This window comes from Dactylosporangium sp. NPDC051485 (assembly GCF_040682015.1).
GTDB lineage: Bacteria > Actinomycetota > Actinomycetes > Mycobacteriales > Micromonosporaceae > Dactylosporangium.
Map to the genome: position 1 here is coordinate 1 of NZ_JBFAZW010000012.1, position 113,854 is coordinate 113,854.

The window sequence follows — 113,854 nt, forward strand, 5'->3', positions numbered from 1 at the left end:
CGGCGACCCGGAAGCGGACGCGGCCGACACCGACGCGGCCGACACCGACGCGGCCGAGACGGGCGCGGCGGAGACGGGCGCGGCCGAGACCGGTGCGGCCGACACCGGGACCGCCGAAACGGGTGCAGCCGAGACAGGAGCGGCCGAGACAGGAGCCGCCGACACCGGCGCGGTCCGGCTCACAGCGGCCGGCAACGGCGCTGCGGCAACGTCCGGAATGTCCGGAACATTGGACGTCGGCGGGGTACGCTCCGCGTCCTCGACGACCACGGCGTCTTCCACGTCGGCGGAAGGCAGGCGAGCGGGCAGCGCCGGCAGCACCGCCGTCGGCGAGTCGCTCGAATCCACCCCGGCCGGCGCCTGCGAGGTGCCGCCGTCGACCGGGATCGGCAGCCGGGCCGCGCCGACGAGCTGGTTGGGCGCGTTGCCGTACAGCCCCGCGCCCTCCGGCGGGCTGGCCAGCAGCCGGGCGGGGAGCGTGACGTACGCGGTCACGCCGTCCTCGGTGGCGGTGAGCCGGACCGAGACGCCGTGCCGGTCGGCGAGGTGGCCGACCACGACCAGGCCCATCCGCTCGGAGGCGGCCACGTCGATGGCGATCGGGCTGGTGACGCGCTCGTTCGCCTCGATGAGGCCGGACTCGGTCATGCCGATGCCCTTGTCCTCGATGACGATCGTTGCCTCGCGGGCGCCCTGGGCGGGCCAGCCGGTCACCGTCACCACGGTGTCCGGAGGGGAGAACGTCGTCGCGTTCTCCAGCAGCTCGGCGAAGAGGTGCACGATGTCGGAGACGGCGTGGCCGACGAGGTAGATGTCGTTGGACACGTCGTGGCGGATGCGGGCGTACTGCTCGATCTCCGCCATCGCCGCCAGCATCACGGCCGACAGCGACACCGGCTGGGCCCACCGCCGGGTCGCCTCGCTGCCCGCGAGGACCAGCAGGTTCTCGTCGTTGCGGCGCATGCGGGTGGCCAGGTGGTCCAGCCGGAACAGGTTGGCCAGCTGGTCCGGGTCGGTCTCGGCCGACTCCAGCTGGTCCAGCAGCTGCAGCTGGCGCTCGACCAGCGTCTGCGACCGGCGGGCCAGGTTGACGAACATCGAGTTGACGTTGCGCCGCATGACCGCCTGCTCGACGGCCAGGCTGACCGCGGAACGGTGCACGGCGGTGAACGCGTCCGCCACCTCGCCGATCTCGTCGGAGGAGCGCACGCGGGTGGTGGTGTCGACGGTGACCGTCTCGCCGCGCGGCAGCGTCCGCAGCCGCTGGATCGCCTCGGGCAGGCGGTGCTGGGCCACGTCGAGCGCCTGGGCCCGCAGCTGGCGCAGCGAGCGGGCCATCGACCGGCCGATGAGCCAGGACAGCAGCAGGGCCAGCAGCATGACCAGCACGATCGCCGAGGTGGCGAGGATCGCGTTGGTGCGCTGGGTGGCGCTGCGGTCCCCGGCGCCCTTGATGGCGTCCTCCAGCATCTCCTTCTCGATGCTGCGGAGGTAGTCCAGCTCCTGGGTGCTGGCCCGCCACCAGTCCTCGGCGGAGACGCCGACGGCGGCGCCCCGGGACCGGGAGATGATGTCCCGCTGCAGGCGGGCGACGGTGGAGACGGCGGGCTGGCGAAGGTTGCGGTCGTAGAGCGCCAGGTGCCGGGGGCTCGCCGAGGCGCGGAAGCGCTCCACGGCGGCCACCTGCCGGGCCTGGATCTCCGAGAACGTCTCGAAGTCGTCCGGGGCGAACTTGCCGGCGCTGGCCGCGGCGAAGATCCGCCCGCGCAGCTGGTCCTTGAGCTCCTTGGACTGGGCGAGATCCATCAGCGAGGAGACCTCGGCCACCGACTCGGAGTCGCCGCCGATGTCGGGGCGGTCCGGCACCAGGTCGAACAGGTGCTGGATGGTGACGCTGTACTGCTGGAACACCGCCTCCCCGCGCAGCCAACGGGCCTTGACCCCGGCCCGGACGAGCGCGAGGTCCTGGAAGTCGGCGTTGATGCGGTTCTGGGTCTGGCTGAAGACCGGGTTGCGCAGCAGCGGCCTGGCCTGGGTGGAGAAGGCCAGCAGGGCCGCGTCGGTCGCGGCGTAGCTGGCCGCGAGCTCGTCGGCGGCCGAGTTCTGCCCGGGCGGCGTCGCCGCGGTCATCGGCTTGGACAGAACTCCGGCCGTTCGGTCCCTTTCCACCTGCAACTGGTGGATAAGATCGGTCAGTTGGCGGCCGACCTTGACCCCTTGGGCGAACTGGTCCAGCTTCGTCGCGTCCTGCACGGAAAGGTTGATCTGCACGCCGGCGATGACCAGGAAGGCGACGGCGGGCAGCACCAGAACGGCTGCGAGCTTCGTGGGCACCCGCCAGTCGCGCACCCGGAACAGGGATGCGCTGCGCCGCTGCGGCTCCCCCGGCCGCCTGCGGCGATGGCTGTTCACCTTCATCACGACGGCGGGAGCCCTCGTGGAAGGCGGCGAAGCGAAGGTCTGCACCCTCACACCTTTCGCATGCGTCATCGCGCTGCCTGAGCAGCGTGCGGCCCTTATCAAACCAGGGATGTGACGTGTGTCCAACCACGTCATGGTGGCGCAGGTCACATTACTCGAAGCAGGACAGCGGGCTTGCTACGCATAGATCAGAGGGGAAGGATACGGCCGTCCGACCTCCCGCGCGCCACAAGGAGTCATTCGCCGTGCTCACCCGGGGCTTCCGGCCCGCAGTGACCGCCCTGGCGCTGATGTCGGCGTTACTCATGTCGGCGTGCACCGGAGGCGGGAAGCCGGCGGCCACCCCGCCCGCCACCGTCGCGATCGGCCTGCTGGTGCCCAGCAGCGGCCCCAACGCGCAGATCGGCCAGCAGGCGACGCTGGGCGCGAGGCTCGCGATCGAGCTGGTCAACCGGGACGTGCCGGCCCAGCCGCTGCCCCTGCCGCTCGGCCCCGGGGCCGGCCTGCGCAACGGCACCAAGCTGACGCTCATCCCCGGCAACACCGAGAGCGCGCCGGAGAAGGTCGAGAAGGAGACCACCCGCCTGGTCGACAACGGCGCGGTCGGGCTCGTCGTGGCCGACACGATCGACGTCGCGCTGTCCGCCGGCCGGGTCACCGACCTGCTCGGCGTGCCCCTGGTTGACGCGCTGAGCACCTCGGACACGTTCGGTGAGCTCAACCGCACCGGGCACTTCCGCATCCAGCCGAGCGACCAGCACGAGGTCACCACGGCGCTCGATCTGCTCTACCGGCAGAAGGAGACCTCGCAGTACCGCCGCATCGTCACGGCGGCGGGGGCCCCCACGGGCGCGCTGGGCGACGAGGTGGCGAGCCTGAAGACCTCCATCCAGGACCTGAGCCTCGCCGCCGGCTACCAGGCGGCCGGCAAGGACGAGGTGGTGTCGCTGGCCACGCCCAACCCGTCCGCCAGCCAGGTGACCAAGGGCGACGCGGTGCTGGCCGTCGTGACCAGCCCGGCCGAGGCGGCCGCGGCCAACGAACTCGCGGTGAAGCTCAAGGGCACCGCGCCGGTGATCGCGCTCGGGCCGGCGGTGTCGGCGCTGGACGGGGTGAAGAACCCGGTCGCGCTGCGGGCCGCCGGCTGGTCCGGCGAGTTCGCCGCGCGCAACCCGATCGCCCAGGTCATCGGCGCGATGTACGAGCAGGCGTACCACACCAAGCTGACCGAGGTGGCGGCCGGCGCGTTCATGGCCACCCTGGTCCTGGCCCTGGGCATGGACCAGGCGGCCGACTACACCAAGTCGTCGGTGCGCAACGCGGTGCAGGGCGTGAACATCCCGGCCACGCAGACGATCATGCCGTGGAACGGGGTGCGTTTCGACGGCAACGGCGTCAACCAGCTGGCCGCCGGCGTGGTCGAGCAGCGCTCGCCCAACGGCTACCTCGTGGTGCACCCGATCGAGCTGGCCGCGACGCCCACGCTGCTGCTGTAGCCCGCACTAGCCGAGATGCTCGCGCAGGGCCCCCGGGTCGCTGCGGACCAGCTCGTTGAGGTCGATGACCTCCGCCGCGCCGCCCGGGGCCGTCAGCCGGCGCGGCAGCAGCGGATGCTCACGCTTCCAGCCTTTGCGCAGCAAGGTGTACTCCACGACCACCGCCAGCAGCGCGGCCCCCATCCAGGGCGGCGCGGCGGCGTCCTCCTCGCCGCCGGGCGGCAGCCCTCGCCGGGCCCGCTCCACGTCGACGGGGCGGCGCAGCAGGGTGCCGGCGAGCTCGCCCCGGGTGTCCGGCGCGCGGCCCAGGACGGTGCTGACCGCTTCGACGTACTGCCGCGCCCGCCGCTCGACGTCGGGCAGGTAGGCCTCGACGGGCAGGTCGGCGAGGCGCACCCAGGGTTCGCCGGCGGTCCCCTCCGGCAGCGCCTCGGCGGCCAGCGCCCGCAGGGCCGCCGGCCCCAGCTCGTCCAGAGGGGCCGCGTCCGGGGCGAGGCGCACCAGCGGCCCGTCGACCGGCGCCCGCAGCTCCCCGGCCAGCCCCGGGTGGTGGGGGGCCAGCGCCGCCTGCAGGGTGGCGGCGTCCGTGGCCGGGGCGCCCCAGCGGGCCAGCCGCAGCCGCCAGCCCTCGTGCAGGTCCTCGGCCCGGATCGGGCCGGTGGCGGGCAGCGAGCCGGTCGCGTGCGCCGACATCGTGCCCGAGGCCAGCGGGGCCGCGGCGAAGGCGGCGAAGGCGGCCTCGATCGCGGCCGCCTTGAGCAGCGCCCGGGCCGCGTCCTCGACCGCGGAGAGCCCGCCGCCGGCCGCGGTCACCGCCGCCGCGTCGCGGACCTGCTCGGCCTCGCCCAGCAGCGTCTCGGTGGCGGCCAGCAGCCGGGCGTGCCGGGCGGCCGTCTTCTGCGACCCCGGGGTGTGCCGCCGCGCCTCGAGCAGGCCGCGGACCAGGTCGGGGTGGCGGGAGGCGGGCTGCGCCAGCTCGTGGGTGATCAGCATCCGCAGCTCGTCGGCCGAGAGCCCCCACACCAGCGGGAGCCCGATGACGAGCACGCCGGCCGTGGTGCGGACGGTGGCGGGGCCGCCGAGATGTACCGAAGGCGGCGGCTGGGCATCGGCGAACTTCACCGCGTCGAGGACGACCGAGTGCAGGGCGGCGTGGTGGGCCGCATCGACCGAGGGCAGCGCGGGTGGCGACGACGGGGCCGGGGTCCCCAGCAGCCGGCGACCACGCCAAACGGTCAGCCCGCCGGGAAGTCTCGCCATAGTTGTCCAGTCTGCCGCAGACCGGTGCGGAAACCGAAGGGCCTTCCGCCTAAGTTACTGGGCAGTCAATATAGGGCATGCGCTATGACGTCGTGGTGATCGGCTCCGGCTTCGGCGGCAGCGTGACCGCGTTGCGCCTGGCCGAGAAGGGGTACTCGGTCGCGGTGCTCGAGGCCGGGCGGCGCTTCGCCGACGACGAGTTCCCGAAGACGTCCTGGGATGCCCGGCGCTTCCTGTGGGCTCCGGCGCTCGGCTGCTACGGCATCCAGCGGATCACCATGCTGCGCAACGTGCTCGTGCTGGCCGGGGCCGGCGTCGGGGGCGGCTCGCTGGTGTACGCCAACACGCTGTACCGCCCGCTCCAGCCCTTCTACGACGACCCGCAGTGGCGGGGTATCACCGACTGGCGGGCCGAGCTCGAGCCGTTCTACGACCAGGCCGAGCGGATGCTCGGGGTGGCCACCTACGCCCGCACCACGAGCGCCGACAAGGCGTTTCGCAAGGTCGCGGAGCGGATGGGGGTCGGCGAGAGCTTCCACCCCACCCCGGTCGGGGTCTACTTCGGCCGCTCCGGCGTCGACCCCTACTTCGGCGGGGCCGGGCCGCAGCGCCAAAGCTGCGAGCACTGCGGCAGCTGCATGACCGGTTGCCGCGTCGGGGCCAAGAACACCCTGGTCAAGAACTATCTGTACCTCGCCGAGCGGATGGGCGCCGAGGTGTTCGCGCTGACCACGGCCACCGAGGTCCGCCCGGCCGGCGACGGCGGCTACACGGTGCGCACCCGCGGCACCGGCCGCCGCGGCCGGCGCCGGACCTTCGAGGCCGGCCAGGTCGTCTTCGCCGCCGGGGCGCTGGGCACGCAGCGGCTGCTGCTGCGGATGCGGGCCGACGGCGTGCTGCCGCACCTGTCCCGGCGGCTGGGCACGCTCACCCGGACCAACTCGGAGGCCATCGTCGGGGCCCGAACGCTGCGCAAGGGCGCCGACTTCACCGACGGCGTGGCCATCACCAGCTCGTTCCACCCGGACGCCAGCACCCACATCGAGCCGGTCCGCTACGGCCCCGGCTCCAACGCGATGGGCCTGCTGCAGACCGTGCTCACCGACGGCGGCCCGTGGCGCCCGCTGCGCTGGTTCGGCGCCTTCTTCCGCCACCCCGTCCGGCACCTGCGGGTCCTCTCGGTGCGCCGCTGGTCGCACCAGACGGTGATCGCGCTGGTCATGCAGTCGCTGGACAACTCCCTCGACGTGCGCTACCGGCGGGGCTGGACCGGCCGGCGGCGCCTGACCACCACGCAGGGCCACGGCGAGCCCAACCCGGCGTGGATCCCGGCCGGCAACGAGGCGGTCCGCCTGCTCGCCGAGGAGATCGGCGGACTGCCGGGCGGCAGCTGGTCGGAGGTGTTCAACATCCCGCTGACCGCGCACATCCTGGGCGGCGCGGCGATCGGGGACTCCGCGGCGACCGGGGTCGTCGATCCGTACCACCGCGTCTACGGCCACCCGGGGCTGCACGTGGTCGACGGCGCCGCCGTCTCGGCCAACCTGGGGGTGAACCCCTCGCTGACGATCACCGCCCAGGCCGAGCGGGCGATGTCGATGTGGCCGAACAGGGGCGCGGCCGATCCGCGCCCCGAGCTGGGCGCGCCCTATGAGCCTGTGGCGCCGATAGCTCCGTCACGTCCGGCGGTCCCGGCGCAGGCTCCGGCCGCACTCCGACTAGGCTTTTGCACATGACCACGCCGCCGCCGGTTCTCGTCGTCGACTTCGGCGCCCAATACGCGCAGCTGATTGCGCGCCGGGTGCGCGAGGCCCACGTCTACTCGGAGATCGTGCCGAGCTCGATGCCGGTGGCGGACATCCTGGCCAAGCGCCCCGCCGCGATCATCCTCTCCGGCGGACCGTCGTCGGTCTACGAGGAGGGTGCGCCGCAGGTCGACCCGGCCCTGTTCGAGGCCGGGGTGCCGGTCTTCGGCATCTGCTACGGCTTCCAGGCGATGGCCGTGGCCCTGCGCGGCGAGGCCGCCCACACCGGCCTGCGCGAGTTCGGCGGCACCCCGCTGACGGTCGCGTCCGGCGGCGGCGTGCTGCTGCGCGACCTGCCGGGGGAGCAGTCGGTGTGGATGAGCCACGGCGACTGCGTGACCGCCGCGCCGGCCGGCTTCACGGTCACGGCCGGCTCGCCGGGTGCGCCGGTGGCCGCCTTCGAGGACACCGATCGCCGCCTGGCCGGCGTGCAGTTCCACCCCGAGGTGGCGCACACCCCGCACGGCCAGGAGGTGCTGCGCCGGTTCCTCTACGACATCGCCGGCATCGAGCCCACCTGGACCTCGAACAACATCATCGAGGAGCAGGTCGAGGCGATCCGGTCCCGGGTGGGCGGCAAGCGGGTGATCTGCGGGCTGTCCGGTGGCGTCGACTCCGCGGTCGCCGCGGCGCTGGTCCACAAGGCCGTCGGCGACCAGCTGACCTGCGTGTTCGTGGACCACGGGCTGCTGCGCGCGGGCGAGGCCGAGCAGGTCGAGAAGGACTACGTCGCCGCGACCGGGATCAACCTCAAGGTCGTCGACGCCTCCGCCACCTTCCTCGGCGCGCTGGCCGGGGTCACCGACCCCGAGCAGAAGCGCAAGATCGTCGGGCGTGAGTTCATCCGCACCTTCGAGGCGGCCGCACGCGAGATCGACGCCGAGGGGCACGTGGAGTACCTCGTGCAGGGCACCCTCTACCCCGACGTCGTCGAGTCCGGCGGGGGCACCGGCACGGCCAACATCAAGTCCCACCACAACGTGGGCGGGCTCCCCGACGACCTGCAGTTCGCGCTGGTCGAGCCGCTGCGGACGCTGTTCAAGGACGAGGTACGGCAGATCGGCGCGGCCCTCGGCCTGCCCGAGGAGATCGTCATGCGCCACCCGTTCCCGGGCCCGGGGCTGTCGATCCGGATCATCGGCGCGATCGACGAGGAGCGGCTGGCCATCCTGCGCGCCGCCGACCTCATCGCCCGCGAGGAGCTCACCGCGGCCGGGCTGGACCGCAGCGTCTGGCAGTTCCCGGTGGTGCTGCTGGCCGACGTGCGCAGCGTCGGGGTCCAGGGTGACGGGCGGACCTACGGTCACCCGATCGTGCTGCGCCCCGTCTCCAGCGACGACGCGATGACCGCCGACTGGTCGCGCCTGCCGCACGAGCTGATCGCGAAGATTTCGACCCGGATAACGAACGAGGTCCGGGAGGTCAACCGCGTGGTCGTGGACGTTACGTCCAAGCCGCCGGGCACCATTGAATGGGAGTGAATCCCCCTTCAGGGTGGTTTCGCTCTTGCCGCGGCCTGCAAAAGCCGGACAATTTATCGACGTGACTCCTGCGTTACAGCCACTGCGGCGCATCGCGGCCTACTGCGTCTGCACTGACGGCGACAAGTTCCTGCTCGTGCGCGCCTCGGCCAAGTCCGGCACGCCGGGCGCCTGGTCGCTGCCCGGCGGTGCCGTCGACCACGGCGAGCACCCGGTCGACACCGTCGTGCGCGAGACCGCGGCCGAGACCGGCCTGTCGGTCGCCGTGGCCGGCCTGCGCGACGTGCTGGCCGACATGCGTGCGCTGCCGACGCGAGGCCTCACCATTCACACCGACCGGCTGATCTACGAGGTCACCATCCGCGGCGGCGCGCTGCGCGACCGGGTCGGCCAGCCCACCGACCTGGCCCGCTGGGTGACCCTGGAGGAGGCCAAGGCCCTGCCGCTGCGCCGGTTCACCGCCGACGCGCTCGGCCTGCCCGACGCCGAGGCCGACATCCGCCCCGACGGGGTGCCCGAGGTCCCCTCCTTCTATGCCGTGCCCGGCCCGGACGGCCTGCACCGCGCGCAGCGCTTCGCGGCTTACGCCGTGTGCACCGACCGGCGCAACCGCGTGCTGCTCACCCGCATCTCCGACGGCTACCCGGGCGGCGGCTGCTGGCACCTGCCCGGCGGCGGCACCGACTTCGGCGAGCAGCCCGGCGTGGCGCTCGTCCGGGAGCTGGTCGAGGAGACCGGCCAGGAGGGGACGATCACCGAGCTGCTCGGCGTGGCCAGCCACCGCGACGCGGCCCAGCTCGGCCCGGAGGGCTACCCGATCGACTGGCACGGCGTGCGCGCGTTCTACCGCGTGCACGTGGCCCGCTCCAGCCGCCCGGTCATCCACGACGTCGGCGGCTCCACCGCCGAGGCCCGCTGGTTCGACCCGGAGGACCTCGACGAGCTGCCATTGACCGAGGTCACCGAGGAGGCCCTGCGCGGCGTCGGCCTACGCTGATCGGTATGACGCAGACACGGGTGATCACCGTTTACGGGTGCCTGCCGGGGGCGGACGAGCAGATCGGCGGCCCGATCCGGCACGGGGAGGACCCCGCCTCCGCGGTGGTCCGGCTGTTCCGCGAGGAGGCCGGCCTGCCGGTGGTGGTTTCGGGGGTACTGCACGTCAACGCCCTCGTCACCCCGTCGCTGCACGAGGACCGCGTCACGTTCGCCGTGGTTCCCGCTCTCCCGGATGCGGTGGCTTCCTCCGACGAGGCCGTCGAGTCCGACCTGCCCCAGGGGCAGCGGTTCGCCGCCTACGGCCTCGTCACCGACCCGGCCGGCCGGGTGCTGCTCGCCGAGATCGCCCCCGGCTTTCCCGGCGCCGGCCGCTGGCACCTGCCCGGCGGGGGCACCGACGTGGGCGAGCAGCCGGCCGACGCGCTGCTGCGCGAGCTGTTCGAGGAGACCGGCCAGCACGGCGAGATCGTCGAGCTGCTCGGGGTCAACCACCGCAGGAGCCTGGGGGCCGTGGGCCCGGAGGGGTACCCGATGAACTGGCACGCGGTCCGGGCGCTCTACCGGGTGCTCGTGCCCGAGCCGTCCGTACCGAGCGTGACGGAGGCGGCCGGCGGCTCGACCGCGGCGGCGGCCTGGTTCGACCCCGCGGAGCTCGCTGCGCTGTCGGTGACAGAGGTCGTACAGTGGGCCGGGTCACTGCTCGCGACGGGCAGTGACAGGTCTCGTTAAAATGGACTAGAGGTTAACGGGTAACTACACTGAGTAGTCCCGCGGCTCGCCCCGGATGGCGGTTTCCTCCGCGGGGCATCGCCAACCGCGATCCGATATGGGATCGTGTAGATCGCGAGACGGTCTCGTGAAACGGACACCAGGGGGCAAAGGCCCCCGATACCGCGACCGTGGGAACCTCGTTCCTACATGGAGGATCAGTGCCGAGAGCACCTTGGCAGCGACGACGCACCACGGACAGTCCGCGTCCCGGTGGAGGCCGGCAGTGGGCGGGACGGCTGCGGCGCAGCGGCTCCCTCGCCCGCCAGGTGCTCTTCGCCGGACGCGTCGGCCGCCGTGGTGAGGGCAACGTCGCCGGCGCGACGTCGCTGCTCGTGCCCCCCGTGGAGACCGACGCCGGCACCGGCCGGGTTCGCTTGCCGCGCCTGCGGATGCGCCGTCGTGACGGACTGTCACGGGACCTGACCTCCGAGGCGATGTCCCTCGCGCCCGTCAGCCCGCCCGTGGCCGGCCCCGCGGCCGCCCGGGACGAGGAGCCGGCCCCGCTGGCCATCCCGCTGCTGCCCGGCGAGCGCACGCTGGCCCGTCGCATCCGGTTCGCGCTGGTCAACGCCTGCACCCTGAGCAGCCTCATGCTCGGCCTGTCGGCCATCTTCATCGCGGTCAACCAGGGCGACGTGCGGATCGCCGCCGCGCTGCTCATCGCCTGCGTGGTCTTCGACGGCCTGGACGGTTTCCTGGCCCGCCGCCTCGGCGTGGCGAGCCCGTTCGGCGCCCAGATGGACTCGCTGGCCGACATGTGCTCGTTCGGCCTGGCCGCCCCGGTGGTGGTCTACGCCTGGCTCAACGGCTCGGCCCCGGCCGCCCTGCTCGTCCCGGCCTGCGCGCTGGTGGCCGCGGCCGCCGCGATCCGCCTGGCCCGCTTCAACGTCTCCCCGAAGGACGGCCGCTTCTTCTGCGGCGTCCCGACCACGATGTGCGCCGCCGTGCTGGCCCTGAGCACGCTGATCGCCCCGGCGATGCCCCCGGTGGTGCGGGTGGCCGGCGTCGTGCTGCTCGGCCTGGCCATGGTGTCGAGCTTCCCCTACGCGAAGCTCGCCCGCCTGGCGAAGCTGCCGCCGTGGCTGCTGGTGCTGCCGGTGATCGGCGCGCTGGTCAACTTCCGGATGACCTTCGCCCTGGTGGTCCTGGCCTACCTGGTGAGCGGTCCGCTGATCTGGCTGCGCCAGCGTCGCCACGACCAGGCCGCCTGACCCGGTCTACAGCGAACGAAGAGGGGCCCTTTCGGGGCCCCTCTTTTCGTTGGCCGGCGAGATCGTTTTCGATAAGTCGGGCGCTGCGCGCCGCGACTTATCAGATTTTTCGCCCGCCGGGGCTTAAGTCCGATTTGGGCGACGATGCGGAGGCTCTAGCCGCGATTTTCCGCCTGCCGGGGTATAAATCCGACATGTCGCGGCGCGGAGCGCCCGACATGTCGAGTTTCGCCCGAACCTCACGAGCGGGTATCCGCCGCCGGCGAATACCCGCTCGTAGGCTGGCTCAGTGCCAAGTGGCGATGACCGCCTGGCCGCCGACGACGCGGTCGCCCGGCGCCACGACCGGCGTGGCCTTGTCGGCCGGGAGGTAGACGTCGGTGCGGGAGCCGAAGCGGATCAGGCCGAAGCGCTCGCCCTTGGCCAGCAGGGAGCCGATCGGGGCGCGCTGGACGATGCGGCGGGCGATCAGGCCGGTGCGCTGCACCACCGCGACCGGGCCGCGGGCGGTCTCGAGCAGGGTGTACGCCGCCACGTTGTGCTCGGCCTCGGGGTTCATGGCCGGGGCGAAGCCGCCGTCCTCGACGAAGTAGTCGATCACCTTGCCGGCTACCGGGGCGCGGTTGACGTGCACGTCGAGGACCGACAGGAAGACCGCGATGCGCAGGAACTCCATGTCGCCGAAGCGCTTGTCCTCCATCCGCTCGACGCCCAGCACCTTGCCGTCGCTGGCCGCCACCACGGCGCGCGGGTCCTCCGGGACGTCGCGCTGCGGGTCGCGGAAGAAGGCCGCCACCGGGGCCGCGGCCAGGGCCGGGACCAGCCACAGCTTCGACTTCGGGCGGGCCGCCTTGGCCAGCGCGGCCAGGCCCAGCGCGATGCCGGCCGCGGCCACGCCGTTGGAGTCGATGTGCATGCCGCGGGTCAGCGGGACGCTCGAGGGGCGCAGGGCGGGCAGCAGGTTGGCCGCCGTCGTGTGGTCGGCCGGGGTGTGCCGCAGCCGGTGAATGCGCACCGGCGGCACGTTGCGCAGGACCAGGTCGCTGCCGACGCCGTACAGCGCGGCCTGCCGCTCCACCTCGTCGGCCGCCCCGCTGGGCAGCCGGGTGGCCGGCACCACGACGGTGAGCACGCCGCCGGGGCTGACCAGCTTGGCCATCTCGGTGAGGACCGTGCGGGCGTCCTCCGCGCTGCCGGCCAGCGCCTCGGCGTGGATCACCACGTCGGCCGGCTCGGCGGCGTCCACCGACTCGAGCACCCGGGTGCGCTCGGCGACCCAGCGGCCCTGCCGATCCACGTGCTCGCGCAGAGCGGCCGCGGCGTCGGGCCCGGTGCCGACCACGGTCAGCCGGTCGTCCGGCAGCAGCGCGTCGATCGCCGCGGCCAGGGCGGGCGAGCCGGCCACGGCGCCGATGACCAGGCCGGTCTTGGGGCCGCCGTGGCGGGCGAGCTCGGATGCGAGAACCCGGGCGGCTCGGTCACCGATCTGGATCGGACGGCGGGGTGCGCCGGACGGGCCGCCAACGGGAAATTGGGTCATCTCGGAAGGGCTCCTCTGGAGAAAGTCGGCGAGTTCTGGAGAAGGCCGGCGAGTAAGGCTCGAGACGCCGAAAACTGGCCGGCGGGGACGCAAGCCCCGCCGACCAGCATATTCGGTGCCGCGAGCTGTCAGTCGCCGTCCAGGTCGTAGTCGTACGGATCCGTGCTCCCACCGGCCTTGCCGCGCTCCGACGGTTTGTCGGAGCGCAGCGCCCCCAGCAGGCCGAGCAGCCCGAACAGGATCAGGCCCCCGGCCACGATCCAGCCGGCGCTGAGATGCACCGAGACGGCCTGGTTGAACAGCCAGACCACCACGATTCCCAGGAAGATCAGGCCGAACGTCAGCGAGACGCCGTCCAGACGGTGTGGCTTCATCGGGTCACCCTCACATCGCCCCATTGCAGGTCCAGGTCGAGGTGGAGCTTGCCTCCACCCGGGCCGTCCGCGCCCAGATCGGTGAACGAGCTGGTCTGCTTGAACCCGCCGCAGCCATGGTCGAACACTCTGCAGTCCCCGCCCTGGATGCGCACGTTGACCGTGACGTCGACGTTCGGCGGGACCGTGATGTTGATGTTGCCGACGCGGACCCGGAAGGCCACCGACACGTCCTGGTCGACGAAGTCGATCCCGGTGAGGTCCGCGGTGACGTTGCCCAGATCCGTGGAGTACTCCGGGTGCAGGGCGCTCACCGAGACGGGCGTGACGGTGATGTTCTCCGTGCGGTGCGGTGCGGGCACGCTCGCCGCGGTCGAGATCGCCAGGGCGATGCTCAGCACGGCGCCGAGCAGGATGAGCACCCGGGCCCGGCCGAGCCACGCGCCCGTGATCAGGCCCAGGGCGGTGATGGCCAGCGGCACCGCGAAGAACGTGCTCACCTTGAAGTCCACCACGGTGACCTGCAGCGCGGCCAGGATGCCCAGCGAGAGCACGATCAGCGAGAACGTGATCCGGCCCAGCTTGGACTTCTCCTTGCGGGGCTTCGGCGGGACCGGGGCCAGCCCGGGGTACGGCGGGACCGGCACCCCCGGCGGCGGAAAGCCACCCAGGCTGCGCGCGTACGGGCTGCTCGTCGCGTACGGCCCGTGCGGCGCGAACGGCGGCCGGTACCCGGGCCCGGCCGCCGGCATCGGGGGCAGCGGCGGGATCGGCAGGATCGGCGGTATGACCGGCGGAGGCGGCACCATGATCGCCTCCTGCACGGCCGTGGACTCGACCGGCGGGATCTCGGCGGTCCGCGCCGGCTCCTCTGGGACGGGCTCGGCGGCCGGCGTCCCGGTGGGCGTGGTCGTGCCGGGCCCGAACGACGGCGCCCCGAACGGCGGCGCCCCGAACGACATCGGCCCGGGCGGCGGCGACCCGAACGACGGCGACCCGAACTGCTGGGCGCCCGCCGTCGCCGGCCCCGCGCCGAAGCCGGTGCCGAACGGCGCCGGACCCGAGGGAGCGCCGGCCGTCGGGTTGGGCACCGCCGGCGGCACGAAGGGCCCGGCCGGGGGCGGCTGCCCGGTGTTCTGCTGACCGCGCACCAAGAGGGCGACCACGCCGATCACGATCGCCAGCCCGACCATGGCGGCGCCCAGGTTGTGGGACATGATCAGCAGGAACGCGAGCACCGCGAACACGCCGATGGTGATGGCCAGCGGCGCGGAGGTGGCCGAGCGCCCGCGGCCGAGCAGCGCCTCCAGAGGCGAGCCGGTGTCGCCCTCGGCGGGCAGGAGGAGCCAGCCGAGGAGGTACGCCACGATGCTCACCCCGCCGGCCAGCGTCAGCACGGCGAAGATGACCCGCCAGAGTGTGGGGTCGGTGTTGGTGGCCCGGCCGATGGCCGCACAGACGCCGGCCACATAGCGGCCCTGCTGCGGCCGCACCAGCAGCGCCCGGTTGAACGCGCCGCCGAACGGCGGGTTGCCGAACCCGAACGGCGGCTGGCCACCGGGCGGCGGCGGCACGCTGCCACCGGGCGGCGGGGGAGGAGGCGTCCCGGCCCCGGGCGGCGGCGGGGGCATGCTGCCCCCGGGCGGCGGCGGAGGCGGCGGAGGCGTGTAGCGGGGCGGCGGCTCCTCCGATGAAGGCCAGTCGGCTGGCGTAGCCATGTCATTCGGGCCGTAGTCGGCCTCGAAGCGGGGCGCGTCGTCCTGTCCGGGCACGGCAGGGATGCCGGGTACGGCAGGGGTGTCGGACGCGGCAGGATCGCCGGACACGGGAGGAGTGCCGGTGGCGGCCGGCGCGTGCTCGTCCACCGGCTCCGCGGACCGTTGCGCGGCGGGGATGGCACCCGGCTCGTCGGCGGCAGGCGGGTTCGTCATGCCACCAATGCTCGCCGATGGGCCCCCGCCACCGCCTCAGGCACCGACCCTGACGCCACCCTGATTCTGCGGCTCCGGGGCGCTCGGAGTGGTTTCGCCGCAGTCCTTCATGTGACGATTCGGGGGTACCGAATCCGCCGGCCACCAGAAACGAGCGCAATGAGCAGCCCGATCCCCGTCCGCCGCCTGTATCGCGAGCCCGCCGACCGGGTCGTCGCGGGCGTCGCCGCGGGCATCGCCGCGCACCTCGGCGCGTCGGTCCTGCTGGTGCGGGTGGCGTTCGTGGTGCTGGCGGCCTTCAACGGGCTCGGCGCGCTGCTCTACGCCGCGTTCTGGGCGGTCCTGCCGCTGCAGCCGCACGGCCGCCACGGCGGGCGCAACGTCAACCAGCTCTTCGCGTTCCTCGCGCTCGGCGTCGGCGTGGTGATCCTGCGCCTGATGGTGCAGCCGGACGGCACCGCCTCCGCGGTCATCGGCTGGCTCGCGGCCGTCATCGCGCTCGGCGCCGGCATCATCTGGCACCAGGCCGACCCGAAGCGCCGCGAGCGCTGGTCGGCCACCGTGCCGGGCATGCCGTGGCTGGGCGCGGCCATGGACAACAACCGCAAGTCGTACCTCGTCCGCTTCGTCGGCGGCGGCCTGCTGGTCGTCTCCGGGATCATCGGCGTGTTCGTGGTCGGCGTGGTGCCCCTGCGCGGCGTGCCGTTCTCCTCGATCGGCTACGGCCTGGGCTTCGCCGCCGTCGCGCTGGCCGGCGTCGGCCTGGCGCTGGCCCCGCTGTTGCACCGCATGTTCACCCAGCTCAGCGCCGAGCGCGAGGCCCGGGTGCGGGAGCAGGAGCGGGCCGAGCTGGCCGCCATGATCCACGACCAGGTGCTGCACACGCTCGCGCTCATCCAGCGCAACGCGGGGGACCTCAAGGAGGTGCAGCGCCTCGCCCGGGGGCAGGAGCGGACGCTGCGCAACTGGCTGTACAAGCCGACGGCCTCGCCGATGGAGAAGTTCAGCGCGGCGCTGGAGGAGGCCTCGGCCGAGGTCGAGGACACGTTCGCGGTCGCGGTGGAGACCGTGGTCGTCGGCGACGTGGACGTCGACGAGAAGGTCGGCGCGATCGTCGCGGCCGCCCGCGAGGCGCTGGTCAACGCGGCCAAGCACGCCAAGGTGCAGACGATCTCGCTGTACGCCGAGGTGGAGCCCGACTGCGTCAGCGTCTTCGTGCGCGACCGGGGCGCCGGCTTCGACCTGAAGGCCGTGGACGCCGACCGGCACGGCGTGCGCGGCTCGATCGTCCTGCGCATGCAGCGCCACGGCGGCAAGGCCGAGATCCGAAGCACGCCGGGGGAGGGCACCGAGGTGCGCCTGTCCATGCCGATCGACACCGAGTCCCGGCGCCGGAAGTCCATGAGCGAAAGCGGAGAACGATGAGCACCGAAGAGACCCAGCGGCTGCGGGTGTTCCTGGTCGACGACCACGCGATGTTCCGGGCCGGCGTCCGGGCCGAGCTCGGCCTGCACGTCGACGTCGTCGGCGAGGCGAGCGCGGTCGCCGAGGCGGTGCAGAAGATCTCCGCGATCGAGCCCGACGTCGTGCTGCTCGACGTGCACATGCCCGACGGCGGCGGCCGCGCGGTGCTCGACGCGATGCGCCGCTCCCACCCGCAGGTGCGCTTCCTCGCGCTGTCCGTCTCCGACGCGGCCGAGGACGTGATCGGGCTCATCCGGGCCGGCGCCCGCGGGTACGTCACCAAGACGATCTCCCCCGACGAGCTCGCCGACGCCATCCGCCGGGTCGCCGACGGGGACGCGGTGTTCAGCCCCCGGCTGGCCGGCTTCGTGCTCGACGCCTTCGCCGCCCGCCCCGACGCCCCGGTGGCCGACCCCGAGCTCGACCAGCTCACCAACCGCGAGCGGGAGGTGCTCCGGCTGCTCGCCCGGGGCTACGCCTACAAGGAGATCGCCAAGGAGCTGTTCATCTCGATCAAGACGGTCGAGACGCACGTCTCCAACGTGCTGCGCAAGCTGCAGATGTCCAACCGCTACGAGCTGTCCCGCTGGGCCGCCGACCGCCGTCTCGTATAGGGAAGGGTCAGGCGGTCGAGAACACGGAGAAGCCCTCGGCCAGGCGCCCCTCGGGCAGCCCGGCGGCCTTGGCCACCATCGCGTGGCGCTGGCGCAGCATCTCCTCGAAGCCCTCGATGTGCGAGGTCTGCGACGCGTGCGCCCGCAGGGCCGCCAGCTTGCGCGGGAACACGTCGGTGACGTCGATCATGTGATCGGGGTCGGGGCCGCCGCTGTACCAGATCTCGCGCACCGTCCAGGGCTCCAGCCCGATGTCGGTGAACGTGAACGGGTTGCGCGCGTCGGGGTAGACCGCGCACGTGGTCGCCTCGCCGGCGGCCAGGTGGTCGGGGTGGCTGGGCCCGGCCAGGCGGTCCCAGCGGCGCAGGGGCGAGTTGGTGAGGACCCGGTCGGGGCGGAAACGGCGGATCGCCGCGGTGATGTCCCGGCGCAGGGCGATGGTCGGTTCGAGGACGCCGTCGCGGTACCCGTCCAGGAACTCCACCTGCTTGACGCCCACGGCCGCGGCGGCCGCGCGCTGCTCGGCCTCGCGCAGGATCGGCATCTGCTCCCGGGGCGTGTCGTCGAACCCGCCCGCGTCGCCCCGGGTCACGAGCAGGTAGGCCACCTCGAGGCCGGCGTCGACCCAGGTCGCGACCGTGCCGGCCGAGCCGAAGTCCACGTCGTCGGGGTGCGCGAGCACGCACAGCACGCGCTGCACGTCAGTCAGCGGCGTCGCCGATGGAGGAAAGGTCATACACCTATTACAGCGGACCCCGGCCCGCGCGCAGGATGAGCAGTGCCAGCTGCGTGCCGTCGGCGCCGAGCTCCGCGCTGAAGCGCTCCAGGATCTCGCGCTCGCGGGAGAGCACGAGGCGGGTCCCGCCGGCGGCGATGCGGGTCTTGCCCACCTCCTGCGAGATCGACGCGCGCTCCTTCCAGAGCGCGACGATCGCCGCGTCGATCTCGTCGATGCGGTTGCGCAGGCCGGCGATGTGCTGGTCGGGAGTGGTCTGCTGGTCCATGGTGACGGCGGCCATTTCTCTTCGTTCCTTTGCGGTTGGGTCCAGTTTCCGTCGCCCGGGAACGCGAACGCCCCGGGCTTCGGAGCCCGGGGCGTCAGTAGGCTTTGCGATCAGGCGCGACCTACGGCTGCCGGACTCCGGTAGCCGTAAAAAAAGGAGTAGCGCGCCTGCTCGATCACGTAGCCGAGTATGGCACGCCCCGCGTCGCGGCGGAAAGTCCTTGCCGGAACTTGGGACGCGTCGGTTTTCGGCCATCCGTACGAGCGGGCATAGACTCGCCAGGCGATGCATGCTCTCTTCGACGTACCCCAGTCGCGCCCGCCGCAGCCCGAGGCCCCGGCGGCGCCGCCCCGACCGCCCAAGCGCGACCTGCTGGACGGGCTCAACGGCCCCCAGCGTGATGCGGTGACCCACGAGGGCAGCCCGCTGCTCATCGTGGCCGGCGCCGGATCCGGCAAGACCAAGGTGCTGACGAGCCGCATCGCCTACCTGCTGGGCGCCCGCAACGTGCACCCCGGCGAGATCATCGCCATCACGTTCACCAACAAGGCCGCCGGCGAGATGAAGGAGCGCGTCGCCAGGCTGGTCGGCAACCGCGCCCGGCTGATGTGGGTGTCCACGTTCCACTCGGCCTGCGTGCGCATCCTGCGGGCCGAGCACGACCACGCCGGGCTCAAGTCGACGTTCTCGATCTACGACGCCGACGACTCCCGCCGGCTCATGCAGCTGGTCGCGCGCGAGCTGGACCTCGACCCGAAGCGCTACCCGGCCCGCGGCCTGGCCACCCAGGTGTCGAACCTGAAGAACGAGCTGGTCGACCCGGAGGCCTTCGCGGCCACCGCCAAGGGGCCGGCCGAGCGCGCGCTGGCGGAGGCCTACACGCTGTACCAGCAGCGGCTCTCCGAGGCCCACGCGCTCGACTTCGACGACCTGATCATGCGCGTGGTGCACCTGCTGCAGAGCCACCCGGAGGTCGCCGAGACCTATCGCCGGCGCTTCCGCCACGTCCTCGTCGACGAGTACCAGGACACCAACCACGCGCAGTACATGCTGGTGAAGGAGCTGGTCGGGGACACCGGCGAGCTCTGCGTGGTGGGCGACGCCGACCAGTCGATCTACGCCTTCCGCGGCGCCACCATCCGCAACATCCTGGAGTTCGAGCGCGACTTCCCCAACGCGCACACGATCCTGCTGGAGCAGAACTACCGCTCCACCCAGACGATCCTCAACGCGGCCAACGCCGTGATCGGGCGCAACACCGACCGCAAGCCCAAGCGCCTGTGGAGCGACCAGGGCAACGGCGAGCAGATCGTCGGCTACGTCGCCGACACCGAGCACGCCGAGGCCGACTGGGTGGCCCGCGAGATCGACCGGCTCTCCGACGCCGAGGGCGTGCGCCCGGCCGACGTGGCCGTGTTCTACCGCACCAACGCGCAGTCCCGCGTCTTCGAGGAGATGTTCATCCGCTTCGGCCTGCCCTACAAGGTGGTCGGCGGCGTCCGCTTCTACGAGCGCAAGGAGGTCCGCGACGCGCTGGCCTACCTGCGCGCCGTGGCCAACGAGGACGACACGGTGAGTGTCCGCCGGGTCCTCAACACCCCCCGCCGAGGCATCGGCGAGCGCGCCGAGGCCTGCATCGAGGCCCTCGCGAGCCGGGACCGGATCTCCTTCGGCGCCGCGCTGCGCCGCGCGAGCGAGGCCCCCGGCATCTCGACCCGGGCCGTCAACGCGATCGGCGAGTTCGTCGCGCTGCTCGACGACCTGCGCACGATGGCCGCCACCGCGCTGCCCGAGGAGGTGCTGGAGGCCGCGCTGGACCGCTCCGGCTACCTGAGCGAGATCGAGGAGAGCACCGACCCGCAGGAGGCGGGCCGGGTGGAGAACCTCCAGGAGCTCGTGAGCGTCGCCCGCGAGTACACCGAGCGCACCGAGGCCACCGTTGCCGCCGCCGCCGAGCAGGGGGACGCCACCGCGGTGCCCGGCCCGAGCGTGCCCGGCTTCCTGGAGCAGGTCTCGCTGGTCGCCGACGCCGACCAGATCCCGACCGACGACCCCGACCACACCGGCGTCGTCACGCTGATGACCCTGCACACGGCCAAGGGCCTGGAGTTCCCTGTGGTGTTCCTCACCGGCCTGGAGGACAGCGTCTTCCCGCACCAGCGGGCCATGAGCGACCGCAAGGAACTCGAGGAGGAGCGCCGCCTGGCGTACGTCGGGATCACCCGCGCCCGGCAGCGCCTCTACATCTCCCGGGCGGTCACCCGCTCGGCCTGGGGCCAGCCGGCCTACAACCCGCCGTCGCGCTTCCTGGAGGAGCTGCCGCCCGAGCTGGTCCGGTGGGAGCGCACGGATGCGGCGTACACCAGCTGGTCCGGCCGCGCGGGCGTCGGCGGCCGCGGTTCCGGGACCACCCAGACCCGCACGTCGTCCTTCGTCGGCGGCACGCCGAAGGCGGCCCAGCTGGCCGCGAAGCTCGGCCTGGACGCCTCGAAGCTGTCGACGGCGAGCGAGCTGCAGCGCGACGTGCCGTCCCTGTCCGTGGGGGACCGGGTCAACCATCAGCGCTACGGCCTCGGCCGGGTGCTGGCGGTGGAGGGCGCCGGCCCGCGCGCCCAGGCGCAGATCGACTTCGGCGACCAGGTGATGTGGATCGTCCTGCGTCACGCGGCGGTGGAGAAAATCTGAAGCCCGACACGTCCGTCGGGAATCAACCGATTACGACGTGACCTGACGCTCTGCCAGCTCGACGACGTTGGCCAGGAGCATGGCGCGGGTCATCGGGCCCACGCCGCCGGGCATCGGGGCCAGGTAGCCCGCCACCTCGGCCACCTCCGGCGCCACGTCCCCCACCAGGCGCGACCTGCCGTCGTCCGTGGCCACCCGGGTCACGCCCACGTCCAGGACCGCCGCCCCGGGCTTGACCATGTCGCGGGTCAGCAGCCCGGCGGACCCGGCGGCGACGATGACGATGTCGGCGTTGCGCGTGTGGGCGGCCAGGTCGCGGGTGCCGGTGTGGCAGAGGGTCACGGTGGCGTTCTCGGTCTTGCGGGTGAAGATCAGCCCGAGGGGCCGGCCCGCCGTCGGCCCGCGCCCGATGGCCGTGACCTCGGCGCCCGCGATCGGGATGTCGAAGCGCCGCAGGAGCTCGACGATGCCGTGCGGGGTGCACGGCAGCGGCGCCGGGATGTTCAGGACCAGCCGGCCCAGGTTGGTCGGGTGCAGCCCGTCGGCGTCCTTCGCCGGGTCGATCAGCTCCAGGATCCGGCGCTCGTCCAGCCCGGCCGGCAGGGGGAGCTGCACGATGTACCCCGTGCAGGCCGGATCGGCGTTCAGCGATGCGACGGCGTCCTCCACGTCGGCCTGGGTGGCGGTGGCCGGCAGGTCGCGGCGGATCGAGGCGATGCCGACCTCGGCGCAGTCGCGGTGCTTGCCCGCCACGTACGCGTGGGAGCCCGGGTCGTCACCGACCAGGATCGTGCCCAGGCCCGGGACGATGCCGCGGTCCGAGAGGGCCTTGACCCGCAGCCGGAGCTCGTCCTTGATGGCGGTCGCCGTGGCCTTGCCGTCGAGAATCGTTGCCGTCACGGTCTCCGATCCTGCCATTAGAGTGCAGGGCGTGCTGCTCCGGCGCGGGCTTGTCGCCCTCTTGATCCTGTTCGCCCTGTCGGCCTGCGGCGGGCATGACGCCGCGCCCGTGCAGCCGGCCGTCGGGGAGAGCCAGGCGCGCCAGGCGGGCGGGGACGCCGCGCTGGGGGCCGCCCCGGCGCAGAGCACCTCCGCGAGCGCTTCGGCCAAGGCGAGCGGTGGCGCGCAGGCGGCCGCGTTCGTGCAGAAACAGCCCGGGACGTTCGGGATCATCGTGCGGGACCGGGTGACCGGGCAGGTCTGGAAGGCCGGGAACACCACGGCCACGACCTGGACGGCGTCGACGATCAAGCTGGCGATCGCGACCGACCTGCTCGAGCGCAACGCCACCAAGGAGATCGCGCTGGACGCCACCGACCGGGCCAACCTGGACAAGGCGCTGATCAACTCGGACAACGACGCGGCGACGGCGTTGTGGAACCGCTACGACGGGCCCGGGATGCTGGATCGCTTCCGCTCGAAGTACAACATGGGCTCCCTCGCCGTCATCGACGGTTACGAGACCTTCTGGCGCAACCTGCGGTGCAGCACCGAGGACCTGCAGAACCTGATGGCGTACGTCCTGGAGAAGCTCGACCCGCAGGGCCGGACGTATCTGGTCACCACCCTGCGCAAGGTGGCGAGCAACCAGCGCTGGGGCGTCTGGGCGGCCGGGTCGGGCCTCAAGCCGGGCAACAAGGACGGATGGGCGGAGAAGCCGGTCAACGGCAAGAACGTCTGGATGACGCACACGGTCGGGTTCGCCGGGGACGGCGAGCGGTACGTCGTGGCCGCCATGTACGAGCAGAAGCCCGGCGGGACGCTGGAGAAGGGCGCCCACGCGGTGAGCGACGCGATCGCCATGTACTTCGGGGCGAAGGTCCCGGCCCCCGTCACGCTGCCGTGACGGGGGCCGCGACGCGCGTCAGTGGAAGAAGTGGCGAGTCCCGGTGAAGTACATCGTCACGCCCGCCGCGCGGCAGGCCTCGATGGTCAGCTCGTCGCGGATCGAGCCGCCCGGCTGCACGATGGCCTTGACGCCGGCGTCCAGCAGGACCTGCGGGCCGTCCGGGAACGGGAAGTAGGCGTCCGACGCCGCCACCGAGCCCGCGGCCCGCTCGCCCGCCCGCTTCACCGCCAGGTGGCACGAGTCGACCCGGTTGACCTGGCCCATACCGACGCCGACGGTCGCGCCGTCGGTGACCAGCAGGATGGCGTTGGACTTCACGGCGCGCACGGCCCGCCAGGCGAACTCCAGGTCGCGCAGGGTGGCCTCGTCGGCCGGGTCGCCGCAGGCGAGCGTCCAGTTGGCGACCGCGTCGCCGTCGGCGTCGATGCGGTCGGCGGCCTGGACCAGGACGCCGCCGGAGATCTGGCGGTGCTCCAGCGGGGCCGGCCGCCAGGCGGGGGCGCGCAGCACGCGGAGGTTGGCGCTGGTGGTGAGCAGGGCGAGGGCCTCGTCGGAGTACGACGGGGCGACGACGACCTCGGTGAAGATCTCGCGGATCTGCTTGGCCAGGTCGGTGGTGACCGGGCCGTTGACCGCGATCACGCCGCCGAAGGCGCTCACCGGGTCGCAGGCGTGGGCCTTGCGGTGGGCGTCGGCCACGTCGGCGCCGATCGCGATGCCGCAGGGGTTGGCGTGCTTGATGACGGCGACGCAGGGGTCGGTGAAGTCGTGCGCGGCGCGCCAGGCGGCGTCGGCGTCGACGTAGTTGTTGTAGGACATCTCCTTGCCGCCGAGCTGCTCGGCCTGGGCGAGGCCGGGGGCGGCGGCCGGGTCGAGGTAGAGCGCGGCCGGCTGGTGGGGGTTCTCGCCGTAGCGCAGCGTCGCGGACTTGCGCAGGGCCGTGCCCGCGAACTGCTGGTCGTCGCGGGCGAACCAGGCGGCGACGGCGACGTCGTACTCGGCGATGTGGGCGAAGGCCTGGCCGGCCAGGGCGCGCCGCTCGTCCAGCGTGAAGCCGCCGTCGGCCACGGCCTGTAGTACCGCCTCATAGGAGGACGGTGACGTGACCACCGCGACGCTCGGGAAGTTCTTGGCCGCCGCGCGGACCATGGCCGGGCCGCCGATGTCGATCTGCTCGACGCACTCGTCGTCGGAGGCGCCCGAGGCGACCGTCTCGGTGAACGGGTACAGGTTGGACACCAGCAGCTCGAAGGGCTCGATGCCCAGCTCGGCCAGCTGCGCCGCGTGGGCCTCCAGCCGCAGGTCGGCGAGCAGGCCGGCGTGCACCTTCGGGTGCAGCGTCTTGACCCGGCCGTCCAGCGTCTCCGGGAAGCCGGTGAGCTGCTCGACCTTGGTGACCGGGAGGCCGAGCGCTTCGATCCGCGCGGCCGTGGAGCCGGTGGAGACGAGCTCGACACCGGCGCCGGCCAGCGCGCGCGCCAGCTCCTCGAGCCCGGTCTTGTCGTAGACGCTGATGAGCGCGCGCCTGATGGGACGGCGGTTAGCCACGGCCCAGCCTGACCTTTCGTTCGTTGACGGTCCAGCCCTCGCGTGCCATCCGCCCGACCGTGTCGACCAGCTGGCGGCGCTCGGCTTCTTTGATCCGCTCCAGGAGCGTGTCCTCGGTGTCGTCGTCAAGGACCGGCACCGCGACCTGCGCGATGATCGCCCCGGTGTCGACGCCGCTGTCGACGAAATGCAGCGTGGCGCCGGCGAGCTTCACGCCGTAGGCGAGCGCGTCGCGCGGGCCATGGATGCCGGGAAACGCCGGGAGCAGCGCGTTGTGCGTGTTGATGTACCGGCCCTCGTACTTCCCGAGAAAGCGCGGGCCAACCAGCTTCAGGAACCCCGCCGAGACCACGAGGTCGGGCTCGAAGCGGCCGCACTCGGACAGCAGGGCCGCGTCCCATTCGTCGCGGGTGGCGAAGTCCGCCACCCGGGCGACGAAGGTGGGCACGCCCCGGCGCTCGGCGCGGGCCAGCCCCTCGATGCCGGGGCGGTCGGCCCCGACGGCGACGACCCGCGCGCCGTAGGCCGGATCCTCGGCCGCGTCGAGCAGGGCCTGCAGATTCGACCCCGAACCGGACACGAGTACGACAAGCCGAACTGTCACCACGAAACTGTATCGACCGGGTCGGCCCAGCTCAGCGGGGGGCTGCCCGCCATTTGCGGACGAATGCGGACAGAATTAGTCTGAATGTGGTCCAGTTATCGATACTCCACCGCTCTAGCGCTGCGCAGAGGTGATGAGGGCAAGTAGGCTGCCGAGGTTGCGTATCCCCCGGGACTACCCTGATGCGAACCACCACGTAGCCGGAGTGTCCCCAGCTTTAGGAGCCATATTCATGGGCTACCCACCACCGGGCCAGGATCCGTACGGGCAGCAGCCCAACCAGGATCCCTATGGTCAGCAGCCCCAGTATGGGCAGCAGCCGCAGTACGGCCAGCAGCCGCAGTACCAGGACCCTTACGCCCAGCCGCAGCAGCCCGCGTACCAGGACCCCTACGCCCAGCCGCAGCAGCCGGCCTACCAGGACCCGTACGCGCAGCAGCCGCCGGTCTCCGGTACCCCGTACCCGACCTCGGGCGGAGCTTACCCGACCTCGGGCGGGGCGTACCCCAACGCGGGCTACGGTGCGCCGGCCCAGCCGCAGAACACGCTCGGCCTCGTCGGCATGATCCTGGGCATCGCCTCCATCCCGCTGGCGTTCTGCTGCTCCCTCGGCCTGCCCCTGGGCATCGCGGGCGCGATCGTGAGCTTCCTGGGCCAGAACAAGGTCAAGCAGGGCCTCGCGAACAACGAGGGCCAGGCCAAGGCCGGCCTCATCTGCAGCATCGTCGGCGCGGGCCTCACGATCCTCGTGCTGATCCTGACGTTCTCGCTCAACTGGGGTCTCTCGACCTACCCGTAAGACCGACTAAAAGGGCGCGCGAGCTACTCGCGCGCCCTTTTCGCGCGCAGCGCCAGCTTGGTCGCGGTGGTGGACAGCAGCGCGCCAATGGCGATCATGAACATGGCCACGAAGCCGACCGCGCCCGCGTGCGGGCCCACGTCGGCCAGCCCGCCGCCGCCGAGCGAGCCCCTGGCCGCCACGCAGACCAGGGCGAGCAGCACCCCGGCCACGGGGCCGGCGAGAACGGCCGAGCCGAGCAGCGGGACCCAGGGGCGCCCGGGATCGTTGCGCAGCGACCGGCGGGCCAGCAGCCAGCCGGCGATCAGGGCGGCGGCCAGGGGCAGGCCGAGCAGCAGGGGCGCATAGCCGGTCGCCGGCGACGATGGAAGACCGGCCAGCAACGGTACGGCGGGAAGAGGCCCCACCGACACGTGCGCCGCGCTGATGAAGGTCTCCGAGCCGATCGTGAAGCCGGGCCCGACGAGGTAGCTGGCCGCCCACACGGTCACGTCCGGCGCGAAGAACGCGCACAGCACGATCAGCCCGATCTGCCCGGCGATCCCGGTGTGGTAGTCGACGATGATCTGGCTCGCGTCGCCGCCGCTGAAGGCGACCGCCATGCCGGTCGTGGCCGCACCGGCGCCGAGCACGAGCAGGGCGGCGACCGCCCCGGTGCGGGTCGCGTCACGCAGCACCCGGGGCGTGCGCCCGGCCAGCCGGGCGATCCCGCGGGCCTCGGCGAAGGCCCCGAGCGACCCGGCAAGCAGCCCGAACGCGGCGAACGCCAGAACGGCCCGGACCGCCGAGACCTCGCTGCCCCTGTGGTCGGCGACAAGGGCGGCCACGCCGCCGAGGCAGGCGTAGACGACCCCGACCGCGGCCCCGGCCCGGGCGGCCGGCCACGGCGACCAGGGCGTGCCGCTGTGATGAGCCCGGGCACCGACGGCCCGCGCCGTGTGCACGCCGGCCCGGAACACCCGCCAGGCGGCGATCAGGGTGAGCCCGAGCGGGGCGAGGCTGACCGGCCCGATGCCGGTCTCGATCGGCACCCAGTGCGCGAGCAGCCAGCCTCCCAGGCCGAGCCGCAGCACCTGGGCCAGCGGCGCGCCGGCGCCGTCGAGCGCGAAGAGCATCCAGACCACGGCGAGGGTGGGCAACAGCGAGACGAGCGCCGCCCAGAGCGAGTTGACCACGGCAGCCAGCGCCAGCGGGGCGCGCCGGGCGGGGCGGCGGGAGGGGGCCCGGCCGGGGACCGAGCGCCGCTGGATCGGCAGCCTTACGGTCTCGCGGTTGGCGAGCCGGGTGGGCACGCCGTCGTCCGGTTCCTCAGGGGTGGTCGGCATCGCATTCACTCTAAAAAAATCTGGACGGCCGGTCACTGACCCCGGCCGTCCGGATGTGACGCAGTTTCGGCTAGAGCGCCGTGACGATGTCGCGCATGAGGTTCGCGGTCTCGGTCGGGGTCTTGCCGACCGCGACGCCGGCCGCCTCGAGCGCGAGCTTCTTGGCGTCGGCGGTGCCCGCCGAGCCGGAGATGATCGCGCCGGCGTGGCCCATCGTCTTGCCCGGCGGGGCGGTGAAGCCGGCGATGTAGCCGACCACCGGCTTGCGCACGTTGGCCTTGATGAACTCGGCCGCCCGCTCCTCGGCGTCGCCGCCGATCTCGCCGATCATGACGATCGCCGCGGTCTCCGGGTCGGCCTCAAACGCGGCGAGCGCGTCGATGTGCGTCGTGCCGATGACCGGGTCGCCGCCGATGCCGATGGCCGTGGAGAAGCCGATGTCGCGCAGCTCGTACATCATCTGGTACGTCAGCGTGCCCGACTTGCTGACCAGGCCGATCTTGCCCGGGCCGGTGATGTCGGCCGGGATGATGCCGGCGTTGGACTTGCCGGGGCTGGCGATGCCGGGGCAGTTGGGCCCGATGATGCGCGTCCTGTTGCCGGCCGCCTGGGCGTGGGCCCAGAGCACGGCGGTGTCGTGCACCGGCACGCCCTCGGTGATGATCACGGCGAGCGGGATCTGCGCGTCGATCGCCTCCACCGCGGCCGACTTGGTGCCGGCCGGCGGGACGAAGATGACGCTGGTGTCGGCGCCGGTCTGCTCCATCGCCTCCTGCACGCTGGCGAAGACGGGGAGCTTGGTGCCGTCGAAGTCGACCTGCTGGCCCGCCTTGCGCGGGTTGACGCCGCCGACGATGTCGGTGCCCGCGGCGAGCATGCGCCGGGTGTGCTTGGAGCCCTCGGCGCCGGTCATGCCCTGGACGATGACCTTGCTGGACTCGGTCAGCCATACCGCCATGGTCGTTACACCCCACTCGCTGCGAGCTCGGCGGCCCGGCGGGCCGCGCCGTCCATCGTGTCTACCCGCTCGATCAGCGGGTTGGCGGCCTCGTCGAGGATCCGGCGGCCCTCTTCGGCGTTGTTGCCGTCGAGGCGGACCACCAGCGGCTTGGTGACCGCCTCGCCGCGGTCCTCGAGCAGCTGCAGGGCCTGCACGATGCCGTTGGCGACCGCGTCGCAGGCGGTGATGCCGCCGAAGACGTTGACGAAGACGCTCTTCACGTCGGGGTCGCCGAGCACGATCTCCAGGCCGTTGGCCATGACCTGGGCGCTGGCGCCGCCGCCGATGTCGAGGAAGTTGGCCGGCTTGCTGCCCAGCCCCTCGCCGGCGTAGGCGACCACGTCGAGGGTCGACATGACCAGGCCCGCGCCGTTGCCGATGATGCCGACGTTGCCGTCGAGCTTCACGTAGTTGAGGTTCTTCTCCTTGGCCGCCTGCTCCAGCGGGTCGGCCGCGGCCTTGTCCTCGAGCGCCTCGTGGTCGGGCTGCCGGAAGTCGGCGTTCGCGTCGAGGGTGACCTTGGCGTCGAGGCACAGCACGGTGCCGTCGGTGGTCTTGGCCAGCGGGTTCACCTCGACCAGCGTGGCGTCCTCGGCGACGAAGGCCTGCCACAGCTTGACCGCGATGGCGACGACCTGGTCGGCCACGTCGGCCGGGAACTTGGCCTGCTCGACGATCGCCCGGGCGGTCGCCTCGTCCACGCCCTTCACGGCGTCGATGGCGACCTTGGCCACCTTCTCCGGCGCGTCGTGGGCGACGGTCTCGATCTCCATGCCGCCGGCGACGCTGGCGATGCACAGGAAGGTGCGGTTCGCGCGGTCGAGGAGGTAGGAGAAGTAGTACTCCTCGGCGATGTCGGCCGTGGTGGTGACCATCACCTTGTGGACCGTGTGGCCCTTGATGTCCATGCCGAGGATGTTGGTCGCGTGCGCGGTCGCCTCGTCGGCGCCCTCCGCCAGCTTGACGCCGCCCGCCTTGCCGCGGCCACCGACCTTCACCTGGGCTTTGATGACGACCCGGCCGCCGAGCTCCTCGGCGATCGCCCGGGCCTCTGCAGGGGTCTCGGCAACCCCGCCGCCAAGCACGGGCAGCCCGTGCTTCGCGAAGAGGGCACGCCCCTGGTACTCGTACAGGTCCACAGTTGGTCCCGTTCCGTCAACCGTGCCGCCTGCCCCATCGCGAGGACGGCTCAACGCTTCGCAGCCTAACCACGGCTTCACCCGTGGGCGCCGCCCGGGTTCCCGATGTGCCCGATTCCACTCCCATCCGGACCCGTCTAGGTTTCGGCGTCCGTATCGCCTCCGTTCACGAACGGGGGACACGGCCGCGAGGGCGTAACCGCCCCCGCGGGCCGTCGTTGAGAGCAATGTCGGCCCGCCCACCGGGGAGCCCGGGAGGGTAGGGCCGGCACCAAAACGGCCGATGCCCTGTCGGTCGAGGGGTGGCGGCGGGGCATCGTGCGATAGAGGGGCCGGACGTGTGAGGGGTGCGTCCGGCCCCTCCCCTTTTGCGAGCTATTGATAAACGACAATCAGTGTCGCTTCAGTATTTCGCTCAGCTTTCGAGATTTTCCCGGGCCCATTCGACGATCGACTGGGTGGTCGCGCCGGGTGTGAAAATGCGCGCCACGCCGAGCCGCTCCAGCTCCGGCAGGTCCTCGTCCGGAATGATCCCGCCGCCGAACACGGTCACGTCGGCGGCGCCGCGCTCGGCGAGCAGCTCGATGACCCGGCGGAACAGGGTCATGTGCGCCCCGGACAGCACCGAGAGCCCCACGGCGTCGGCGTCCTCCTGGATCGCGGTCTCGACGATCTGCTCGGGCGTCTGGTGCAGCCCGGTGTAGATGACTTCCATGCCGGCGTCCCGCAGCGCGCGGGCGACGATCTTCACGCCTCGATCGTGTCCGTCGAGGCCAGGCTTGGCGATGACGACGCGGGTCCGCGCGCTCATCCTCACGGTCCTTCCCGGCCGTTCGTGGCGGCCACTGGGCACGGCCCCGGCACCGTCGCGCGGGGTCCAAGCCCGAAGGTACAGCAGCCGAATTCACCGCCGCGCAACGACCGCGCAACGGTCCGGGTTACGCACAACCAACCCGACGGGCGCAATCGCACCCCGGAAGCGGCGCGGCGCGCCCCCATAACTTGTGCCGCCGATTAGGCCGTGGCTACCGTGTCGTTCGGTTTTGTCGAATTCATATTTGCCTGCGCGATTGCCGCCGCTCGTGCATTTGCCGGAATCGAGGTTCACCGCGTTGAATGCAAGATCCGCGCGCGCGAACTACCGCGGCCGGCGCCGCCGGGAATCCCCGCGCAGCCGCTATCTGACCATCCTCAGCACCGCACTGGTGGCCTCGGCCGCGGTGGCGCTGAGCACCGCCGCCGCGCTGCCCGAGCCGCACATGGACGATCTGTCGATGGAGACGAGCAGCAGCTACGACGACATCTCCACCCGTTCGGGCGATCGGGCGAGCCGCTCCGACGGCCACGGCACCGCCGGCACCGCCAACCAACCGGCCCCCGACGTGTGGATCCTCCCCCTGCGCAGCTACACGGTGACGTCGTTCTTCGGCGAGCGCTGGGGAAGGCTGCACCCCGGCGTCGACCTGGGCGCCGCCGAGGGCACCCCCTTCACCGCCGTGGCCGCCGGCCGGGTGACCCTGTGCCGCTGGAACGGAGGCTACGGCAACAACATCATGATCGACCACGGCGACGGCCTCGTAACCGTGTACGGCCACGCCTCCAAGCTCCTGTGCCACGAGGGCGAACAGGTACACGCCGGCGACAAGCTCGCGCTGGTCGGCAACACCGGCCACTCGTTCGGCTCACACCTGCACTTCGAGGTGCGCAAGGACGGCAAGCCCGTCGAACCCCTGGCCTTCATGCGCAGACACGGCGTGGACATCCAGCACCACAGCGAGGCGATCTACTCGTAGCCGCTCGGGCGCGGGGCGCACCGCCAGCGAACAGCGACATGCCTGACACTCCACGGGCCGCGCCCGCCGGCTTCACCCCTGCCTCGGCAGTGCACCCGCCCGCGCCGCGCCGCCCACGCGGGGGTGTCAGGCGACGCTCAGGTACAGCTGCGTGGCCTTCTCCTCTCTCGTGGCGATGACGGCGTGCTGGCCCGCGGCGGCGACGGCGATTTCCGGGCAGCGGGTGGCGCAGGCGATGGCGCGTTCCTCGGTCGTCGTGCCGTCGCTGGTCGAGGCGGTGAGCAGGCGCAGGGCGCCCGAGGGGCCGCGCCACAGCACGTACGCGTGGCCGTTGGCCTCCGTGCCGGCCACGGGCTGGTAGCCGCCGAGGCCGGCCAGGCCCATGTTCCACTTCGTTGCGCCCGTGCGCGGGTCGACGGCGGTCAGGTGGGCCTGGGCGCCGCCCTGGTCGGCGTAGATGAGGCTCGGTCCGGCGGGCACCGCCAGCGTGCCGGCGGCGTCGTGGCGGGCGCCGACCGTGCCGGTGGTGGCGTCCATGTACGTGACGCGCTGCGGCGTCGCGCCGGTCAGCGTGACGAAGCCGGCGCCCGTGGAGTACACCCGCAGCTCCGTGCCGCCCCGCTGGACCGCGTGCCACGACCACCGCTCCACCCCGGTCGCCGCGGCCAGCCCGACGGCCACGTCGTCCACGCCCTGTGCGCGGCAGCGCAGCGCCACCGCCAGGGTCTCGGCGGTGCCCGCCAGGTCGGTCACGTCGCAGGCCGCACCGTTGCGCGCCGGCGACCAGCGCCACCGTTGCTCGCCCGTGCGCGCGTCGATGCCGAGCAACTCCCCGGCGCCGGCGCCCGATCCGGACAACACCGCCGTGGGACCCGCGGCGCGCACCGTCGCCATTTTCCCCGACCTGTACCGCTGGGAGAACCGCGCCGCCCCCGTGCCCGCGTCGAGGGCCGTCACCAGTACCCCGTCGTCGGTCCCGAACGCGACCACGACCGCGTCGTCGACCAGCCCCGCGGCCTGACTGGCCAGGTCGGTGCGCAGGTATTGCCAGGCCGGCGTGCCGCTGCCGAGCCACACGGCGCGGATGCCGTCGCCCGCGCGGAGAATCGCCAGGTCGCCGTGCACGGCCACGAGCTCGACGCCGGCGACCGGCAACGGCCACGCCTGGACCTGGGCCGGGGGCGCCACGCCGGCCGTGGTCGCGTTGACGAACCGGCCCTCGCGGGCCCAGTCCACCCCGACCGCGGCGGCCACCAGCAGTACCACTGCCAATGCGGCAACCGCGGACCACGGCCGCCAGTCCGGCCCCGGCAACCGGCCCGCGCCGGTGACCGCGAGCGCCGTCCAGCCCAGGGCCAGCGCCACCGAGCCCGCGACCGTGACCGGGCCGCCGAGGCCGATGCCCGCGCTCGGCTCGACCAGGCGCGTCAGCGCCGTCGCGATCACCGCGGCGGCCACGCCCGCGACCGCCGCCACGGCGGCGATGAGCCGGGCCCGGCGGGGCTCCGTGCGCGCATACGCCAGGCACAGCGCGCTCAGCAGCGGCCCCACGAACGCGATCCCCGCGATGGTGACCAGGTCCGGGTGCCGGCCGTCGGCCAGCGTCCAGGGCAGCGCGAGCCCGGCGATGGTGGCGACCAGCCCGAGCCCGATGACGACGAACCCGGCGGCGCGTGCGAGGAGATTCACGAGGACAGGATGACGGGTGGGTGTGACAGTTTCACTCGGGCCGGGCGGGATGCTTCTGTCGGTAAGTGGCCGACTTCGCTCGGTCAGCCGAGCGTCGCGCGACGGCGCAGGGGGAACGCGCAAGGGGCCGCGCGAGAGCGCAGAGCCGCAGGGGAACGCGCGAGAGCGCAAGGGGCGCCAAGGGAGCGCGCGAGAGCGCGAGGGAGCCGCGCAAGGGAGCGGCGCAAGGGCGCTACAGCGGGGCGCAAGAGAGCGCGGGCATGGTTGAGGGCAAACGCAGCGCCGGCCCCAAGCTCCTCCCGGAGTGGGGCCGGCGGCGGTGGTGCTGGGTGAATCAGGCGCTGAGGCGCTTCGCGAGGTTCTGGTCGAGCGCGTTCATGAACTCGTCCGTCGTCAGCCACGGGGCGTCGCGGGAGATCAGGAGGGCCAGGTCCTTGGTCATCTGGCCGCCCTCGACGGTGTCGATGCAGACCTGCTCCAGGGTGTTGGCGAAGTCGGTCACCGCGGGGGTGCCGTCAACCTTGCCACGGTGGGCGAGGCCCCGGGTCCAGGCGAAGATGGACGCGATCGGGTTCGTCGACGTCTTCTCGCCCTTCTGCCACTGGCGGTAGTGCCGGGTCACCGTGCCGTGGGCGGCCTCGGCCTCGACCGTCTTGCCGTCCGGGGTCATCAGCACGCTGGTCATCAGGCCGAGCGAGCCGAAGCCCTGGGCCACGGTGTCCGACTGCACGTCGCCGTCGTAGTTCTTGGCGGCCCAGACGAAGCCACCCTCCCACTTCAGGGCGGCGGCGACCATGTCGTCGATGAGACGGTGCTCGTAGGTGATGCCGGCCTGCGCGAACTCGTCCTTGAACTCGGTCTCGAAGACCTCGGCGAAGAGGTCCTTGAAGCGGCCGTCGTACGCCTTCAGGATCGTGTTCTTGGTCGACAGGTACACCGGGTAGCCCCGGTCCAGGCCGTAGCGCAGCGACGCCCGCGCGAAGTCGCGGATCGAGTCGTCGTAGTTGTACATGCCCATGGCCACGCCGCCGCCGGGGAAGTTGGCGACCTCGAACTCCATGGGGGCGCCGCCGTCGGCGGGGGTGTAGGTGACGGTGACCTTGCCGGGGCCCGGGACGACGAAGTCGGTGGCCTTGTACTGGTCGCCGTGGGCGTGACGGCCGATGATGATCGGCTTGGTCCAGCCGGGGACGAGCCGCGGCACGTTCGACATGATGATCGGCTCGCGGAAGACCACGCCGCCGAGGATGTTGCGGATCGTGCCGTTCGGGGAGCGCCACATCTTCTTGAGCGAGAACTCCTCGACGCGCGCCTCGTCGGGCGTGATCGTCGCGCACTTGACGCCGACGCCGTGCTGCTTGATGGCGTTCGCGGCGTCCACGGTGACCTGGTCGTCGGTCTGGTCGCGGTACTCGATCGACAGGTCGTAGTACTTGAGGTCGACGTCGAGGTACGGCAGGATCAGCTGCTCGCGGATCTGCTTCCAGATGATCCGGGTCATCTCGTCGCCGTCGAGCTCGACGACAGGGTTGTTTACCTTGATCTTCGCCATCGGCCGGGCGCTCCTCTCGCGCTGCCTACCGGGGTCTCCGCCGCCGTGGGCAGTCCTCGCTGATTCCAGCACTCTTCGCCATGCGTCGCCGGCAGGGTCCCGGTTCCACTTAGCAGTACGAGCGTACTGCATGGTTGGGGCAACTCACCCGCGGCCCTCACCCCGATCCCGGAAATGTCCAAAAATCATGGTATGTCCGATGTGTCGGCCTAGCGAAGCGGCCGGATGCATCGCGACCTACATGGTCCACTCGGCCCTGGAAGGAGTTCCGCGCCTCGCAGCAGGCGTCGAACCGAGCCATGACAGACAGCGTCCAGGCGGTCAGCGATGTGGGGTGGCGGCGAAGGAGCCGGCGGCCAAGGCCGGGAAGGTCTGGTCGGAGGCTGCCGCTGGTCGAGGCGGCTGGCTACCGTAGCCTCGGATTGACGTCAACGGCTGGCAACGAAATACACGATAGGGCGCGAGGGGGTACGGTCGACCGAGGCGGACAGCAATGGGTGGTCATAATCGGAAGAATCGCGAAAATAGCAGTCGTTATCTCCGCTGATCCCCCATCCATAATGGTCGGTCCCGTGCCCCATGTAGCATTGGTCTTTGCTGCTGTACAGCATCCCGTTGTCCCGCAGGAATTTGTCAAGGCAGCTGGACGACGTGGAGAAACGCAGGTACACCGTGCCCGCTCTGCTGAAGTCCTCTTCGTCGGCGAACCGCAAGTCCGTGACATCACACGGCAACGTCAACCGGTAATGTGGCAGAATATCCTTCTCCAGATCGCCGCCGCCGATTGTGACGCGGAGCCGACCCTCCTGGTTGGGGTATTCGCGAGAGTCTCGGAACAACGCCCAGACGAAATCCGGTCGCTGCGTGCAGCAACTGGCGCAGCAAAGTAGCAAGATGGCGAGTAGCGCAAGCAACACCTTGGCAGTGGTAGACAACCCGCTGCCCCGCCCAGGCGAATTCATCGCAGAATCATAGACTGCATACAAGGTCAACTCTGCCCCGGCGCCTGCCGCGATTGGTCAGCGTGCTGGTCGCGGCGCAGGTTACCGTTCGTGAGCCTGTAAGGCCGGTCAGGCGAGGCTCAGTAGATCGGCCGCGATAGACGCGGGGTGCTGGGCGTGCAGGTCGTGGTCGCCGTCGGGGTACGGGCGGATCTTGACGTCCCGCAGGCCGGTGAGGTTGGGCGTCCTGGTCCCGGCGGGGATGGCCAGCACGGGGACGTCGATCCGGTCGAAGTACCGCTGCGGCGGATCGTCCCACATGCTGCGCACGATCCGCATGTGCTGCGGGACGGGCAGCCGGCGGGAGAGGGAGTCGTCCGGCCCGACGGCCAGGTTGGAGACCGTCGCCTCGACGGCCCAGGGCTCCCAGTCCGGATGGGCCGAGCGCAGCCGCTCCCGCAGGCGAGTCGCGCTCATGGCGGTCACATCCGGCGGGCGGAGCATCGCCGCGCAGGTCTCCCAGTCGGAGAACTGCGCGGCGAGGTCGATCCAGCCGCCGTCGACCAGGCCCAGCGCGCGCACCCGCTCGGGGTGCCGGGCGGCCAGCTGGACCACGACGTTGCCGCCCCACGAATGGCCGGCCACGATCGCCGGCGGGAGGTCCAGCCCGGCGAGGTCGTCGGCAGCGGTCGCGGTGTCGTGGCCGTCGGCGGCGACGGGCGACTCGCCGTGCGAGCGCAGGTCGACGGCGTACGCCGGATGGCCCGCCGCGACCAGGTGCCCGGCGACGCCGTCCCACAGCCGCGCGTTCGACGACAGCCCGTGCACGAGCAGGAAGGGCGCTCCCGCGAGGCCATCCCCGTGCATGCGAACGTGAAGCCTCATAGCGACGAGCCTAGATCCCGCGGCCCCTGCGGTGGAGGGCCCCGAGCACGCTTTCGACCCTGACCACGCCGGTCACGGCGGCCAGCGCGATCGCGGCGCGCGGCTCGCGCCAGTTGGAGCGCATGGCGGCCTTGGTCCAGCGCCAGGCGTCGCGGCGGTTGCCGGTCGCCGCCGACCAGCACGCGAGCTGGCCGTAGACGCGGCCGGCGCCCGTGGTGGAGGCGGCGATCTCCGGGTGCCGGGTCATCATCCAGCGCAGGGACGCCATCTTGGTGGCGTACTCGTACGCGAACAGCGACGAGCGCCCCCACAACACCCGCACGAGCGGCTCGTCGACGTGCACGATCTCGCCCCGCTTGGCCGCCCGCAGCAGCAGGTCCCAGTCCTCGTTCTGGCTGCCCGGGGCGTCCTCGGCGACCAGGCCCATCGCGTCGTGGTCGAAGACGGACCGGCGCATCATGAACGTCGAGGAGTGCAGCATCGACATCCGCGAGCGGACCAGGTCGTCGAGGCCCACCAGCGACGCCCCGGCCAGCCGCGGGGTGAGCCGGTCGCCGAACTCGACCTCGATCGCCGAGGTGCAGAACTCCGCCTGCGGGCGCTGCTGCAGCGCGTGCACCTGGCGGCGCAGCTTGGTCGGCAGCCACACGTCGTCGTCGTCGCAGAACGCGACCAGGTCGGTGTCCAGCGCCACGATGCCGGTGTTGCGCGCCCCGGCCAGGCCCGGCTTGCGCAGGTTGGGCAGGACGTCCAGCGGGCGGTCGCCGCCCCGGCACAGGCTCGCGTCGGTCGCGTGCTGGTCGAAGACCACGATGGTGCGCACCGGGCCGGGGTAGTCCTGGGCGACGATCCCGGCCACGGCGCGGCGCAGCAGCTCGGGCCGGTTGCGGGTCGGCACGATCACGCCGACGCTCGGCCAGTGCCCGGCCGTGCTCATCGGGCGCCCCGATAGCCGTAGGCGCCGAGCAGGGGCGCGGTCAGCGCGCTCACGACCCGCCGCTGGCCCCCGGGCAGGGCCGTGCGCCAGGCGTCGTCGCGGCGCAGAGGCACCGGACCGACGGTGAAGCGCATCGGGTTGCCGGCGGCGCTGTGGCAGGGGCCCAGCTCGGCCACGCCGTCGCGGAGGAAGCCGAGCTCACCCGGCGCGATGTCGATGAACTCCGACAGATCGCGCAGAACGGCACCCGGATCCTCCAGGAGCTCCTCGTACCGCACGCGCCGAACGGGCACGCCGCACTTGTGCAACGCGGAGAACGCCACGTTGTGGGCGTTCCACAGCAGGGCCGAGCGCCCGGGGGAGTACCGCGTCATCTCCTCCGCGTTGTCGGTCTCGGGCCGCGTGACCTTCTTCGTCCACGAGTACGCCACCCCGCGGCTGTCCCGCACCACGTGCGCCACCCGCAGGTCGAGCCCCGGCGCGAACCGCAGGCAGTAGGCCAGCGCCGCGTGCTTGGAGGAGTCCACCAGTACCTCGGCGCCGGAGACGACCGCGGCGGCCTCGTAGAGCCGGGCGTACCAGTCGGCGTACTCCTCGACCAGCAGCCGATGGGCCGGGCTCATCCGCACGCTGGCCAGCCGCGGGATGTGCCGGGTCCGCTCGACCGCGTGGCGCAGCGCGAGCACCCGCCACACGTCGACGTGGTGCCAGCCGCCGAACGCCTTCTCGCCGACCTCCCGCCAGAAGCCGCACTCGGAGAAGTGCTCGCCGCAGGCGCAGCGCTCGTCCCCGGCGACGTCGCGCTCCCACAGGTGCACGACCTCCCCGAGCGGGCACACGCCGGGCAGCTCCCCCAGTAGGCGTTCGAGCAGCGTGGTGCCGCTGCGCCCGAGCCCACCGAGGAACAGAACGCGTACCAAACCGTCCTCCTTGGTCGTTTTGGTAGATATGCCAGTTTCGCTGGCATCTGGTGGGTCTAACGAGGAATTGCGGACGAACGATGCTGCGCAGCTACACGCACACCCGGCGGGTCCCCGTCGGCGATCTGGCCGTCGACCCGCTCACCGAGGGCGAGGTCGTCGCCCGGGTCCTCGCCGCCATCGAGGAGGGCCGCGGCGGCTGGATCGTCACGCCGAACGTCGACATCCTTCGGCAGGTGGCCCGCGACGCCGCCCTCCGCGCGACGCTCGGCGACGCCGACCTGGTCGTCGCCGACGGCGCCCCGCTGGTCTGGGCCGCCCGGCTGGCCGGCCGCGCGCTACCGGCGCGGGTCCCCGGCTCCGACCTGATCTGGTCGCTCTCGCGCGGCCTGGCCCACCGGGGCGGCCGCGTCTTCGTGCTCGGCGGCGCCCCGTCCACCGACGGCGAGCCGGACGGTGCCCACCGCGCCGCCGCGCGCCTGGCCGACGCCTTCCCCGGCCTGCGCATCGCCGGCGCGCACTGCCCGCCGTTCGGCTTCGACCGCAGCCCCCGGGTCCTTCGCTCGGTCTGCGCGCGGGTCATCAAGGCTCAACCGCAGATGGTGTACGTCGGGATCGGCTTCCCCCGCCAGGAGCACCTGATCGCGCGACTGCGCGGCCACCTGCCCGGCACCTGGTTCCTCGGCTGCGGCGCCGCGGTGAACTTCGTGGCCGGCGACATCAGCCGCGCCCGCCCGGCGCTGCAGAAGGCCGGCCTGGAGTGGCTGGACCGCCTGGCCCGCGAGCCGCGTCGCCTGGCCCGCCGCTACCTGCGCGAGGACGCGCCCTTCGCCGCCGCCCTGCTCGCCCGCTCCCTGCACCACCGCCTGACCCACCGCCCGGCCCACCGAGCCTGACCCGCGCGCCCGCAGAGCACCCGTGCGCGGATCGCCGATGCTGCGCCGGGCTGGAACGCGTCGACGACGCCCTGCTGGGCGGCGGCCGCGGTGTCGTGCAGGCCGGTGTAGCCGACCGCGGTGAGCTTGTCGATCGCGGTCCGCCCGCGCGGACCCGGCCGCCCCAGGGCCGCATGGCCCCAGCTAACAACGCGCCCACACCGGCTGGGCGGGGCCGTCGAGCGGCGGTGGCGGACCATCCGGCACACCAAGCCGATTGAGGCCGTACGACTCCGGCCGGTAGCGCGCCCGCGCGGACTGGCCGGGTGAGGCGTGCGGCTCCGGCCGGTGGCGCGCTCGCGCGGACTGGCCGCCCAAGGCCGTGCGGCCCCGGGCGGCGGTGCGGGGGCCGGGCTACCTGCGCTCGGCCCGGCGCACGGCCTCGATGTAGTCCAGCGCCGCCGTGCGCAGCGCGTCCTCGGCGTCCAGCCCCTCCGTGCGCGCCCGCGCGACCAGCGCAAAGAGCTCCCCGCCGAGCGTTTCGGGCCCCGGATTCGATACGTCGAGACCGGCCCGCTCCACCCGCTGCAGCAGCTTGGCGGCCAGCGCCAGCGCGGGCTGCGACAGCGCGACCCCGTCCACCGCCGAGCCGCGCGCCTTCTCCGCCTTCTTGATCTGCTCCCAGTTGGCGATGATCTCCTCAATCCCGCCCACCTCGGCGTCGGCGAACACGTGCGGATTGCGCCGGATCAGCTTCGCCACCAGGTCCCCGGCCACGGCGTCGACGCCGAACCCGGACGTCTCCTCGGCGAGCCGGGCGTGCAGCACCACCTGGAGCAGCACGTCCCCGAGTTCCTCCCGCACCGCCTCGGCGTCCTCGTCGCGGATGGCGTCGTAGAGCTCATACGCCTCCTCGAGCAGGAAGTGCGCCAGGCTCGCGTGCGTCTGCGCCCGCTTCCAGGGGTCCCCGGCCTCGGGGTGCATGAGCCGGTCCATCACGGTCACGACGTCCAGCAGCCGCGCCCCCGGCGGGTCCCACGACCCGTAGAGCAGCTCCAGCTCGGCCAGCCCCGGCTCGCGCGCCAGCCGCAGCCCCAGCTCCCGCGCCAGCTGCTCGTCCCCGTCGGGCCCGGCCAGCCAGACCACCGTCCCGTGCGCCGCGATCGCCGCGATGAGCGCGTCGACGTCGTGCGCGCCGGCCGTGACCGTGGCCCCCGCCGCCCGCAGCGCCGCCGCCTGCTCGGACTCGTCCGCGGTGAGCACCGGGTGCGCCCGCACGAGATCCCAGGCCTGCGCCGTGAGCACCCCGGCGGGCAGCCGGGGCGAGGTCACCAGCAGCACCACACGCCCGCTCATGCCGTCACCTCCGCTGCGCTCCGGCGCCGGCGTGAGCCAACCCTGTGCTGATTGTTCGCGGCCCCAACGCCAGGTCTGGCTCGACGAGGCTCCGCGGCAGTCGACCCAGACCAGGCGCCGCAACGCTGCGGACCGCTCATGCCTCCTCCTCCGCGAACGCGAGGTTGATCTGCACGCCCTGGCCGACGAAGACCGGGAACACGGGCTCGTACCGCGGATTGACCACCACGTCGCCGCCGCGAATCGCCTCGGCGAAGTGCTGCTGCGCCTCGAACAGCGGCCCGATCTCGACGTGCCGCCGCGCGTCCGCGACCGTCACGTCGACGTTGGCCGCGCTCAGCGCGTCGACCAGCCGCTGCGCCTCCCCGTCGGTGAGCGGCCGGGCCATCTCGACGTTGGTCGCCGCGCTCACGAGCGAGAAGCACCGGGCCCACAGCCGCACGTATTCGCTGTCCTCCGGCAGCCTGAAATACACCGCGAACATCGCCGGATCGGGCGGCGCGACCTCCAGCTTGCGCTCGGCCGCCAAACGCCCGCCGGCGTCACCGCAGATGAACAGCGACACGACCTGGCCGGGGCTGCTGTGCGGGGCCGAGCGCACGATGCGATCGACCCGGTCCACCGTGACCTTCCGGTCCCCGAGGTAGACCGCGACGCCCGGCTCGGCCCGGCAACCCGCGAGCCCGGCCCCCGCCAGGATCGCCACTACGGCCGCGATCCCACGCCTCACGGCTTGGCCGCCGCGGGCTTCGGGGCCGGGCCGCCGAGGACCGTGGCCAGCAGCTCGGCGGCCCAGTCGAGCAGCTGGGTGTCGCGCATCGGCTCGCCGCCCACCCGCCGGGTCGAGGGACGCGGCAGGGAGACCGTGTCGGCGGCGGACTTGTAGACGGCCTCCGGGTAGAGGCGCTTGAGGCGCATCTGCTTGGAGTCCGGCAGCTGCAGCGGGCCGAAGCGGACGTGCTTGCCCTGCAGGGAGACGTCGGTCAGGCCGTGGGACCGGGCCAGGAACCGGAAGCGGGCCACGGCCAGCAGGTTGGCCACCGGGAGCGGGGGCTCGCCGTAGCGGTCGCGCATCTCGGCGACGATCTCGTCCAGCGCCGGGTCGTCCTTGGCGCCGGCGATCTTGCGGTAGATCTCCAGGCGGAGGCGCTCGGCGGAGATGTACTCCAGCGGGAGGTGGGCGTCGACGGGCAGGTCGATCTTGACGTCCTGCTCCTCCTCCTCGGGGCGCTCGCCCTTGAACTGCGCGACGGCCTCGCCGACCATGCGCACGTAGAGGTCGAAGCCCACGCCCTCGATGTGGCCGGACTGCTCGCCGCCCAGCAGGTTGCCGGCGCCGCGGATCTCCAGGTCCTTCATCGCCACATACATGCCGGCGCCGAGCTCCGTGTGCTGGGCGATGGTGGCCAGCCGCTCGTGGGCGTGCTCGGTCAGCGGCTTGTCCGGCGGGTAGAGGAAGTAGGCGTAGGCGCGCTCGCGGCCGCGGCCCACTCGGCCCCGGATCTGGTGCAGCTGGGCCAGGCCGAGCAGGTCGGCGCGCTCGACGATCAGGGTGTTGGCGTTGGGGATGTCGATGCCGCTCTCCACGATCGTGGTGCAGACCAGGACGTCGTACTCCTTCTCCCAGAAGCCCACCATGATCTTCTCGAGGGCCTCCTCGGTCATCTGGCCGTGCGCGACCGCGACGCGGGCCTCGGGCACCAGCTCGCGCAGCCGGCGGGCCGCCCGCTCGATCGACTCGACCCGGTTGTGCAGGTAGAAGACCTGGCCGTCGCGCAGCAGCTCGCGGTGGATGGCCGCGGCCACCTGCTTGTCGTCCTGGGCGCCGACGAGGGTGAGCACCGGGTGGCGCTCCTCCGGCGGGGTGGCGATGGTCGACATCTCGCGGATGCCGGTGATGGCCATCTCCAGGGTGCGCGGGATCGGCGTGGCCGACATGGTCAGCACGTCGACCGAGGCCCGCAGCTGCTTGAGGAACTCCTTGTGCTCGACGCCGAAGCGCTGCTCCTCGTCGACGATGACCAGGCCCAGCTGTTTGAACCGGGTTGACTGCTGCAGCAGCCGGTGGGTGCCGATGACGATGTCGACGGTGCCGTCGACGACCTTCTCCAGGGTCAGCTTCGTCTCCGTCGGGGTCTGGAAGCGCGAGAGCTGGCGCACCTCGACCGGGAACTGCGAGACCCGCTCGGAGAAGGTGTTGAAGTGCTGCTGGGCCAGCAGCGTGGTCGGCACCAGCACGGCCACCTGCTTGCCGTCCTGCACCGCCTTGAAGGCGGCCCGCACCGCGATCTCGGTCTTGCCGTAGCCGACGTCGCCGCAGATCAGCCGGTCCATCGGGACCGACTTCTCCATGTCGGTCTTGACCTCCTCGATCGCGGCCAGCTGGTCGGGGGTCTCCCGGTAGGGGAAGGCGTCCTCCAGCTCGCGCTGCCACGGGGTGTCGGGGCCGAAGGCGTGGCCCTGCGAGTTCTGCCGCACGGCGTAGAGCTGGATGAGCTGCGCGGCGATCTCGCGGACCGCCTTGCGGGCCCGGGACTTGGCCTTCTGCCAGTCGGAGCCGCCCATCTTGTGCAGCGTCGGGGCCTCGCCGCCGACGTAGCGGGAGAGCTGGTCCAGCTGGTCGGTCGGCACGAACAGCCGGTCGCCGGGCTGGCCGCGCTTGGACGCCGCGTATTCGATCACCAGGTATTCGCGGTCGGCGCCGTTGACGGTGCGCTGCACCATCTCGACGTAGCGGCCGATGCCGTGCTGCTCGTGCACCACGAAGTCCCCGGTGCGCAGCTCCAGCGGGTCGATCTGGTTGCGCCGCCGGCTCGGCATCTTGCGCATGTCCTTGGTCGACGCGCCGCGACCGCCGGAGATGTCGGTGTTGGTGACGACCGCGAGCCGGGCGGCTTCGTCGAGGAAGCCCAGCTCCATCGAGCCGGTGGTGATGGCGATGAGGCCGGGGGCCGGGGGCTGCTCCAGCGACTCGCTCAGGGCGACCCCGAGGTCGGCCCCGCGCAGCACCTCGGCCGCCCGCTGGGCCGGCCCGGTGCCCTCGAAGACCAGCGCGATCCGCCAGCCCTCGCCGGTGAGCCGCTTGAGGTCCTCGACCACGCGGGCGGTCTCGCCGTGGTACAGCGGCACGGCCTGCGCGCCGATCGTGATCGACACGGCGTCGTCGGAGACCGTGGTGACCGGCTCGTCCTCGCCGAGCCGCCAGGGCTCGTCGGCCTCCCGCGTGGTCTCGGCCGCGGCGAACGGGCTCAGCGACCACCACGGCTGGCCGAGCGAGGCGGCCGCCGCCCGGACGTCGCCCAGGTGGCGGAAGGCCGCCGCGCCGAGGTCGATGGGGGCCTTGCCGCCGACCGCGGCCGCCGCCCAGCTCGCCTCCAGGAACTCCTCGCTGGTGCGGACCAGGTCGTGGGCCCGCGTGCGGATCCGCTCCGGGTCGCACAGCAGCACGTGGGTGCCCGGCGGCATGGTGTGCAGCAGCAGCTCCAGGGCGTCGGAGCCGCCCAGCAGCGCCGGGGTGAGCGACTCCATGCCCTCGACCGGGATGCCGCCGGCCAGCTTGTCGAGCATCTCGGCCAGCTGCGGGTGGTCGGTGGACAGGGCCGCCGCCCGGGCCTTCACCTCGTCGGTGAGCAGCAGCTCGCGGCAGGGCGGGGCCCACAGCCGCTCGACCTTCTCGATCGTGCGCTGGTCGGCCACCGCGAACGAGCGGATGTCCTCGACCTCGTCGCCCCAGAACTCCACCCGCAGCGGGTGCTCCTCGGTCGGCGGGAACACGTCGAGGATGCCGCCGCGGACCGCGAACTCGCCGCGCTTGGTGACCAGGTCGACCCGGGCGTAGGCGAGCTCGCCCAGGCGGGTGGTCAGCGCGTCGAGGTCGGCCGCGCCGCCCGGCCGCAGGTCGATCGGCTCCAGGTCGCCCAGGCCCTTGAGCTGCGGCTGCAGGACCGAGCGGACCGGCGCGACGACGACCCGGGGCCGGGGCGCCGCCTCGGTCGGATGAGCCAGCCGGCGCAGCACCGCCAGGCGCCGCCCGACGGTGTCGGAGCGGGGGGAGAGGCGCTCGTGCGGCAGCGTCTCCCACGACGGGTACACCGCCACCAGGTCCGGATCGAGCAGACAGCCCAGGGTCGCGGCCAGGTCCTCGGCCTCGCGGCTGGTGGCGGTCACGGCCAGCACGGGCCGCTCGGCGGCGACGACGGCGGCCACGACCGCGCGCAGGGCGGGCGGCCCGGTGAGGTCGACCTGGTCGTAGTGCCCGGCGCGGGCGAGGTCACGCGCGCGGGCGAGGGCGGGATCGTCGAGAGCGGCGGCGGTGATACCGGCGAGCTTCATGGTGATTTGCACCCACAGACTTCATTGGGGTTATCCGCACAGCACGGCAAACAGCCCCGCGCCCAGACGGGCGGGGGGTGGTCGATGCGCATCCAGACTATCGGGCGGGTATGACAAAACGCCGGGGGGCAATGCGGGATGAGATCCTGAGACCTGACTCACCGGAACGTCACGGGGCGCCCCCGCAGCGGATACGATGCCCCTGAATCGGACAGCGCCGTCCCCCCAAGCCGAGCCGAGCCAACTTGGAGGGGACACAACATGTCCGCTGGGACCTCGGAAGAGTCGACCGCCGACGCCGCCCTGCGTGCCGACATTCGCCGGCTGGGGTCGCTGCTAGGCCAGAGCCTCGTGCGCCAGGACGGCCAGCAGCTGCTGGACCTGGTGGAGGAGGTCCGCGCGCTGGTCCGCACCGACCCGGAGGCCGCCGCCGAGCGCCTGCACGGCCTCGACGTGGTCACGGGCACTCAGCTGGCCCGGGCCTTCTCGACGTACTTCCACCTCGCCAACATCACCGAGCAGGTCCACCGCGCCCGGGAGCTGCGCCGCATCCGCGTGCGCGAGGGCGGCTGGCTCGAGCGGGCGGCCAAGCTGATCGCCGACCGCGGCGTCGGGGTCCGCGAGATCGGCTCCATCGCCTCCAAGCTCGCCGTCCGCCCGGTCTTCACCGCCCACCCCACCGAGGCCGCGCGCCGCTCGATCCTGACCAAGCTGCGGGCCGTCGGCGACGAGCTGGACGCGGAGGCCGTGGCCACCGCGCTGGACGGCTCGGCCGAGCCGGACAAGAGCCGCACCGCGCGCACCGACCGCCGCCTGGCGGAGCTGCTCGACCTGCTCTGGCAGACCGACGAGCTGCGCCTGGAGCGGCCGGAGCCCAGCGACGAGGCCCGCAACGCCGTGTACTACCTCGCCGACCTGGCCGAGGGCGCCGCGCCGCAGGTGCTGGACGACCTCTACGAGACGCTGCGCGACCTCGGCGTGCAGCTGGCCCCCACCGCCCGCCCGCTGACCTTCGGCTCGTGGATCGGCGGCGACCGCGACGGCAACCCGTTCGTGACCCCGGCGGTGACCCGGGACGTGCTGCTCATCCAGCACGAGTACGGCATCCGCATGGCCGAGGGCGTGATCGACGCCCTGATCGACGAGATCTCGGTCTCCAAGCGCCTGCGCGGGGTCTCGCTGGACCTCTCCGCGAGCCTCGCCGCCGACCTGGACAACCTGCCGGAGCTGCCGCCCCGCTACCGCCGGGTCAACATGGAGGAGTCCTACCGGCTCAAGCTGCGCTGCATCCGGCTCAAGCTCGACCACACCCGGACCCGCCTGGCCACCGGCACCCCGCACAAGCCCGGCCGGGACTACCTCGGCACCGGCGAGCTGATCTCCGACCTCGAGCTGATGCGCGCGTCGCTGGCCCGCAACGGCGGCCAGCTGGCCGCGACCGGCAAGCTCGCCTCGGCGATCCGCACGCTGTCCGCCTTCGGCCTGCAGCTGGCCACGCTGGACGTGCGCGAGCACGCCGACGCCCACCACGAGGTGCTCTCCCAGCTGTACCGCCGGGTCGGCGAGGTCGACTACGCCCAGCTGGACCGCGACGGGCGTCGCCAGCTGCTCATCGACGAGCTCAACGGCCGCCGGCCGCTGGCCACCCGCGACACCGGGCTGAGCGACAGTGCGCGCAAGACGTTCGACGTGTTCGCGGCCATCCGCGAGGTGCAGGACCGCTTCGGCCCCGAGGTCGTCGAGACGTACATCATCTCGATGACCCAGGGCATCGACGACGTGCTGGCCGCGGTCGTGCTGGCCCGCGAGTGGGGCCTGGTCGAGGTCAGCGCCGGGGCCGGCTTCGGCGGGGCCTCGATGGAGTCCGCGCGCGCCCGGGTCGGGTTCGCCCCGCTGCTGGAGCAGGCCCGCGAGCTGGAGATGGCCGGCGAGATCCTGGACGAGCTGCTGTCGATCCCGGTGTACCGGGCCATCGTGCGCGCCCGCGGCGACGTGCAGGAGGTCATGCTCGGCTACTCCGACTCCAACAAGGACGCCGGCATCACCACCTCACAGTGGATGATCCACAAGGCCCAGCGCCAGCTGCGCGACGTCGCGGCCCGCCACGGCGTGCGGCTGCGGCTGTTCCACGGCCGCGGCGGCACCGTCGGGCGCGGCGGCGGCCCCACCCACGAGGCGATCCTGGCCCAGCCGTGGGGCACGCTGGACGGCGCGATCAAGGTGACCGAGCAGGGCGAGGTCATCTCCGACAAGTACACGCTGCCGGCCCTGGCCCGGGAGAACCTCGAGCTGACCCTGGCCGCCGTGCTGCAGAGCGCGCTGCTGCACACCGAGCCCCGGCAGCCCGCCGAGGAGCTGGCCCGCTGGGACTCGGCCATGGAGACGGTGTCCTCGGCGGCGTTCACCACCTACCGGTCGCTGGTGGAGAACCCCGACCTTCCGGCGTACTTCTGGGCCGCCACCCCCACCGAGCTGCTCGGCGCCCTCAACATCGGCTCGCGCCCGGCCAAGCGGCCGAACGCCGACGCCGGCCTGTCCGGGCTACGGGCCATCCCGTGGGTGTTCGGCTGGACCCAGTCGCGCCAGATCGTGCCCGGCTGGTTCGGCGTGGGCAGCGGCCTCAAGGCGGCCCGCGAGGCCGGCCTCGGCGACGTGCTGCGCGAGATGCACAAGAAGTGGCACTTCTTCGCCACGTTCCTGTCCAACGTCGAGATGATGCTGCAGAAGACCGACCTGGAGATCGCGTCGCGGTACGTCGAGACACTGGTCCCCAAGCCGCTGCAGCCGATCTTCGACGTGATCAGCGAGGAGTACCGCCAGACGCTGGCCGAGGTGCTCGCGATCACCGGCGAGGAGCGGCCGCTGGACCACCAGCCGGTGCTGCAGCGCACGCTGGAGGTGCGCGACACCTACCTGCAGCCGCTGCACCACCTGCAGGTGACGCTGCTGGACCAGTACCGCGCCAGCAAGAGCGCCGACAGCGGCGCCTGGCCCGGCGGCCGGCGATCCTCGCCCGATCCGGCGCTGGAGCGGGCCCTGCTGACGACGATCAATGGCATCGCGGCGGGCATGCGCAACACCGGATGAGCGCTGTGGCAGGCTTGCGGGCGTGTCATTGAACGGCTGGGCAGTCGATGGATGGGCGTTGCCGGACGACGTGCTGCGGGACGCGCCGACGTATACGCCGAAACCTTCCGAGCTAGCGGACCTCGAGTTGCTGTTGTCAGGGGCGTATACGCCCCTGACCGGCTTCCTGGGCTCGGCGGACCTCATCGCGCTGCGCCGCACCGGCAGGCTGGCCGACGGCACGGCCTGGCCGGTGCCGGTCACGCTCGAGGTGCCCCGGTCGCTGTCCGAGCATCTCGACGTGTTCAACCCGTTACGGCGGGTGCTCATCCTGGCCGACCTGGAGGGCGCGCCGGTGGCCGCGCTGGAGGTCACCGAGCTGTACCCGGCCCGCAAGACCACGCTTGGCGCGGCGGGCCGGGTCCTCCGGCTCGGCGACGGCGGGCACGGGGCCTTCCGCCGCATGCGCCGGACCCCGGCGGAGGTGCGCGGCGCGCTGCCGTCCGGGCGCGTCCTCGGGGTGATCGCCGACCGCCCGCTGCACCGCCCGCAGCTCGCCCAGATCGCCCGGGCCGCCCGCACGCTGGCCGCGCACCTGGTCGTGCTCGTGCCGGTGGACGGGCCGGGCCCCGACGGGCTCGCCCCGGAGGCGCTGGTGCGCTGCGTGCTGGCCGCCCGCGACCGGATGCCGGCCTCGACGATCGTGGCCCTGCCGCTGCCCAAGCACGACGGCGACGACATCCGCGACGCGATGCTGCGCACCCGGGTGGCCGCCGCCTACGGGGTCACGCACCTGCTGGCCTCCAGCGAGTCCATGCTCTCCGGCGGCGGGCTGCGCGTGCTGGTGCCGCGGGAGCTGGCCTACGACGGCCGCGACGGCCAGTGGCGGTCGCTGGACGACATCCCGCCCCGGCACCGGCGCCTGCCGCTGACCGTGGCCGAGATCGAGGACCACCTCGACCGCGGCACGATCCTGCCCGAGTGGCACACGCCGCCGGCCGTCGCCCGCGAGCTGACCCGGTCCCGGCCGCCCCGCCGCCAGCGCGGCCTCGTGGTCTTCTTCACCGGCCTGTCCGGCTCGGGCAAGTCGACCATGGCCACCGGCCTGGCCGACGCGCTGCTGGAGACCGGCGAGCGCACCGTGACCCTTCTCGACGGCGACATCGTGCGCCGCCACCTCTCGGCCGGCCTGGGCTTCTCGGCCGAGGACCGGGACACCAACATCCGCCGCATCGGCTGGGTGGCGGCCGAGGTGGGCCGGCACGGCGGGGTGGCCATCTGCTGCCCCATCGCGCCGTACCGCGACGCCCGCGCCGCGGCCCGCCGGTTCGCCCACAACGCGGGCGCCGGCTTCGTGCTGGTGCACGTGGCCACCCCGCTGGAGGAGTGCGAGCGGCGCGACCGCAAGGGCCTCTACGCGAAGGCCCGCGCCGGGCTCATCAAGGGCATGACCGGCATCGACGACCCCTACGAGGAGCCGCTGGACGCCGAGCTGGTCATCGACACGACCGAGCTGTCGCAGGGCGAGGCCGTGACGCGGGTCCTGCGTTATCTCGGCAGCAACGGCTGGCTGGATCCGCGCCCCATACCCTGACAAGGGTGAACGGGGACCTATGTCCCATTACGTCCGCGCGACCCTCGGCGTTAGAGGCTGGAGAACCTGACGCCGAAGGGGCCGCCGCTTCATGGACGCCAATCGCCTGCACTCCGCCGAACCCGACTCCCCAGGCGTCGATCTGCTCGGCATGGCCCGGCGCCACTGGTGGCTGGTGCTGGTCCTCGTGCTGGCCGGGCTGGCCGGCGCCGTGCAGTTCACGACCACGCAGACGAAGGTGTACGAGTCGTCGACCTCGGTCCTCGTCTCGCCGATCGGCAACGGCCAGGACGCCAACTCCACCAACGGGCGCACCAAGGGCGACATCAACCTCGACAACGAGGCCCAGCTGGTCACCTCGACCACCGTCGCCACCGTCGCCGCCGCGCTCATGCGCTCGAGCACGCCGCCGGACACGCTCGCGGCCGCGGTGCGGGTGGAGGTACCGCCGAACACCACCTTCCTGCTGATCACGTTCTCCGCCGACACGGCCCAGCAGGCCCAGGCCGGCTCGCACGCGTTCGCCGAGGCCTACCTGCGCAACCGCGAGGAGTCGGCCAAGTCGGACGTGGCCGGCCGGATCGCGATCCTCAACGACAAGATCAACCAGCTCAACGCCGGGCTGACCCAGATCAACAACAAGCTGGCCGCGCTCAAGGCGAACGATCCCAACCGGCCCAACCTGGAGAGCCAGCGCAGCACCTCGACGTCGCAGATCAACACCCTGTCCGGCCAGCTCAACCAGCTGCTCACCGCGACCGTCAGCGCCGGCAAGATCACCCGCGACGCCGACCTGCCCCGGTCCCCGGTCAAGCCGCGCCGGCTGCTGAACCTGGCCAGCGGCGCGATGGCCGGGCTGCTGCTCGGCGTCGGCGCGGCCATGCTGCGCGAGCGGCTCGACCAGCGCGTGCGCCGCCCGGCCGACCTGCCCCGCCGGGTCGACGTGACCGTGCTGGCCGCCGTGCCGGGGCGGGTCAAGCCGCGCCTCGACGACGTCTTCGCCCCCTTCGGCGCCGGCGGGCGGATCTTCAACCGGCTCCGCAACGAGGTGCTCGCGAGCATCCCGGCCCCGGCCGGCGGCGACGCCCGCGTGGCGCTGGCCGGCCAGGTCGTGGTCGTCGCCGGGGCCAGCCGCGGTGCCGCCTCGACCGTCGTCGCGGCCAACCTGGCCGCCGCCTTCGCCCGGACCGGCGCCGAGACCGTGCTGGTCTGCGCCCACCTCCCCGACAGCCTGGTCGACACCGCCTCGGTGCACCGGATGCTCGGCGTGCGGGCCGTGCCGGGCCTGTCCGACGTGCTGGCCGGCCGGTTCTCGCTCAGCAGCGCCGCCCAGCGCGCGCCCAGGCACCCCAACCTCAGCGTCGTCACCACCGGCGGCACCGCCAGCGCCGGTGGCCTGCTGCAGTCGCAGGCGCTGCGCGACACCCTGGCCACCCTGCGGGAGCGGGCCGCCTACGTGGTGGTCGAGGCGCCCTCCACGGCGACCAGCGCCGACGCGCAGAGCCTGGCCGCGCTGGCCGACGCGGCGATCGTCGCGGTCGAGCTGCGCCGCACCCGCAACACCGAGATCGCCGACGCCGCCGACCAGCTGCGCCGGGTCGGCACCCCGCTGCTCGGCGCCGTGGTGCTGCCGCGCCTGGCCGCCCCGCGCGGCGGCGACGAGCGCGAGGCCGCGGCGGCCACCGCGCAGGTGCCGGCCGACGACATGACCGCGGTGCTGGAGAAGCTCCCGCCGAAGGAGCCGGAGGTGCAGAAGGAAGAGGAGCCGGTCGTCGCCAAGCGGTTCCGGACCTCCCCCGCCGTGCCGACGTCTCCCGCCCCGGTCGTGACGCCCACCCAGCCGCCCAAGCGGCAGACGCGGACCATCTCGGTCACCCGCATCCCGGCCGAGGCGCCCAGTGAGAACGGCGCTGACAAGCGCCGATGACCATCCTCGCGAGCCACCCCTCCGTCGAAGCGGCGCCCCCGCGGCGGGCGGCCCATCGCCTCCCGGCCTGGCCGCTCACCGGGATCCTGCTGCTGTACCCCCTGTGGTGGGCCCTCGGCCTCGGCGTGCTCATCTTCTTCCTGGCCGCCGTGCCCATGCTGTGGGCCCTGGTCCGCCACCGCGCCGCCGGGCACGTGGTCAAGCTGCCGCCGGGTTTCGTGCTCTGGCTGCTGTTCCTCGCGGTGGTCGCCTTCGGGCTGTTCACGCTCGGCGCCGACCCGGCCGGCACGGTGCCGGGCACGGCGCAGAGCCGCCTGGTGCCCTTCGCGTTCCGCCTCGGCGGCTACGGAGCGCTGAGCGTCCTGCTGGTCTACGCGGGCAACCTCGAGCGGCGGGCGCTCACCCAGGAGCGGCTGGTGCGGCTGCTCGGCTGGCTGTTCGTCGTCACCGTGGCCGGCGGGGTGCTCGGCATGGCCGCGCCCCGCTTCGAGTTCACCGCGCCGTTCGAGCTGCTGCTGCCCGGGCACATGCGCCACGACGCCTTCGTGCAGTCGATGGTGCACCCGACCGCCGCGCAGGTGATGAACCTGCTGGGCGGGGAGGCGCCGCGGCCGGGGGCCCCGTGGGGGTACACCAACACCTGGGGCAACAACCTGTGCCAGCTCGTCGGCTGGCTGGCGGTCGCCGCCTTCGCCTTCGCGCGCCGGCGCCTGGTCAAGATCTTCGCCGCCGTGACGCTGCTCGTGTCGCTGGTGCCGATCGTGTACTCCCTCAACCGCGGGCTGTGGATCGGCCTCGCCGCGATGGCCGTCTACGTGGCCGTGCGGCTGGCCCTGCGCGGGAAGTTCGCCGCGCTCGGCCTGATCGCCGTGGCCGCCGTGACGGTGGCCGTGGCGCTCGCGGTGACGCCGCTGGGCGACGTGGTCAACGCGCGGGTGGAGCACGGCAAGTCCAACGGCGTGCGCATGTACACCACCCAGAAGGCCATCGACGGCATGTGGGAGTCGCCGCTCATCGGCTTCGGCTCCACCCGCAACACCATCGGCGGGCGCAACTCGATCGCGGTCGGGGAGAGCGCGAGCTGCGCGCGCTGCGGCAACTTCACCATCGGCGGTGGCGGCCAGCTGTGGCAGCTGCTCTACGCGCACGGGCTGCTCGGCACGGTGACGTACGTCGGCTTCTTCCTGTTCGGCCTGTGGCGGTTCCGCCGGGACGCCACCCCGATCGGGCTGGCCGGCGGGGCCGCGATCGTGTCCAGCTTCACGGCGATGTTCTGGTACAACTCGCTCGTCACCCCGCTGGCACTGACGTTCCTGGCCTATGCCGTCCTGTGGCGCAACCAGCAGAGGGGAATCAGCCAGCCATGAGCCCGATCAGGACCGCGCCCGCCGAGCTGCGGGCCGACGACGAGCAGCTGCGGGCGCAGTACATCGAGGAGGTCCTCGCCCTGCTGTACCCCGGCTCCGGGGACCGGCTGGTGGAGTACCTCGTCATCCCCAACGCCCGCAAGCCGCGCCTGCTCGTGCCGGCCGACGACCGGCGGGTGGCCGCGGCCGCGGTGCGCCGCTACGCCGAGCCGCAGTCCCGGCTGGCCCGGCTCAAGCGCGACGCCGTCGTCGCCGCACTGCGCACCGGCCTGTCCGGCCTGCTGCTGCGCGACCGGCTGCGGCTGCACCCCGCCGCCGACACCATCGACGCGTACCTCGCCCGCTCCCTCGGCGCCGGCCTGCGCCTGAGCGTCCACATCGGACCGGCCCGGGCCAACCGCAAGCCGGTGCTGCAGCTGCTCGACGCGGCCGGCAACACGCTGGCCTTCGCCAAGCTCGGCACCTCGGCCCTGACCCGCACGCTGGTGCGGGCCGAGGCCGACGCGCTGGCCGCGGTCGGTTCGGCCGGGCTCAGCGCCGTGCAGGTGCCCTCGGTGCTGCACGCCGGGCAGTGGGGCGAGCACGAGGTGCTGGTCCAGTCGGCGCTGCCGGTCTGGCTGCCGCGGGCCCCGCTGACCGCCCCGCGGCTCGCCGCCGCGATGCTCGAGGTGGCCCGCTGCTGCGGCACCGGCCGCGGGACGCTGGGCGGCAGCGGCTACTGGACCCGGCTGCGGGCCCGGCTGGCCGCCGTCGCCGACCACGCCGAGGGCGCGGCCCTGCGCACCGCGGCCGACCGGGTGGCCCGCGCGGCCGGCGACGTCGAGCTGCGGTTCGGCTCCTGGCACGGGGACTGGTCGCCGTGGAACATGGCCAGCGTCGCCGGCGGGGTGCTGGTCTGGGACTGGGAGCGGTTCACCCCGGGCGTGCCGATCGGCTTCGACGCCCTGCACCACGCCCTGCAGCTGGGCATCGGCCGCTCGCCCTCGGCCGGCCAGGCGGTCAACGAGCTCGTCGCGGCCGCGCCCGGCCTGCTGCTGCCCTTCGGGGTGGTGCACCGCCAGGCGGTCGAGGTGACCGCGCTGCTGTACCTCATCGACCTGGCCACCCGGTACGTCACCGACCGGCAGGCGGAGGCCGGCGCCCGGCTGGGCGTGCTCGGCAGCTGGCTGCTGCCCGTCCTCGTCGCGCGAGTGGAGGCGTTGTAACCCATGGCAGTGCAGGTGCCCGAGACGATGAAGCGCATCGTCCACTTCGGATCCCGCAACTACGGCCAGCTGACCGCGAGCCGGCGGATGCTGCCGTCGTTCCTCATCTGCGGCGGGCAGCGGTGCGGCACCACGTCGCTCTACCGCGCCCTGGCCGCGCACCCCGCCGTCATCAAGGCGGTGCTGCACAAAGGCGTGCACTACTTCGACGTCGGCTACCACCGCGGGCTGCGCTGGTACCGCGGCCACTTCCCCCTGCAGCGGCGGGCCGAGCGGGTCCGCGCCGAGTTCGGGGTGCCCGCGCAGACGTTCGAGTCCAGCCCGTACTACATGTACCACCCGCACGCCCTGGCCCGCATCGCCGCCGACCTGCCCGGCGTGCGGCTCGTGGTGCTGGTCCGCGACCCCGTCGAGCGGGCCTACTCCCAGCACGCCCACGAGGTCGCCCGCGGCTTCGAGACCGAGGTCGACTTCGCCCGCGCGCTGGAGCTGGAGGAGGACCGGCTGGAGGGGCAGCGGGAGCGGCTGCTGTCCGACCCGCACGCCTACAGCTTCGCCCACCAGCACCACGCCTACCGGGCCCGCGGCGAGTACATCGAGTACCTCGAGCCGATGGCCCGGCTGCTCGGCCGCGACCGGGTGCACGTGGTGGACAGCACCGAGTTCTTCACCAACCCGGAGCCGGTCTACGACGCCGTCGTGGACTTCCTCGGCCTGCCGCACGTGAACTCCTACCCGCCCTTCGAGCGGCACAACGCGCGGCCCCGCAACCGCCTCGACGACTCAATCGCCCAGCGGCTCGCCGCGCACTACGCCCCCTACGACGAGCGGCTGGCCGACTGGCTCGGCTACCGGCCCTCCTGGATGACTTCGTGACCGCGACGCTGGAGCGGCCCGCGATCGAGTCGCCCGGCGGAATGCTGCGCGGCGCGGCCCGTGGCGGGATCGCCAACCTGATCGGCGCGGCCTGCACCGGGGTGGCCGGAGTCGGGGTGACGTGGCTCGCGGCCCGGGCCCTCGACCCGCACGCGGCGGGCGCCTTCTTCGCCGCCACGGCCACCTTCGGCCTCGGCGTCACCGTGGCCAAGCTCGGGTTGCAGACGTCGCTGGTCTACTGGCCGGCCCGGATGCGCGCGGTCGGCGACCTGTCCCGGTTCGCCGAATGCCTGCGGGTGGCGCTGCTGCCGGTGGCCTTCGCCTCCGTGTTCATCGCGGCCGGGCTCTTCGTCGCGCCGGAGCTGGTGCCGGGGCGGCCCGACCTGACCCGGGCGCTCGCGCTGTTCCTGCCCGCGGCGGCGTTCACCGACGTGCTGCTGGCGACCACCCGGGGGCTGCGCGCGATGCGGCCCTCGGTGCTGCTGGACCGCGTGATGCGCCCGGCCGCGCAGCTCGTGCTCCTCGCGCTGGTGTGGGCCGCGGGGTGGGGCGAGCAGGTCTTCGCCGCCCTGTGGGCCCTGCCGTACGTGCCGGCGGCGCTGCTGGCGGGGTATGCCCTCAAGCGGCTGAAGGCCGGACTGCGCCTCGACGCGTCGGACACCTCCGACTTCACCCCGAGACGCTTCTGGGGCTTCACCGCGCCCAGGGCGGTGGCGAGCTTCGCCCAGATGGCGCTGCAGCGCGTGGACGTGCTCATGGTCGCCTCGCTGGCCGGCCTGGCCCCCGCCGCCATGTACGCGGTGGCCGGCCGGTTCGTCATCCTCGGCCAGTTCGTCAACCAGGGTGTCGCCCAGTCCGTCCAGCCCCGCCTGGCCGAGCGGCTCGCGGTGCGCGACACCGCCGGGGCCAACCTGCTGTACCGCCAGTCCACCGCCTGGGTGGTGCTGTTGTGCTGGCCGATGTACCTCCTCGTCTTCACCTACGCCCCGCGCTACCTGAGCATCTTCGGCGAGCACTACGCCGGCGGCGTGGGCGTGGTGCGGGTGCTGGCCTCGGCGATGCTGGTGGCGACGGCCTGCGGGATGGTTGACATCGTGCTCGCCATGGCCGGGCGCACCTGGTGGAACCTCCTCAACGTCGGGCTGGCGCTGCTCGTCATGCTCGGCATCGACGCGCTGCTCGTCCCCCATACCGGTGCGTTCGGCGCGTCCCTCGGCCTCGCGGCCGCGGTCCTCGTGAACAACCTGGTCCCGCTCGCGCAGGTGCGCGGGCTGGGGCTGCATCCCTTCGGCCGGGCGACCCTGCTCGCCTGCGCCATGGCGACCGCCTGCTTCGCGGCGCCCCAGCTGCTGCTGTGGCCGCTGCACCCCGGGCTGCTCGTCCAGATCGCCGCCACCGGGGCGGGCGCCGCCGCGTACTGCTACGCGGCGGTGCGGTTCAGAGAAGTACTCGTGCACGGCAAAAGATGACGCACTGAACGCATGGGGGGAACGAAATTGAGGACGGACTACGCGGAGGTCTTCCAGTCGGAGGCGGCGGTCGAGAAATACGAGCGGGTCGTGTACGCGCCGGAGACCTACGCCACGGCGGTCAGCGGCCGGCAGCGGGCGTTCCTGCGCCGGCTGGTGCGGCGCGAGTTCACCGCCCGGCGGCCGATCCAGCACGACTTCGCCTGCGGGACCGGGCGGGCGATCAAGCTGCTGCACGGCGTGGTGCGGGCGGCGCACGGGTACGACACCTCCGAGCAGATGCTGGCCAAGGCCCAGGAGGCCGGCGTCTACGCCAAGCTGCACCAGGTGGACGAGGAGGGGCCGCTGCCGGAGCCGGCCACCGTGGAGGGCCCGGCCCTCGTGACGATCTTCCGGCTGCTGCTCAACGCCCCGAAGGACGTGCGCGACCGGGCGATCGCCTTCGCCGCCCGCATCCTGCCGGAGGCGGACTCGGGCCTGCTGGTCGTGGAGAACCACGGCAACCGCTCGTCGCTTCGCCACCTGCGCCATCGGCGGCACCGCGGCAACCAGTGGTTCGCCGAGCTGCAGCACGGCGAGGTCGAGCAGCTGCTGGCCCGGCACGGCTTCGAGGTCATCGACCGGCGCGGCTTCGCCGTGTTCCCGGCCGGGGCCTACCGCCGGGAGTGGCTGCGGCCGATGGCCCGGCGGGCCGACGACCTCGCCACCCGCTCGCGCCGTCTCTCCGCCGTCGCCACGGACGTTCTGTATGTAGCAAGGCGCATTCCCAAGTAGGGAGCCCGGCTCCGTGCGTCAGGGGTGGTGGGCGGAGCCCCCACCGGGAAGGGATGACATGAAGCGGATCGTGCTGACGATCGCCGTGGTGGCCGCGACCGTTGTGGCCGCCGGCGCGGTGACGTGGATGGTGCTGGAGGGCGGCCATCGCGGCGGACCGCCGGCGGCCGCCCCGTCGTCCACGGTGGACGCCGGCGGGCCCCCGTCCATCGCCACGTCCCTCGGGCCGTACGCGGCGGGCCCCGTGTCGCCGCCGAAGCACGGCTCGTACCTCGGCGCGTGGGTCCGCCCGGAGCGCCTCACCGAGTCGGGCCGGGTCACCGCGATGACGGCCTGGGAGCACTCGCTGGGCCGCAAGATGGCGATCGTCAACACGTACCGCCGCTTCGACGAGACCTTCATCAACGACTCCGACCGCCAGTTCGTGGCCCGCGGCAGCACGCTCATGCTGTCGTGGGCCGGCGGCGACACCCGCCTGATCACCATGGGCCGCTACGACGACCTGATCCGGCAGCGGGCCCGGGAGCTCAAGGCCTTCGGCCATCCGGTGCTGCTGCGGTACCGCTGGGAGATGGACCGCCCGAACCTGCGCGCCCAGATGTGGTCGGGGGCGGACTACATCGCGGCGTGGAAGTACGTGCGCAACGTCTTTCAGCAGGAGGGCGCCACCAACGCCTCCTGGGTGTGGTGCCCGACGGCCGAGGGCTTCCAGGGCGGCTACGCGGCCGACTTCTACCCCGGCGACGACGCCGTCGACTGGACCTGCGTCGACGTGTACGCCGGCACGAAGTACGGCACCATCGGCGACCTCATGCGGCCGTTCCTCGAGTTCTGCGCCGAGCACCCGAGCAAGCCGGTGATGGTCGGCGAGTTCGGCATCGCCCGCAGCTGGGGTACCGGGCAGCGGGCGGCCTGGCTCGCCGACGCCTCCCGGACGTTCAAGGCCAATCCGCAGATCAGGGCCGTGCTGTACTTCGAGTCCGACCCCCTCGACAACAAGGGCCCGACGAACCAGTTCCTGGTCTCCGACGACCCGGTCGTGTTCGGCGCGTTCCGCTCCTCGCTGGCCCAGGACACCTACTACAAGCCGATGGCCGCACCGAAGCCGTAGGCCCCGGCCCGGCCGCTCGGCCGCCGCCATCACCCGCGCCCAGCGCCCGGCGTCGAAGACGTTGCCGCCGATCGCCGCCAGTGCGCTTTCCATGCATCCTGCCGCACACGCGCGGCCGACAGCGCCAGTCCGGCACCCACCAGGAGGACCCCGCTCACCTTGAGCGCATCGGGCGCCGCCCGGTCCACCAGGGCGGTCGTGACCAGCGCGAACACCGGGACCAGGGCCAGGTAGACCCCGGCGCGGTCCACGCCCAGCTTCGCCACGCCGGTGTACCAGAACACGAACGCGACCACGGTCAGGACCAGCCCGAGAAAGGCGAGGGCGGCGGCCTCCTTGCCCGACGGCATCCGCGGCCGTTCCCCGGTCAGGGGAAGGGCCAGGAGCAGCATCGGTACGGCGAGAGCCGTGCTCCACGCCGAGACCCGCACGGCGCCGAGGCGGGGCAGCAGGGGCGCCGCGAGCAGCGAGAACGCGGCCTCGCAGCACAGCACCCCGACCGCCGCCAGCAGCCCGGCGGCGTCGTGCTCGCCCTGGTTGTGCTGCACGAGGACCGCGCCCCCGACGACCACGGCCGCGGCCAGCAGCAGCCGCGGCGCGGGCCGGCGGCGCTCCTGCAGCGGCCCGAGCAGCGCCAGCAGCAGCGGGCTGACCCCGACGATGGTGCCGATGACCGCCGGGTCGGCATGCCGCAGCGCGAACAGCAGCAGGACGTTGAACAGCACCAGCCCGGTCGCCGCGACCAGCCCCAGCCGCACCAGCTCTCGCCCGGACGGGTGAATCCGGGACTTCTGCCGCATCGCGAGCGCGAACAGCGCGACGGAGGCGAGGCAGTAGCGAAGTGCCTGGCCGGTGAGGATCGGATAGTCGACGATCGACCGGCTCACGGTGAACGAGCAACCGAGAATCGCGCAGGTCAGCACGCAGTAGAGGGCGTAACGCCGGGTCATGCTCAGCAACTTACGAGGGCCAGTGGTCCACGCTACAGTGCCATTGGGAGCTGCTTTTAGGGGGCCACTTTTGTCGGTTTGGGAGGCGTTGGTCGAGCTCGACCGCACCCGGCCGCGCGTCGGCGACCAGCTCGTCGGCGCGCTGCGCGAGGCCATCATCGGCGGCCGTCTCGCGCCCGGCACCCGCCTGCCCTCCACCCGCGACCTGGCCGTTGACCTGGGGGTGTCCCGCGGCCTGGTGGTCGGCGCCTACGAGCAGCTGACCGCCGAGGGCCGCCTGGTCAGCCGCCGCGGCTCCGGCACGGTCGTGGCCGAGGTGGCCACGGCCCTGCCCCGCCAGCCCGGCGAGGCCGCGGCGCGCCCGGCCGCCGTCGCCCCGCTGCGCCCCGGCGTGCCCGACCTGGGCGCCTTCCCGCGTACTGCCTGGCGCCGCGCCTACGAGACGGCCCTGACCGGCGCCCTGGACGCCGACTTCGACTACGGCGACGCGACCGGCGTGCCGCGCCTGCGCACCGAGCTGGCCGGGTACCTGGGCCGGGTGCGGGCCGCGCTGGTCGCGCCGGACGGCCTGATCGTCACCGCCGGCGTCACCCAGGGCCTGGCCCTGCTGGCCCGCGTGCTGCTGGACCGGGGCACCCGCCGGATCGCCCTGGAGGACCCCGGCCCGGCCGCGCTGCGCGACCACCTGCTGCGACTGGGCCTGGACGTGGTGCCGGTCCCGGTGGACGCCGACGGCCTGGACGTCGCGGCCCTGTCCCGCACCCGCGCCCGGGCCGTGGTCCTGACCCCCGCCCACCAGTTCCCGACGGGCGTGGTCCTGGCACCCGGCCGCCGCGCCGAGGTGATCGCCTGGGCGCGGCGGGTGGACGGCCTGGTGGTGGAGGACGACTACGACGCCGAGTACCGCTACGACCGCGACCCGGTCGCCTGCCTGCAGGGCCTGGCCCCCGACCGGGTCGCCCTGGTCGGCTCGGTGAGCAAGGTCCTGGCCCCCGGCCTGCGCCTGGGCTGGCTCGCCGCCCCGCCGAGCTGGCAGCCCGACCTGTGCGCGGCCAAGCACGACGCGGACAACGGCGGCCCGGCGCTGCAGCAGCTGGCCTTCGCGGAGTTCCTGGCCGGCGGCGGCTACGACCGCCACCTGCGCCGGGCCCGCCGCCTGCACCGCGAGCGCCGCGACGCCGTGGTCGCGGCCCTGCGCCGCCACCTGCCGCGCGCCCGGATCGGCGGCATCGCCGCGGGCCTGCACCTGGTGATCGAGCTCCCGCCGGGCGTGGACGACCTGGCGCTGGCCGAGCGGGCCGCGGCCGCCGGCCTGGGCCCGCTGGCCCTGTCGACGCTGCGCATGCGCCCCGGCGGCCCCAGCGGCCTGGTCCTGGGCTACGCCGCGCACACGCCGCACGAGCTCGCGACGGCGGTGCGGACCCTGGCCTCGCTGGTCTGACGGATGGCCGGCGCCGGCGGCCAGCCGCCGCGGACCGGGTGGTAACCGCGGGGGAGCGCGGGACCCGGGGGCGCAGGCGATAACGTCGAGGGATGTCGCAGGACTTCGTGCCACTGGCCGAGCACATCGCCGACGCGCTGCTCGAGTGCGCGCCCGGGCTCGCCGCCGGGGCGGGTGATCACCGGTTCGACGACCGGATGCCGGACTACTCCGCCGAGGGGGTGGCGGCGGACGTCGACATGCTGCGGGACGCCTCCGCGGCGCTCAGCCAGGTCGACGTCGACGAGCTCGACGTCCAGGACCAGGTCGACCACGCCGTGCTGCTCGCCCGGGTCGAGCGGATGCTGTTCGAGCGGACCGAGATCCGCGAGCACGAGTGGAACCCGCTCGTGCACAACCCCGGCACGCTGTTGCACGGGTTGATCTCGCGGCCCTTCGCGCCGGCCGAGGAGCGGCTGGTGTCGATCGCGGCCCGGCTGAGCAAGGTGCCCGATGCGCTGGCGACCGCGCGGGAGGTGCTGGCCGACCTGCCGCGGGTGCACGTCGAGACCGCCATCGGACAGTTCGCCGGCACGGCGCGGCTGGTCCGCGAGGAGCTCGGGGAGCTGTTCAAGGAGGCGCCCGGCATGGCCGAGGTCGTGGCGCCGGCGCAGGAGCGGGCGGCGGCCGAGCTGGACGCGTTCGCCGAGTGGCTGCGCGGGCGGCTGGACCGGGCCGACCGGGACCCGCGGCTCGGGCGCCGGCTGTGGGAGGCCCGGCTGTGGCACACGCTGGACACCGAGCTGCCGGCGCGGACCGTGCTCGAGCGGGCCGAGGCCAACCTCGAGCGGGTGAGCGCGGAGCTGCAGGAGCTGTCCGGCCGGCCCGCCCGGGAGGCGCTGGCCATGGCGGCGCAGGACGCGCCGGACAACGACACGATCGTCGAGCTGGCCAAGGTGTCGCTGGAGGAGGCCACCGCGTTCGTGCGCCGGCACGACCTGGTGTCGCTCATCGACGACCCGCTGGTGATCATGGAGATGCCGGAGTTCGCGCGCGGGGTGGCGGTGGCCTACTGCGACCCGCCCGGCCTGCTGGAGAAGGCCGAGCTGCCGACGTTCTTCTGCATCTCGCCGACGCCGTCGGACTGGCCGCAGGAGCGGGTGGAGTCGTTCTACCGTGAGTACAACAGCCACATGGTGCGCGACCTGACCGTGCACGAGGCGACGCCGGGGCACTTCCTGCAGCTCGCCCACGCGCGGCGGTTCCGCGGGCGCACGCGGGCCCGGGCGATCGGGTGGTCGGGGCCGTTCGTGGAGGGCTGGGCGGTCTACGCCGAGGAGCTCATGGCCGAGCGCGGGTTCGGCGGGCTCCCGGTGCGCCTGCAGCAGCTCAAGATGCAGTTGCGGATGAGCATCAACACGATCATCGACCAGCGGGTGCACTGCGACGGGATGACCGAGGAGGAGGCGATGGCGCTCATGATGGAGCGCGGCTTCCAGGAGGAGGGTGAGGCGGCCGGCAAGTGGCGGCGGGCGCTGCTGAGCTCGACGCAGCTCTCGACGTACTTCGTCGGCTACACCGAGGTCCGGCAGATCGCCGATGAACGGCCGGCGAACGTCACGCTCCGCGACTGGCACGACCGGATGCTGGCCCACGGCTCGCCGCCCCCGCGCCACCTGCGCACGCTGCTTCATCTTTAACCCGGGGCGGGCAAGATCCGCTCGGACGATAGGCTCTGGGGTGCCGCACCGTGGCGGCCGACCAAACTTTTTTCTGCAAGGAGTGACACGACAGTGGCCACTATCGAAGCAATCGGCGCGCGGGAGATCCTCGACTCGCGGGGCAACCCGACGGTTGAGGTCGAGGTCGTCCTCGACGACGGCACCCTGGCCCGGGCGGCGGTGCCCTCGGGCGCCTCCACCGGCGCCTTCGAGGCCAACGAGCTGCGCGACGGCGACAGCAAGCGTTACCTGGGCAAGGGCGTCGAGAAGGCGGTCGAGAACGTCAACGAGCGCATCGCCGAGGCCGTGCGCGGCTTCGACGCCACCGAGCAGCGCCTCGTCGACCAGGCCATGCTCGACCTCGACGGCACCCCGGAGAAGTCCGGGCTGGGCGCCAACGCGATCCTCGGCGTCTCGCTCGCGGTGGCCAAGGCCGCCGCCGACTCGGCCGGGCTGAGCCTGTTCAAGTACCTGGGCGGGCCCAACGCCCACGTGCTGCCGGTGCCGATGATGAACATCCTCAACGGCGGCGCGCACGCGGACTCCAACGTGGACGTCCAGGAGTTCATGATCGCGCCGATCGGCGCCCCGACCTTCCGCGAGGCGCTGCGCACCGGCGCCGAGGTGTACCACACGCTCAAGTCGGTGCTGAAGAAGAAGGGCCTGGCCACCGGCCTGGGCGACGAGGGCGGCTTCGCCCCGAGCCTGCCGAGCAACGCGGCCGCGCTCGACCTGATCGCCGAGGCCGTGGAGAAGGCCGACTACTCGCTGGGCAGCGACGTCGTGCTCGCGCTCGACGTGGCCGCGACCGAGTTCTTCAAGGACGGTGCGTACGGCTTCGAGGGCGGCAGCAAGTCGTCCGACGAGATGATCGCCTACTACTCCTCGCTCGTGGACTCCTACCCGATCGTGTCCATCGAGGACCCGCTGTCGGAGGAGGACTGGGACGGCTGGAAGGCGATGACCGACGCGCTCGGCTCGCGCATCCAGATCGTCGGCGACGACCTGTTCGTCACCAACCCGCAGCGCATCGCCCGCGGCATCGCCACCCAGACCGCCAACGCGGTGCTGGTGAAGGTGAACCAGATCGGCTCGCTCACCGAGACGCTCGACGCCGTCGACCTGGCCCACCGGGCCGGGTTCCGCACGATGATGAGCCACCGCTCGGGCGAGACCGAGGACACCACGATCGCCGACCTGGCCGTCGCCCTGGGCACCGGCCAGATCAAGACCGGCGCGCCGGCCCGTTCCGAGCGGGTGGCGAAGTACAACCAGCTGCTGCGCATCGAGGACGAGCTCGACGACGCGGCGCGCTACGCCGGGCGCGGGGCCTTCCCGCGGTACCGTTAACCGCTTCTGAAACCCCCGCGGCCCGGGCGTGCAGCACGGGCCGCGGGTGGCGCGGACCTTGGGGGAGGGCATGCAGCAGCGCACCAGGCCGGGCCGTCCGGGCGGAAAGGCTTCCGCACCGCGCGGTCGCGCCGGGGTGGGCCGTGCGTCCTCCCGTCCCACCGTGGCCCGCCGCGCGGTCGCGCCCGGCGCCGCCATGCGCACCCGCGCGCCCCAGCCGCGCCGCTTCACCAGCCGGGCCGTCGTGCTCGGGCTGGTCCTGCTGGTGCTCCTGCTCGCCTACGCCTACCCGATGCGGGTCTACCTCGCCCAGCAGGCCGAGATCGAGGCGATGGAGACGCGCCAGCAGCAGCAGGCCGAGAAGGTCGCCGACATGCGGGCGCTGGCCAAGAAGTGGGACGACCCGGAGTACGTGATCTCCCAGGCCAGGCAGCGGCTGCACATGGTCCTGCCCGGCGAGAAGCCCTACGTGGTGGTCGACCCGGCCAAAAGCCCGGAGACCGACCCCGCGGAGCTGCCGGGCGCCCCGAAGCCGCCCCGGCCCTGGTACGACAAGCTGTGGTCGAGCGTCGAGGCGGCGGACAAGAAGTGAGTGACGAGTTCCCGAAGGCCACCGACGAGGACCTGGCGGTGGTCGCGGCCCAGCTCGGCCGCACCCCGCGGGGCACCCGCGCGATCGCCCACCGCTGCCCGTGCGGGTTGCCGGACGTCGTGGAGACCACCCCGCGGCTGCCCGACGGCACGCCCTTTCCGACGCTGTTCTACCTGACCTGCCCCCGCGCCGTGAGCGAGTGCAGCCGGCTGGAGTCCAGCGGCCTCATGCGTGAGATGGGCGCACGGCTGGCCGAGGACCCGGAGCTGGCCGCGCAGTATCTGGCCGCCCACGAGGACTACCTGCGCCGGCGCGAGGCGGTCGGGCACGTCGACGAGATCGACGGCGTGTCGGCCGGCGGCATGCCGACCCGGGTCAAGTGCCTGCACGTCCACCTCGGCCACGCGCTGGCCGTCGGTCCGGGCGTCAACCCGTTCGGCGACGAGACCCTCGCGAAGGCCGGCGAGTGGTGGAAGCAGGGGCCATGCGTGGCACCGCAGGGATCACTCGATGCTGGTGACGACTGAGCGCAGGATCTCCCAGCCCTCGGCGTCGTCCTGGGTGCCGGTGTGCGGGCGGCGGAAGCGGCGCACCTCGACCGCGATGTCGGCCAGCGCCCACCGCAGCTGGAAGAGCATGATCGTGGACGGGCGGACCAGCACGCCGGTCGCCTCGGCGTAGGCGGCGAAGATCGACCCGTCGCCCGGCTCGATCAGCCACAGGTCCCGCTCCGGCGGCGAGACCAGCACGGTGTCCCAGTCGATGAGCCGCCACCCGGTCGGGGTGCGCATGGTGTTGCCCGAGTGCGGCTCGCCGTGGGTGAGCACGGCCCGCACCGGCTCGGCGCGGCTGCGCAGGACCAGCTCGTCGTAGCGGGCCAGCACCCGCTCCAGCGGCCGGCGGTGCTCGGCGAGCAGGTCGGCGGCGGGCACCGAGTAGGGGCCGCACTCGGCGCCGGGGCGGCGCAGGGCGGCCTCGACCTCGTCGCGGTGCGGCACCGCGAAGTTGTCCGCCCGGGCGTGCCGGCGCGCGACCGGCGGCGCGGTGTGCAGCCGGATGATCATGTCCAGCGTCGCCTGCCGGTGCGCCGGCCCGGCGAACGCGTTCCACTCGAAGCTCGCGCCCTCGACGAACGGATAGACGGCGATCGTGAACGGCCCGCTGCGCAGGGTGGCCGTCCCGGCCAGGGTGGGCACGGGGGCGACCACGAACGTGTGGCCGGTGGCGTAGAGGTCGGCCGCGACGCGCAGCGAGGCGTCCAGCTTGGCCGGGTCGGCCGGCTCGTCGACGTTGACGAACCACCGGGAGCCCGAGGTGTCCAGGAGCTCCCAGTGGTGACTGCCGAAACCGACGGGACGGTACGTCAGCGACTTCACCGGGATGCCCCAGTCCTTCGCGAACATCGCCCCGAGCGCGTCCTCGGAAAGCCCAGCGGGTGGCGTCAACACTCCGACAAGGTACGTCAATGGAACAAGGCCGGCGGGGTCAGCAGGGCGAGCCGTTCACCGAGCAGCTGGTGGGCTGCGCAGCGTCGCCCTTGGCCTCGAAGCCCATCCTGATCGCCCCGCCCGGCTCGAGATAGGTGTTGTACGCCTGGGACCGCATGATCAGCCGGCCCGGCTGGACCTGCGCCGTGGCCCCCCACGTCGAGGTGATGTCGACGGTCTTGGGCAGGTCGAGCTGCACCATCCAGCCCATCATTGGCTGGCTGCCCAGGTTGGTCACGGTCATCTCGGCATTGAAACCGTCCTTCCACTTGCTGCGCACCGCGTAGGCCGCCTTCACGGTGCCGGGCTTGGCCGTTGCCGGGTCGCTCGCCGCCACGCTTGTCGGCGGCGGCCCGCTGGCGCCCGCCATCGGGCGCGTCGGATTGGGCGAGTTGGTGCCCTTGGTCAGGTACAGGACCGTCATCGTGCCGGCCACCACCGTCATCACCGCAGCGGTGATCATCAGCACCCGGTCGCGTGTCAGATGCCACACCCGCGCGCCACTACCCTTACGACCATGGAGGTAACCGTTCGACGGGCGCGAACCGCCGACGTGCGGGGGATTCGCCGGCTCGTGGCGATGTACGTCGCCGACCGCCGGCTGCTGTCCAAGCCCACCGTGGCGCTCTACGAGGCGGTCCAGGAGTTCTGGGTGGCCCAGCGGGACAGCGACGGCGCCATCGTCGGCTGTGGCGCCCTGCACGTCATGTGGGAGGACCTCGCCGAGGTGCGCACGGTCGCGGTCGACCCGCTGCTGCGCGGCCACAAGATCGGCCACCGGATCGTCGCCGAGCTGATCGACGCGGCGCGCGAGATCGGGGTGCGCCGGGTGTTCGTGCTCACCTTCGAGACGAGGTTCTTCGCCTCGTTCGGCTTCGTGCCGATCGACGGCACGCCGGTCACCCACCCGGTGTACGAGGAGCTGCTGCGCTCCTACGACGAGGGCGTGGCCGAGTTCCTCGACCTGGAGCGGGTCAAGCCGAACACCCTCGGCAACCACCGGATGCTGCTGCATTTGTAGGCTGGCGACCGTGAAGCGAGTGGCGGCGATCGACTGCGGCACCAACTCCGTCCGACTGCTCATCTCGGACATCTCCGATGATTCCGGGATGAGCGACGTGACGCGCCAGATGCGCGTCGTCCGGCTGGGGGAGGGCGTCGACCAGACCGGCCGGCTGGCCCCGGCGGCGATCGAGCGGACCCGCGTCGCCCTCGCCGACTACGCCAAGGACATCGCCCAGGCCGGGGTCGACGCGGCCCGCATGGTGGCCACCAGCGCCTCCCGCGACGCCGAGAACGCCGCCGACTTCCGGGCCATGGTGTTCGACACCCTGGGCTTCGCGCCCGAGGTGATCACCGGCGACGAGGAGGCCCGGCTGTCCTTCGCCGGCGCCGTGCGCGGCCTCACCGCCGAGGCGCCATTCCTGGTGGTGGACATCGGCGGCGGGTCCACCGAGTTCGTGGTCGGGAGCCCCTCGACGGGCAACGACCAGGTCGACGCCGCGATCAGCGTCGACATCGGGTGCGTGCGGATGACCGAGCGGCACCTGCGGGCCGACCCGCCGACGCCGGATCAGGTGGCGGCGGCCGAGGCGGACATCACCGCGGCCGTGGACCGGGCCCTCGCCGCCGTGGACGGCACCCGGGCGCGGACGCTGGTCGGGCTGGCCGGATCGGTGACGACGGTGGCCGCGCTGGCGTTGGGGCTCCCGGAGTACGACCCGACGCGCATCCACCACGCGAGGATCACCGCCGCCGACGTTGCCAAGGTGACGGCCGGCCTGCTCGCCGAGACCGCCGCGAAGCGCCTCGAGCACCCGGTCATGCATCCCGGGCGCGCGGACGTCATCGGCGCGGGCGCGCTGATCCTGCGGATCATCGTGGAGCGCTCCGGCGCCGATTCGGTCATCGCCTCCGAGTCGGACATTCTCGACGGAATCGCACTTTCCCTGGCCTGACCGGCACGTGTCGGATTCACGTCAGAGCAGGTCAGCCCGTCCGTCGCACCTCCGCGCGGGACTGCTCGCGCGGATCGGCGTCGTCGCGTGACCACCACCACCCGTACGTGAGCACGCCATCGCTCGGCATAGTGATGATGATCTTTGCGAGCAGCGCGCCCTCGTAGGCGTTGAACACCCCCGGCTCGCTCTGCACGAATCGGGTCACACCGGGCAGTTCCAGGCACGTGACATGCAGTTCGAGCCGTCCGGCCTCACTCGCCGTGAGGATGGTGTGCTCGACGTGTTGCAGTCCCTTGCTGTCGCTGACCGCTTCGTAGTCCAGGGTGATCGCGTTTCCGCGCACCACCGAGGTCACCTTGATGCGGGCGACGAAGGGGCCGGACTCCAGTCCGTCGCCGCGTCCGCGATACACGCCGGGGGCCGCGGCGAGTCGTTTCAAGAGATCGGTCACGGCGCACACCGTAATACGAGCACGCTCGGTAGTGCGCGTATTGGCGCTCGACGGCTATCGTGAGCCGGTTCCATGGGGCGGGAGGGCCGGTTTTCCAAGCTCAACCGCCTTTTGGTCCGTTAGGGTGATCTTTGCGGCATACCCCCGGAAGGAAACACATGTCTGACCAGTACCCGCCGCCCGGCAGCTACCCGCCTCCCGGTGGCGGGGGTTACGGCGGCGACCAGCCCCCGTACGGCCAGTCGTCGGGCGCTCCCTATGGCCAGTCGTCTGGCGCTCCTTATGGCCAGCCGTCGGGTGCTCCTTATGGCCAGCCGACGTCGGGCAACCCGTACGACCAGCAGCCCCCGGCGTACGGTGTCCCGGGCCCCGGCGCGCCCGGTGCGCCGTTCGGCGCCCCGCCGCCGCCGAAGAAGAGCAGCGCCGGCAAGATCATCCTGATCATCCTGGGCGTCATCCTCGTCCTGGCGCTCGTCTGCTGCGGCGGCATCTACTTCTTCGCCAAGGACACGTGGAACAAGATCGCCGACACGGTGAAAAGCGACCCGTCCAACGCCACGGTCGGCGACTGCCTGGCCGGCGACTCGATCACGGACTCGGCCTCCAAGAGCGTCAGCGTCAAGATCGTCAAGTGCGACGACTCGACCGCGAAGTACAAGGTCGTGGGCATCAAGGACGGCGTGGCCCAGACCGAGGCGCTCAAGGACGAGGCGACCGTCTGCAGCGACTTCTCCGACGCCAAGTACGTGCTGTGGCAGGGCACCAACGAGGCGAGCGGCAAGGCCCTCTGCCTCGACGACGCCAAGTAGGTCCCGGCAGCAAGCTCCAGGCGGTCCGCTTCCCCGAGGCGGGCCGCCTTTTGCGTGCCCGGGCCGTCGGCATCGGTTGCGCCGTCGGCGTCGCCGTCCGGCTAACGTTCGACGGGTGGGAGACGCGCTCGACCGGCTCGACGCCGAGATCACCGTGTGCCGCCGCTGCCCCCGCCTGGTGGCGTGGCGGGAGGAGGTCGCGGCGACCAAGCGGGCGGCGTTCCGCGATGAGGAGTACTGGGGGCGCCCGGTGCCAGGCTTCGGCCCGCACCGGGCGCCCATCGCCATCCTTGGGCTGGCGCCGGCCGCCCACGGCGGCAACCGCACCGGCCGGATCTTCACCGGCGACCGCTCCGGCGACGTCCTCTTCGCCGCCCTGCACCGCGCCGGCCTGGCCAACCAGCCCACCAGCACGTCCAGCGACGACGGTCTCACGCTGCGCGGCACCCGGATCTTCGCCGCGGTGCGCTGCGCCCCGCCGGACAACAAGCCCACCCCGGCCGAGCGCGACAACTGCGCCCCCTTCCTGCACCGCGAGATGCGCGAACTCGTCCCCGACCTGCGGGTCGTGGTGGCGCTCGGCGCGTTCGCGTGGGCCGCCTTCTGGCCCGCCGCGCGCGCCGTCTACGGTGTAGCACCGGCGCGGAAGGTGCCTTTCGGTCACGGCACGCTGTGGCGGGCCGACGGCGCCCCCGCGTTGCTCGGTTGTTACCACGTGAGCCAGCAGAACACCTTTACCGGTCGGCTCACGCCAGGAATGCTGGACGAGGTTTTCGCCCGGGCGAAGGAGCTCGCCGGGCTTTCGTAGAGCGACGGGATGCCAGTGAGGGCCACGGACCGCACCTTCAGCCGCTGGTTGCCGGTGCTGGGCGTCGTGGCCGTGCTCGCCGTCGCGGCGGCCGCCGCCGCGATGTCCTCGCCCGAGATCACCAACGTGCCGTTGCCCGACCAGGACACGCCCGGGCCGACGCCGACGAGCGCGCCGACGAGCCAGATCGACCTGTTCACCGAGTCGCCGCCCGCCGACGCCGGGGACTCCTTCGCGCTGCCGTCCTGGGTCACGTACGGCATGGCCGCCCTGTGCGTCGTGCTGATCGCGGTCCTGGTCGGCACCCTGGTCTACCACCTGGTCCGCAACCGCGCCCCGAAGCAGAAGCCGCGGCTCTTCGTCGAGCCCGAGCAGCCCAAGCCCATGACCGCGGCCGCGGGTGAGGAGGTCATGGCCGCCGTCGAGGCGGGCCTGGTCGAGCTCACCGACACCGACGCCGACCCGCGCAAGGCGGTCATCGCGTGCTGGGTGCGCCTGGAGCGCGCCGCCGCGGCCGCCGGGACCCCCCGCCTGGTCGGCGACAGCCCGACCGAGCTGGTCACCCGCCTGCTCTCGGCCCACCAGGTGAGCCGCCCGACGCTGGAGGGGTTCGCCGAGGTGTACCGCGAGGCCCGCTACGCCACCCACCCCGTCGGCGAGCGTTCGCGGCACGACGCGATCGCCGCCCTGCGCCAGATCCGCGCCGAGCTGTCCGGCGTCGGCCGGGCGATGCAGGGGGGTGTCCCGGGTGCCTCGTGAGGAACGGGTGGTCGGCCTCGACGAGCTGTTCGACACCGGGCGCTCGGCCCCGCGGCCCGACGCCCGCCCGACCCGCCGGCCGTCCCGGCCCTTCGACACGCGCTGGTGGATCCGCCGGGTCTTCATCGCCGTCGCGCTGACCTCGGTCGGGTGCGGGGTGCTGTACGTGGTCGGCTACTCCGTGTCGTACCCCCTCGTGCTCCTGTCGATCGTGGCCATCCAGGTGATGCGGGAGGCGCTCGTGCAGGTGCACGCCGACCTGCTGCCGCCCGCGGTGACCGGCGCCGGGCTGCGGCCGGTGCACCCGCCGAAGGAAGGCGCGGCGGCCCGCGACGACCGGCCGACCCGCCGCGAGCTGCGCGACGCCATCCCGGCCGGCGACGGCATCCTGCTGGCCGTGGCCAAGTGGAACGACCGGCTCGTGTGGGGCGAGCGCGACCCCGGCCGGTTCGCCGCCCTGGTCGTCCCGCGCTTCACCGACCTCGTCGACGCCCGGCTGCGCGAGCGCCACGGCATCACCCTGGCCGCGGCCCCCGAGCAGGCCCGCGAGCTGGTCGGCGAGGAGCTCTGGCAGTTGCTGCACTACACACCGTCCCGCGTGCCCAGCCCGCAGGACTTAGCATCGATCGTCGCAAAGGTGGAGGCGCTATGAAGACGCTCGCACCGGCCGAGGTGGGCCGGATCGCCAAGGTGGTCCTGGACCAGGTCGGCACGGTGGTCGTCGGCAAGCGCGACTCCCTCGAGCTGGTCCTGGCCGGCATCCTCGCCGGCGGCCACGTGCTGCTGGAGGACCTGCCGGGCCTGGGCAAGACGCTGACCGCGCGCTCGTTCGCCCAGGCGCTGGGCATCGGCTTCCGGCGGCTGCAGTTCACCCCGGACCTGCTGCCGGCCGACGTCACCGGGTCGTTCCTCTACGACCAGCGCAACCACGAGTTCACGTTCCGGGCTGGCCCGGTCTTCACCAACCTGCTGCTGGCCGACGAGATCAACCGCACGCCGCCGAAGACGCAGTCGGCGCTGCTGGAGGCCATGCAGGAGCGGCAGGTGTCGGTCGAGGGCGCGACCTACCGGCTGGACGCCCCGTTCCACGTGCTCGCCACGGCCAACCCGATCGAGTACGAGGGGACGTACCCACTCCCGGAGGCCCAGCTCGACCGGTTCCTGCTGCGGGTGTCGTTCGGCTACCCGGAGGCCGACGAGGAGTGGGACGTGCTGCGCCGCCGGATGTCGCGCCGGCAGGAGGAGGCCAACCTCGAGCCGGTCGTCGACCCCGAGACCCTGCTGGCCATGCAGGCGGCGCTCGAGGACGTCGTGGTGGAGGACTCCATCGGGCGGTACATCGTCTCCCTCGCTGCGGCCACCCGGGTCCACCCGCACGTGCTGGTCGGCGCCTCGCCCCGCGGCTCGCTCGCGCTGCTGTTGCTGTCCCGGGCCGCGGCCGCGCTCAGCGGGCGCGACTACGTGGTGCCCGAGGACGTCAAGGCGGTCGCCGTCCCGGCGCTGGCCCACCGCATCTCGCTGCGACCGGAGATGTGGCTCAAGCGCATCGACCCGCGCTCGGTGGTGGGCGAGGTGCTCGCCCAGACCCCGGCCCCGGCCAGCGGCGCAATGCCCACGTACGGCGGAAGGCGTGGCTGAGCGGGGCGCGCCCCGATCCCACGCCCGGGCGTTCGAGCCGACCCGGGCGCTGGGCCGGGCCGTGCTGATCGTCGGGGTGCTCGTCTTCGTCGCCGTGCTCATCGGGCAGTACAACCTCGTCGTGCTGGCCACGCCGTTCGCGATCGGCACCGCGATCTCGCTGGTCCGCCGGCCCCGCCGGGTGCCCGTGGTCGAGGTCACCGCGGCCGAGCCGTTCCTCGTCGAGGGCAACGACCTCGGCGTCACCGTCAACCTCGGCAACCCCAACCCGACCGGCTTCGACCTGGTCGTGGTGCGCGCGGTGGTGCCGCGGTGGGTCCGCCTGCGCCACACCGACCGCCCCTACGCGGTCAACGTCGAGGCCGGCACCCTCGCCGGCGTCGAGCTGGAGGGCCGGATCCTGCGCTGGGGCCGGCACCCGCTCGGGCCGGTGACCGCGCACGCGATCGCCGCCGACGGGCTGCTCATCAGCCGGCCCGTGCAGACGCCGGCGCTGCCGCTCAAGGCCTACCCGGCGACCGAGCACTTCGACGCGGCCGAGGCGATGCCCCGCGCGGCCGGGCACGTCGGCGGGCACCGCTCCCGGCGCACCGGCGAGGGCGGCGAGCTGGCCGGGGTGCGCCGCTTCGGCCCGGGCGACCGGCTGCGGCGCATCGACTGGCGGGTCTCGCTGCGCTCCCGCGAGATCCACGTGGTCAGCACGCTGTCAGACCGCGACGCCGAGGTCGTGGTGCTGCTCGACGCGCTGCACGAGGCCGGGCGCTCCGGCGGCATCGACGGGCGGGCCTCGGTGCTCGACGTCACCGTGCGGGCCGCGGCCGGCATCGCCGAGCACTACCTGCACCGGGGCGACCGGGTGGCGCTGCTGCAGTACGGCGGCACCATGCGCCACCTGCGCGCGGCGAGCGGCCGGCGGCACTACATGACGGCCCTGGAGTTCCTGCTGGACGTGGCGCCCGGCGAGCACGACGAGCCCCCGCCGTCGTCGTTCGGCCCGCACATGGTCCAGGCCAACGCGCTGGTGATGGTGCTCACCCCGCTGCTGGACGTGCGGTCGGCGGCCATGCTGGCCAACCTGGCCCGCGCCGGGAGGTTCGTGGTGGCGGTGGACACCCTCGCGGATCCGGCGGTGCGGGTGCGCGCCACGGGCAAGTGGGGCGACGTCGCGCAGCGGATGTGGCGGCTGGAGCGCGAGGCGATCATCGGCCAGCTGCGCGAGCACGGGGTGCCGGTGGTGGCCTGGGGCGGCGCGGGAAGCCTCGACGAGGTGCTGCAGGGCGTGGCCCGGGTGGCGGTCGGCCGGACGGTGACCGCGTAGATGTTCGAGGAACTGCAGGAATACTTCTCCGGCCGCATCGGCCACGCCCGCGACCTGGTCGAGCGCGCCTCGGCCGGCCCCCTGCTGGTGCGGGCCGGCGTGGCCGTGTTCGCCGCGCTGAGCATGGTGCTCGCCTTCCCCTCCGAGGTCCTGCGCAGCGTCGCCGCCATCGGCATCGCCGGGGTGGTCGCCCTGCTGCCGGCCGCCTTTCCGCGCACCCGGATGGTCGGGCTGGCCGTGTTCGCCTGCGTCTTCGGCTGGCTGGCCGGCACGCTGGTCTACGGCGAGCCGGTCGACGACGTGGTCCGGCTGGTGACGCTGTCCACGACGCTGTACCTCATGCACTCCCTCGCCGCCCTGGCCGCGGTGCTGCCGTACGACGCCGTGCTCTCCCCGGGCGTGCTGGTCGGCTGGCTGCTGCGGGCCGGTGGCATCGTCGCGGCAAGCGCGATCGTGAGCGTGGCACTCCTGCTGGTGGTCAAGCTGACCGTCGGCCCTGTGTTCCTCGTCGCCTCGCTGGTCGGCGTCGTGGCGGCCGGCGCGTTGGCCTACCTGATAGCCCGCCGCGCCTGAGCGTTGGCCCGGAGGTAACCGGCCGTCCATCGACGGGCTTCGGTGGTTGTGGCGGCCGTTACAGCCCGGGTAACGCTCATTACATGTCCTCCGCCTGACTGATCGGGCGGCGTCCGCGTGGCTAGCGTTGTTTTCGTGGCTGCGAAGCGAATCCTGATCGTCGGTGCCGGGCACGTCGGGCTTTATGCCGCCCTGCGCCTGTCCAAGAAGCTCAACCTGCACGAGGCTGAGGTCACCGTGGTCGACCCTCAGCCACACATGACCTACCAGCCGTTCCTGCCCGAGTCGGCGGCCGGCAATATCTCGCCCCGGCACAGCGTGGTCCCGCTGCGCCGCGAGCTCAAGCGGTGCCACGTGCTGTCCGGCACGGTGACGAGCATCGAGCACCACCGCAAGGTGGCCATCGTCCAGCCGATCATCGGGCCGGCCCGCGAGGTGCCGTACGACCACATCGTGGTGGCCCCCGGCTCGGTCTCGCGCACACTGCCGATCCCGGGCCTGCGCGAGCAGGCGGTCGGCTTCAAGACCATCGGCGAGGCGGTGTTCCTGCGCAACAGCGTGCTGGACCGGCTCGACGTCGCGGCGACCACGACCGACCCGGCCACCCGCCGGCGGGCGCTGGCCTTCGTCTTCGTCGGCGGCGGCTACGCCGGCGTCGAGGCGCTCGCCGAGATGGAGGACATGGTCCGGGGCGCGCTGCGGTACTACCCGGAGATCCCGAACGACGAGGTCCGCTTCATGCTGGTCGAGGCGGCCAACCGCATCCTGCCCGAGGTCGGCCCCGAGATGGGCGCCTACACCGCGGTCCAGCTCACCCGGCGCGGCATCGACATCCGGCTCGGCACGCGGCTCGAGTCGTGCGTCGACGGCCTGGTCAAGCTCTCCGACGGGGAAGCCTTCGAGGCCGACACCATCGTGTGGACCGCCGGCGTGAAGCCGCACCCGATGCTGGAGGACACCGACCTGCCGCTCAGCCCGCGCGGCGCCATCACCTGCAAGCCGACGCTGCAGGTGGTCGACGCCGAGGGCAACGTGGTCGAGGGGGCCTGGAGCGCCGGCGACTGCGCCGCGGTGCCGGACCTCACCTCGTCCGACCCCGCTGCCCTGTGCTCGCCCAGCGCCCAGCACGCGGTGCGCCAGGCGTCGCAGCTGGCCGACAACATCGCCGCCGTGGTGCGCGGGCGCAAGCCGGTCGACTACCGGCACAAGCACGTCGGCTCGGTGGCCGGCCTCGGGCTCTACAAGGGCGCGGCGCGGGTTTACGGCATCAAGGTGCGGGGCCTTCCGGCGTGGTTCATGCACCGGACGTACCACCTGAGCCGCATCCCGACCCTGAACCGCAAGATCCGGGTGCTCGTCGACTGGACCCTCCAGCTGGTGCTGCGCCGCGAGGTCGTCGCGCTCGGCTCGCTGCACGAGCCGCGCGAGGCGTTCACCGAGGTCGCGGTGCCGATCCCGCTGCCCGTCCGCACGCCCGACACGGCGGCGCGGAAGGCCGCCTAACCGCCTAGCCTCTGGCGCGCCACACCCACACGTCGGCGACGCGCTCGCCCGGGCCCAGCAGGGTGTCGAGGGTGCTCTTCAGCGCCTCGGCGCCCGGCTGGCCGTCGGCGAGCACGAAGCAGGAGGCGCGCCAGTAGGCGATGTCCCGGCGCAGGGCCATCCGGTCGGCGTCGGTGAGCGGGGGCGGGTCGCCGTTGTCCACCGCGTGGCGCAGCAGCAGGGCGGTCGGTCGCGGGTAGCTGCGGCCGTCGCTGCCGTACGGCCCGATGAAGCGGCCCTGCGGCGTGGCGAACGCGACGTTGGTGGCCGCCGCCCAGCGCAGCGCCTGCGGATCCCGGGCGTCCGGCAGCGGCACGGGCACGATCGTGCCGTCGCGGGGGGCGAAGCCGCGCCAGTACCCCTCGGCGAAGAACCTCGGCACCGGCGGTCGCGGCGCCGTCGGCAGCGGCAGCGGCACCAGCGGCACGAGCGCGGCCACCACGGCCACCGGCACCAGCAGCCCGAGCGTCTCGGTCTGGGTCAGCGCGGCGTGCACCGCCTGCGCCAGCACGAAGGCCAGCAGGGGGATCGCGGCGAGCGCGAAGCGGGTCGGCAGCGCCCGCTCGACCACCGGCAGGCCGTCCAGCAGCGCGTAGGGCCCGGCCCGCGGCCCGAGCGACAGCGCGAGCAGCACCGCCGACGCCACCGCGCACGCGAGCACCGCCGGGCGCCGCCACATCCACACGGTCGCGCCGAGCACCACGATGAGCACGGGGGCGCCGAAGAAGGCGGTGTACTCCGACGGCCCGCTCGCCAGCGAGGCCGCCCCGTCGCCGCCGGCCAGCGACCGCGGTGAGATGGCGGCGAAGCTGCGCACGTCGGCGGAGGCGAACTCGGGCCGCAACGCCCCGCCGCGGGCGGCCTGCGCCCCGGAGAACTGCACCCACAGCGGGTAGGCCAGCAGCGCCCCGGCGACGGCGGCGGCGATTCCGAGCCCCGGCAGCGCCTCCCGTGCCCAGGCCAGGGCCCCCGTGCGGGCGGCGGTGGCCGCGTAGGCGAGGCCGACGAGCGCCAGCGTGAACACCGCGAGGAACAGCACCTCCTCGCCGAGGAAGAACTGCCCGGCCACGAGCGCGCCGAGCAGCACCCCCTTGCGCGGGGTCGGCCGCGTCGCGCACCACACGATCGGGGGGACCAGCCAGGCCGCCGTCAGGTGCAGGTGCCCGTTGGACTCGCTCACCATGCCGGGCGCGAAGCCGCAGAAGGCGCCGCCGATGAGGGCGGCCAGGCGGTGCAGGCCGGCGCCGCGGGCCAGCAGCAGGTACCACCCGGTGGCGTTGGCGGCCAGGTTGGACCCGGCCACCACGGCGAAGGTCACGGGCGCGCCCAGCGCCAGCGTCAGGGGCGCGAAGAGGATGCCGACGCCGAGGAGGTTCACTCCGTCGGGTGCGTTCAGTGCACCGGTCACGAAGGAGAAGTCGCCGCGGTACGCTCGGGTCGCGTAGGCGAGGAACCATTCGCCCAGCGCCTGGTCGGCGGGGTTGCCCGAGAGCGCCCGGGTCGATGGCGACGGCCACAGCCCGCGGGTCACCAGGGCCCCGGCCAGGGCAAACAGCAAACCCGCGGCGGCATCTATAGTCCATGTGCGCGGCGAGCGCATCGGCGAACCGGTTGATGTTGGCTGCTCGACCGGCGCAGTCCTTGCCTCGTCGGTCTGCGGGGCGCTGGTCACCCGGATGACAGTAACGGCCGTCCCCTTGTCGGTGTTGATGCTTCGTCGGACGGGCTACCGTGAGACGCGTTTCTACGCCCGGGTGGTGGAACGGCAGACACGGCCGCCTTAAAAGCGGCTGCCGCGAGGCGTGCGGGTTCGAACCCCGCCCCGGGCACACACGTTGTGGGCTTTTTTCATCAAACCGTCACGTCTCACTGTATGGTGGCCGTTTTCGGCGCGCCCATTCGCGGTACCCTGGTCGTACACGTGAATGAGACGCCCTGGAGGCTGATCGTGCAGAGTTCCAACCCGGTGCTCACCCGCCTTGGCGAGGCGGCGCGGGCTTCCCGTTACGAGACCGGGTATGCGCCCGGCTACCCCGGCGCGCCCGTCCAGCCCCGCACCATGACCATGGACGACGTCGTCGTCCGCACCATCGCGCTGCTCGCGATCACCGGCGTCGTCGGCGCGGGTGCCTGGGTGCTGCTGCCTGCCAGCAGCCCGGTCACCTACTTCGCCGCGATCATGTCGAGCATCGCCGGCCTGGTCCTCGGCCTGGTCGTCTCCTTCCGGCGGATCACCAGCCCGGCCGTCATCATCCCCTACGCCGCGCTGCAGGGCATCGCGCTCGGCATCATCAGCCGGGCCTTCGAGCACTGGTACTCCGGCATCGTCATCCAGGCCGTGATCGGCACGTTCGGCATCTTCGCGGTCATGGCCGTGCTCTACAAGCTGCGGGTGCTGCGGGCCACGCCCCGGTTCACGAAGATGGTCATCGGCGCCCTGATCGGCGTCGTGGTCCTGAGCTTCGCCAACTGGCTGTTCTACCTGTTCGGGCTCAACCTGGGCCTGCGCGACTACGGCACCAGCGGCTCCGTGGGCCTGGTCCCGATCATCTTCAGCATCGTGATCATCGTGGTCGGCGCGCTGACGTTCATCCTCGACTTCGACGCGATCGAGCAGGGCATGCGCTACGGCCTGCCGGAGAAGTACGCCTGGTACTGCGCCTTCGGCATCCTGGTCGGCCTGATCTTCCTGTACTACGAGATCCTGCGCCTGCTGAGCTACCTGCGCCGCTGATGTCGGACGAAGATCAGCTGGGCGCCGCCGTGCGCAAGCTGGTCGGTCAGGTCTCACACTGGACGCCGCCCCGATGGGCGGCGTCCGCCTGGTCTGGGTCGATCGGCGCGAAGCCGGATCGAGCCGGACCGGGCACGAGCGTGTCCGGGGCCTCCAGGGCCGACCTGATGCACGACCTGGTGCAGTGGATGGCCGATCGCTGTGCCGAGGCCGAGGGGCGTCCCACGCTCCTCGTGCCCCGGCTCGACAACGACCTGGCGCTGCCCGATCAGCTCACGGTGGTCGCCGCCGACCTGCGGCGGTTCGCGCCGGCCGCGGTGCAGACGGACGCCGCTGAGCGGATCAACAACCTGCGGGGTGCCTTTACGTGAGGTGGGCGAGCAGGTCCTGGCGGGTGAGCACGCCCGCCGGCTTGCCGTCCACCAGCACCACCGCCGCGTCCGCCTTCTCCAGCAGCGCGACGGCCTCGCTCACCGGCTGACCGCCGCCGATCATCGGCAGCGGCGCCGACATGTGGCGCTCGACCATGTCGTGCAGGTGGGCCTGGCCGGAGAAGAGCGCGTCGAGCAGGTCGCGCTCGGCGATCGAGCCGGCCACCTCACCGGTGACGACCGGCGGCTCGGCCTTGAGGACGGGCAGCTGGGACACGCCGTACTCACGCATGTAGTCGATCGCGTCGCGGACCGTCTCGTTGGGGTGCACGTGCACCATGCCCGGCATCCGGCCGTCCTTGCCGACCAGCACGTCGGCCACCGTCGGGGTCTGCTCGGCGGTGCGCAGGAAGCCGTAGCGGGCCATCCAGTCGTCGTTGAAGATCTTGGAGAGGTACCCCCGGCCGCCGTCCGGCAGCAGGACCACCACGACGTCGTCGGGGCCGGCGGCGCGCGCCACCTTCAGCGCGGCGGCCACGGCCATGCCGCAGGAGCCGCCGACGAGCAGCCCCTCCTCGCGGGCCAGGCGCCGGGTGAGGTCGAAGGACTCCTTGTCGGAGACCTCGACGATCTCGTCGCAGATGCCGCGGTCGTAGGTGGTGGGCCAGAAGTCCTCGCCGACGCCCTCGACGAGGTACGGCCGGCCGGTGCCGCCCGAGTAGACCGAGCCCTCGGGGTCGGCCCCGACGACGCGCACCCTGCCCTCGGAGGCCTCCTTGAGGTACCGGCCCGCACCCGAGATGGTCCCGCCGGTGCCGACGCCCGCCACGAAGTGCGTCACCCGGCCCTCGGTCTGCTCCCAGACCTCCGGCCCCGTCGTCTCGTAGTGGGAGCGCGGGTTGGCCGGGTTGGCGTACTGGTCGGGCTTCCAGGCGCCGGGGATCTCGCGGGCCAGGCGGTCGGAGACGTTGTAGTAGGAGCGCGGGTCCTCGGGGGCGACGGCGGTCGGGCAGACGACGACCTCCGCGCCGTAGGCGCGCAGCACGTTCTGCTTGTCCTCGCTGACCTTGTCGGGGCAGACGAAGACGCAGCGGTACCCCTTGAGCTGCGCCACCAGCGCCAGCCCGACCCCGGTGTTGCCGGAGGTGGGCTCGACGATCGTGCCGCCCTCGCGCAGCAGGCCGGCCTTCTCGGCCTCCTCGACCATCCGCAGGGCGATGCGGTCCTTCACGCTGCCGCCCGGGTTCAGGTATTCGACCTTGGCCAGGACGGTGGCGGAGATGCCGGTCGTGACGTTGCGGAGCCGAACCAGGGGCGTGTTGCCCACCAACTCGACGACGTTGTCGTAGTAGCGCACGTCGCCAAGCCTAACGGGCGTTGGCTTTCTATCGGATCACGTGGCCCGCGATGACGTTGTCGCGCAGCTTCTCCCACTCCAGGAAGCGCTCCAGCTCGTCCATGAGGGCGCCGGCGAAGTACCCGGCCACGGCCAGGTCGTCCACCAGGCCGAAGACCAGCAGGAAGGCCTCGGGGACGGCATCGATGGGGGAGATGATGTAGACGCCGGCGGCGGCGAGCATGGCCAGCCGGGCCCCGCCGTCGTACTCCCGCTTCATCGTCGCCTTGATCATTCTTGGCAGCGCGGCCAGCCGCTTGCCGATGCCGGGCGTGTCCGCCTTGAACACCCGCAGCAGCGCCGTCAGTGCCATCCGCCGTCGCAGCGCACTCTCCGCCATGGTGACCGCCCTCTCTGTCTTGGCTATGAATGTAACGTCGCCGGTCACGGGGCGCCGAGGTAAGAATGACGACATGGATCTCGATGCGGCGCGGGCCGTGATCGCCGAGCAGCACCAGGCAGTGCTGGCCACCCGCCGGGCCGACGGCGGGGTGCAGATGTCGCCGGTGCTGGCCGTCGTCGACGCCGAGGGGCGGGTCCTGATCAGCAGCCGCGTCCCCGCCTACAAGGTGCGCAACCTGCGGCGCGACCCCTGGGCGGCGCTGTGCGTGCTTCCCGACGGCTTCTTCGGCCGTTGGATCCAGGTCGAGGGCGAGGCGGCGATCGTCGACCCGCCGCAGAGCGTGGAAGGTCTGGTCGACTACTACCGGCGGGCAACCGGAGGGGACCACCCCGACTGGGAGGACTACCGCGCGGCGATGCTGCGGGACCAGCGGGTGCTGATCCGGATCTCGCTGCACCGGGCCGGCCCCGATCGGTCGGGATGAGGACGATCGGGATGCGGACCAATAACGGCAAACGTCCGCAGAGTGGGGGTTAGCCTCGGGTTCGCGGGGACCTGGGGAGCCCCGGGTTCGCGGACTTGGGCGCTTGCGGGTTCGCGGACCCTGGGCGCCTGCGGGTTCGCGGAACTTGGGAGCCTCGGGTTCGCGGGGACCTTGGGCAGGGGAAAGGGCACACAGCGGTGGTGTTTTTGCAGTCGGAGCGGGCACGGCGGATAGCTGCGGCGGCGGTGGTCGGCGGCGGGGGCGTCGCCGGCGCGGGAGCACTGTTCTACGGACTGGTCCTCGGCCAGGCCCTTCTGGCCCGCAAGACGATCCCCACGGTGGTCGGCCCGCCACCCCGCGCGGACGGCGTCTACGGCGCGCATTTCCCCGGTGAGCTCGTCCGCCTGGTCGTGCTGGGCGACTCCTCGGCCGCCGGCTACGGCGCCGAGCGCCCGAGCGAGACCTTCGCCGCCTCCGTCGCGGCCGGCCTCGCCGAGCAGCTGCGGCGCCCGGTGCGGATGCGCTGCCTGGCCGTCGTCGGCTCCGAGTCGAAGGGCCTGGCCCCGCAGGTCGAGGTGGCCCTGCGCCAGCAGCCCGACATCGCCGTCATCTGCATCGGCGGCAACGACGTGACCCACCGGGTGAGCGTCCACACCGCCGTCGGCAACCTGGTGTCCGCCGTGCGCGCGCTGCGCGGGGCGGGCGTCGAGGTGGTCGTCGGGACCTGCCCCGACCTGGGCACCATCCGCCCGATCCAGCCGCCGCTGCGCTGGCTGGCCCGGCGCTGGAGCCGGCAGATGGCGACCGCCCAGACGATCGCGGTGGTCGAGGCCGGCGGGCGCACGGTGTCACTCGGCGACCTGCTGGGCGAGCTGTTCTACGCCGAGCCCGACCGCATGTTCAGCTTCGACCGGTTCCACCCCTCCGGCGCCGGCTACCTCGCCGCCGCCCGGGCGGTGCTGCCGACCGTCGTCGCCGCGCTCACCGAGCCGGCCCCGGCCCCTGCGGCCGGCGTGCCGCTGCGGGCGGGCGAGGGCGTGCGGTCGCTGCCGCAGGCCGCCGTCGAGGCCGCCCAGAGCCCCGGCACCGAGGTCAGCGCGGCCCAGGTGGCCGGGCGCGACCGCGGGCCGGCGGGCCGTTGGGCCCAGCTGCGCCGCCGGGTGTGGCACCGGCTGCCCCAGGCGGCCGACCGGACCCCGGACCGGGCGGCGGAGGCGGCCTGACCTGCCCGTATTCGGTCCGTGCTGTTCCGTTCGGCTTCGGCGCGGTGCGGCCGACGGCGGGCGCGCTGTTCGCAAGGTGCCGCGTGATGTGGTTCTCGACCGGAGGCCGCGGACACGTTCGCCCGTTAGTCTCGGCTTTGGTCCGGTTCTACCCCTGAGCCAAGACACCCGGAACGGAGGTGACGGCGTGAGCATCGTCAAGCGCCTCGCCAAGGTGGCCGCCGTGACCGTCATCGCCGGCACCGTCGGTGGGGCCGCGGTGCTGGCCGCCCAGGCGGTCGCCGCCCGCACCCGAAACTATGCCAAGCCCGACATGCGCCTGGCCATGCGCTCGTCCATCGGCGCGGCCGGCAAGCCCCCGATGCGCCTGGTCCTGCTCGGCGACGCGACGGCCCTCGGGGTCGGCGTCGACCGGGTGGCCGACACGGTCGGCGGCCAGCTCGCCGCCCTGCTCGCGGAGGGCACCGCGGGCCGGCGGGTCGAGCTGTCCAGCGTCGCCGTCGCCGGCTCCCGCTCCGCCGACCTGGCGACCCAGGTCGCCCGCGCGCTGGTCGGCCCGGCGCCCGACGTGGCCCTGGTGCTGGTCGGCACCAACGACGTGACCCATCTCGGCCGGGCCGCCGAGGCCGCCGAGCACCTGGGCACGGCCTGCCGCCGGCTGCACGACGCCGGCATCCCGGTGGTCGTCGGCACCTGCCCCGACTTCGGCGCGCTGCGGGCCTTCGCCCCGCCCCTGCGCCAGCTGCTGGGCCTGCGCAGCCGGCGGGTGGCCCGCCAGCAGGCCGCGGCGGCGGGGGCGGGCGGCGCGGTGGTGGTAGACCTGGCTGCCCGCACCGGCGCGGTGTTCCGGGCGGACGAGGGCACGCTGTGCCACGACGGCTTCCACCCCTCCGCCGACGGGTACCGCGTCTGGGCCCACGCCCTGCTCCCCGCCGTCGAGGAGGCCGCCGCCCTGCGCCGCGGGGTGTGACCGTCCGGCTGTGACATTTCTGCACTCGTTGCTGGGCGCCGTGTGCGGGGTGCGGCGCGGTTACCTCCCGGTAGCATCGAGATCATGCCGGAAGCTGTCATCGTTGCCACCGCCCGGTCCCCGATCGGCCGTGCCGTCAAGGGATCGCTGCGCGACCTCCGCCCCGACGATCTTGCTGCCACCATCATCCGCGCCGCGCTGGACAAGGTGCCGCAGCTCGACCCCCGGGAGATCGAGGACCTCTACCTGGGTTGCGGCCTGCCCGGCGGCGAACAGGGCTTCAACATGGCCCGCGTGGTGAGCACGCTGCTGGGCTTCGACCACCTGCCGGGCGCCACCACCACCCGCTACTGCGCCTCATCGCTGCAGACCACCCGCATGGCCTTCCACGCCATCAAGGCCGGCGAGGGCGACGTCTTCATCTCGGCCGGCGTCGAGTGCGTCTCCCGTTTCGCCCGCGGCAACTCCGACACCCTGCCCCCCGACGCCCAGGCCCTGGTCGGCGGCCCGTGGCAGAACCCGGCCTTCGCCGGCGCCTACGCCCGCACCACGAAGCGCTCCGAGGGCGGCGCCGAGGCCTGGCGCGACCCGCGCGAGGACGGCGAGCTCCCGGACATCTACATCGCCATGGGCCAGACCGCCGAGAACCTGGCCGAGATCGAGGGCGTGACCCGCCAGGACATGGACGAGTTCGGCGTACGGTCGCAGAACCTCGCCGAGGAGGCCATCCGCAAGGGCTTCTGGGCCCGCGAGATCACGCCGGTGACGACCCCGACCGGCGAGGTCGTCTCGGCCGACGACGGCCCCCGCCCGGGCGTGACCTACGAGGCCGTGGCCGGCCTGAAGCCGGTCTTCCGCCCCGACGGCCGGGTGACCGCCGGCAACTGCTGCCCGCTCAACGACGGCGCCGCCGCGGTGGTCGTCATGAGCGACACCAAGGCCCGCGAGCTGGGCATCACCCCGCTGGCCCGGATCGTCTCCACGGGCGTGACCGCCATGTCCCCGGAGATCATGGGCATCGGCCCGGTGGAGGCCAGCCGCAGCGCCCTGAAGCGCGCTGGCATGACCATCGACGACGTGGACCTGGTCGAGATCAACGAGGCTTTCGCCGCGCAGGTCATCCCGTCGTACCGCAACCTGGGCATCCCCCTGGACAAGCTCAACGTGAACGGCGGCGCCATCGCGGTCGGCCACCCCTTCGGCATGACCGGCGCCCGCATCACCGGCACCCTGATCAACTCCCTGAACTGGCACGACAAGTCCATCGGTCTCGAGACGATGTGCGTGGGCGGCGGCCAGGGCATGGCGATGATCCTGGAGCGCCTCGCCTGAGGTCCGTGCGCGGCGCCTCGCCCGAGCGGGGCGCCGCGACCGACCCAAAGCAGGTCGTCGCCGAGACCGCCGCGGCCAAGAAGGAGGCCGACAGCGCCCGCAACGCGGCCGCGCGCCGCCTCGCCAAGCTGGCCCTGATGACCTAAAGCTGGCCGTTCCAAAGGTGGCCCCGACCTAAAGTTGGCCGATCCAAGGTGCCCCCGGCTCCAAGCTGGTCGGCCCAAAGCTGATCGGCCCAAAACGCTGGCCGCCCGAAGCTGGCCGGTCCGTGAACCGGCGGGTCGGCAAGAACCGACCGTCAGTGCAAAAGCGACATGTCGGGCGCTCCGCGCCACGACATGTCGGAAATATGCCCTGTCAGGGTATAAATCCGATAAGTCGTGGCGCGGAGCGCCCGACTTATCGAAAATGCGCCGATTCGCCGCCGTCACTCCAGAGGCGCCGGGATCGCCACCACGTCGACGAGGGCGTCCTTGCGCAGCACCGTGATGGGCAGCCGCGAACCGATCGCCGGCCCCAGCATCAGCCGCAGGACGTCCTGCACGCCCGTGATGGGCCGGCCGCCCGCGGCCAGCATCACGTCCCCCACGTAGAGGCCGGCCTGCCCCGCCGGGCTCTCGGGCACCACCTCGGCCAGCCGCAGGCCCTTCGACTGGCCCAGGCGGGCGGCCAGGGGCTGGGGGAGCGGTACCGTCGCGCCGGCCACGCCCAGCCAGGCCCGCCGCACCCGGCCCGTGGACATGAGCTCCGACACGATGAGCCGGGTCGTGCCGTTGATCGGGACGGCCAGCCCCAGCCCGATGCCGGCGACCGCCGTGTTGATGCCGACGACCCGGGACGCCGAGTCGGCCAGCGCCCCGCCCGAGTTGCCGGGATTGAGTGCCGCGTCGGTCTGGATGACGTCGTCGATCAGGCGGGAGTGGCGGCCGTCGCGGACCGGCAGGGAGCGGCCCAGGGCGCTGACCACGCCGGCGGTGACCGAGCCGGCCAGCCCCAGGGGGTTGCCCACGGCCACGACGAGCTGGCCGATGCGCAGGTCGTCGGCGTTGCCCAGGGTCGCGGGCGGGACGCCGGGCTCGCGGATGCGCAGCACGGCCAGGTCGGCCAGGGGGTCGGCGCCGACCACGTCGAAGCGGGTCTGGGTGCCGTCGGTGAACTCGGCGACGCCGCCGTCGGCGCCGGCCACCACGTGGGCGGAGGTCAGGACGAAGCCGTCCGGGGTGTAGACGACGGCCGAGCCGGCTCCCCCTCCGCGGCGGCTGCGCACGGTCAGGCTGGCCACGCTCGGCAGCAGGGTGGCGGCCACGGTGGAGACGACCCGGCTGTACGCGTCGAGCGCATCGGTTTCAGGGTCCATGTCCAGCAGAACGCGCATCAAAAGCCGGCAATGCCCGGGCCGGTTACGCCAACAGCGATACCGCCGGGAGGTCGAACCACCGCAGGGCCTCGAAGTTGGCCGAGACGACGCCGGAGGGCTCCTCCCCGACCGGCAGCGAGTCACACAATTCGCGGGCGTACCGCAAATATCCCGCCAAGTCCGATTCGGGGGCCCGCTCGTGGCGGGCCGGCCAGGTCAGCGCGCCGTCCGGGGAGTAGGTCACCGAGGACAGGCGCAGCGGCGGCTCGACCACGCCGTCGCGGTGCTTCCACAGGCCCGTGTACGGATCGAAGCGATACTGCGGCAGCAGCGCCCAGCCGTGCGTGGCCACCAGGTGTACCGCGTCGACGATGTAGCGGAAGACCGTCTCCGAGATGAAGTAGTTGAAGCTGACCCGCACCCACCCGGGCTTGATCCCCTCGCAGCCCGCGATGATCTCCTGCTCGAAGCGGTGCGAGCGCTCGATGTCGATGCCCAGCAGCCGGTGGCCGTAGGGCCCGGCGCACGAGCAGCCGCCCCGCGCCTGGATGCCGAACAGGTCGTTGAGCAGCGATACGACGAAGTTGTGGTGGAGGTACCGTCCCCCGGGCTTCTTGATGACGAACGACACGATCGACAGTCGTTCGGCGTCAAGGTTGCCCAGGATCTCGATGTTGGGGTTGGTCTTCCACGACGAGATCGCCTCGCGCAGGAAGTGCTCCTCGAGAGCGCGGATGGTCGCCGTGCCGACCGCCTGCTTGAGCTGGAACACCAGGCCGGCGCGGATCGACTCGACGATCGCCGGGGTGCCGCCCTCCTCGCGGTGCGCGGGGTCGGCGATGTAGTGGTGGTCCGTCGGGTTGACGTAGTCCACGGTGCCGCCGCCGGGCACGGTCGGCACCCGGTTGGCGAGCACCTCCCGGCGCACCACGAGCACGCCGGGGGTGCCCGGCCCGCCAACGAACTTGTGCGGGGAGATGAAGACCGCGTCCTTGTACTGCCCGGGGCCCGGCCCGTACATCGCGATGTCGACGTATGGCGCGGCCGCCGCGAAGTCCCAGAACGACAGCGCGCCGTGCTCGTGCAGCAGCGCCGAGATCGCGTGCGTGTCGCTGACGATCCCGGTCACGTTGGAGGCCGCCGAGAACGATCCGATCTTCAGTGGCCGGTCGGCGTGCCGCGCGAGCTCCGCGCGCAGCCGGTCGAGGTCGATGTGGCCGTTGTGATCCTCGGGGATCACGACCACGTCCGCGATGGACTCGCGCCACGGCAACTCGTTGGAGTGGTGCTCGAAGGGGCCGATGAACACGACCGGGCGATCGGCCGCCGGGATGTGCGCCGAGAGGTCGTAGCGGTCCTCGAGCGTGGCCGGCATCCGCAGGCCGAGGATGTGCACCATCTTGTCGATGGCCGCGGTGGAGCCGGAGCCGGTGAAGATCACGACGGTGTCGGCGTCGCCGCCCACCGCGTCGTTGATGATCTGCCGCGCGTCCTCGCGCAGGCGCGTGGTCTGCAGGCCGGTGCCCGACGATTCCGTGTGGGTGTTGGCGTACCGCGGGAGCACCTCCTCCCGCACGAACCGCTCGATGAAGTCCAGCGCCCGGCCCGAGGCGGTGTAGTCGGCGTAGGTGACCCGGCGAGCGCCGAACGGCCCCCACATGACCTGGTCGTCGCCGATCACGCCGGCGCGGATACGCGGTAAGAGGGGGCTCTCCATCCCGCCATTATCACCGGGCGCCACGCCGTCCTCTTTCGTGTGGCGGCCCGGATGTCGCACTCCCTGTCCGCTCCGGCCTGGGGCTCGACTGTTTAACGTTTCGTCCGGAGGTGCTCAGGAAGCCTCGAGGAGACTGGGGGTAGGGAAGTTGGTCAGTGTTGACCAGTCCGAGCCAACAGACGTCGTCGATCGACTCTTGTGGCGGGACGCCACGCAGATCCTGAGTCGGCACAGTGAGTCCGACGGCGAGGGCCAGTGCCTGTGGTGCGGGCGGGAGTGGCCGTGCGCGCCGCGCCGCCTGGCCGAGAACGCCGCCGAGGCGTCGCGCCGGCCGTGGAACGAGGCATGGACGGCCCGTCACGACCTGTACAGCCTGCGAACCATGCCCGACTGGCGCATCGACCTGGGTCGGCCCCCGGCCCGCGGCGGCTGGCACCGCGCGGGCGGCAACCGGGGAACCTTCCTCTGACACGATCGTTGATCCAAGCGGAGACTCCGGCGCGCCCCGCCAGTGCAACGCAGTCCCGCAGCACAAAAGATCCGCCCGGAAACGGTTGCCGGCATGCCTCCGCCGGCTCCGAACGCCTCCGGCCAGGCGTCCTCCCCAGGGATCGGGCGGGTCTTACCCGGCAGGCGAGGGCACACGTCGTGGTTCCCCCGCATACATCGCGATAGGTGCCCTCGCCTGCCAAAACCCCTGCATATCTCCATCTTTGAACGGCCCGGGAGCCCCGCTCCCGGGCCGTTTCGCCATGCCGCGCCCCAGATCGGCAGCGCTTCGCGCAACCCATGGCATTTGGCCGTATTACCCAATTTGCTCCGGAAAGTCCACGACAGCCATACATTGCTAGGAGATGGCGCGTCGGCACTCACTGCTGGCGCCTCGCAACGGAGGGTTTCGCAATGATCGACGTATGCAAATCGCGCGACCGCCGGGCCGGGCCCAGACGCGGCCTGCTCGGTTCGGCCTCGGCGCTGGCGATGGTGGGCATGTCGCTCGCCGTTGCCCAGCCAGCCTTTGCGACAAGTGGGGCCATCACCGGCATGACCATCACGTCGGACCCGACGCAGTCCGGCCGCCGCCTCGATGTCACGGTCAACCCGACCGACATCGACGGCACGCCGACCACGACCGGCTTCGACCACTTCCACATCGCGGCGGTCTCCGGCTCGCAGACCATCGCGGTCTGCGACACGCTCAACGGTGGGCCGAACGCGTGTGCGCTGACCCCGCTGGTGGCCGGCACGGCGTACAAGATCGTCGTTCAGGCGATCAAGGCCGACAGCAGCGTGGCCCTGACCCAGAACCTCGACCCGGGGACCAGCACGACCCCGAAACTGTCGCCCCCGACGGGCGTGACAGCCGAGGCCACGGGCGTCAGCGGCGACGTCAAGGTGTCGTGGACGCCGGACCCCAACGTCGGTGGCTCGACCGTCGCCCGCTTCACGGCGTCGGCGTACCTGGGTAACTCGACCGCCCAGGCCACGTGCCAGACGGCGGACGGCACCACGAACAACTGCACCATCCACGGCCTGGTCAACGGCGCCTCGTACAACTTCGGCGTGGTGGCCAACGGCTCGACCGCGGTCGCGGATTCGGTGGCCACGGACCCGTCTGCCGTGACGGCCATCCCGGGCATCGGCTCGGCCGCGCCGACCGACGCGCTCGCCACGGTCGACGCGGGCAGCGGCGACGCGATCGTGACGTGGACGCCACCGGCCGACACGACCGGCGTCACCTACGTCACGTCGATCTCGCCGATCACCGCCGTCCCGCCGGCGCCGCTCGAGGTCTGCACCTCGGGTGGTACCGAGCCCATCGCCCTCTGCTCCAACCTGGCGCCGGGCACGACCTACACCATCTCGGTCAAGGCGGCCAGGAACGGCGTCCAGTCGGCCGCGGCGACGGCCACGGTCCGGTCGACGACCGTCGCTCCGGACGACCCGGCGACCGTGACGGCCAAGGCCGGCGACGCCCAGGTCACCGCGGCCTGGACCGCGCCGGCGACGGACAACGGCGTGACCGTTAAGGGCTACCGGGCGATCGCCGTGCTGCACGCGGCACCCACCGTCCCGGTGGCCACCTGCAACACCACGACCGCGATGACCTGTGACATCAAGGGCCTGACCAACGGCTCGCTGTACGACGTCAGCGTGGTGGCCTACGGCTCGACCGGCACGCAGTCCAGCGCGCTCGGCACCGCGGCCGCGAGCTCCGTCACGCCGGCGGTCCAGCCCAAGCCGGGCGCCCCGACGGTGACCACCCCGGCGCAGGGCGACATCACGTCGACCTCGGCGACCGTCTCGTGGACGCCGGCCGGCGCGGTCAACGGTGCTGCCGTGCAGTACTACACGGCGACCGCGACCCCGAAGGCCTCAGGGTCGGCCGCGGGCGCGGACGCCAGCAACCCGAGCTGCACCGCCGTTGCGCCGAGCACCAGCTGCACCATCAGCGGCCTGCTGCCGGGTACCGCGTACGACGTGAAGGTCGTGGCCTACGCGAGCGCCACCTCGTACAGCACGGCTGGCACGATCACCCTGACCACGTCGGGCTCGTCCACTCCGGGCGGAGGCGGAATGAGCGGCCCGATCGTGACCAACCGCAACGGCCTGTCCCAGATGTTCGCCCGCGGTGGCGACAGCAACCTCTGGACGAACGTGCGGGACGCCAACGGTAACTGGGGCCAGTGGACCAGCCTCGGCGGTCTCATCGGCAGCGAGCCGGTGGCGGTGCTCAACGGCACCGGTGCGTCGGCCCGCCTCCAGGTGTTCGTGCTCGGCTTCGCCGACCACGCCGTCTGGTACAAGCTGCAGAACGCCAACGACAGCGGCTTCGGCCCCTGGACGCAGGTCGACGGCAGCCGGTGGATCTCCAAGATCGAGCTGACGAAGAACAAGGCCGGCACGGTCCAGGTCTTCGGCCGCGGCGCGGACGGCAACCTGTACTACACGGTGCAGACGTCGGCCACCAACCCGGCGGCGTGGCAGAACTGGGTCAGCCTCGGCGGCCTCATCGCCAGCGACCCGGTCGTGGCCCAGTGGGACGACGGCACCCTCGAGGTGTTCGCCGTCGGCGCCGGCGACGGCCAGATCTGGCACCGGGTGCAGGCCCGGGCGGGCGACAACACCAGCTGGGCCTGGTGGACGCACGTCGCCCCGTCGGCCGCGCAGAACGTCGGCCTGTGACAGCCCTGACTGTCCACTGACGACTGTCCAATAGGGACGCCCCGGGCGGGGAACCGCCCGGGGCGTTTCGCTTGTCGCGGGCTTCCCGATTTTGAGGAACTCTCAGTAAATGCACTGCTACTTTGAGTGACGAAATGGGAGCTGCGTGCCCCTATCGATCACTCCCTAGATCCGTGGTTACCGACTGGAGGAGACCACAAGTGCAAGTCAAGACAAGAAGCCTCGGTACGCGGATGGCGCTTCGCGTCGGCGCCGTGCTGACGCTCGTGGCCGGCAGTCTGGTCGCCACGGCAACCTCGGCGTTCGCCGCTTCGAACCTGGTCACCCTGAGCCCCTCGCACGGCCCGAGCGGCGGCGGCTACCCGGTCGTGCTGACCGAGACCGTCGCCACCTTCGGCAGTAGCACCGGCCCCTACACGGTCCAGTTCAACGTCGCCGGCACCTGCCCGACCACTAGCGGCATCGCGACCGCCCTCTCCGGCTCGGGCACGGTCAGCGCGGGTATCGCCGAGGTCACCGGCGTCCCGAAGCCGGCCGGCCAGACGCTGTCGGTCACCACCCCGGCCAGCCTGGCGCTGCCCGCGGGCACCACGGGCGGCACCTTCTCCGTCTGCGTCTACGACACCGGCGCCGCGAGCGCCCTGATCGCCAACGCGGACGCCTCCTTCACCCTCAACCCGGACGCCACGCCGAGCCAGACCACCGGTGGTACCGGTGGTAACTACGCGATCGGCATCACCTCGACCAGCGCGCCGTTCACCACGAACCCGCAGGTCCAGTTCCAGGCCAAGGCCACCGGCGGTGCCACTGCGTGCGCCACGACCGCGCGGGGGGCCGCGGCACCCAGTGGCAACGGGTCGGGCGCCCTGACCGGCGGCGTCATCCCCGTGCCGGCGGCCAGCATCACGGTCAACGCGACCAACAAGCTGACCGTCATGGTGCCGCCCACGCTGGTCCAGCCCACGACGCCGTCCCCGGTGTTCACCGGTGATTACTTCATCTGCGTCTACGACGCGAGCGGCTCGCCGCTGATCGCCGAGAACTCGTCGGTGGCACCGTTCACCGTCAGCGGCAACACCGTGTTGAGCCAGACCTCGGGCTCGACCGCGGGCGGCAACACGGTCACCCTGTCGGCGCCCTCGGGCACGATCTTCGCGACCGGCACGCAGAACGTCCGGCTCACCACCGTGGCGTGCCCGTCCACCCTGTCCGCGGCCGACGGCTCCGCCAGCGTCATCACGCCGAGCTCGACCCGGTACGTCTCGGCGAACAAGGTCGCGTTCACGCTGCCGACGACCGGCCTGCCGTCGTCGAACACGTCGTACTACGTCTGCGCCTACAACGGGGCAGGTAGCTCGCTCGTCGCGTCGGCCTACGGGCAGTACACCGTCGGCCAGGTGCCGACCGTCACCACCGTGTCGCCGGCCACCGGCCCGGCCCAGGGCGGCTCGACGATCACCGTCAACGGCACCAACTTCCCGGTCACCGGCATGACCGCCACGCTCGGCGGCACGGCGCTGACCGCTATCACGGTCGGCGGCACCATCGCCGGCGGCGTCGGCACCCAGTTCACCGCGACCGTCCCGGCCCACTCGCCGGGTGGTCCCTTCGCGCTGGCCGTGACCACCACCGGTGGCACCGTGACCATCAACAGCGTGTTCACCTTCACCAACGGCATCACGGTCACCCCGAAGACCGCGCCCAACAGCGGGGTCGGCCCGACCGGCCTCGACATCCAGGGCGTCGGCTTCGCCGACCTCAACTTCGGCACCACCTACGCCACCAACAGCTCGAGCGCCCACGTCTACCTGGTCAAGGGCGTCTACAACGGCGGCACCGTGGCGACCGCCACCGCCGTCAAGCCCAACCCGCAGACCAGCGAGTGCATCGACGTGCTCGTGATCGGCGACACCGAGTTGCTGTGCAACCTCTACCTGGGCGGCAACCTGAACGCGGCGCCGACCCCGACCACGCGCACGCTGTCCAGCTGCGCCAACTACCCGTCGGCCTCGGCCACCGCGCCGCTGCCGACCCCGGTCGCGTCGACCTTCATCGGGCCCGCCACCAGCACCGTGACCACCTGCACCTTCACGCAGGCGGACGTGGGCAACACGATCACCGCCGGCGCCAGCGGCGCCGCCATCGCGGCCAACGCCACCGTCATCACGGCGGTCAACAACGGCGTGGCGACCCTGTCGAAGCAATCCGCGGTGGCGATCACCTCGGCGACGACGCCGATCACCACGTCGACGCAGCGCGTCATGACCGACGGCGTGACCAGCACCGGCGCGGCCACGCTCGGCGCGGGCACGGTGGCGAACTCGACCACGTTCTTCACCACTGCCGACGTGAACAAGGTCGTGACGGGCCCGGGCATCCCGGCCGGCACGTACATCGTGAGCGTCGCTGCCGGTGTCGCGACGCTGTCGAACCAGGCCACCGCCACCACCGCGGCCAACGGCGTCACCGGCTTCACGATCTTCAACCCGGCGCCGGTGCCGAACGGCACCTACACGGTGACGATCGTGAGCAACGGCGCCCCGGGCGCACAGCTGCAGTCAACCTACTACCAGACCATCATCTCGAGCGGTTCCACCTTCACCGTCTCCGACTACCTCCACTAGTCGACCCGACGTAAGACGGCGGCCCGGGGTCAACCGACCCCGGGCCGCCGCCGCGCAGTGCGGCCTGCCAGGGCGCTACCAGATGTCCGCTCTAGTCGGCAAACGTTGGGTCGACGTACCCCATCTGCCTCATCTTCGAGGCCGCGAAGACGACCACGATCTGATCACCCGGGATGAACACGTTGTATGGCTCCCGGAACTGCGGTGTGCCAGCCACGAACCACACCGGCCCACCGTCGAAGTCCAGCCGCAGGGCGGTAGGTATGTCCGCGTCGACCACCGCACCATTCGACCTCGTGGTGGGTCCGATCGTGAACCTGTCCCACCGAACCCTTGCGTCACGGACCGGCTGCCCCAGGAATGCCTTCCATCGCGAATCGGCTCCCGGCCCGACACGCTGCGATCCGCCCTCTTGGAGATGGCGGGCGATGGGCTCCAGGAGGACTTCCACGCCGCACGGGTCGAAGGTTGCCGTGCAGGTCACGGTCACGGGACCTGAGTCAGTCGTCAGCTGTGCGCCCAGCACGGCGTGGTGCCAGTCGCCGAAGTCCCATTCGGGGTCCAGCCCGAGGCAGAGAACGTCCCAGTAGTCGATGGAAAGCACCCGACGGCCCCGCAGCGAGTCGACTCGGTGGTCGAAGCCGGCACGTGCATCGGCATTGCTCCATCCCGGCCCGTGATGTCGCATTTCATTGCGGCCGTGAGGTGTAGGCCGTCCACAGGTCGACTGCCTGCTGGAGGTCGAGCGCCGCGACGGCCTCACGAGTCATGCCTGCGGTGTACACGAGCCTGTCGGCCAGCCAGGCAGGCACCGGTTCACGCGGCGCCGGCTGCGCCACCGCGACATCGCCGGCCAGCCGGCCGAGCCGCTCCACCACATTCGCCAACTGGACCAGCTCAGGACGCGTTGAGCCGGCGGTTCGCAGTCGGCCGACAGCCGTATCGCCGTGGAAGATCCACACCCGCTGCTTCGCTGTCTGATCGGCCATTGGAGTACCTAGAGGCCGATTGCGGCGGCGATGTCGCTGACCTTCTGGACCAGGCGCATCGATCCGGGGATCTCCCGGAAGCCGTGGTGCTGATAGAAGCCGTGGGCCGCGCCGTCGATCGCATCGACGACCACGAACCTGGCGGCAACGGTCTGTGTGGCGACGACGATCCGGTGAAGCGCGTCCGCGAGCAGGGCGCCGCCGTGGCCCTGGCCGTGAAGGGTCTTGTCGAGCGCCAGTCGGGCGAGCAGCACGGCCGGGATCTGAGCCGGATTGCCCCGGCTGAGTGCGCGGGGAAGGCCTTCGCGCACGACCAGGTGTGCGGCGATTGTGTAATACGCGACTACACGATGATCCTCATGCCATACGAACGTGCGCCCCGTGCGCCGGGCCTCGGTCGTCATCGCGTGCTGCTGCAGCCAGCCATCGAGGTCGGGCTTACTGCTGTCGAAAACGCTGGTGTCGTGGTGCTCGCTCAAGGTCTCGCTGATGAACGCCACGCAGGACTACCGCCGTTCCACGACGTGGCGAGCCCGAGCTGCTGCGGCCCGCAGTGCTTGGTTCGGCGTTGCCGGCTGGTCGAGCGCGGCCAAGAGGTCGTCGAAGAACTCCGCCGGCACGACGGTGGCCATCATGTGCTCTTGCAGGACGCGTTCGGCGCGCTCCTCCGCCGCGGTCCGCGCGAAGTCGGACGTGCTCTCGTGCACGAGATCTGCGGCTTGCTCGATCCGCCTCTTGGCCTCCGGCCGCAGGCGGAACTCGAAGCGCGCAGAGGCTGCGATGGTCATTGAGTCCTCCGTACCGTCCGTACGATTGTACGTACCGTACGGAGGAAGTGTCCACCTAAGAAGCGTCGGGGACCTGGGCGACGCCGATCGGGCAGGTCATGCCGCTGGGGCCGTGGTTGCAACCCATTCGGGTTCCGGCCCAACGCTGCAAAGGTCCCAGTAGGCGACGGAGAGCACTCGCCGGCCCAGCAGCGAGTCGACCCGGCGGTCGAAACTGGCGCGTACATCGACGTCGTCGTTGGTCACGTTCGCAGGCTCTCTGGCGATACCAGGCACGACAACGTCTTTCTGCCTGACCGACCGGCGCACATGGTGCGGCGTCAGAGGTGGAGCACGAGGCGCAGCGCGTCGTCGACTGCGGACATCTCCTGGTGCGAAAGGTGGCCGACGAGCTGGCCGAGTCGTTCGGGTTGGACGGCCGCCGTCTGTTCGGCGAGCACATATGTGGTCTTGCCTTGAATCTCGATCTCCGGTCGGAAACTGGTCGGCCGGGCGCTGGTGGAGGTCGGCGCGACAAGCCACGTCGAGAGGGGCAGCAGGTTGGACTGGACCACGACGGCGTACCGGTTGCCACGCTGTTCGTGGCCGCGCGTGTCCCGAGGCGCCTTGAGCTCGTAGACGTCACCACGCACGGAGCGACTCCATGTCTGCCAGCACCGCTCGTGCCTCAGCGACATCGTCGGCATCCGCGGCAACGGCTTCTGCCTCGGCGCGGATCTGCTCCTCGCGGCGGGCGCGCCAGGCGGAGAGGATCGCGTCACGGATGACCTGTGACCGATCGCGGTCGCCGGACGTCAGCTCGGCCAGCGCCTGATCGACGTCGTCGTCTGTACGGAATGTAATCGTCGACATAAGACAAACTGTAATACGCCGAAGCGGCCATCGTCGAGATGGCGGTGGCCGCTCGTCGAGGGGGATCAGGCGGGCAGGGCGCCGACGCCTACCTGGGCGTGAGCGAGCGCACCGTGCGTCGCTTCATGGGCGCCGGCAGGGTGCCAACACGGCTGGCGACCGCCTGACCGCACACGCCCCACGGACGCCCCGGACCGCCATGAGTATCCGAGCGTCGGCCGGTACAGTGCGCGTCGCTGCCTCGTCGAGGCGGGGTGGCGGTCGTGGCGGGAACGGGGGCCAGCGAATGACGGTCGAGCGGGTCTTTCGCGTCCGGAACACGCCGGACGGGCCGGCGGTGACGCTGCGGTGGATCGGTACCACCTGGCTGGAGCGCGGCCCGCAGTACTGCCGCCGCCGGGCCCTGACCGCGACCGCGGCGGTGCTGGGCACCCTCGGCGGCGCGGCGGCCGTGGTGTGGGTGCTCAGCGGCGCGGCCGCGCACAGTTCATCGCGCGGCGAGGATGTGGTCGGCGACGTGTACGCGGCGCTCGTCGTCCCCGGCGTGTTCTGGGGGCGGCACTGGCTGCGCCACGCGCCCACCCACGAGCGCGACGCCGGGCGCGGGCTCGTCGCCTTCGGGTCGGTGCTCGTCGTGCTCCTGTCGCTGGCGGTCGGCTTCGGACTGGCCGTCATTCCGCGGCTGTTCGGCGAGCAGTACCCGGGAGAGGAGCGAGCCCGCCGCGCAACGCTCGAACTGCGGGGCGTGGACCTCGACGGTGTCGCTTAAGGTCCAGCCCGAGGCAGCGAACGTCCCAGTAGTCGATGGCGGTCGGCCTCAGCAGGGCCATCCGGGAAGGCCGTCCGCCGCGGGCGCCAGGGCAGCGACTCAAAACCCGTACCGCGGCGGGGCGGAGGCCGACCGTGCTGGGCCGCCCTCGGTCGGGGAAGCGGGCGTACCCTTAGGCAGTGTCCAGTCAGTGGTAGTGGGCGGGAGTGGAGGCGCGGCGTGACCAGCGAGGCGACCGAGATGATCACGATCCCCCGGGCCGAGTTCGACGCCATGCAGGCAGAGCTGAGGCGTCTGCGCCGCGAGGCCGCACGTGAGGTCGCGCTGACCGTCATGCAGGCAGACCGCGGTGCCGGACCCGGCGACGAGGCCCGGGTGTTCACGCGTGAACAACTTGCCGAGGCGTGGGGAATTCGTGCCTGATCGGCAGATTCGCTTTCCTGAGCAAGCGTGGCAACAGGTAGAGGCACTTCCCCAGGGACTGCGATGGGCAGTCCAGCGTGCGATCTTCCATCTGCTCGATGACCCGGTTCCGACGCTCGCAGATCCGTTCCCGCCGAGCGATCCATTGCCAGGCGCATATGAACTGCATTTGCCCGCCGACGGCGTAACCATCTGGTACATGGTTACGCCGCACGACGGGAACGAGGTCATCAGCATTCAGTACGTGCGGGCCGACACCTAATCCGGTGCGCGGCGTGGCTGCCGGTGCGCCGTCGAGAGGTCAGGACGGCAGGGTGCCGACACCGATGGGGCAGGTCATGCCGTTGGGGCCGTGGTTGCAGTAGCCGCCCGGGTTCTTGGACTCTGGCGAATGGTGCGCTACTCCGGTAACCAGCTGGTCAGTCGCCGGGCCGGGCGTACCACCATCCGTTGCCCAGGTTCTCCGCACCGTTGAGTGAGGCCTGGGCACCGTAGAGGTCGAGCGTGAAGTCGGCGGGTAGGGCGCCCTCGTAGAAGACATAGCCGGCTGCGTCGTCGGGGATACCGATGTATTCGGGCAGGAACACGACCGGCCGGCCGTCGTGCCGGCCGATCGCTGAGGCCCGGCCGTTGGTCGACAGATCGCGCAGAGTCCGGGGTAACGGCTCGCCGTAGTAGGCGTCGGACGCCCCGATCGTGCCGTGGCGAACCCCATCGGCGACGACCGCGAAGGCCCACCGGTGAGACCAGTAGTACGAGCGCGGTTCGAAGACCGACCAGTTGTTGAGCTGGATCGTGGCTGCCAGCAGTCCGGTCGCGGAGACCACCCGTACCACCGTCGAACCCTTGAACCCAGCAATCGCGACCACGGTCAGGGCGGCTGCGGCGAGCCACAACGCCAACTCGAACGGGGGGACGACGAACGCGAGCAGGGATTCATTCGGCACGTCGATTGCCTCGACGCACGCTACCGCCAGCCAGGCGATCGCAAGGCGGCAGGCGCGCCGCCTCCTCCCAGGAGAGGAAGGAGGCGACGGTTGAATCTCCGCGACGGTTTCGTCCGGCCTCGGCACGCAGCCAGGCTAGTGGTGGTCCGCTACCCGGGCCACCCCGATCGGGCAGGTCATGCCGTTCGGGCCGTGGTTGCAGTACCCGCCGGGGTTCTTCGAGTTCGAGAGGTACTGCTGGTGGTAGTCCTCGGCGTAGTAGAACGGCCCGGCCGGGGTGATCTCGGTCGTGATCTCGCCGTGGCCGGCGGCGCGCACCACCGGGGCGAAGGCGTCACTCGACCCGGCGGCCGTGGCGGCCTGGGCCGGGGTGGTGGTGTAGATGGCCGAGCGGTACTGGGTGCCGATGTCGTTGCCCTGGCGCATGCCCTGCGTCGGGTCGTGGTTCTCCCAGAACGCCTTCAGCAGCGTCTCGTACGACACCTTGGCCGGGTCGTAGACGACCTGGACGGCCTCGGTGTGCCCGGTCCGGCCGGAGCAGGTCTCCTCGTACGTCGGGTTCCGGGTGAAGCCGCCCTGGTAGCCGACGGCCGTCGAGTACACGCCGGGGATGCGCCAGAAGATGCGCTCCGCGCCCCAGAAGCAGCCCATCCCGAAGTAGGCCACCTCCAGCCCGGCCGGCCAGGGGCCGCGCAGCGGGGTGCCCAGGACGGTGTGCTTCGCGGCGACGGGCATCTCGGTGTCCCGCCCGGGGATGGCCGACTCGGCGGTCGGCAGGTCAAGCTGCTTGTTGATCCGCAGGAACACGATCCGCTCCTTAAAACTTGAGGTGCTCGGACTCAAGTTTGCCGCGAAATCCGTCGTGAGGCCTTATGAGCTCATTACGGCGGAGACCTTCTCCGCGAAGGAGAACGCCTCGGCATCCGACTCGTATTTCGTCCGCGGCCAGAAGAATCCCTTGAGCCCGTCGCCCTTGGTCCGCGGTACCACGTGGGTGTGCAGGTGGGCCACGCTCTGGGAGACCCGGTTGTTGATCGCCACGAAGCTGCCGCCGGCGGACAGGCCCGTCTCGACCGCCCTCGCGATCTGCTGGACGAACCCGAAGTACGCCGGGATGTCCGAAGGGTCCAGGTCGGTGAGCGTCACGACGTGGGTCTTGGGCACGACCAGCACGTGGCCCTTGAACACCGGGCGGACGTCCAGGAACGCGGCGGCGGTGGGCGTGGACGCGACCAGGTAGCCGGGCGCGGCGCCCGACGCGATCGAGCAGAACAGGCAGTCCGACACGATCGCCAGCCTAGCCGCGGTTAGGGTCGATCCCATGACCCACGGCTTCGAGACGCTCGCCATCCACGCCGGCCAGGAGCCGGACCCGGCCACCGGCGCGGTGGTGCCGCCGATCTTCCAGACCAGCACTTACGCGCAGGACGCGGTCGGCGCGCCGCGGCAGGGCTACGAGTACAGCCGCACCAGCAACCCGACCCGCGACGCGCTGCAGGAGTGCCTGGCCGCGCTGGAGGGCGGGCGCCGGGCGCTGACCTTCGCCTCGGGCCTGGCCGCCGAGGACACGCTGCTGCGCACGGTGTGCCGGCCCGGGGACCACGTGATCATCCCGGACGACGCCTACGGCGGCACCTACCGGCTGTTCTCCAAGGTCGCCGAGCGCTGGGGGCTGAACTGGACGGCCGCCTCGATCCACAGCGTCGACGCGGTGCGGGCCGCCATCACCGAGCGCACCCGGATCGTCTGGGTCGAGACGCCGACCAACCCGCTGCTGGGCATCGCCGACATCGCCGCGCTGGCCCAGGTCGCGCACGAGCGCGGGGCGCTGCTCGTGGTCGACAACACCTTCGCCTCGCCCTATCTGCAGCAGCCGCTGCACCTCGGGGCGGACCTGGTCGTGCACTCCACCACGAAGTACCTCGGCGGCCACTCCGACGTCGTGGGCGGCGCGCTGGTGGGCACGGACGAGGCGCTCATGGGCGAGCTCGCCTTCCACCAGAACGCGATGGGTGCGATCAACGGGCCGTTCGACGCCTGGCTGACCCTGCGCGGCGTGAAGACGCTGGGCGTGCGCATGGACCGGCACTGCGACAACGCGGAGAAGGTGGTGGAGTTCCTGACCCGCAGCAAGGCGGTGACCCAGGTGCTCTACCCGGGCCTGCCCGAGCACCCGGGCCACGAGACGGCGGCCAAGCAGATGCGGCGCTTCGGCGGCATGGTGAGCTTCCGCGCGCAGAGCGAGGAGCACGCCGTGGCCATCTGCAACCGGGCCCGGCTGTTCGTGCTGGGCGAGTCGCTCGGCGGGGTCGAGTCGCTGATCGAGCACCCGGGCCGGATGACGCACGCCAGCGCGGCGGGGAGCCCATTGGAGGTACCGGGGGATCTCGTCCGGCTGTCTGTCGGAATCGAGACGATTGACGATCTTCTGGCCGATCTGGAGTACGCGCTCGCTCGTTGACACACTTGACCGCACCGTCTATGGGTACGGAAAGGTGTTCGGCATGCTGCACCGCTCCACCACCTGGGTAGGCGCCACGGCAAGGGAGATCGCCCGCGCGGTCCGGCGCGGCGACACCTCCGCGACGGCCGTCGTGGCCGACCACTTGGACTCGATCCGCGCCTACGACCGGATCGTCGGCGCCTTCCGCGAGGTCCGCGCGGCCGAGGCGATCGTCGAGGCGGAGACCGTCGACGAACAGCCGGACCTGGGCAACCTCGCGCTGGCCGGGGTGCCCGTCGCGGTGAAGGAGAACACCCCGGTCACCGGGCTGCCGACGTGGAACGGCTCGGCGGCGGCCCGCGGTCCGGTGGCCGAGAAGGACCACGAGGTCGTACGGCGTCTGCGCGGCGCCGGCGCGGTGGTGATCGGCGTGACCAGGATGCCGGAGCTGGGCATCTGGGCCACGACCGACGACGCCGAGGCGATCACCCGCAACCCGTGGCGCACCGACCGCACGCCCGGCGGCTCCTCGGGCGGGTCGGCCGCCGCCGTGGCCGCCGGGCTCGTGCCGATCGCGCACGGCAACGACGGGCTCGGCTCGATCCGGATCCCGGCCGCGTGCTGCGGCATCGTCGGGCTCAAGCCCGGCCTGGGCGCGGTGCCGGCCGGCATCGGCGCCAACGACTGGTACGGCCTCGCCGAGAACGGCATCCTCGCCACCACGGTCGCCGACGCGAACCTGGGATATTCGGTGCTTTCCGGCCGTACACCTGCGGCATTGACGCCTCCGGGAACGCTGCGGGTGGCCGTCTCGCTGCGCAGTCCGGTCGCCGGCGCGCTGCCCGACGCCGGCGCGCGCAAGGGGGTCAGCGACGCCGTCCGGCTGCTGCTGGCCCACGGGCACGCCGCCGTGCGGGCCGACCCCTCCTATCCGCTCGCCCTGGGCGCCCGCGTGCTCGCCACCTGGTTCGCCGCGGCCGGCCAGGACGCCGCCGAGCTCGGCCCGGCCGCCCAGGTCAGGCTGCAGCCGCGCACCCGGCGCCACGTCGCGCTGGGCGAGGCGGCCCTGCGGCGCGGGCTGGTCCGCGACGGCGACCGGGCGGCCTGGCGCGAGCGCTGCCGCAAATGGTTCGCCGGCGGCGGCTTCGACGTGCTGGTCACCCCGGCGCTGGCCGCCGCGCCCCCGGCCGTCCAGCCCTGGTCGGACCGGTCGTGGGTGGCGAACATGCTGGTCAACACCCGGTATGCGCCCTATGCGGCGCCGTGGAACTTCGCCGGCTTCCCGGGCCTGGTCGTGCCGGTCGGGGTGCGCGGCGACGGGCTGCCGGCGGCCGTGCAGCTGGTCGGGCCGCCCGGCAGCGAGCTGCTGCTGCTCGCCGTGGCCGGTCAGATCGAGGAGGCGGCGCCGTGGCGGCGCCACGCTCCCGGCTGGCCGCGGATGGCGGCCCGGCCCCGATGATCCGCGCGATCTCGCAGTGGGCGGCCGCCGCCGTGGCCGGTCAGATCGAGGAGGCGGCGCTGTGGCGGCGCCACGCCCCGGGCTGGCCGCGGATGGCGGCCCGGCCCCGATGATCCGCGCGATCTCGCACTGGGCGACCGCCGCCATGGCCGCCGTCGCGGGGACCGCGCTGGTGTACCTCCTGCTGGCCTTCCTGCCGCTGGCCGACCTGTGGGCGGCCCGCGACCCGGGCCCGCACCGGGCGGCGCTGGCCGCCGCGCTGCGCATCGGCGCGTGGGTGCTGCTGTTCGCGCTCGCTGTCACGACCGCCGTCGCCACCGCCGGCTGGGCCGCGCGGGCCCGGTCCAACCTGGTCGCGTTCGGCCTGCGGTCGCGCCGGCTGGCCCGCGGCCGGACCGCGGTGCTGGTCTGGCTGCTGTGGGGCAGCGCCTTCGCGGGCGCGGGGGCGGCGTTGCTCGGCCTGATCGCGGGCCTGGACGACCGGGCGGAGATCGGCGACGTGCGGGACCGGATCGCGGCCGGCCGCCCGATCGACCACGACCTGGCCGCTCACCTCTTCGGGCGGCAGCTGGTGCTCGGGCTGCCCGCCGCGGCCCTGTTCGTGCTCGCGGCCGCGGTGGCCGTGCTGCTGATCGGGCGGGTGACCGATGTGCAGTACGGCCGCATTGCGCGGCTCCGTGCGGCGCTCGCGGGTGCTGGTGGCACGATCGGGGCATGACCGTCCCATCGGAGCTCGTGACGCTCGCCGATGTCGAAGCGGCAAGGCAACTGCTGGCCGGCGTGATCCGCCGGACGCCGGTGGAGCCTTGCCGGCCACTGACCGCCAAACTCGGCGGGCCGACGTGGCTCAAGTGTGAGAACCTGCAGCGCGCCGGGTCGTTCAAGGTGCGCGGCGCCTACGTGCGGCTGGCCCGGCTGAGCGACGCCGAGCGCCGGCGCGGCGTGGTGGCCGCCAGTGCCGGTAACCACGCCCAGGGCGTCGCCCTCGCGGCCAGCCTGCTCGGCATCGCCAGCACGGTGTTCATGCCGGTCGGCGCGCCGCTGCCCAAGATCGCCGCGACCAAGGGCTACGGCGCGGCCGTCGAGTTCGCCGGTTCGACCGTCGACGAGTCCCTGGTCGCCGCGCAGGAGTTCGCCGAGCGCACCGGCGCGGTGTTCATCCACCCCTTCGACCATCCCGACGTCATCGCCGGCCAGGGCACGATCGCCCTGGAGCTGCTCGAGCAGGTGCCCGACGTGAAGACGGTGATCACCGGGGCCGGCGGCGGCGGGCTCGTCTCCGGCCTGGCCGTCGCGATCAAGGCGATGCGCCCCGACGTGCGGGTGATCGGCGTCCAGGCCGCCGAGGCGGCCGCCTTCCCGCCCTCGCTGGCCCACGGCCGCCCGATGCGGCTGGGCAAGTTCGGCACCATCGCCGACGGCATCGCGGTCGGCCGCCCGGGCGACATCACCTTCGCCCACGTCAGCAAGCTCGTCGACGACATCGTCACGGTGAGCGAGGAAGACATCTCCCGGGCCCTGCTGATGCTGCTGGAGCGGGGCAAGATGGTCGTCGAGCCGGCCGGCAGCGTCGGCGTGGCCGCCCTGCTCGCCGGGGTGGTGCAGGTCGAGACGCCGGTGGTGGCGGTGCTCTCCGGCGGCAACATCGACCCGATGCTCATGGTCCGGGTCATCGAGCACGGCCTGGCCGCGGCCGGGCGTTACCTCACCTTCACCGTGCGCTGCGGCGACCGGCCGGGGCACCTCGCGAAGCTGCTGACGTGTATCGCCGAGCAGGGGGCCAACGTGGTCGACGTGGCCCACCGCCGCCAGGACCCGCGGCTGCAGCTCGGCGAGGTCGAGCTCGGCCTGTCGGTGGAGACGCGCGGCTCCGAGCACTCCGACCGGCTGGTCAACGCCCTCCGCTCGGCGGGCTATACGGTGACCTTCGGCATCTAACCGGGTCGTGGCTGAACGCGCGTTCGGCGCGCACCCTGAGCGCTCAGGGTGCGCGCCGAACGTGACGCTGTTGCTGTTTATTCAGCCTGCGAACGGCTCGAACTCGATGACCGTCACCTTGATCGCGGCGCCACTCGGGGCGGTGTAGGTGACGGTGTCGCCGCGCTTCGCGCCGAGGATCGCCTTGCCCAAGGCGGACTCGGGGCTGTAGACCTTCAGATCGGTGGTGGCGGCGATCTCGCGGGAGCCGAGGAGGAACTTCTCCGTGTCGTCCTCGTCGTCGTCGAACTGGATGGTGACGACGGTGCCGGGCGCGACCGAGTCCGAGGTCGGCGCGTCGCCCACCACCGCCTTGCGCAGGAACTCCTTGAGGTACAGAATGCGGCCCTCGGCCTTACCCTGTTCCTCGCGGGCGGCGTGGTAGCCGCCGTTCTCGCGTAGGTCGCCCTCTTCGCGGCGTGCGTTGATCTCGGCAGCTAGCGCCGGACGGTTGGCGATGTGCTCGTCGAGCTCGGCCTGCAACCGGTCGTAGGCGTCCTGCGACAGCCAGGTGGTGGCCTGGTTGCCGTCGGTGGTAGACACTGAGGATCTCCTTACGGGCACGCTTGGTCAAACCACAAAGGTACCAGTGACTCGCATCACCGCTGCCACTTGAATTTGCCGAAGCGTTACCGCTGGGTCAACTTCACCTCTTTGCATTCGGCCCCGAGGCGACCCCCTATTTAGTCTTGATCGGGCCGCAGGCGGGCACCTCCGCGGTCACCGGACGGTCACTGGTCGCGAGACGGTACGTGACGAGCGGCTCGGCTCCGGTGGGCACGTCCACCTGGGCCAGCCCGACCTCCTCGCCGCTGGCCGAGCGGGCGCGCACGCGGCAGGTGGCCCGCTTGTCCGCCTCCTTGCGCACCACGAACTCCACCGTGACGCCGTCGCCGGTCACGTTGTAGAAGCGTTGGACCTGCGGTTCGTACTCCTGGGGGCCGTACTGCCCGTAGAGCTGCCACGCGATGGCGAGCCCGGCCGCCGCGACGACCCCGGCGAGCGCGAGGACCAGCCAGCGGCGGCGCGGCTGCGGCTCGCGCCGGCGGCCGTAACGCCCCGGCGGGTACTTCGATGTGGCGTGCGTCTCGTTCACGTCGGTCACGGGTGTACGTCCTCGTCGTTTTGTCGGAGGTACAGACCACAATAGGGTCGTTACCCGGGACGCCCACGTGGTGGGGTTGTCCACGTCTTGGAGGAGAGGCTCGTGACCGAGCAGCTGCGGTTGATGGCGGTGCATGCACACCCCGACGACGAGTCGAGCAAGGGCGCGGCCGCCATGGCGAAGTACGTGGCCGAAGGGGTCGACGTCCTGGTCGTCACCTGCACCGGCGGCGAGCGCGGCAGCGTGCTCAACCCGAAGCTCGACCGGCCCGAGATCTGGGAGAACATCGCCGAGATCCGCCGCGCCGAGATGGACCGCGCCCGGGAGATCCTGGGCATCCGCCAGGAGTGGCTCGGGTTCGTCGACTCCGGTTTCCCGGAGGGCGACCCGCTGCCCCCGCTGCCCGAGGGCTGCTTCGGCCTGGTCGACCCGGAGGAGGCCGCGGCGCCGCTGGTCGAGCTGATCCGCAAGTTCCGGCCGCACGTGGTCACCACCTACGACGAGCGGGGCGGCTACCCGCACCCCGACCACGTGATGACGCACAAGATCAGCATGGTGGCGTTCGAGGCGGCCGGCGACGCGAGCCGCTACCCCGACCGCGGGGAGCCCTGGCAGCCCCTGAAGCTGTACTACAACATGGGCTGGTCGCGCACCCGCATCCAGCTGCTGCACGATGCGATGATCGAGGCGACCGGCGAGTCGCCCTACACGGAGTGGATGAAGTCCTGGCAGGAGCGGCAGGCGGACTGGCCCGACCCCTCCGAGCGGATCACCAGCCAGGTGCCCTGCGGGGAGTATTTCGACGTCCGCGACGACGCCCTGCGCGCGCACGCCACCCAGGTCGACCCCGACGGCTTCTGGTTCGCCGTGCCGCTCGACATCCAGCAGAAGATCTGGCCGACCGAGGACTACGAGTTGGTCAAGTCGTTCGTCGAGTCGAGCGTGCCCGAAGACGATCTCTTCGCGGGCGTAAGGTGAACGCATGGGCGCGTTGGACGTTCTGGCCGAGAACAACTTCGGCGACACCCGCTCGGGCGGCTTGGCCGGCCCGATGGGGCTCCTCATCATCGTGCTCCTGGGCATTGTGACGATTTTCCTGATCCGCAACATGACCGCGCGGATCCGCCGCCTGCCGGCCGAATTCCCCGACCCCGACGCCGATCGCAAGACCGGCGCCGACGCGGCCGCGGGATCCGGCACCGAGGTGGCCGAGCGGGCCGGCGCCGACCCCGATCAGCTGGACAAATCGACGCCCAGCTGAGTGGTGTCCGCCCACGACCTGACCTAGAAACGCAACGCTGACCACTGTTGTCCCTTTCCGTCGTGCCTTAGCCTTCACGAGGTGCGCGTTCCATTCGCCGGGCGCGCATCCCTGTGGGCCGGGGAAGGGGGCAAATGGTGAGTGCCCCGACGCATGCCCATCGACGGTCCTCGGTCGGTGTGGGGTCGCAATGAGGCCGCTCCCATCGCGCCTGGTCGGCGCCCTGGTCGCGGCCGCCGCGCTCGCGGTGGCGATCTCCCTGGTGCTCGCCACGCGCCTGCCCGAGGGTTCCGTCGGCGCCGCATTGAATCGGTTCAGAGCCGACGGCGGACCCGCCGTGCCGGTCGCGCTACTCACCGGCGCCGCGGTGGCCATGATCTCCCAGCTGGCCCGCCTGCGCGTGCGGGCCGGTGGCGGCCTGGCCCGGCTGGCCTGGGGCGAGGCCGCGATCGTCGTGCTCTGCGCGAGCCTGCCGCCCGTCCTGGTCGCGCCGGTCTCGCTGGTCGGCTTCGGCGCCGCGCACGCCGCTCTGCAGCTGTTCGACCGGGGCACCCCGCGGGCGAGAGCGGCCCGCGAGACCCTCTACGGCGTCGCCGCGCTGACCGTGGGCGCGGCCCTCGCCGCGCTGGTCGTGTCGCTCACCCGCGGCCCCGAGTCCGGCGAGGGGCTCCCACCCCGGCTGATCGGCGCCCTGTGCGCCGCCGCGGTCGTGTACCACCTGGTCACCGTCGCGCTCGTCACCGCGCGCGTGGTGGCGACCGGCGGCGGCACCGCGCGCACGGTCGGCGGCTCGATGCTCGGCAGCACCCTGCTGATGCTGGTCGGCAACGTGGCGGCCGGCCTGGTGATCGTGTGGGCGTGCGCCACCAGTGGCTTCCTGCTGCTGCTCCTGCCGCCGGTGCTGTGGCTGATGCACCAGTTCTACGCCAACCGCATCGGCGAGGACGACGAGCGGCGCACCTGGTCGGAGTTCGCCGAGGTGGCCCGCGACCTCAACCGCCTCGACGAGCGCGACGCCGCCCAGGCCGGCATCGCCGGCGCGGTGCGCCTCTTCGGCGTCCCCGCCGCCCGGGTCGTGCTCGCCGGCGGGCGCGCCTACGGCGAGCTGCCACCGGGCCCGCACGCCAGCCGCCCGCTGACCGTCGGCCCGGTCGCGGTGGGGGAGCTGCAGCTGGCCGGCCCCGAGCCGCAGCGCGCCCGCGACCGGCTCATGCTCGCCACCTTCGGCGACGCCCTGGCCGCGGCCCTGCACGACGCGATCACGCACGACCAGCTGCGGGCGATGAGCGAGCGCACCACGTACGACGCCGTGCGCGACCCGCTCACCGGCCTGTTCAACCGGGCCGCCCTACTGGCCCGCGGCGACCTGCGCCTCTCGGCCTGCCCCGCCGGCGACCCGGTCGCCCTGCTGCTGCTCGACGTGAACGACTTCAAAGAGGTCAACAACGCTCTCGGACACAACGCCGGCGACGAGGTGCTGCGCATCATCGCGCGCCGCGTCCTGGAGGCCGGCCCCGACGGCGACCTGCACGCCCGCCTCGGCGGCGACGAGTTCGCGATCCTCATCACGAACCTCGCCGCAGGCGGCGCCGACCTGGCGCTGGCCGCCGCCGTCGAGCGGGCCCGCAAGCTCGGCGCCCAGATCGCCGCGCCGATGCGGGTCGACGGCGTGGCCCTGTCCAAGGAGCCCTCGATCGGCGTCGTGGTCGCCGCGGCCGGCTCGGCCGACCTCACCGAGCTGCTGCGGCGGGCGGACATCGCGATGTACCAGGCCAAGCACGGCGGCCAGCCGGTCGCCTGGTACGACGCGTCCCGCGACGACGCCAACACCGACCGCCTGGCGCTGCTCGCCGAGCTGCGGGAGGCGCTGACCGCCGCCCCGGGCGAGGAGCAGCTCACCCTCGAGCTCCAGCCGGCCATCGCGCTCACCGGCCCGGCCGGCGCCTCGGCCGCCAGCGGCCCCATCACCGGCGTCGAGGCGCTGATCCGCTGGCAGCACCCGCGCCGCGGCAAGCTGAGCCCGGCGCAGTTCCTGCCCGCGGTCGAGGCGAGCGAGCTCATGGCGCCGCTGACCCACTGGGTGCTGGAGCGCGCGATCGCCTTCGCCTCGACCTGGCGCCGGGCCGGCCTGGCGGTCCCGGTCGCGGTCAACATCTCGGCCCGCAGCCTCGCCGAGCGCCAGCTGCCGGAGACGATCGGCGACCTCCTGGCCCGCCACCGCCTCCCGGCCGAGCTCCTGGTCCTGGAGATCACCGAGACCGTCATGCTCTCCAGCTCCCCGGTGATCGACGACGTCCTCGTCCGCGTGCGCCGCCTGGGCGTCCAGCTCGCCGTCGACGACTTCGGCACGGGCTTCTCCGCCTTCACCGTCCTGACCCGCGTACCGGTTCAGGAGGTCAAGATCGACCGCGAGTTCGTGGCCCAGATGCTCGACGCCCCGAAGCCGGGCGCGATCGTGCAGGCCACGGTCGACCTGGGCCGCCGGCTGGGGCTGCGGGTGGTGGCCGAGGGGGTGGAGAACCCGGAGCAGCGGGCGCGGCTGACGGAGTTGGGTTGCACGGCGGCGCAGGGCTTCCTGTTCTATCCGCCGCTGTCGCCGGACGGCCTGCTGGCGGTGTTGCGGGAGCGCCGCCAGGTCCAGCGCCGCCACCTGCGTGCCGAGAGCGCCGTGCGATCCGCGGACCTCTGCTGACGGCGCCGCGCCGTCTGGTTCGTACGCTTTTGTGCTGATAAGTCTGGCGCCCGACTTATCAGATTTATACCCCGTCCGGGCATATGTCCGAAAAGTCGCGGCACAGAGTGCCCGACTTTTCGCGCAAACACCATCAACCGGACACTCAATTGGAATAGAGTATTCCGTTCTGATAGAGTGATGGCGCAAGCGGGCGAGGCCAAAGGGAGGCGCGCAGTCATGAACGAGCAGCTGGCGAGCACGTGGGAGATCCTCGACGCGGCCCACCGGGCGCTGCGCACCGTCGTGAACGGGGTCGGCCCCGACGACTGGGAGCGGCCGACGCCCTGCGCGCAGTGGAACGTCACGCAGGTGCTGCAGCACGCCGCCGGCGACCAGCGCGGGTTCGCAGCGATGATCACCGGGAGCGGGTTCCCGTCGTACGACCCGTTCGCCCCCGACGGGCACCTGCACGGCGAGGACCCCGCGGCGTTCGCCGAGGACGGCATGCGCGCGGCCGCGGCGGCCTGGGCCACCATCGCGCACGACGCCGCCGACGCGCCCACCCCGCTGCCGCAGGGCCGGCTGGCGCCCCGGATCGGGGCCGGGGCCTGCGCGCTCGACGCGGCCGTGCACGCCTGGGACATCGCGGCGGCCACCGGGCAGCCGTCGCCGCTGACCCCCGAGCTGGCCCGGGACCTGCTGGCCGTGGCGCGGGAGATCGTCGAGCCGCTGCGCCAGTGGGGCGCCTACGCCGCCGTCGTGCCGGCGGCGGCGGGCGACGACGAGGTGGCGGCGCTGCTGCGGTACCTCGGCCGCGATCCCAGCTGGGCCGCGTGAACCCCTGGCGGTGACATGCCGGCGGGCCTACCCGTGCTGGACGCCGCCGTCGCTTACCGTGACCGAGTGTGAGCAGACGGGGGTTGGCCAGCGTGCTGGGCTGCGCGGTGGCCTCGGTGGGAGCATTCGTCGTACTGGATCACTTCGGCGGCGGTGACCGCTTCGCCGATCTGCCCGGCGGCGCCGATCTGCGCCTGGTCGGGCACTTCACGCCGCAGCAGGTGGTGCGGCTCGGCGCGCTGCCGGAGGCCGCGGCGGTGGAGTGCGACGACGCGCTGTACGACGTCGGCGTCACCACCGCCCGGGCGAGCCTGAAGCGGTCGACCGTGCTGACCGCGCTGCGCAGCCCGGGGCTGCAGCGCACGGCGCTGGTGGAGGGGCGCAATCCGGTCGCCGACGCCGAGATCCTGGCGGTGGACGGGCACGGGCTGCTGCTGGGCGAGCGGGTCACGCTGGCCCGCGGCGGCCACGCCCTGGCCGTCACCGTCGTCGGGGTGAGCGCCCGCCCGGCGGGCCGGCCCGATGCGGTGGCGCTGCTGCCGGCCGGCGGGATGGCCAGGCTCGGCGGGGGCCCGGCCTGCGGCGAGCTGGTCGTGCAGCTCAAGCGGCGCAGTGAGGCGACGGCGTTCCAGCGCGGGGCGAAGGGCGTGCTCGGCAGCGCCCCGACGGTGACGTACGACGAGTCCCTGCGCGGCCACGTCTGACTCAGACCTACAGGTCCGACATGTCGCAAAGCTCAGGAGCGGGCGGCGCCGGACCAGGTCATGGACAGGCCGGTGGCGGCCCGCTCGGCGCGGATCTCCATGGCGTCGCCCAGGATGACCGCCCGATCGTCCACCACCACCGCGCCATCCAGCGTGTACGTCAACCGCTCGCTCACGAACACCGCGGTTCCGGCGGGCTCGTGCAGGTACACCCGCGAAATCGGATCGAGCAGCGCGGGCCGGATGGTCTCCGCGGCCCGCGCCACGGCGACGCCGGCATCGGCGAGCGCGGCATACAGCGCGACGGCGGTGAAATCGACGCCGATGAGCCGATCGGCGAGCGCCGGAGAAACCCAGGACACCTGGTGTACCGAGGGACGCCCGGCGAACTCCCGCACGCGCTCGAGTCGCAGCGCCCCGGGTCCGAACCGCGGCGACGGGCAGAGCTCGGCCGCCACCACCACCGTCCGCACCGCGTGGCCCTGCTCGCGGAGGTCGTCGGCGAGGCTGCGCAGCGAGCCCAGCCGGTAGGCCAGGTGCGGCGGCGACACGTACGTGCCCCGGCCGGGCTGCTGCACGATGAGCCCCTCGTCGCTCAGCTCGCGCAGGGCTTGGCGAAGGGTCATGAGCGTGACGCCGTACGCGGTGCTGAGCTCGCGCTGGGCCGGCAGGGCGGCGCCTGCCGGGTACACGCCGGCGTGGATCTTCGCGGCCAGGTCGGCGGCAATGGCGCGGTAGCGGGGCTCGCCGTCGCGGACCAAGCGTCATCCTCCTGACATCGCCGCCTTCAGCTCGCGCACGTACGCGCCGGCCTCGGCCGGGCCGGCGCCGTCGAGCACGCGACGCATGACGGCGGCGCCGACCACGACGCCGTCGGCCAGGCCCGCCGCCTCCGCCGCCTGCGCGGGCGTGGAGATGCCGAATCCTAACAAGACCGGCAGTTCGGTCCGGACCTTGAGGCGCTCGGCGAGCGCCCCGGCCGACGCGGCCAGCTCCGCCCGCTCGCCGGTCGTGCCCATCACGGTGACCGCGTACACGAACCGCTTGCTGCGCCGCCCGATCTCGGCCAGCCGGGCATCGGACGTGGCGGGGGAGGCGAGCAGGACCAGGTCGATGTGTTCCGCCACTTCGGCGCACTCTTCGAGGGGGAGATCGGGGACGATGAGCCCGTCAAATCCGGCATGGCGGATGTGACGGCAAAAGGTGCCGGCGCCCTGGCGGATCACGAGATTCGCATACGTGCTGGCGATGAGGGGGATCTCGACGGATAGCTCGGACATATCACGGCAGATCGAGTCCAACGTGACGCCCCGCGCCAACGCCACCGACGTCGCCTCCTGAATCGTCGGCCCGTCGAGGGTGGGGTCGGAGAACGGCAGCCCGATCTCGACCATGTCGGCCCCGGCCGAGGCGAAGGCCTGCACGTAGGACGTCCAATCGGGCGTGATGCCGGCCGTGATGTACGGCATCAGCAGCTTCACAACGACTCCTTCAGCGTCGCCAGGTCCTTGTCCCCGCGCCCGGACAGCGTGATCAGCACCGTCGACCCCGCCGGGACCTGCCCGCGCAGCACCCAGGCCACCGCGTGCGCCGACTCCAGCGCCGCGATGATCCCCTCGGTGCGGGCCAGCCGCATCGCCGCCTCGGTGACTTCGGAGTCGGTGACGGTGACGTACCGCGCCCGCCCGAGGTCCCGAAGGTGCACGTGCTCGGGCCCGATCCCCGGGTAGTCCAGCCCGGCCGCGATCGAGTGCGCCTCCGCCACCTGCCCGTGCTCGTCCTGCAGGAACATCGAGCGCACCCCGTGCAGCACGCCGAGCCGCCCCCGGCTCGCCCCGGCCCCGCCGTCGGCCTCCACCCCGACCAGCCGCGCCGGCGTGTCGACGAACCCGGCGAACGTGCCGGCCGCGTTGGACCCGCCGCCGACGCACGCCACCACGTAGTCCGGAACCGCCGCCCGCAGCTCGGTCGCGCACTGCCGCCGGGCCTCGTCGCCGATCACCCGCTGCAGCTCGCGGACCATCCACGGGTACGGCGCCGGCCCGAGCACCGACCCCATGCAGTAGTGCGCCTCGTCCACCGCCCCGACCCAGTGCCGCATCGCCTCGCTGGTGGCGTCCTTGAGCGTCTGCGCCCCGCCGTGCACCGGGACGACCTCGGCCCCGAGCATGCGCATCCGGAACACGTTGAGCTCCTGCCGCTCGACGTCCCGCGCCCCCATGAACACGGTCGCCTTCAGCCCGAACAGCGCCGCCGCCGTGGCCGTGGCCACCCCGTGCTGCCCGGCCCCGGTCTCGGCAATGAGCCGCGTGCGCCCCATCCGCTTGGCCAGCAACGCCTGCCCGAGCACGTTATTGATCTTGTGTGACCCGGTGTGCGTGAGGTCCTCGCGCTTGAGCAGCACCGTGATCCCGAGCTCGGCGGAGAGCCGCAGCGCGGGCGTGAGCGGCGTGGGCCGTCCCGCATAGGTGCTCAGGAGGCGATCGAGCTGGCCGCGGTACGCCGGATCCGCCCACGCCTCGCGAAACGCCTCTTCGACCTCGCGACACGCCCCGATGAGCGACTCGGGCACGTACCGCCCGCCGTACTCCCCGAACCGCCCGAGCGCCCCAGGATCCCCCATGAGCGGCCCCCGCGCGACCTCCCGCCGCGGCCGGATCAACACCTCACCCACGGCCCACCTCCACAGTTCTAGAACAGTCCCAACAGTTCTAGAACTGTGCCACAACCTCCTGCCCGTGTCGAGCGCCGATGGACGCTACGATGCTCGTAGCATTGAGGCATGCTGTACGCCACGCCCACCCTGGACGGCGACGACCAACGCGTCCTGTCCGAGATTGACGCCTTCTACGCCGGCTTCAAGCGCGCCACCGGCGGCACGGCCGTACGCGAATGGGTGGGGGAGGTCCGCAAGCGCTTCGTGGCCGGCGCCATCCGCGGCTCCAACAGCATCGAGGGCTACACGGTGAACCTCGACACCGCCGCGGCGATCGTGACGGGGGCCGCGGTCCCGGCGACGGTCCCGGAGGAGTCACGCGAGGCGGTCACCGGCTACCGCGACGCGCTGACCTGGGTGCTGCAGACCCCGGACATGGACTTCTTCGCCCACAGCGAGATGGTCCTGTCCGCGCTGCATTTCATGATGCTGCGGCACTGGAAGCGCAAATCGCCCGGCCGATATCGCAGCGGTGGCATCGTGGTCACCGGCGCGGACCCGCTGCAGCCGGTCTACGTGGGCCCGCCGGCCGAGGAGGTGCCCGGGCTGATGCGGGAGCTGGTCGCCTGGCTGGAGGGGGGTGACCTGGAGGCGCCCGCCCTGGTGCGCGCCGCGACGGCCCACCTCAACCTGGTGGCCATCCACCCGTGGCGGGACGGCAACGGCCGCATGGCTCGCTGCCTGCAGACCCTGGTGATCGCCCGCTCGGGCCGGACCTACCCCGAGTTCTGCTCCATCGAGGAGTGGCTCGGGTTCGAGCTGAACACGTACGAGTACTACCGAGCGCTGCGCGAGACCCAACAGG

Annotated in this window: 107 protein-coding genes and 1 tRNA gene (1 of these 108 cut by a window edge); 61 read left to right on the forward strand and 47 right to left on the reverse strand. The window is 72.5% G+C overall.

Features of this window, described 5'->3' with window-relative positions; translation table 11 throughout:
- Positions 1 to 2,466: nitrate- and nitrite sensing domain-containing protein (locus AB0M46_RS08955; RefSeq protein ID WP_363334011.1), on the reverse strand; the 2,466-nt coding region annotated here is incomplete at its 3' end.
- A gap of 200 nt (positions 2,467 to 2,666) precedes the next feature.
- Between AB0M46_RS08955 and AB0M46_RS08960 the strand changes: the two genes are divergently transcribed.
- Complete coding sequence (locus AB0M46_RS08960; protein WP_363334013.1) at positions 2,667 to 3,917, forward strand: ABC transporter substrate-binding protein; 1,251 nt, start codon at positions 2,667 to 2,669, stop codon at positions 3,915 to 3,917.
- Between the two features lie 6 nt (positions 3,918 to 3,923).
- On the opposite strand, the gene AB0M46_RS08965 is transcribed toward AB0M46_RS08960, so the two are convergent.
- Positions 3,924 to 5,177, reverse strand: coding sequence for a hypothetical protein (locus AB0M46_RS08965; RefSeq protein WP_363334015.1), 1,254 nt, complete (start codon positions 5,175 to 5,177; stop codon positions 3,924 to 3,926).
- A 77-nt stretch (positions 5,178 to 5,254) separates the two neighbouring features.
- On the opposite strand from AB0M46_RS08965, the gene AB0M46_RS08970 reads away from it, so the two are divergent.
- From AB0M46_RS08970 to AB0M46_RS08990, 5 genes are all read left to right on the forward strand, one after another.
- The gene (locus tag AB0M46_RS08970) at positions 5,255 to 6,913 is read left to right on the forward strand and encodes a GMC family oxidoreductase (protein WP_363334017.1); all 1,659 of its coding nucleotides are present in this window, start codon (positions 5,255 to 5,257) and stop codon (positions 6,911 to 6,913) included.
- A complete protein-coding gene (guaA, locus tag AB0M46_RS08975; protein WP_363334019.1) occupies positions 6,910 to 8,463 on the forward strand; it encodes a glutamine-hydrolyzing GMP synthase in 1,554 nt (517 codons plus the stop codon). The genes AB0M46_RS08970 and guaA overlap by 4 nt, the downstream gene beginning before the upstream one ends.
- Before the next feature lie 61 nt (positions 8,464 to 8,524).
- Positions 8,525 to 9,460, forward strand: a complete 936-nt coding sequence (locus AB0M46_RS08980) for an NUDIX domain-containing protein (RefSeq protein WP_363334020.1) — start codon at positions 8,525 to 8,527, stop codon at positions 9,458 to 9,460.
- Between the two features lie 5 nt (positions 9,461 to 9,465).
- Positions 9,466 to 10,191: an NUDIX domain-containing protein gene (locus tag AB0M46_RS08985; protein WP_363334023.1), complete on the forward strand. Its 726-nt coding sequence runs from the start codon at positions 9,466 to 9,468 to the stop codon at positions 10,189 to 10,191.
- A 278-nt stretch (positions 10,192 to 10,469) separates the two neighbouring features.
- Entirely contained in the window at positions 10,470 to 11,444 is a 975-nt protein-coding gene (locus AB0M46_RS08990; protein WP_363334239.1) for a CDP-alcohol phosphatidyltransferase family protein, read from the forward strand.
- A 286-nt stretch (positions 11,445 to 11,730) separates the two neighbouring features.
- Here AB0M46_RS08990 and AB0M46_RS08995 read toward each other — a convergent pair whose 3' ends face one another.
- From AB0M46_RS08995 to AB0M46_RS09005, 3 genes are all read right to left on the reverse strand, one after another.
- Positions 11,731 to 12,984 carry a phosphatidylserine decarboxylase gene (locus AB0M46_RS08995; RefSeq protein ID WP_363334025.1) on the reverse strand — a complete coding sequence of 418 codons (1,254 nt, stop codon included), beginning with the start codon at positions 12,982 to 12,984 and terminating at the stop codon, positions 11,731 to 11,733.
- 128 nt (positions 12,985 to 13,112) lie between these two features.
- Entirely contained in the window at positions 13,113 to 13,358 is a 246-nt protein-coding gene (locus AB0M46_RS09000; RefSeq protein ID WP_363334027.1) for a hypothetical protein, read from the reverse strand.
- Positions 13,355 to 15,289 carry a PspC domain-containing protein gene (locus AB0M46_RS09005; protein ID WP_363334029.1) on the reverse strand — a complete coding sequence of 645 codons (1,935 nt, stop codon included), beginning with the start codon at positions 15,287 to 15,289 and terminating at the stop codon, positions 13,355 to 13,357. The genes AB0M46_RS09000 and AB0M46_RS09005 overlap by 4 nt, the downstream gene beginning before the upstream one ends.
- A gap of 159 nt (positions 15,290 to 15,448) precedes the next feature.
- On the opposite strand from AB0M46_RS09005, the gene AB0M46_RS09010 reads away from it, so the two are divergent.
- Positions 15,449 to 16,714, forward strand: coding sequence for a PspC domain-containing protein (locus AB0M46_RS09010; RefSeq protein ID WP_363334031.1), 1,266 nt, complete (start codon positions 15,449 to 15,451; stop codon positions 16,712 to 16,714).
- The gene (locus AB0M46_RS09015) at positions 16,711 to 17,367 is read left to right on the forward strand and encodes a response regulator transcription factor (protein WP_363334033.1); all 657 of its coding nucleotides are present in this window, start codon (positions 16,711 to 16,713) and stop codon (positions 17,365 to 17,367) included. The genes AB0M46_RS09010 and AB0M46_RS09015 overlap by 4 nt, the downstream gene beginning before the upstream one ends.
- Before the next feature lie 7 nt (positions 17,368 to 17,374).
- On the opposite strand, the gene AB0M46_RS09020 is transcribed toward AB0M46_RS09015, so the two are convergent.
- A complete protein-coding gene (locus AB0M46_RS09020) occupies positions 17,375 to 18,103 on the reverse strand; it encodes a PIG-L deacetylase family protein (protein WP_363334034.1) in 729 nt (242 codons plus the stop codon).
- 7 nt (positions 18,104 to 18,110) lie between these two features.
- A complete protein-coding gene (locus AB0M46_RS09025; RefSeq protein WP_363334036.1) occupies positions 18,111 to 18,386 on the reverse strand; it encodes a chorismate mutase in 276 nt (91 codons plus the stop codon).
- Between the two features lie 270 nt (positions 18,387 to 18,656).
- On the opposite strand from AB0M46_RS09025, the gene pcrA reads away from it, so the two are divergent.
- On the forward strand, positions 18,657 to 21,056 hold the full coding sequence (pcrA, locus tag AB0M46_RS09030) for a DNA helicase PcrA (protein ID WP_363334038.1): 2,400 nt from the start codon (positions 18,657 to 18,659) through the stop codon (positions 21,054 to 21,056).
- Positions 21,057 to 21,086: 30 nt separating this feature from the next.
- On the opposite strand, the gene AB0M46_RS09035 is transcribed toward pcrA, so the two are convergent.
- A complete protein-coding gene (locus AB0M46_RS09035) occupies positions 21,087 to 21,956 on the reverse strand; it encodes a bifunctional methylenetetrahydrofolate dehydrogenase/methenyltetrahydrofolate cyclohydrolase (protein ID WP_363334039.1) in 870 nt (289 codons plus the stop codon).
- Between the two features lie 31 nt (positions 21,957 to 21,987).
- Between AB0M46_RS09035 and AB0M46_RS09040 the strand changes: the two genes are divergently transcribed.
- A complete protein-coding gene (locus tag AB0M46_RS09040) occupies positions 21,988 to 22,902 on the forward strand; it encodes a hypothetical protein (protein ID WP_363334041.1) in 915 nt (304 codons plus the stop codon).
- An 18-nt stretch (positions 22,903 to 22,920) separates the two neighbouring features.
- Here AB0M46_RS09040 and purH read toward each other — a convergent pair whose 3' ends face one another.
- Entirely contained in the window at positions 22,921 to 24,453 is a 1,533-nt protein-coding gene (gene purH, locus AB0M46_RS09045) for a bifunctional phosphoribosylaminoimidazolecarboxamide formyltransferase/IMP cyclohydrolase (protein WP_363334042.1), read from the reverse strand.
- Positions 24,446 to 25,060, reverse strand: a complete 615-nt coding sequence (gene purN, locus AB0M46_RS09050) for a phosphoribosylglycinamide formyltransferase (protein ID WP_363334043.1) — start codon at positions 25,058 to 25,060, stop codon at positions 24,446 to 24,448. Before purN ends, purH begins: the two co-directional genes overlap by 8 nt.
- 223 nt (positions 25,061 to 25,283) lie before the next feature.
- On the opposite strand from purN, the gene AB0M46_RS09055 reads away from it, so the two are divergent.
- Positions 25,284 to 25,856 carry a hypothetical protein gene (locus AB0M46_RS09055; protein ID WP_363334241.1) on the forward strand — a complete coding sequence of 191 codons (573 nt, stop codon included), beginning with the start codon at positions 25,284 to 25,286 and terminating at the stop codon, positions 25,854 to 25,856.
- Between the two features lie 23 nt (positions 25,857 to 25,879).
- On the opposite strand, the gene AB0M46_RS09060 is transcribed toward AB0M46_RS09055, so the two are convergent.
- The 4 genes from AB0M46_RS09060 to AB0M46_RS09075 all read right to left on the reverse strand — a co-directional run bounded on the left by AB0M46_RS09060 (position 25,880) and on the right by AB0M46_RS09075 (position 30,131).
- Positions 25,880 to 27,181, reverse strand: coding sequence for a DUF6350 family protein (locus AB0M46_RS09060; protein ID WP_363334045.1), 1,302 nt, complete (start codon positions 27,179 to 27,181; stop codon positions 25,880 to 25,882).
- A gap of 70 nt (positions 27,182 to 27,251) precedes the next feature.
- Entirely contained in the window at positions 27,252 to 28,139 is an 888-nt protein-coding gene (gene sucD, locus AB0M46_RS09065) for a succinate--CoA ligase subunit alpha (protein ID WP_363334046.1), read from the reverse strand.
- 5 nt (positions 28,140 to 28,144) lie between these two features.
- Positions 28,145 to 29,320, reverse strand: a complete 1,176-nt coding sequence (gene sucC, locus AB0M46_RS09070; RefSeq protein WP_363334048.1) for an ADP-forming succinate--CoA ligase subunit beta — start codon at positions 29,318 to 29,320, stop codon at positions 28,145 to 28,147.
- Positions 29,321 to 29,735: 415 nt separating this feature from the next.
- Positions 29,736 to 30,131, reverse strand: coding sequence for a cobalamin B12-binding domain-containing protein (locus tag AB0M46_RS09075; protein WP_344620649.1), 396 nt, complete (start codon positions 30,129 to 30,131; stop codon positions 29,736 to 29,738).
- 301 nt (positions 30,132 to 30,432) lie between these two features.
- Here AB0M46_RS09075 and AB0M46_RS09080 point away from each other — a divergent pair, with 301 nt between their 5' ends.
- On the forward strand, positions 30,433 to 31,113 hold the full coding sequence (locus AB0M46_RS09080) for a M23 family metallopeptidase (protein ID WP_363334050.1): 681 nt from the start codon (positions 30,433 to 30,435) through the stop codon (positions 31,111 to 31,113).
- A gap of 126 nt (positions 31,114 to 31,239) precedes the next feature.
- On the opposite strand, the gene AB0M46_RS09085 is transcribed toward AB0M46_RS09080, so the two are convergent.
- The 6 genes from AB0M46_RS09085 to AB0M46_RS09110 all read right to left on the reverse strand — a co-directional run bounded on the left by AB0M46_RS09085 (position 31,240) and on the right by AB0M46_RS09110 (position 38,037).
- Positions 31,240 to 32,802: a hypothetical protein gene (locus AB0M46_RS09085; RefSeq protein ID WP_363334051.1), complete on the reverse strand. Its 1,563-nt coding sequence runs from the start codon at positions 32,800 to 32,802 to the stop codon at positions 31,240 to 31,242.
- Between the two features lie 334 nt (positions 32,803 to 33,136).
- Positions 33,137 to 34,354, reverse strand: a complete 1,218-nt coding sequence (locus AB0M46_RS09090; RefSeq protein WP_363334053.1) for an NADP-dependent isocitrate dehydrogenase — start codon at positions 34,352 to 34,354, stop codon at positions 33,137 to 33,139.
- Positions 34,355 to 34,782: 428 nt separating this feature from the next.
- Positions 34,783 to 35,316, reverse strand: a complete 534-nt coding sequence (locus AB0M46_RS09095; RefSeq protein WP_363334055.1) for a hypothetical protein — start codon at positions 35,314 to 35,316, stop codon at positions 34,783 to 34,785.
- 108 nt (positions 35,317 to 35,424) lie between these two features.
- Positions 35,425 to 36,180, reverse strand: a complete 756-nt coding sequence (locus tag AB0M46_RS09100) for an alpha/beta fold hydrolase (RefSeq protein WP_363334057.1) — start codon at positions 36,178 to 36,180, stop codon at positions 35,425 to 35,427.
- 10 nt (positions 36,181 to 36,190) lie between these two features.
- Positions 36,191 to 37,117 (reverse strand): glycosyltransferase family A protein, encoded by a 927-nt coding sequence (locus AB0M46_RS09105; RefSeq protein ID WP_363334059.1) that lies wholly within the window; start codon positions 37,115 to 37,117, stop codon positions 36,191 to 36,193.
- Positions 37,114 to 38,037, reverse strand: a complete 924-nt coding sequence (locus tag AB0M46_RS09110) for a sulfotransferase (protein WP_363334061.1) — start codon at positions 38,035 to 38,037, stop codon at positions 37,114 to 37,116. The genes AB0M46_RS09105 and AB0M46_RS09110 overlap by 4 nt, the downstream gene beginning before the upstream one ends.
- 80 nt (positions 38,038 to 38,117) lie before the next feature.
- On the opposite strand from AB0M46_RS09110, the gene AB0M46_RS09115 reads away from it, so the two are divergent.
- Positions 38,118 to 38,933 (forward strand): WecB/TagA/CpsF family glycosyltransferase, encoded by an 816-nt coding sequence (locus AB0M46_RS09115; protein WP_363334063.1) that lies wholly within the window; start codon positions 38,118 to 38,120, stop codon positions 38,931 to 38,933.
- Positions 38,934 to 39,326: 393 nt separating this feature from the next.
- On the opposite strand, the gene AB0M46_RS09120 is transcribed toward AB0M46_RS09115, so the two are convergent.
- From AB0M46_RS09120 to mfd, 3 genes are all read right to left on the reverse strand, one after another.
- Entirely contained in the window at positions 39,327 to 40,268 is a 942-nt protein-coding gene (locus AB0M46_RS09120; protein ID WP_363334065.1) for a MazG family protein, read from the reverse strand.
- Between the two features lie 136 nt (positions 40,269 to 40,404).
- Positions 40,405 to 40,998, reverse strand: a complete 594-nt coding sequence (locus AB0M46_RS09125; protein WP_363334067.1) for a hypothetical protein — start codon at positions 40,996 to 40,998, stop codon at positions 40,405 to 40,407.
- The gene (gene mfd, locus AB0M46_RS09130; RefSeq protein ID WP_363334069.1) at positions 40,995 to 44,612 is read right to left on the reverse strand and encodes a transcription-repair coupling factor; all 3,618 of its coding nucleotides are present in this window, start codon (positions 44,610 to 44,612) and stop codon (positions 40,995 to 40,997) included. Before mfd ends, AB0M46_RS09125 begins: the two co-directional genes overlap by 4 nt.
- Positions 44,613 to 44,861: 249 nt before the next feature.
- Here mfd and ppc point away from each other — a divergent pair, with 249 nt between their 5' ends.
- The 9 genes from ppc to AB0M46_RS09175 all read left to right on the forward strand — a co-directional run bounded on the left by ppc (position 44,862) and on the right by AB0M46_RS09175 (position 57,989).
- A complete protein-coding gene (gene ppc, locus AB0M46_RS09135; protein ID WP_363334071.1) occupies positions 44,862 to 47,687 on the forward strand; it encodes a phosphoenolpyruvate carboxylase in 2,826 nt (941 codons plus the stop codon).
- Positions 47,653 to 49,260 carry an adenylyl-sulfate kinase gene (gene cysC / locus AB0M46_RS09140; protein ID WP_363334073.1) on the forward strand — a complete coding sequence of 536 codons (1,608 nt, stop codon included), beginning with the start codon at positions 47,653 to 47,655 and terminating at the stop codon, positions 49,258 to 49,260. Before ppc ends, cysC begins: the two co-directional genes overlap by 35 nt.
- Positions 49,261 to 49,351: 91 nt before the next feature.
- Positions 49,352 to 51,187: a Wzz/FepE/Etk N-terminal domain-containing protein gene (locus tag AB0M46_RS09145; RefSeq protein ID WP_363334075.1), complete on the forward strand. Its 1,836-nt coding sequence runs from the start codon at positions 49,352 to 49,354 to the stop codon at positions 51,185 to 51,187.
- Positions 51,184 to 52,554 carry an O-antigen ligase family protein gene (locus AB0M46_RS09150; protein ID WP_363334076.1) on the forward strand — a complete coding sequence of 457 codons (1,371 nt, stop codon included), beginning with the start codon at positions 51,184 to 51,186 and terminating at the stop codon, positions 52,552 to 52,554. Before AB0M46_RS09145 ends, AB0M46_RS09150 begins: the two co-directional genes overlap by 4 nt.
- Positions 52,551 to 53,759: a hypothetical protein gene (locus tag AB0M46_RS09155; protein ID WP_363334078.1), complete on the forward strand. Its 1,209-nt coding sequence runs from the start codon at positions 52,551 to 52,553 to the stop codon at positions 53,757 to 53,759. The genes AB0M46_RS09150 and AB0M46_RS09155 overlap by 4 nt, the downstream gene beginning before the upstream one ends.
- 3 nt (positions 53,760 to 53,762) lie before the next feature.
- Positions 53,763 to 54,635: a sulfotransferase domain-containing protein gene (locus AB0M46_RS09160; protein WP_363334080.1), complete on the forward strand. Its 873-nt coding sequence runs from the start codon at positions 53,763 to 53,765 to the stop codon at positions 54,633 to 54,635.
- Positions 54,632 to 56,104 carry a lipopolysaccharide biosynthesis protein gene (locus AB0M46_RS09165; RefSeq protein ID WP_363334082.1) on the forward strand — a complete coding sequence of 491 codons (1,473 nt, stop codon included), beginning with the start codon at positions 54,632 to 54,634 and terminating at the stop codon, positions 56,102 to 56,104. The genes AB0M46_RS09160 and AB0M46_RS09165 overlap by 4 nt, the downstream gene beginning before the upstream one ends.
- Positions 56,105 to 56,131: 27 nt before the next feature.
- Positions 56,132 to 56,878: a methyltransferase domain-containing protein gene (locus AB0M46_RS09170; protein WP_363334084.1), complete on the forward strand. Its 747-nt coding sequence runs from the start codon at positions 56,132 to 56,134 to the stop codon at positions 56,876 to 56,878.
- A gap of 58 nt (positions 56,879 to 56,936) precedes the next feature.
- A complete protein-coding gene (locus AB0M46_RS09175) occupies positions 56,937 to 57,989 on the forward strand; it encodes an endoglucanase (protein ID WP_363334086.1) in 1,053 nt (350 codons plus the stop codon).
- A 29-nt stretch (positions 57,990 to 58,018) separates the two neighbouring features.
- Here AB0M46_RS09175 and AB0M46_RS09180 read toward each other — a convergent pair whose 3' ends face one another.
- Positions 58,019 to 58,939 carry a DMT family transporter gene (locus AB0M46_RS09180; RefSeq protein WP_363334088.1) on the reverse strand — a complete coding sequence of 307 codons (921 nt, stop codon included), beginning with the start codon at positions 58,937 to 58,939 and terminating at the stop codon, positions 58,019 to 58,021.
- 70 nt (positions 58,940 to 59,009) lie between these two features.
- Here AB0M46_RS09180 and AB0M46_RS09185 point away from each other — a divergent pair, with 70 nt between their 5' ends.
- The 5 genes from AB0M46_RS09185 (at position 59,010) to AB0M46_RS09205 (ending at position 64,549) form a co-directional block, all read left to right on the forward strand.
- Positions 59,010 to 60,380 carry a PLP-dependent aminotransferase family protein gene (locus AB0M46_RS09185; protein ID WP_363334090.1) on the forward strand — a complete coding sequence of 457 codons (1,371 nt, stop codon included), beginning with the start codon at positions 59,010 to 59,012 and terminating at the stop codon, positions 60,378 to 60,380.
- A 92-nt stretch (positions 60,381 to 60,472) separates the two neighbouring features.
- On the forward strand, positions 60,473 to 62,059 hold the full coding sequence (locus AB0M46_RS09190) for a DUF885 domain-containing protein (protein ID WP_363334092.1): 1,587 nt from the start codon (positions 60,473 to 60,475) through the stop codon (positions 62,057 to 62,059).
- Between the two features lie 93 nt (positions 62,060 to 62,152).
- Positions 62,153 to 63,430: a phosphopyruvate hydratase gene (gene eno / locus AB0M46_RS09195; RefSeq protein WP_363334094.1), complete on the forward strand. Its 1,278-nt coding sequence runs from the start codon at positions 62,153 to 62,155 to the stop codon at positions 63,428 to 63,430.
- A gap of 163 nt (positions 63,431 to 63,593) precedes the next feature.
- On the forward strand, positions 63,594 to 64,022 hold the full coding sequence (locus tag AB0M46_RS09200) for a septum formation initiator family protein (RefSeq protein WP_363334096.1): 429 nt from the start codon (positions 63,594 to 63,596) through the stop codon (positions 64,020 to 64,022).
- The gene (locus AB0M46_RS09205; RefSeq protein ID WP_363334098.1) at positions 64,019 to 64,549 is read left to right on the forward strand and encodes a DUF501 domain-containing protein; all 531 of its coding nucleotides are present in this window, start codon (positions 64,019 to 64,021) and stop codon (positions 64,547 to 64,549) included. The genes AB0M46_RS09200 and AB0M46_RS09205 overlap by 4 nt, the downstream gene beginning before the upstream one ends.
- Here the strand turns inward: AB0M46_RS09205 and AB0M46_RS09210 are convergent.
- Positions 64,526 to 65,470 carry an aminoglycoside phosphotransferase family protein gene (locus AB0M46_RS09210; protein WP_363334099.1) on the reverse strand — a complete coding sequence of 315 codons (945 nt, stop codon included), beginning with the start codon at positions 65,468 to 65,470 and terminating at the stop codon, positions 64,526 to 64,528. The genes AB0M46_RS09205 and AB0M46_RS09210 overlap by 24 nt on opposite strands.
- 37 nt (positions 65,471 to 65,507) lie before the next feature.
- A complete protein-coding gene (locus AB0M46_RS09215) occupies positions 65,508 to 66,002 on the reverse strand; it encodes a cellulose binding domain-containing protein (protein ID WP_363334101.1) in 495 nt (164 codons plus the stop codon).
- A 24-nt stretch (positions 66,003 to 66,026) separates the two neighbouring features.
- Here AB0M46_RS09215 and AB0M46_RS09220 point away from each other — a divergent pair, with 24 nt between their 5' ends.
- Both AB0M46_RS09220 and AB0M46_RS09225 read left to right on the forward strand, forming a co-directional pair.
- Complete coding sequence (locus tag AB0M46_RS09220) at positions 66,027 to 66,530, forward strand: amino-acid N-acetyltransferase (protein WP_363334103.1); 504 nt, start codon at positions 66,027 to 66,029, stop codon at positions 66,528 to 66,530.
- A gap of 19 nt (positions 66,531 to 66,549) precedes the next feature.
- Entirely contained in the window at positions 66,550 to 67,467 is a 918-nt protein-coding gene (locus AB0M46_RS09225; RefSeq protein ID WP_363334243.1) for a Ppx/GppA phosphatase family protein, read from the forward strand.
- A gap of 31 nt (positions 67,468 to 67,498) precedes the next feature.
- Here AB0M46_RS09225 and AB0M46_RS09230 read toward each other — a convergent pair whose 3' ends face one another.
- Positions 67,499 to 67,921, reverse strand: coding sequence for a hypothetical protein (locus tag AB0M46_RS09230; RefSeq protein WP_363334105.1), 423 nt, complete (start codon positions 67,919 to 67,921; stop codon positions 67,499 to 67,501).
- Positions 67,922 to 68,079: 158 nt separating this feature from the next.
- On the opposite strand from AB0M46_RS09230, the gene AB0M46_RS09235 reads away from it, so the two are divergent.
- The 8 genes from AB0M46_RS09235 (at position 68,080) to AB0M46_RS09270 (ending at position 75,329) form a co-directional block, all read left to right on the forward strand.
- A complete protein-coding gene (locus tag AB0M46_RS09235) occupies positions 68,080 to 68,730 on the forward strand; it encodes a hypothetical protein (RefSeq protein ID WP_363334107.1) in 651 nt (216 codons plus the stop codon).
- A gap of 115 nt (positions 68,731 to 68,845) precedes the next feature.
- The gene (locus AB0M46_RS09240; protein WP_363334109.1) at positions 68,846 to 69,538 is read left to right on the forward strand and encodes a uracil-DNA glycosylase; all 693 of its coding nucleotides are present in this window, start codon (positions 68,846 to 68,848) and stop codon (positions 69,536 to 69,538) included.
- Positions 69,539 to 69,547: 9 nt separating this feature from the next.
- Positions 69,548 to 70,297 carry a DUF4129 domain-containing protein gene (locus tag AB0M46_RS09245; RefSeq protein WP_363334111.1) on the forward strand — a complete coding sequence of 250 codons (750 nt, stop codon included), beginning with the start codon at positions 69,548 to 69,550 and terminating at the stop codon, positions 70,295 to 70,297.
- Positions 70,287 to 70,949: a hypothetical protein gene (locus tag AB0M46_RS09250; RefSeq protein ID WP_363334113.1), complete on the forward strand. Its 663-nt coding sequence runs from the start codon at positions 70,287 to 70,289 to the stop codon at positions 70,947 to 70,949. Before AB0M46_RS09245 ends, AB0M46_RS09250 begins: the two co-directional genes overlap by 11 nt.
- Complete coding sequence (locus AB0M46_RS09255) at positions 70,946 to 71,935, forward strand: MoxR family ATPase (RefSeq protein ID WP_363334115.1); 990 nt, start codon at positions 70,946 to 70,948, stop codon at positions 71,933 to 71,935. Before AB0M46_RS09250 ends, AB0M46_RS09255 begins: the two co-directional genes overlap by 4 nt.
- Positions 71,928 to 73,253 carry a DUF58 domain-containing protein gene (locus AB0M46_RS09260; protein ID WP_363334117.1) on the forward strand — a complete coding sequence of 442 codons (1,326 nt, stop codon included), beginning with the start codon at positions 71,928 to 71,930 and terminating at the stop codon, positions 73,251 to 73,253. The genes AB0M46_RS09255 and AB0M46_RS09260 overlap by 8 nt, the downstream gene beginning before the upstream one ends.
- The gene (locus AB0M46_RS09265; RefSeq protein WP_363334119.1) at positions 73,254 to 73,826 is read left to right on the forward strand and encodes a hypothetical protein; all 573 of its coding nucleotides are present in this window, start codon (positions 73,254 to 73,256) and stop codon (positions 73,824 to 73,826) included. It begins immediately after the preceding gene.
- 135 nt (positions 73,827 to 73,961) lie between these two features.
- Positions 73,962 to 75,329 carry an NAD(P)/FAD-dependent oxidoreductase gene (locus tag AB0M46_RS09270; RefSeq protein ID WP_363334121.1) on the forward strand — a complete coding sequence of 456 codons (1,368 nt, stop codon included), beginning with the start codon at positions 73,962 to 73,964 and terminating at the stop codon, positions 75,327 to 75,329.
- A gap of 4 nt (positions 75,330 to 75,333) precedes the next feature.
- Here AB0M46_RS09270 and AB0M46_RS09275 read toward each other — a convergent pair whose 3' ends face one another.
- Positions 75,334 to 76,926: a hypothetical protein gene (locus AB0M46_RS09275; RefSeq protein ID WP_363334123.1), complete on the reverse strand. Its 1,593-nt coding sequence runs from the start codon at positions 76,924 to 76,926 to the stop codon at positions 75,334 to 75,336.
- A 190-nt stretch (positions 76,927 to 77,116) separates the two neighbouring features.
- Here AB0M46_RS09275 and AB0M46_RS09280 point away from each other — a divergent pair.
- The 3 genes from AB0M46_RS09280 (at position 77,117) to AB0M46_RS09290 (ending at position 78,473) form a co-directional block, all read left to right on the forward strand.
- Positions 77,117 to 77,197: transfer RNA gene (locus AB0M46_RS09280), tRNA-Leu, on the forward strand.
- 119 nt (positions 77,198 to 77,316) lie between these two features.
- Positions 77,317 to 78,102 carry a Bax inhibitor-1/YccA family protein gene (locus tag AB0M46_RS09285; RefSeq protein ID WP_363334245.1) on the forward strand — a complete coding sequence of 262 codons (786 nt, stop codon included), beginning with the start codon at positions 77,317 to 77,319 and terminating at the stop codon, positions 78,100 to 78,102.
- Complete coding sequence (locus tag AB0M46_RS09290) at positions 78,102 to 78,473, forward strand: hypothetical protein (RefSeq protein ID WP_363334125.1); 372 nt, start codon at positions 78,102 to 78,104, stop codon at positions 78,471 to 78,473. The genes AB0M46_RS09285 and AB0M46_RS09290 overlap by 1 nt, the downstream gene beginning before the upstream one ends.
- Here AB0M46_RS09290 and AB0M46_RS09295 read toward each other — a convergent pair.
- Together AB0M46_RS09295 and AB0M46_RS09300 are read right to left on the reverse strand one after the other, a co-directional pair.
- Positions 78,466 to 79,830, reverse strand: coding sequence for a cystathionine beta-synthase (locus AB0M46_RS09295; protein ID WP_363334127.1), 1,365 nt, complete (start codon positions 79,828 to 79,830; stop codon positions 78,466 to 78,468). The two genes, AB0M46_RS09290 and AB0M46_RS09295, sit on opposite strands and share 8 nt — an antisense overlap.
- Positions 79,831 to 79,858: 28 nt before the next feature.
- Positions 79,859 to 80,209 (reverse strand): YkvA family protein, encoded by a 351-nt coding sequence (locus AB0M46_RS09300; protein WP_363334129.1) that lies wholly within the window; start codon positions 80,207 to 80,209, stop codon positions 79,859 to 79,861.
- Between the two features lie 73 nt (positions 80,210 to 80,282).
- Here AB0M46_RS09300 and AB0M46_RS09305 point away from each other — a divergent pair, with 73 nt between their 5' ends.
- From AB0M46_RS09305 to AB0M46_RS09325, 5 genes are all read left to right on the forward strand, one after another.
- Complete coding sequence (locus AB0M46_RS09305) at positions 80,283 to 80,696, forward strand: PPOX class F420-dependent oxidoreductase (protein ID WP_363334131.1); 414 nt, start codon at positions 80,283 to 80,285, stop codon at positions 80,694 to 80,696.
- A 230-nt stretch (positions 80,697 to 80,926) separates the two neighbouring features.
- Positions 80,927 to 81,919 (forward strand): SGNH/GDSL hydrolase family protein, encoded by a 993-nt coding sequence (locus tag AB0M46_RS09310; RefSeq protein WP_363334247.1) that lies wholly within the window; start codon positions 80,927 to 80,929, stop codon positions 81,917 to 81,919.
- A 187-nt stretch (positions 81,920 to 82,106) separates the two neighbouring features.
- Positions 82,107 to 82,889 carry an SGNH/GDSL hydrolase family protein gene (locus AB0M46_RS09315; RefSeq protein WP_363334133.1) on the forward strand — a complete coding sequence of 261 codons (783 nt, stop codon included), beginning with the start codon at positions 82,107 to 82,109 and terminating at the stop codon, positions 82,887 to 82,889.
- Between the two features lie 84 nt (positions 82,890 to 82,973).
- Entirely contained in the window at positions 82,974 to 84,221 is a 1,248-nt protein-coding gene (locus tag AB0M46_RS09320) for an acetyl-CoA C-acetyltransferase (RefSeq protein ID WP_363334135.1), read from the forward strand.
- Positions 84,222 to 84,226: 5 nt separating this feature from the next.
- Positions 84,227 to 84,367: a hypothetical protein gene (locus AB0M46_RS09325; RefSeq protein ID WP_363334137.1), complete on the forward strand. Its 141-nt coding sequence runs from the start codon at positions 84,227 to 84,229 to the stop codon at positions 84,365 to 84,367.
- A gap of 281 nt (positions 84,368 to 84,648) precedes the next feature.
- Here AB0M46_RS09325 and AB0M46_RS09330 read toward each other — a convergent pair whose 3' ends face one another.
- Positions 84,649 to 85,578 (reverse strand): trypsin-like peptidase domain-containing protein, encoded by a 930-nt coding sequence (locus AB0M46_RS09330; RefSeq protein ID WP_363334139.1) that lies wholly within the window; start codon positions 85,576 to 85,578, stop codon positions 84,649 to 84,651.
- Positions 85,579 to 85,621: 43 nt separating this feature from the next.
- Positions 85,622 to 87,295 (reverse strand): aminotransferase class V-fold PLP-dependent enzyme, encoded by a 1,674-nt coding sequence (locus AB0M46_RS09335; protein WP_363334141.1) that lies wholly within the window; start codon positions 87,293 to 87,295, stop codon positions 85,622 to 85,624.
- 148 nt (positions 87,296 to 87,443) lie between these two features.
- Here AB0M46_RS09335 and AB0M46_RS09340 point away from each other — a divergent pair, with 148 nt between their 5' ends.
- The 3 genes from AB0M46_RS09340 (at position 87,444) to AB0M46_RS09350 (ending at position 93,105) form a co-directional block, all read left to right on the forward strand.
- Positions 87,444 to 87,764 carry a hypothetical protein gene (locus AB0M46_RS09340; RefSeq protein WP_363334143.1) on the forward strand — a complete coding sequence of 107 codons (321 nt, stop codon included), beginning with the start codon at positions 87,444 to 87,446 and terminating at the stop codon, positions 87,762 to 87,764.
- Positions 87,765 to 88,339: 575 nt separating this feature from the next.
- A complete protein-coding gene (locus AB0M46_RS09345) occupies positions 88,340 to 90,481 on the forward strand; it encodes a fibronectin type III domain-containing protein (protein ID WP_363334145.1) in 2,142 nt (713 codons plus the stop codon).
- A 233-nt stretch (positions 90,482 to 90,714) separates the two neighbouring features.
- Entirely contained in the window at positions 90,715 to 93,105 is a 2,391-nt protein-coding gene (locus AB0M46_RS09350; protein ID WP_363334147.1) for an IPT/TIG domain-containing protein, read from the forward strand.
- A gap of 91 nt (positions 93,106 to 93,196) precedes the next feature.
- Here AB0M46_RS09350 and AB0M46_RS09355 read toward each other — a convergent pair whose 3' ends face one another.
- The 7 genes from AB0M46_RS09355 to AB0M46_RS09385 form a co-directional block, all read right to left on the reverse strand.
- Positions 93,197 to 93,709: a hypothetical protein gene (locus AB0M46_RS09355; protein ID WP_363334149.1), complete on the reverse strand. Its 513-nt coding sequence runs from the start codon at positions 93,707 to 93,709 to the stop codon at positions 93,197 to 93,199.
- A gap of 85 nt (positions 93,710 to 93,794) precedes the next feature.
- Positions 93,795 to 94,094, reverse strand: a complete 300-nt coding sequence (locus AB0M46_RS09360) for a hypothetical protein (protein WP_363334150.1) — start codon at positions 94,092 to 94,094, stop codon at positions 93,795 to 93,797.
- Positions 94,095 to 94,102: 8 nt separating this feature from the next.
- Positions 94,103 to 94,594 carry a GNAT family N-acetyltransferase gene (locus AB0M46_RS09365; protein ID WP_363334152.1) on the reverse strand — a complete coding sequence of 164 codons (492 nt, stop codon included), beginning with the start codon at positions 94,592 to 94,594 and terminating at the stop codon, positions 94,103 to 94,105.
- Between the two features lie 6 nt (positions 94,595 to 94,600).
- The gene (locus AB0M46_RS09370) at positions 94,601 to 94,882 is read right to left on the reverse strand and encodes a DUF1778 domain-containing protein (protein WP_363334154.1); all 282 of its coding nucleotides are present in this window, start codon (positions 94,880 to 94,882) and stop codon (positions 94,601 to 94,603) included.
- A gap of 96 nt (positions 94,883 to 94,978) precedes the next feature.
- Entirely contained in the window at positions 94,979 to 95,128 is a 150-nt protein-coding gene (locus tag AB0M46_RS09375; protein WP_363334156.1) for a hypothetical protein, read from the reverse strand.
- Positions 95,129 to 95,202: 74 nt separating this feature from the next.
- Entirely contained in the window at positions 95,203 to 95,514 is a 312-nt protein-coding gene (locus tag AB0M46_RS09380; RefSeq protein ID WP_363334158.1) for a type II toxin-antitoxin system PemK/MazF family toxin, read from the reverse strand.
- Positions 95,504 to 95,734, reverse strand: a complete 231-nt coding sequence (locus AB0M46_RS09385) for a hypothetical protein (protein ID WP_363334160.1) — start codon at positions 95,732 to 95,734, stop codon at positions 95,504 to 95,506. Before AB0M46_RS09385 ends, AB0M46_RS09380 begins: the two co-directional genes overlap by 11 nt.
- Before the next feature lie 286 nt (positions 95,735 to 96,020).
- Between AB0M46_RS09385 and AB0M46_RS09390 the strand changes: the two genes are divergently transcribed.
- The 3 genes from AB0M46_RS09390 to AB0M46_RS09400 all read left to right on the forward strand — a co-directional run bounded on the left by AB0M46_RS09390 (position 96,021) and on the right by AB0M46_RS09400 (position 97,188).
- Complete coding sequence (locus AB0M46_RS09390) at positions 96,021 to 96,503, forward strand: hypothetical protein (protein ID WP_363334162.1); 483 nt, start codon at positions 96,021 to 96,023, stop codon at positions 96,501 to 96,503.
- A gap of 219 nt (positions 96,504 to 96,722) precedes the next feature.
- Complete coding sequence (locus AB0M46_RS09395) at positions 96,723 to 96,926, forward strand: hypothetical protein (RefSeq protein WP_363334164.1); 204 nt, start codon at positions 96,723 to 96,725, stop codon at positions 96,924 to 96,926.
- Positions 96,919 to 97,188, forward strand: coding sequence for a hypothetical protein (locus tag AB0M46_RS09400; protein WP_363334166.1), 270 nt, complete (start codon positions 96,919 to 96,921; stop codon positions 97,186 to 97,188). The genes AB0M46_RS09395 and AB0M46_RS09400 overlap by 8 nt, the downstream gene beginning before the upstream one ends.
- 157 nt (positions 97,189 to 97,345) lie before the next feature.
- Here the strand turns inward: AB0M46_RS09400 and AB0M46_RS09405 are convergent, their stop codons facing one another.
- The 3 genes from AB0M46_RS09405 to AB0M46_RS09415 all read right to left on the reverse strand — a co-directional run bounded on the left by AB0M46_RS09405 (position 97,346) and on the right by AB0M46_RS09415 (position 99,160).
- Positions 97,346 to 97,999, reverse strand: coding sequence for a hypothetical protein (locus AB0M46_RS09405; protein WP_363334168.1), 654 nt, complete (start codon positions 97,997 to 97,999; stop codon positions 97,346 to 97,348).
- Between the two features lie 9 nt (positions 98,000 to 98,008).
- Positions 98,009 to 98,680, reverse strand: a complete 672-nt coding sequence (msrA, locus tag AB0M46_RS09410) for a peptide-methionine (S)-S-oxide reductase MsrA (protein WP_363334169.1) — start codon at positions 98,678 to 98,680, stop codon at positions 98,009 to 98,011.
- Between the two features lie 63 nt (positions 98,681 to 98,743).
- Positions 98,744 to 99,160 carry an HIT family protein gene (locus tag AB0M46_RS09415; RefSeq protein WP_363334171.1) on the reverse strand — a complete coding sequence of 139 codons (417 nt, stop codon included), beginning with the start codon at positions 99,158 to 99,160 and terminating at the stop codon, positions 98,744 to 98,746.
- A 34-nt stretch (positions 99,161 to 99,194) separates the two neighbouring features.
- Between AB0M46_RS09415 and AB0M46_RS09420 the strand changes: the two genes are divergently transcribed.
- From AB0M46_RS09420 to ilvA, 4 genes are all read left to right on the forward strand, one after another.
- A complete protein-coding gene (locus AB0M46_RS09420; RefSeq protein WP_363334172.1) occupies positions 99,195 to 100,334 on the forward strand; it encodes a cystathionine gamma-synthase in 1,140 nt (379 codons plus the stop codon).
- Between the two features lie 43 nt (positions 100,335 to 100,377).
- Positions 100,378 to 101,775, forward strand: coding sequence for an amidase (locus tag AB0M46_RS09425; protein ID WP_363334174.1), 1,398 nt, complete (start codon positions 100,378 to 100,380; stop codon positions 101,773 to 101,775).
- Between the two features lie 109 nt (positions 101,776 to 101,884).
- Positions 101,885 to 102,493, forward strand: coding sequence for a hypothetical protein (locus AB0M46_RS09430; protein WP_363334176.1), 609 nt, complete (start codon positions 101,885 to 101,887; stop codon positions 102,491 to 102,493).
- Complete coding sequence (ilvA, locus tag AB0M46_RS09435; RefSeq protein WP_363334178.1) at positions 102,490 to 103,713, forward strand: threonine ammonia-lyase; 1,224 nt, start codon at positions 102,490 to 102,492, stop codon at positions 103,711 to 103,713. The genes AB0M46_RS09430 and ilvA overlap by 4 nt, the downstream gene beginning before the upstream one ends.
- 81 nt (positions 103,714 to 103,794) lie before the next feature.
- Here the strand turns inward: ilvA and greA are convergent, their stop codons facing one another.
- Together greA and AB0M46_RS09445 are read right to left on the reverse strand one after the other, a co-directional pair.
- Positions 103,795 to 104,295: a transcription elongation factor GreA gene (gene greA / locus AB0M46_RS09440; protein ID WP_363334180.1), complete on the reverse strand. Its 501-nt coding sequence runs from the start codon at positions 104,293 to 104,295 to the stop codon at positions 103,795 to 103,797.
- A 136-nt stretch (positions 104,296 to 104,431) separates the two neighbouring features.
- Positions 104,432 to 104,857, reverse strand: a complete 426-nt coding sequence (locus tag AB0M46_RS09445; RefSeq protein ID WP_363334182.1) for a DUF4307 domain-containing protein — start codon at positions 104,855 to 104,857, stop codon at positions 104,432 to 104,434.
- Between the two features lie 102 nt (positions 104,858 to 104,959).
- Here AB0M46_RS09445 and mca point away from each other — a divergent pair, with 102 nt between their 5' ends.
- The 5 genes from mca (at position 104,960) to AB0M46_RS09470 (ending at position 110,333) form a co-directional block, all read left to right on the forward strand.
- Positions 104,960 to 105,835: a mycothiol conjugate amidase Mca gene (gene mca / locus AB0M46_RS09450; RefSeq protein ID WP_363334184.1), complete on the forward strand. Its 876-nt coding sequence runs from the start codon at positions 104,960 to 104,962 to the stop codon at positions 105,833 to 105,835.
- A 4-nt stretch (positions 105,836 to 105,839) separates the two neighbouring features.
- Positions 105,840 to 106,118, forward strand: coding sequence for a hypothetical protein (locus tag AB0M46_RS09455; RefSeq protein WP_363334186.1), 279 nt, complete (start codon positions 105,840 to 105,842; stop codon positions 106,116 to 106,118).
- Positions 106,119 to 106,308: 190 nt separating this feature from the next.
- Complete coding sequence (locus AB0M46_RS09460) at positions 106,309 to 108,810, forward strand: bifunctional diguanylate cyclase/phosphodiesterase (RefSeq protein ID WP_363334188.1); 2,502 nt, start codon at positions 106,309 to 106,311, stop codon at positions 108,808 to 108,810.
- Between the two features lie 219 nt (positions 108,811 to 109,029).
- Positions 109,030 to 109,629 (forward strand): TIGR03086 family metal-binding protein, encoded by a 600-nt coding sequence (locus tag AB0M46_RS09465; protein ID WP_363334190.1) that lies wholly within the window; start codon positions 109,030 to 109,032, stop codon positions 109,627 to 109,629.
- Between the two features lie 68 nt (positions 109,630 to 109,697).
- Positions 109,698 to 110,333, forward strand: a complete 636-nt coding sequence (locus tag AB0M46_RS09470) for a hypothetical protein (RefSeq protein ID WP_363334192.1) — start codon at positions 109,698 to 109,700, stop codon at positions 110,331 to 110,333.
- 32 nt (positions 110,334 to 110,365) lie between these two features.
- On the opposite strand, the gene AB0M46_RS09475 is transcribed toward AB0M46_RS09470, so the two are convergent.
- From AB0M46_RS09475 to trpB, 3 genes are read right to left on the reverse strand one after another with little or no spacing between them, the layout of a single operon-like run.
- Positions 110,366 to 111,094: a GntR family transcriptional regulator gene (locus AB0M46_RS09475; RefSeq protein WP_363334193.1), complete on the reverse strand. Its 729-nt coding sequence runs from the start codon at positions 111,092 to 111,094 to the stop codon at positions 110,366 to 110,368.
- Between the two features lie 3 nt (positions 111,095 to 111,097).
- A complete protein-coding gene (gene trpA, locus AB0M46_RS09480) occupies positions 111,098 to 111,814 on the reverse strand; it encodes a tryptophan synthase subunit alpha (protein WP_363334195.1) in 717 nt (238 codons plus the stop codon).
- Positions 111,811 to 112,956, reverse strand: a complete 1,146-nt coding sequence (gene trpB / locus AB0M46_RS09485; RefSeq protein WP_363334249.1) for a tryptophan synthase subunit beta — start codon at positions 112,954 to 112,956, stop codon at positions 111,811 to 111,813. The genes trpA and trpB overlap by 4 nt, the downstream gene beginning before the upstream one ends.
- 159 nt (positions 112,957 to 113,115) lie before the next feature.
- On the opposite strand from trpB, the gene AB0M46_RS09490 reads away from it, so the two are divergent.
- Positions 113,116 to 113,854, forward strand: the 5' portion of a protein-coding gene (locus AB0M46_RS09490) for a Fic family protein (protein WP_363334197.1). 395 nt of this gene lie beyond the right edge of the window; the window shows 739 of its 1,134 coding nt (coding positions 1–739); it begins with the start codon at positions 113,116 to 113,118; its stop codon lies off the right edge, out of view.

Coding starts and splice junctions, on each gene's coding strand:
- AB0M46_RS08965 (WP_363334015.1), bottom strand. CDS start 5,177: ATGGCGAGACTTCCCGGCGGGCTGACCGTTTGGCGTGGTCGCCGGCTG.
- AB0M46_RS08970 (WP_363334017.1), top strand. CDS start 5,255: ATGCGCTATGACGTCGTGGTGATCGGCTCCGGCTTCGGCGGCAGCGTG.
- guaA (WP_363334019.1), top strand. CDS start 6,910: ATGACCACGCCGCCGCCGGTTCTCGTCGTCGACTTCGGCGCCCAATAC.
- AB0M46_RS08985 (WP_363334023.1), top strand. CDS start 9,466: ATGACGCAGACACGGGTGATCACCGTTTACGGGTGCCTGCCGGGGGCG.
- AB0M46_RS08995 (WP_363334025.1), bottom strand. CDS start 12,984: ATGACCCAATTTCCCGTTGGCGGCCCGTCCGGCGCACCCCGCCGTCCG.
- AB0M46_RS09000 (WP_363334027.1), bottom strand. CDS start 13,358: ATGAAGCCACACCGTCTGGACGGCGTCTCGCTGACGTTCGGCCTGATC.
- AB0M46_RS09005 (WP_363334029.1), bottom strand. CDS start 15,289: ATGACGAACCCGCCTGCCGCCGACGAGCCGGGTGCCATCCCCGCCGCG.
- AB0M46_RS09010 (WP_363334031.1), top strand. CDS start 15,449: ATGAGCAGCCCGATCCCCGTCCGCCGCCTGTATCGCGAGCCCGCCGAC.
- AB0M46_RS09015 (WP_363334033.1), top strand. CDS start 16,711: ATGAGCACCGAAGAGACCCAGCGGCTGCGGGTGTTCCTGGTCGACGAC.
- AB0M46_RS09020 (WP_363334034.1), bottom strand. CDS start 18,103: ATGACCTTTCCTCCATCGGCGACGCCGCTGACTGACGTGCAGCGCGTG.
- AB0M46_RS09025 (WP_363334036.1), bottom strand. CDS start 18,386: ATGGCCGCCGTCACCATGGACCAGCAGACCACTCCCGACCAGCACATC.
- pcrA (WP_363334038.1), top strand. CDS start 18,657: ATGCATGCTCTCTTCGACGTACCCCAGTCGCGCCCGCCGCAGCCCGAG.
- AB0M46_RS09060 (WP_363334045.1), bottom strand. CDS start 27,181: ATGCCGACCACCCCTGAGGAACCGGACGACGGCGTGCCCACCCGGCTC.
- sucD (WP_363334046.1), bottom strand. CDS start 28,139: ATGGCGGTATGGCTGACCGAGTCCAGCAAGGTCATCGTCCAGGGCATG.
- AB0M46_RS09075 (WP_344620649.1), bottom strand. CDS start 30,131: ATGAGCGCGCGGACCCGCGTCGTCATCGCCAAGCCTGGCCTCGACGGA.
- AB0M46_RS09090 (WP_363334053.1), bottom strand. CDS start 34,354: ATGGCGAAGATCAAGGTAAACAACCCTGTCGTCGAGCTCGACGGCGAC.
- AB0M46_RS09095 (WP_363334055.1), bottom strand. CDS start 35,316: ATGAATTCGCCTGGGCGGGGCAGCGGGTTGTCTACCACTGCCAAGGTG.
- AB0M46_RS09100 (WP_363334057.1), bottom strand. CDS start 36,180: ATGAGGCTTCACGTTCGCATGCACGGGGATGGCCTCGCGGGAGCGCCC.
- AB0M46_RS09105 (WP_363334059.1), bottom strand. CDS start 37,117: ATGAGCACGGCCGGGCACTGGCCGAGCGTCGGCGTGATCGTGCCGACC.
- AB0M46_RS09115 (WP_363334063.1), top strand. CDS start 38,118: ATGCTGCGCAGCTACACGCACACCCGGCGGGTCCCCGTCGGCGATCTG.
- AB0M46_RS09120 (WP_363334065.1), bottom strand. CDS start 40,268: ATGAGCGGGCGTGTGGTGCTGCTGGTGACCTCGCCCCGGCTGCCCGCC.
- ppc (WP_363334071.1), top strand. CDS start 44,862: ATGTCCGCTGGGACCTCGGAAGAGTCGACCGCCGACGCCGCCCTGCGT.
- cysC (WP_363334073.1), top strand. CDS start 47,653: ATGGCATCGCGGCGGGCATGCGCAACACCGGATGAGCGCTGTGGCAGG.
- AB0M46_RS09145 (WP_363334075.1), top strand. CDS start 49,352: ATGGACGCCAATCGCCTGCACTCCGCCGAACCCGACTCCCCAGGCGTC.
- AB0M46_RS09150 (WP_363334076.1), top strand. CDS start 51,184: ATGACCATCCTCGCGAGCCACCCCTCCGTCGAAGCGGCGCCCCCGCGG.
- AB0M46_RS09155 (WP_363334078.1), top strand. CDS start 52,551: ATGAGCCCGATCAGGACCGCGCCCGCCGAGCTGCGGGCCGACGACGAG.
- AB0M46_RS09160 (WP_363334080.1), top strand. CDS start 53,763: ATGGCAGTGCAGGTGCCCGAGACGATGAAGCGCATCGTCCACTTCGGA.
- AB0M46_RS09175 (WP_363334086.1), top strand. CDS start 56,937: ATGAAGCGGATCGTGCTGACGATCGCCGTGGTGGCCGCGACCGTTGTG.
- AB0M46_RS09180 (WP_363334088.1), bottom strand. CDS start 58,939: ATGACCCGGCGTTACGCCCTCTACTGCGTGCTGACCTGCGCGATTCTC.
- AB0M46_RS09190 (WP_363334092.1), top strand. CDS start 60,473: ATGTCGCAGGACTTCGTGCCACTGGCCGAGCACATCGCCGACGCGCTG.
- AB0M46_RS09220 (WP_363334103.1), top strand. CDS start 66,027: ATGGAGGTAACCGTTCGACGGGCGCGAACCGCCGACGTGCGGGGGATT.
- AB0M46_RS09235 (WP_363334107.1), top strand. CDS start 68,080: ATGTCTGACCAGTACCCGCCGCCCGGCAGCTACCCGCCTCCCGGTGGC.
- AB0M46_RS09245 (WP_363334111.1), top strand. CDS start 69,548: ATGCCAGTGAGGGCCACGGACCGCACCTTCAGCCGCTGGTTGCCGGTG.
- AB0M46_RS09255 (WP_363334115.1), top strand. CDS start 70,946: ATGAAGACGCTCGCACCGGCCGAGGTGGGCCGGATCGCCAAGGTGGTC.
- AB0M46_RS09265 (WP_363334119.1), top strand. CDS start 73,254: ATGTTCGAGGAACTGCAGGAATACTTCTCCGGCCGCATCGGCCACGCC.
- AB0M46_RS09290 (WP_363334125.1), top strand. CDS start 78,102: ATGTCGGACGAAGATCAGCTGGGCGCCGCCGTGCGCAAGCTGGTCGGT.
- AB0M46_RS09300 (WP_363334129.1), bottom strand. CDS start 80,209: ATGGCGGAGAGTGCGCTGCGACGGCGGATGGCACTGACGGCGCTGCTG.
- AB0M46_RS09305 (WP_363334131.1), top strand. CDS start 80,283: ATGGATCTCGATGCGGCGCGGGCCGTGATCGCCGAGCAGCACCAGGCA.
- AB0M46_RS09320 (WP_363334135.1), top strand. CDS start 82,974: ATGCCGGAAGCTGTCATCGTTGCCACCGCCCGGTCCCCGATCGGCCGT.
- AB0M46_RS09330 (WP_363334139.1), bottom strand. CDS start 85,578: ATGGACCCTGAAACCGATGCGCTCGACGCGTACAGCCGGGTCGTCTCC.
- AB0M46_RS09335 (WP_363334141.1), bottom strand. CDS start 87,295: ATGGAGAGCCCCCTCTTACCGCGTATCCGCGCCGGCGTGATCGGCGAC.
- AB0M46_RS09345 (WP_363334145.1), top strand. CDS start 88,340: ATGACCATCACGTCGGACCCGACGCAGTCCGGCCGCCGCCTCGATGTC.
- AB0M46_RS09350 (WP_363334147.1), top strand. CDS start 90,715: ATGGCGCTTCGCGTCGGCGCCGTGCTGACGCTCGTGGCCGGCAGTCTG.
- AB0M46_RS09360 (WP_363334150.1), bottom strand. CDS start 94,094: ATGGCCGATCAGACAGCGAAGCAGCGGGTGTGGATCTTCCACGGCGAT.
- AB0M46_RS09370 (WP_363334154.1), bottom strand. CDS start 94,882: ATGACCATCGCAGCCTCTGCGCGCTTCGAGTTCCGCCTGCGGCCGGAG.
- AB0M46_RS09385 (WP_363334160.1), bottom strand. CDS start 95,734: ATGTCGACGATTACATTCCGTACAGACGACGACGTCGATCAGGCGCTG.
- AB0M46_RS09390 (WP_363334162.1), top strand. CDS start 96,021: ATGACGGTCGAGCGGGTCTTTCGCGTCCGGAACACGCCGGACGGGCCG.
- AB0M46_RS09420 (WP_363334172.1), top strand. CDS start 99,195: ATGACCCACGGCTTCGAGACGCTCGCCATCCACGCCGGCCAGGAGCCG.
- AB0M46_RS09425 (WP_363334174.1), top strand. CDS start 100,378: ATGCTGCACCGCTCCACCACCTGGGTAGGCGCCACGGCAAGGGAGATC.
- AB0M46_RS09430 (WP_363334176.1), top strand. CDS start 101,885: ATGATCCGCGCGATCTCGCACTGGGCGACCGCCGCCATGGCCGCCGTC.
- ilvA (WP_363334178.1), top strand. CDS start 102,490: ATGACCGTCCCATCGGAGCTCGTGACGCTCGCCGATGTCGAAGCGGCA.
- AB0M46_RS09455 (WP_363334186.1), top strand. CDS start 105,840: ATGGGCGCGTTGGACGTTCTGGCCGAGAACAACTTCGGCGACACCCGC.
- AB0M46_RS09460 (WP_363334188.1), top strand. CDS start 106,309: ATGAGGCCGCTCCCATCGCGCCTGGTCGGCGCCCTGGTCGCGGCCGCC.
- AB0M46_RS09465 (WP_363334190.1), top strand. CDS start 109,030: ATGAACGAGCAGCTGGCGAGCACGTGGGAGATCCTCGACGCGGCCCAC.
- trpB (WP_363334249.1), bottom strand. CDS start 112,956: ATGGGGGATCCTGGGGCGCTCGGGCGGTTCGGGGAGTACGGCGGGCGG.